Annotated in this window: 103 protein-coding genes, 1 pseudogene and 1 riboswitch (2 of these 105 only partly in view); of the genes and pseudogenes, 51 read left to right on the top strand and 53 right to left on the bottom strand. The window is 49.3% G+C overall.

Features of this window, described 5'->3' with window-relative positions:
• The 4 genes from MET42_RS0101590 to MET42_RS0101575 all read right to left on the bottom strand — a co-directional run.
• Positions 1 to 67, bottom strand: partial view of a peptidase domain-containing ABC transporter gene (locus MET42_RS0101590; protein ID WP_232411218.1) — the 5' portion only. The gene continues 1,610 nt to the left of window position 1, outside the view; the window shows 67 of its 1,677 coding nt (coding positions 1–67); its start codon is at positions 65 to 67; its stop codon lies off the left edge, out of view.
• 105 nt (positions 68 to 172) lie between these two features.
• The gene (locus MET42_RS0101585) at positions 173 to 1,570 is read right to left on the bottom strand and encodes an ammonium transporter (protein ID WP_024930313.1); all 1,398 of its coding nucleotides are present in this window, start codon (positions 1,568 to 1,570) and stop codon (positions 173 to 175) included.
• Positions 1,571 to 1,585: 15 nt separating this feature from the next.
• On the bottom strand, positions 1,586 to 1,924 hold the full coding sequence (glnK, locus tag MET42_RS0101580; protein ID WP_018986930.1) for a P-II family nitrogen regulator: 339 nt from the start codon (positions 1,922 to 1,924) through the stop codon (positions 1,586 to 1,588).
• 60 nt (positions 1,925 to 1,984) lie between these two features.
• Positions 1,985 to 2,932 (bottom strand): TorF family putative porin, encoded by a 948-nt coding sequence (locus tag MET42_RS0101575; protein WP_019880956.1) that lies wholly within the window; start codon positions 2,930 to 2,932, stop codon positions 1,985 to 1,987.
• A gap of 257 nt (positions 2,933 to 3,189) precedes the next feature.
• Here MET42_RS0101575 and MET42_RS0101570 point away from each other — a divergent pair, with 257 nt between their 5' ends.
• The 6 genes and pseudogenes from MET42_RS0101570 to MET42_RS0101545 all read left to right on the top strand — a co-directional run bounded on the left by MET42_RS0101570 (position 3,190) and on the right by MET42_RS0101545 (position 10,872).
• Entirely contained in the window at positions 3,190 to 3,438 is a 249-nt protein-coding gene (locus MET42_RS0101570; protein WP_019880955.1) for an accessory factor UbiK family protein, read from the top strand.
• 45 nt (positions 3,439 to 3,483) lie between these two features.
• A pseudogene (locus MET42_RS14300) lies at positions 3,484 to 4,398 on the top strand (YifB family Mg chelatase-like AAA ATPase); the annotation flags it as partial.
• Positions 4,399 to 4,492: 94 nt separating this feature from the next.
• Positions 4,493 to 6,796 carry a hypothetical protein gene (locus tag MET42_RS0101560; protein WP_019880953.1) on the top strand — a complete coding sequence of 768 codons (2,304 nt, stop codon included), beginning with the start codon at positions 4,493 to 4,495 and terminating at the stop codon, positions 6,794 to 6,796.
• A complete protein-coding gene (locus MET42_RS0101555) occupies positions 6,786 to 8,918 on the top strand; it encodes a hypothetical protein (protein ID WP_019880952.1) in 2,133 nt (710 codons plus the stop codon). Before MET42_RS0101560 ends, MET42_RS0101555 begins: the two co-directional genes overlap by 11 nt.
• Positions 8,911 to 9,438: a hypothetical protein gene (locus MET42_RS0101550; protein ID WP_019880951.1), complete on the top strand. Its 528-nt coding sequence runs from the start codon at positions 8,911 to 8,913 to the stop codon at positions 9,436 to 9,438. The genes MET42_RS0101555 and MET42_RS0101550 overlap by 8 nt, the downstream gene beginning before the upstream one ends.
• Before the next feature lie 12 nt (positions 9,439 to 9,450).
• Positions 9,451 to 10,872, top strand: coding sequence for a site-specific integrase (locus MET42_RS0101545; protein WP_019880950.1), 1,422 nt, complete (start codon positions 9,451 to 9,453; stop codon positions 10,870 to 10,872).
• A gap of 11 nt (positions 10,873 to 10,883) precedes the next feature.
• On the opposite strand, the gene MET42_RS0101540 is transcribed toward MET42_RS0101545, so the two are convergent.
• Positions 10,884 to 12,581, bottom strand: coding sequence for a phosphoethanolamine transferase (locus tag MET42_RS0101540; RefSeq protein WP_019880948.1), 1,698 nt, complete (start codon positions 12,579 to 12,581; stop codon positions 10,884 to 10,886).
• A gap of 285 nt (positions 12,582 to 12,866) precedes the next feature.
• On the opposite strand from MET42_RS0101540, the gene MET42_RS0101535 reads away from it, so the two are divergent.
• The 7 genes from MET42_RS0101535 (at position 12,867) to MET42_RS0101505 (ending at position 22,781) form a co-directional block, all read left to right on the top strand.
• Entirely contained in the window at positions 12,867 to 13,232 is a 366-nt protein-coding gene (locus tag MET42_RS0101535; RefSeq protein ID WP_019880947.1) for a hypothetical protein, read from the top strand.
• A 66-nt stretch (positions 13,233 to 13,298) separates the two neighbouring features.
• Positions 13,299 to 14,576, top strand: a complete 1,278-nt coding sequence (locus tag MET42_RS0101530) for a TolC family protein (RefSeq protein ID WP_231587212.1) — start codon at positions 13,299 to 13,301, stop codon at positions 14,574 to 14,576.
• A gap of 9 nt (positions 14,577 to 14,585) precedes the next feature.
• Positions 14,586 to 15,767 (top strand): efflux RND transporter periplasmic adaptor subunit, encoded by a 1,182-nt coding sequence (locus tag MET42_RS0101525; protein WP_019880945.1) that lies wholly within the window; start codon positions 14,586 to 14,588, stop codon positions 15,765 to 15,767.
• Between the two features lie 9 nt (positions 15,768 to 15,776).
• A complete protein-coding gene (locus tag MET42_RS0101520; protein WP_019880944.1) occupies positions 15,777 to 18,866 on the top strand; it encodes an efflux RND transporter permease subunit in 3,090 nt (1,029 codons plus the stop codon).
• Positions 18,867 to 18,963: 97 nt separating this feature from the next.
• A complete protein-coding gene (locus MET42_RS0101515; protein WP_232411215.1) occupies positions 18,964 to 21,210 on the top strand; it encodes a cation-translocating P-type ATPase in 2,247 nt (748 codons plus the stop codon).
• A 35-nt stretch (positions 21,211 to 21,245) separates the two neighbouring features.
• Positions 21,246 to 21,686, top strand: coding sequence for a flagellar basal body rod protein FlgB (gene flgB, locus MET42_RS0101510; RefSeq protein WP_019880941.1), 441 nt, complete (start codon positions 21,246 to 21,248; stop codon positions 21,684 to 21,686).
• Positions 21,687 to 21,725: 39 nt separating this feature from the next.
• Complete coding sequence (locus MET42_RS0101505; protein ID WP_019880940.1) at positions 21,726 to 22,781, top strand: DMT family transporter; 1,056 nt, start codon at positions 21,726 to 21,728, stop codon at positions 22,779 to 22,781.
• A gap of 352 nt (positions 22,782 to 23,133) precedes the next feature.
• Here the strand turns inward: MET42_RS0101505 and MET42_RS0101500 are convergent, their stop codons facing one another.
• From MET42_RS0101500 to MET42_RS0101480, 5 genes are all read right to left on the bottom strand, one after another.
• Positions 23,134 to 23,580, bottom strand: a complete 447-nt coding sequence (locus MET42_RS0101500) for an MgtC/SapB family protein (protein ID WP_231587210.1) — start codon at positions 23,578 to 23,580, stop codon at positions 23,134 to 23,136.
• A gap of 115 nt (positions 23,581 to 23,695) precedes the next feature.
• Positions 23,696 to 24,418 carry a ZIP family metal transporter gene (locus MET42_RS0101495; RefSeq protein WP_019880938.1) on the bottom strand — a complete coding sequence of 241 codons (723 nt, stop codon included), beginning with the start codon at positions 24,416 to 24,418 and terminating at the stop codon, positions 23,696 to 23,698.
• Positions 24,419 to 24,524: 106 nt separating this feature from the next.
• Entirely contained in the window at positions 24,525 to 24,953 is a 429-nt protein-coding gene (locus MET42_RS0101490) for a ProQ/FinO family protein (RefSeq protein WP_019880937.1), read from the bottom strand.
• Positions 24,954 to 25,440: 487 nt separating this feature from the next.
• Entirely contained in the window at positions 25,441 to 25,845 is a 405-nt protein-coding gene (locus MET42_RS0101485) for a hypothetical protein (RefSeq protein WP_019880936.1), read from the bottom strand.
• A complete protein-coding gene (locus tag MET42_RS0101480; protein WP_019880933.1) occupies positions 25,842 to 26,429 on the bottom strand; it encodes a sigma-70 family RNA polymerase sigma factor in 588 nt (195 codons plus the stop codon). Before MET42_RS0101480 ends, MET42_RS0101485 begins: the two co-directional genes overlap by 4 nt.
• Before the next feature lie 128 nt (positions 26,430 to 26,557).
• On the opposite strand from MET42_RS0101480, the gene MET42_RS0101475 reads away from it, so the two are divergent.
• The 5 genes from MET42_RS0101475 to MET42_RS0101455 all read left to right on the top strand — a co-directional run bounded on the left by MET42_RS0101475 (position 26,558) and on the right by MET42_RS0101455 (position 30,748).
• On the top strand, positions 26,558 to 26,839 hold the full coding sequence (locus MET42_RS0101475) for a multiubiquitin domain-containing protein (RefSeq protein ID WP_019880932.1): 282 nt from the start codon (positions 26,558 to 26,560) through the stop codon (positions 26,837 to 26,839).
• On the top strand, positions 26,814 to 27,983 hold the full coding sequence (locus tag MET42_RS0101470; RefSeq protein WP_019880931.1) for a ThiF family adenylyltransferase: 1,170 nt from the start codon (positions 26,814 to 26,816) through the stop codon (positions 27,981 to 27,983). The genes MET42_RS0101475 and MET42_RS0101470 overlap by 26 nt, the downstream gene beginning before the upstream one ends.
• Positions 27,973 to 28,422: a DUF6527 family protein gene (locus MET42_RS0101465; protein ID WP_019880930.1), complete on the top strand. Its 450-nt coding sequence runs from the start codon at positions 27,973 to 27,975 to the stop codon at positions 28,420 to 28,422. Before MET42_RS0101470 ends, MET42_RS0101465 begins: the two co-directional genes overlap by 11 nt.
• Before the next feature lie 510 nt (positions 28,423 to 28,932).
• A complete protein-coding gene (locus MET42_RS0101460; RefSeq protein WP_019880929.1) occupies positions 28,933 to 29,118 on the top strand; it encodes a hypothetical protein in 186 nt (61 codons plus the stop codon).
• A 40-nt stretch (positions 29,119 to 29,158) separates the two neighbouring features.
• Positions 29,159 to 30,748 (top strand): hypothetical protein, encoded by a 1,590-nt coding sequence (locus tag MET42_RS0101455; protein ID WP_019880928.1) that lies wholly within the window; start codon positions 29,159 to 29,161, stop codon positions 30,746 to 30,748.
• Between the two features lie 173 nt (positions 30,749 to 30,921).
• Here the strand turns inward: MET42_RS0101455 and MET42_RS0101450 are convergent, their stop codons facing one another.
• Positions 30,922 to 31,278, bottom strand: coding sequence for a helix-turn-helix domain-containing protein (locus tag MET42_RS0101450; RefSeq protein WP_019880927.1), 357 nt, complete (start codon positions 31,276 to 31,278; stop codon positions 30,922 to 30,924).
• A gap of 124 nt (positions 31,279 to 31,402) precedes the next feature.
• Between MET42_RS0101450 and MET42_RS0101445 the strand changes: the two genes are divergently transcribed.
• From MET42_RS0101445 to MET42_RS0101425, 5 genes are all read left to right on the top strand, one after another.
• A complete protein-coding gene (locus MET42_RS0101445) occupies positions 31,403 to 31,831 on the top strand; it encodes a hypothetical protein (RefSeq protein WP_019880926.1) in 429 nt (142 codons plus the stop codon).
• A 47-nt stretch (positions 31,832 to 31,878) separates the two neighbouring features.
• Positions 31,879 to 32,253: an HTH domain-containing protein gene (locus tag MET42_RS0101440; protein ID WP_019880925.1), complete on the top strand. Its 375-nt coding sequence runs from the start codon at positions 31,879 to 31,881 to the stop codon at positions 32,251 to 32,253.
• Positions 32,250 to 32,618, top strand: a complete 369-nt coding sequence (locus MET42_RS0101435; protein WP_019880923.1) for a hypothetical protein — start codon at positions 32,250 to 32,252, stop codon at positions 32,616 to 32,618. The genes MET42_RS0101440 and MET42_RS0101435 overlap by 4 nt, the downstream gene beginning before the upstream one ends.
• 150 nt (positions 32,619 to 32,768) lie before the next feature.
• The gene (locus MET42_RS14295) at positions 32,769 to 33,371 is read left to right on the top strand and encodes an ATP-binding protein (RefSeq protein WP_019880922.1); all 603 of its coding nucleotides are present in this window, start codon (positions 32,769 to 32,771) and stop codon (positions 33,369 to 33,371) included.
• A gap of 12 nt (positions 33,372 to 33,383) precedes the next feature.
• On the top strand, positions 33,384 to 33,887 hold the full coding sequence (locus MET42_RS0101425) for a DUF1993 family protein (protein WP_019880920.1): 504 nt from the start codon (positions 33,384 to 33,386) through the stop codon (positions 33,885 to 33,887).
• A 4-nt stretch (positions 33,888 to 33,891) separates the two neighbouring features.
• Here the strand turns inward: MET42_RS0101425 and MET42_RS0101420 are convergent, their stop codons facing one another.
• Positions 33,892 to 34,302: a hypothetical protein gene (locus tag MET42_RS0101420; protein WP_019880919.1), complete on the bottom strand. Its 411-nt coding sequence runs from the start codon at positions 34,300 to 34,302 to the stop codon at positions 33,892 to 33,894.
• 233 nt (positions 34,303 to 34,535) lie between these two features.
• On the opposite strand from MET42_RS0101420, the gene MET42_RS14850 reads away from it, so the two are divergent.
• Entirely contained in the window at positions 34,536 to 34,691 is a 156-nt protein-coding gene (locus MET42_RS14850; RefSeq protein ID WP_019880917.1) for a hypothetical protein, read from the top strand.
• Between the two features lie 308 nt (positions 34,692 to 34,999).
• Here the strand turns inward: MET42_RS14850 and MET42_RS0101405 are convergent, their stop codons facing one another.
• Genes MET42_RS0101405 through MET42_RS0101380 form a run of 6 tightly spaced genes read right to left on the bottom strand, consistent with a single transcriptional unit; the run spans position 35,000 to position 42,201 of the window.
• The gene (locus MET42_RS0101405; RefSeq protein WP_019880915.1) at positions 35,000 to 39,025 is read right to left on the bottom strand and encodes a pilus assembly protein; all 4,026 of its coding nucleotides are present in this window, start codon (positions 39,023 to 39,025) and stop codon (positions 35,000 to 35,002) included.
• Positions 39,026 to 39,037: 12 nt separating this feature from the next.
• Complete coding sequence (locus MET42_RS0101400) at positions 39,038 to 39,733, bottom strand: pilus assembly PilX N-terminal domain-containing protein (RefSeq protein WP_019880913.1); 696 nt, start codon at positions 39,731 to 39,733, stop codon at positions 39,038 to 39,040.
• Entirely contained in the window at positions 39,723 to 40,877 is a 1,155-nt protein-coding gene (locus tag MET42_RS0101395) for a PilW family protein (protein ID WP_019880912.1), read from the bottom strand. The genes MET42_RS0101400 and MET42_RS0101395 overlap by 11 nt, the downstream gene beginning before the upstream one ends.
• Positions 40,877 to 41,281: a hypothetical protein gene (locus MET42_RS0101390; RefSeq protein WP_019880911.1), complete on the bottom strand. Its 405-nt coding sequence runs from the start codon at positions 41,279 to 41,281 to the stop codon at positions 40,877 to 40,879. The genes MET42_RS0101395 and MET42_RS0101390 overlap by 1 nt, the downstream gene beginning before the upstream one ends.
• The gene (locus MET42_RS0101385; RefSeq protein WP_019880909.1) at positions 41,275 to 41,787 is read right to left on the bottom strand and encodes a GspH/FimT family pseudopilin; all 513 of its coding nucleotides are present in this window, start codon (positions 41,785 to 41,787) and stop codon (positions 41,275 to 41,277) included. The genes MET42_RS0101390 and MET42_RS0101385 overlap by 7 nt, the downstream gene beginning before the upstream one ends.
• Positions 41,788 to 41,790: 3 nt before the next feature.
• Positions 41,791 to 42,201 (bottom strand): type IV pilin protein, encoded by a 411-nt coding sequence (locus tag MET42_RS0101380; RefSeq protein WP_019880908.1) that lies wholly within the window; start codon positions 42,199 to 42,201, stop codon positions 41,791 to 41,793.
• 133 nt (positions 42,202 to 42,334) lie between these two features.
• Here MET42_RS0101380 and MET42_RS15045 point away from each other — a divergent pair, with 133 nt between their 5' ends.
• Together MET42_RS15045 and lysA are read left to right on the top strand one after the other, a co-directional pair.
• On the top strand, positions 42,335 to 42,511 hold the full coding sequence (locus MET42_RS15045; protein ID WP_369751510.1) for a lipoprotein: 177 nt from the start codon (positions 42,335 to 42,337) through the stop codon (positions 42,509 to 42,511).
• A complete protein-coding gene (gene lysA / locus MET42_RS0101370) occupies positions 42,508 to 43,767 on the top strand; it encodes a diaminopimelate decarboxylase (RefSeq protein ID WP_029512288.1) in 1,260 nt (419 codons plus the stop codon). The genes MET42_RS15045 and lysA overlap by 4 nt, the downstream gene beginning before the upstream one ends.
• 66 nt (positions 43,768 to 43,833) lie before the next feature.
• On the opposite strand, the gene purU is transcribed toward lysA, so the two are convergent.
• Complete coding sequence (gene purU, locus MET42_RS0101365) at positions 43,834 to 44,688, bottom strand: formyltetrahydrofolate deformylase (protein WP_019880904.1); 855 nt, start codon at positions 44,686 to 44,688, stop codon at positions 43,834 to 43,836.
• A gap of 100 nt (positions 44,689 to 44,788) precedes the next feature.
• On the opposite strand from purU, the gene ispH reads away from it, so the two are divergent.
• Positions 44,789 to 45,766: a 4-hydroxy-3-methylbut-2-enyl diphosphate reductase gene (gene ispH / locus MET42_RS0101360; RefSeq protein WP_019880902.1), complete on the top strand. Its 978-nt coding sequence runs from the start codon at positions 44,789 to 44,791 to the stop codon at positions 45,764 to 45,766.
• A gap of 330 nt (positions 45,767 to 46,096) precedes the next feature.
• On the opposite strand, the gene MET42_RS0101350 is transcribed toward ispH, so the two are convergent.
• From MET42_RS0101350 to MET42_RS0101340, 3 genes are read right to left on the bottom strand one after another with little or no spacing between them, the layout of a single operon-like run.
• On the bottom strand, positions 46,097 to 49,189 hold the full coding sequence (locus tag MET42_RS0101350; protein WP_019880900.1) for an efflux RND transporter permease subunit: 3,093 nt from the start codon (positions 49,187 to 49,189) through the stop codon (positions 46,097 to 46,099).
• A 3-nt stretch (positions 49,190 to 49,192) separates the two neighbouring features.
• Positions 49,193 to 50,317, bottom strand: a complete 1,125-nt coding sequence (locus tag MET42_RS0101345; protein WP_019880899.1) for an efflux RND transporter periplasmic adaptor subunit — start codon at positions 50,315 to 50,317, stop codon at positions 49,193 to 49,195.
• Positions 50,318 to 50,353: 36 nt separating this feature from the next.
• On the bottom strand, positions 50,354 to 51,685 hold the full coding sequence (locus tag MET42_RS0101340; RefSeq protein WP_019880897.1) for a TolC family protein: 1,332 nt from the start codon (positions 51,683 to 51,685) through the stop codon (positions 50,354 to 50,356).
• A gap of 144 nt (positions 51,686 to 51,829) precedes the next feature.
• Here MET42_RS0101340 and nudB point away from each other — a divergent pair, with 144 nt between their 5' ends.
• The 3 genes from nudB to MET42_RS0101325 are packed head-to-tail and all read left to right on the top strand — an operon-like array spanning position 51,830 to position 53,892.
• On the top strand, positions 51,830 to 52,324 hold the full coding sequence (gene nudB, locus MET42_RS0101335) for a dihydroneopterin triphosphate diphosphatase (protein ID WP_019880896.1): 495 nt from the start codon (positions 51,830 to 51,832) through the stop codon (positions 52,322 to 52,324).
• Between the two features lie 42 nt (positions 52,325 to 52,366).
• Complete coding sequence (gene nadA, locus MET42_RS0101330; RefSeq protein ID WP_019880895.1) at positions 52,367 to 53,464, top strand: quinolinate synthase NadA; 1,098 nt, start codon at positions 52,367 to 52,369, stop codon at positions 53,462 to 53,464.
• Positions 53,464 to 53,892, top strand: coding sequence for an HIT family protein (locus MET42_RS0101325; protein WP_019880894.1), 429 nt, complete (start codon positions 53,464 to 53,466; stop codon positions 53,890 to 53,892). Before nadA ends, MET42_RS0101325 begins: the two co-directional genes overlap by 1 nt.
• A gap of 710 nt (positions 53,893 to 54,602) precedes the next feature.
• Here MET42_RS0101325 and MET42_RS0101320 read toward each other — a convergent pair.
• The 4 genes from MET42_RS0101320 to MET42_RS0101305 are packed head-to-tail and all read right to left on the bottom strand — an operon-like array spanning position 54,603 to position 60,937.
• Positions 54,603 to 57,674 (bottom strand): efflux RND transporter permease subunit, encoded by a 3,072-nt coding sequence (locus MET42_RS0101320; protein ID WP_019880893.1) that lies wholly within the window; start codon positions 57,672 to 57,674, stop codon positions 54,603 to 54,605.
• A gap of 2 nt (positions 57,675 to 57,676) precedes the next feature.
• Positions 57,677 to 58,861, bottom strand: a complete 1,185-nt coding sequence (locus MET42_RS0101315) for an efflux RND transporter periplasmic adaptor subunit (protein WP_019880892.1) — start codon at positions 58,859 to 58,861, stop codon at positions 57,677 to 57,679.
• 5 nt (positions 58,862 to 58,866) lie between these two features.
• On the bottom strand, positions 58,867 to 60,303 hold the full coding sequence (locus MET42_RS0101310) for an efflux transporter outer membrane subunit (RefSeq protein ID WP_019880891.1): 1,437 nt from the start codon (positions 60,301 to 60,303) through the stop codon (positions 58,867 to 58,869).
• Positions 60,290 to 60,937: a TetR/AcrR family transcriptional regulator gene (locus MET42_RS0101305; protein WP_019880890.1), complete on the bottom strand. Its 648-nt coding sequence runs from the start codon at positions 60,935 to 60,937 to the stop codon at positions 60,290 to 60,292. Before MET42_RS0101305 ends, MET42_RS0101310 begins: the two co-directional genes overlap by 14 nt.
• A gap of 204 nt (positions 60,938 to 61,141) precedes the next feature.
• Here MET42_RS0101305 and MET42_RS0101300 point away from each other — a divergent pair, with 204 nt between their 5' ends.
• A complete protein-coding gene (locus tag MET42_RS0101300) occupies positions 61,142 to 61,681 on the top strand; it encodes a YaeQ family protein (RefSeq protein ID WP_019880889.1) in 540 nt (179 codons plus the stop codon).
• Between the two features lie 46 nt (positions 61,682 to 61,727).
• Here MET42_RS0101300 and MET42_RS0101295 read toward each other — a convergent pair whose 3' ends face one another.
• The 4 genes from MET42_RS0101295 to thiC form a co-directional block, all read right to left on the bottom strand.
• On the bottom strand, positions 61,728 to 62,243 hold the full coding sequence (locus MET42_RS0101295) for a hypothetical protein (RefSeq protein WP_019880887.1): 516 nt from the start codon (positions 62,241 to 62,243) through the stop codon (positions 61,728 to 61,730).
• A gap of 124 nt (positions 62,244 to 62,367) precedes the next feature.
• A complete protein-coding gene (locus MET42_RS0101290) occupies positions 62,368 to 64,023 on the bottom strand; it encodes a hypothetical protein (protein WP_019880886.1) in 1,656 nt (551 codons plus the stop codon).
• A gap of 98 nt (positions 64,024 to 64,121) precedes the next feature.
• The gene (locus MET42_RS0101285) at positions 64,122 to 64,970 is read right to left on the bottom strand and encodes a hypothetical protein (protein WP_019880885.1); all 849 of its coding nucleotides are present in this window, start codon (positions 64,968 to 64,970) and stop codon (positions 64,122 to 64,124) included.
• Between the two features lie 167 nt (positions 64,971 to 65,137).
• Positions 65,138 to 67,018 carry a phosphomethylpyrimidine synthase ThiC gene (gene thiC, locus MET42_RS0101280; RefSeq protein WP_019880884.1) on the bottom strand — a complete coding sequence of 627 codons (1,881 nt, stop codon included), beginning with the start codon at positions 67,016 to 67,018 and terminating at the stop codon, positions 65,138 to 65,140.
• 31 nt (positions 67,019 to 67,049) lie between these two features.
• A riboswitch (TPP riboswitch) is annotated at positions 67,050 to 67,162 on the bottom strand.
• 151 nt (positions 67,163 to 67,313) lie between these two features.
• Here thiC and MET42_RS0101275 point away from each other — a divergent pair.
• The 3 genes from MET42_RS0101275 (at position 67,314) to MET42_RS0101265 (ending at position 72,621) form a co-directional block, all read left to right on the top strand.
• Entirely contained in the window at positions 67,314 to 67,724 is a 411-nt protein-coding gene (locus MET42_RS0101275; protein WP_019880883.1) for a hypothetical protein, read from the top strand.
• Between the two features lie 197 nt (positions 67,725 to 67,921).
• The gene (locus MET42_RS0101270) at positions 67,922 to 71,626 is read left to right on the top strand and encodes a PAS domain S-box protein (RefSeq protein ID WP_019880882.1); all 3,705 of its coding nucleotides are present in this window, start codon (positions 67,922 to 67,924) and stop codon (positions 71,624 to 71,626) included.
• Entirely contained in the window at positions 71,623 to 72,621 is a 999-nt protein-coding gene (locus MET42_RS0101265) for a two-component system response regulator (RefSeq protein ID WP_019880881.1), read from the top strand. The genes MET42_RS0101270 and MET42_RS0101265 overlap by 4 nt, the downstream gene beginning before the upstream one ends.
• A gap of 45 nt (positions 72,622 to 72,666) precedes the next feature.
• On the opposite strand, the gene gatB is transcribed toward MET42_RS0101265, so the two are convergent.
• From gatB to gatC, 3 genes are read right to left on the bottom strand one after another with little or no spacing between them, the layout of a single operon-like run.
• Entirely contained in the window at positions 72,667 to 74,112 is a 1,446-nt protein-coding gene (gene gatB, locus MET42_RS0101260) for an Asp-tRNA(Asn)/Glu-tRNA(Gln) amidotransferase subunit GatB (protein WP_019880880.1), read from the bottom strand.
• The gene (gene gatA / locus MET42_RS0101255) at positions 74,113 to 75,594 is read right to left on the bottom strand and encodes an Asp-tRNA(Asn)/Glu-tRNA(Gln) amidotransferase subunit GatA (RefSeq protein WP_019880878.1); all 1,482 of its coding nucleotides are present in this window, start codon (positions 75,592 to 75,594) and stop codon (positions 74,113 to 74,115) included.
• Positions 75,595 to 75,628: 34 nt separating this feature from the next.
• Entirely contained in the window at positions 75,629 to 75,916 is a 288-nt protein-coding gene (gene gatC, locus MET42_RS0101250) for an Asp-tRNA(Asn)/Glu-tRNA(Gln) amidotransferase subunit GatC (protein WP_024930282.1), read from the bottom strand.
• Positions 75,917 to 76,045: 129 nt separating this feature from the next.
• Here gatC and MET42_RS0101245 point away from each other — a divergent pair, with 129 nt between their 5' ends.
• From MET42_RS0101245 to MET42_RS0101185, 13 genes are all read left to right on the top strand, one after another.
• The gene (locus MET42_RS0101245) at positions 76,046 to 77,089 is read left to right on the top strand and encodes a rod shape-determining protein (RefSeq protein ID WP_018985380.1); all 1,044 of its coding nucleotides are present in this window, start codon (positions 76,046 to 76,048) and stop codon (positions 77,087 to 77,089) included.
• A 29-nt stretch (positions 77,090 to 77,118) separates the two neighbouring features.
• Positions 77,119 to 78,219 carry a rod shape-determining protein MreC gene (mreC, locus tag MET42_RS0101240; protein WP_019880876.1) on the top strand — a complete coding sequence of 367 codons (1,101 nt, stop codon included), beginning with the start codon at positions 77,119 to 77,121 and terminating at the stop codon, positions 78,217 to 78,219.
• Complete coding sequence (gene mreD, locus MET42_RS0101235) at positions 78,216 to 78,692, top strand: rod shape-determining protein MreD (protein WP_019880875.1); 477 nt, start codon at positions 78,216 to 78,218, stop codon at positions 78,690 to 78,692. Before mreC ends, mreD begins: the two co-directional genes overlap by 4 nt.
• Positions 78,693 to 78,696: 4 nt before the next feature.
• Positions 78,697 to 80,637: a penicillin-binding protein 2 gene (mrdA, locus tag MET42_RS0101230; RefSeq protein WP_019880874.1), complete on the top strand. Its 1,941-nt coding sequence runs from the start codon at positions 78,697 to 78,699 to the stop codon at positions 80,635 to 80,637.
• Positions 80,630 to 81,727, top strand: a complete 1,098-nt coding sequence (rodA, locus tag MET42_RS0101225; RefSeq protein ID WP_019880873.1) for a rod shape-determining protein RodA — start codon at positions 80,630 to 80,632, stop codon at positions 81,725 to 81,727. Before mrdA ends, rodA begins: the two co-directional genes overlap by 8 nt.
• A 27-nt stretch (positions 81,728 to 81,754) precedes the next feature.
• A complete protein-coding gene (locus tag MET42_RS0101220; protein ID WP_019880872.1) occupies positions 81,755 to 82,768 on the top strand; it encodes a septal ring lytic transglycosylase RlpA family protein in 1,014 nt (337 codons plus the stop codon).
• Positions 82,769 to 82,868: 100 nt separating this feature from the next.
• Positions 82,869 to 83,966 carry a D-alanyl-D-alanine carboxypeptidase family protein gene (locus MET42_RS0101215; protein WP_019880870.1) on the top strand — a complete coding sequence of 366 codons (1,098 nt, stop codon included), beginning with the start codon at positions 82,869 to 82,871 and terminating at the stop codon, positions 83,964 to 83,966.
• Positions 83,967 to 84,013: 47 nt separating this feature from the next.
• Entirely contained in the window at positions 84,014 to 84,301 is a 288-nt protein-coding gene (locus tag MET42_RS0101210; protein WP_019880868.1) for a YbeD family protein, read from the top strand.
• A gap of 14 nt (positions 84,302 to 84,315) precedes the next feature.
• A complete protein-coding gene (gene lipB, locus MET42_RS0101205) occupies positions 84,316 to 84,930 on the top strand; it encodes a lipoyl(octanoyl) transferase LipB (protein ID WP_019880867.1) in 615 nt (204 codons plus the stop codon).
• A complete protein-coding gene (lipA, locus tag MET42_RS0101200) occupies positions 84,920 to 85,915 on the top strand; it encodes a lipoyl synthase (protein WP_019880866.1) in 996 nt (331 codons plus the stop codon). The genes lipB and lipA overlap by 11 nt, the downstream gene beginning before the upstream one ends.
• A gap of 46 nt (positions 85,916 to 85,961) precedes the next feature.
• A complete protein-coding gene (gene gshA, locus MET42_RS0101195; RefSeq protein ID WP_019880865.1) occupies positions 85,962 to 87,272 on the top strand; it encodes a glutamate--cysteine ligase in 1,311 nt (436 codons plus the stop codon).
• 18 nt (positions 87,273 to 87,290) lie between these two features.
• Entirely contained in the window at positions 87,291 to 88,238 is a 948-nt protein-coding gene (gshB, locus tag MET42_RS0101190) for a glutathione synthase (protein WP_029512286.1), read from the top strand.
• 113 nt (positions 88,239 to 88,351) lie between these two features.
• A complete protein-coding gene (locus MET42_RS0101185) occupies positions 88,352 to 89,626 on the top strand; it encodes a D-amino acid dehydrogenase (protein ID WP_019880861.1) in 1,275 nt (424 codons plus the stop codon).
• A gap of 369 nt (positions 89,627 to 89,995) precedes the next feature.
• Here the strand turns inward: MET42_RS0101185 and MET42_RS0101175 are convergent, their stop codons facing one another.
• The 3 genes from MET42_RS0101175 to MET42_RS0101165 form a co-directional block, all read right to left on the bottom strand.
• A complete protein-coding gene (locus MET42_RS0101175) occupies positions 89,996 to 90,853 on the bottom strand; it encodes a PEP-CTERM sorting domain-containing protein (protein WP_232411212.1) in 858 nt (285 codons plus the stop codon).
• A gap of 272 nt (positions 90,854 to 91,125) precedes the next feature.
• Complete coding sequence (locus tag MET42_RS0101170) at positions 91,126 to 93,246, bottom strand: TonB-dependent siderophore receptor (RefSeq protein ID WP_019880858.1); 2,121 nt, start codon at positions 93,244 to 93,246, stop codon at positions 91,126 to 91,128.
• A 51-nt stretch (positions 93,247 to 93,297) separates the two neighbouring features.
• On the bottom strand, positions 93,298 to 93,966 hold the full coding sequence (locus tag MET42_RS0101165) for a hypothetical protein (RefSeq protein ID WP_232411210.1): 669 nt from the start codon (positions 93,964 to 93,966) through the stop codon (positions 93,298 to 93,300).
• A 304-nt stretch (positions 93,967 to 94,270) separates the two neighbouring features.
• Between MET42_RS0101165 and MET42_RS15040 the strand changes: the two genes are divergently transcribed.
• The gene (locus MET42_RS15040) at positions 94,271 to 94,408 is read left to right on the top strand and encodes a di-heme oxidoredictase family protein (protein WP_157380500.1); all 138 of its coding nucleotides are present in this window, start codon (positions 94,271 to 94,273) and stop codon (positions 94,406 to 94,408) included.
• A gap of 12 nt (positions 94,409 to 94,420) precedes the next feature.
• Here MET42_RS15040 and MET42_RS0101160 read toward each other — a convergent pair whose 3' ends face one another.
• On the bottom strand, positions 94,421 to 95,344 hold the full coding sequence (locus tag MET42_RS0101160; protein ID WP_024930271.1) for a bestrophin family protein: 924 nt from the start codon (positions 95,342 to 95,344) through the stop codon (positions 94,421 to 94,423).
• Between the two features lie 162 nt (positions 95,345 to 95,506).
• Between MET42_RS0101160 and msrB the strand changes: the two genes are divergently transcribed.
• Entirely contained in the window at positions 95,507 to 95,953 is a 447-nt protein-coding gene (msrB, locus tag MET42_RS0101155; RefSeq protein ID WP_019880854.1) for a peptide-methionine (R)-S-oxide reductase MsrB, read from the top strand.
• 55 nt (positions 95,954 to 96,008) lie between these two features.
• On the opposite strand, the gene MET42_RS0101150 is transcribed toward msrB, so the two are convergent.
• The 5 genes from MET42_RS0101150 to MET42_RS0101125 form a co-directional block, all read right to left on the bottom strand.
• Positions 96,009 to 96,998 carry a catalase family peroxidase gene (locus tag MET42_RS0101150; RefSeq protein ID WP_019880852.1) on the bottom strand — a complete coding sequence of 330 codons (990 nt, stop codon included), beginning with the start codon at positions 96,996 to 96,998 and terminating at the stop codon, positions 96,009 to 96,011.
• A 107-nt stretch (positions 96,999 to 97,105) separates the two neighbouring features.
• Complete coding sequence (locus MET42_RS0101145) at positions 97,106 to 97,558, bottom strand: MarR family winged helix-turn-helix transcriptional regulator (protein WP_019880851.1); 453 nt, start codon at positions 97,556 to 97,558, stop codon at positions 97,106 to 97,108.
• A 269-nt stretch (positions 97,559 to 97,827) separates the two neighbouring features.
• On the bottom strand, positions 97,828 to 100,290 hold the full coding sequence (locus MET42_RS0101135) for an EAL domain-containing protein (protein ID WP_019880849.1): 2,463 nt from the start codon (positions 100,288 to 100,290) through the stop codon (positions 97,828 to 97,830).
• 12 nt (positions 100,291 to 100,302) lie between these two features.
• The gene (locus tag MET42_RS0101130; RefSeq protein ID WP_232411208.1) at positions 100,303 to 100,854 is read right to left on the bottom strand and encodes a methylamine utilization protein; all 552 of its coding nucleotides are present in this window, start codon (positions 100,852 to 100,854) and stop codon (positions 100,303 to 100,305) included.
• Between the two features lie 58 nt (positions 100,855 to 100,912).
• Positions 100,913 to 101,332 carry a group 1 truncated hemoglobin gene (locus tag MET42_RS0101125; protein ID WP_019880847.1) on the bottom strand — a complete coding sequence of 140 codons (420 nt, stop codon included), beginning with the start codon at positions 101,330 to 101,332 and terminating at the stop codon, positions 100,913 to 100,915.
• 187 nt (positions 101,333 to 101,519) lie between these two features.
• Between MET42_RS0101125 and MET42_RS0101120 the strand changes: the two genes are divergently transcribed.
• Positions 101,520 to 102,362: a DUF3034 family protein gene (locus MET42_RS0101120; RefSeq protein ID WP_019880846.1), complete on the top strand. Its 843-nt coding sequence runs from the start codon at positions 101,520 to 101,522 to the stop codon at positions 102,360 to 102,362.
• A gap of 65 nt (positions 102,363 to 102,427) precedes the next feature.
• On the opposite strand, the gene pqqA is transcribed toward MET42_RS0101120, so the two are convergent.
• The 9 genes from pqqA to MET42_RS0101080 form a co-directional block, all read right to left on the bottom strand.
• Positions 102,428 to 102,499 (bottom strand): pyrroloquinoline quinone precursor peptide PqqA, encoded by a 72-nt coding sequence (gene pqqA / locus MET42_RS14515; RefSeq protein ID WP_081624291.1) that lies wholly within the window; start codon positions 102,497 to 102,499, stop codon positions 102,428 to 102,430.
• A 140-nt stretch (positions 102,500 to 102,639) separates the two neighbouring features.
• Complete coding sequence (locus MET42_RS0101115; protein WP_019880845.1) at positions 102,640 to 104,859, bottom strand: lipopolysaccharide kinase InaA family protein; 2,220 nt, start codon at positions 104,857 to 104,859, stop codon at positions 102,640 to 102,642.
• Between the two features lie 27 nt (positions 104,860 to 104,886).
• Positions 104,887 to 106,875: an LTA synthase family protein gene (locus MET42_RS0101110; protein WP_019880844.1), complete on the bottom strand. Its 1,989-nt coding sequence runs from the start codon at positions 106,873 to 106,875 to the stop codon at positions 104,887 to 104,889.
• 73 nt (positions 106,876 to 106,948) lie between these two features.
• Positions 106,949 to 107,326 carry a hypothetical protein gene (locus tag MET42_RS0101105; protein ID WP_019880843.1) on the bottom strand — a complete coding sequence of 126 codons (378 nt, stop codon included), beginning with the start codon at positions 107,324 to 107,326 and terminating at the stop codon, positions 106,949 to 106,951.
• Positions 107,327 to 107,444: 118 nt separating this feature from the next.
• Positions 107,445 to 107,822 carry a hypothetical protein gene (locus MET42_RS0101100; RefSeq protein WP_019880841.1) on the bottom strand — a complete coding sequence of 126 codons (378 nt, stop codon included), beginning with the start codon at positions 107,820 to 107,822 and terminating at the stop codon, positions 107,445 to 107,447.
• A gap of 79 nt (positions 107,823 to 107,901) precedes the next feature.
• Positions 107,902 to 109,506 carry a hypothetical protein gene (locus MET42_RS0101095; protein ID WP_019880840.1) on the bottom strand — a complete coding sequence of 535 codons (1,605 nt, stop codon included), beginning with the start codon at positions 109,504 to 109,506 and terminating at the stop codon, positions 107,902 to 107,904.
• A 2-nt stretch (positions 109,507 to 109,508) separates the two neighbouring features.
• Entirely contained in the window at positions 109,509 to 110,831 is a 1,323-nt protein-coding gene (locus MET42_RS0101090; protein ID WP_019880839.1) for an MFS transporter, read from the bottom strand.
• Positions 110,828 to 112,963 (bottom strand): bifunctional acyl-ACP--phospholipid O-acyltransferase/long-chain-fatty-acid--ACP ligase, encoded by a 2,136-nt coding sequence (gene aas / locus MET42_RS0101085; protein WP_029512285.1) that lies wholly within the window; start codon positions 112,961 to 112,963, stop codon positions 110,828 to 110,830. Before aas ends, MET42_RS0101090 begins: the two co-directional genes overlap by 4 nt.
• Positions 112,964 to 112,987: 24 nt before the next feature.
• A complete protein-coding gene (locus tag MET42_RS0101080) occupies positions 112,988 to 113,293 on the bottom strand; it encodes a helix-turn-helix transcriptional regulator (RefSeq protein WP_019880837.1) in 306 nt (101 codons plus the stop codon).
• Between the two features lie 153 nt (positions 113,294 to 113,446).
• Between MET42_RS0101080 and MET42_RS0101075 the strand changes: the two genes are divergently transcribed.
• Complete coding sequence (locus tag MET42_RS0101075) at positions 113,447 to 114,112, top strand: PEP-CTERM sorting domain-containing protein (protein ID WP_019880836.1); 666 nt, start codon at positions 113,447 to 113,449, stop codon at positions 114,110 to 114,112.
• On the opposite strand, the gene MET42_RS0101070 is transcribed toward MET42_RS0101075, so the two are convergent.
• Positions 114,109 to 114,876 carry a uroporphyrinogen-III synthase gene (locus MET42_RS0101070; protein ID WP_019880835.1) on the bottom strand — a complete coding sequence of 256 codons (768 nt, stop codon included), beginning with the start codon at positions 114,874 to 114,876 and terminating at the stop codon, positions 114,109 to 114,111. The two genes, MET42_RS0101075 and MET42_RS0101070, sit on opposite strands and share 4 nt — an antisense overlap.
• Positions 114,873 to 115,343: the 3' portion of a hydroxymethylbilane synthase gene (gene hemC / locus MET42_RS0101065; protein ID WP_198289759.1), read on the bottom strand. 474 nt of this gene lie beyond the right edge of the window; 471 of the gene's 945 nt are visible here — the last part of the coding sequence; its start codon lies beyond the right edge, outside the window — the gene reads right to left on this strand; it ends in the stop codon at positions 114,873 to 114,875. The genes MET42_RS0101070 and hemC overlap by 4 nt, the downstream gene beginning before the upstream one ends.

Raw genomic sequence — 115,343 nt, 5'->3', positions numbered from 1 at the left:
TTTCAAAGGCGGCGAGTTTTAATACCCGTTGTACCGGGCTCAACAGGGAGGGAGTTAGATTTGCCATAATTAAGAGTTATTTTAGTTCAGGCCCACTACATGGATACAAATGTATTTTATTAAGTTCAAAAAAAAACGGCTCAATGAGCCGTTTTCTTTTTCACATCACGGATTACAGGCTGTAAGCACGCTCACCATGCTCAGTCGTATCCAGACCTTCGCGCTCGTATTCTTCACTTACGCGCAAGCCTACAACAGCGTCTACAACTTTGTAAAGAATCACACTCACGATACCCGTCCAGATCAAGGTCACCACGACGGCGATGATTTGGGTAGAAACCTGACCACCCATGGTCACGCCTTCGGCATAACCCACACCACCCAAACCAGGAGACATCAGCACGCCAGTACCTACCGCGCCCCAGATACCTGCCAGGCCGTGCACACCGAATACATCCAGTGAGTCATCATAACCCAGCGCACCTTTCAACTTGGTCACGCCCCACAGGCTGACGAAGCTGGCAGTGAAGCCCAGAATGATAGAACCCATCGGGCCGATGAAACCACATGCTGGTGTAATCGCTACCAAACCCGCTACCGCACCGGATGCAGCACCCAACATGCTTGGTTTGCCTCTGAACAACCACTCAGCCAGGATCCAGCCCAATACCGCAGCCGCAGTTGCCAGTTGTGTGTTTACCAGCACCATACCAGCAGTGGCATCAGCAGCCAGTTCGCTACCTACGTTGAAACCGAACCAACCCACCCACAGTAATGACGCACCAATCATGGTCATGACCAGGTTGTGCGGAGGCATGGCTTCTTTACCGTAACCGATACGTTTGCCCAACATCATGGCGCCAATCAGCGCAGCCACACCAGCGTTGATGTGTACAACAGTACCGCCAGCAAAGTCTTTGGCACCTAATTCAGCCAGATAACCACCACCCCACACCATGTGTGCGATTGGGATATAAGCAAAGGTCACCCACAACGCTGTGAACAGCAATACGGCAGAGAACTTCATACGCTCAGCAAAACCACCCACGATCAATGCTGGTGTCAACGCAGCAAAAATCATCTGGAAAGTCAGGAAAACATATTCAGGGATAGTGCCAGACAAGCTGTCCGTTGTAATGCCTGACAGGAATGCCTTGCTCAAGCCCCCAACGATGGCATTACCTTCACTAAACGCCATACTGTAGCCGTAAGCCGCCCACAACACGGAGATCAATGAGAACACCACGAAAATTTGCATCAACACCGAAAGCATGTTTTTCTGACGCACCAAGCCACCATAGAACAGGGCCAAACCTGGGATTGTCATTAAAATTACCAACACAGTAGCCACAATCATGAATGCGGTATTACCTACATCCAATGTTGGTGCAGCTTCTGCAGCCGCTGGCGCAGCTTCTGCAGCAGGCGCTTCGGCCGCTGGTGCTGCATCAGGGGTGACTGTTTCTTGTACTGTGATCGTTTCAGTCACAGTCTCTTCAGCATAACTCACTGGGGTTGCCGCCAGGCCAATCAAGGCGACCAGTGATAACATGGAAAGAATTTTCTTCATAGCTGAAGCCCTTTCTTATAGCGCATCCGGACCGGTTTCGCCGGTACGTATACGGTAAACTTGTTCCAGATCGAAGACAAATACTTTGCCATCACCGATTTTGCCAGTTGCAGCTGCTTTCTCAATCGCATCAACGACTTGATCAAGCATGTCGTCCTTGATGGCTACTTCGAGCTTCACCTTAGGCAAAAAATCCACGACATATTCTGCACCACGATATAACTCGGTATGCCCCTTTTGACGGCCAAACCCTTTGACCTCAGTGACTGTGATGCCTTGTACGCCAATGTTGGACAAAGCCTCACGCACTTCATCAAGCTTAAATGGCTTGATTATTGCGGATACAAATTTCATTTGCTTCTCCCGTTGTTAACTCTGGCGGGCACAATGCCCGCCAGATCTAAACTTGCTTATTTAGAATGTACGACCGACCGTTAATACCAGACGACCATCATTCAGATTTTTACTTTGCGCTTTGGTGCTGGTACCTTTACCGTTAAAGCTTGTACCACCATAGCCATTTTCACCCCAGTAGCGGGAGTTGTCTGACTCAACCCAGTATACGCCGGCGTTCCAGCCTTCGGTAGCACCAATTTTGAATGCTTTACTCAGACCAATTTTCCAGTCTGTGTAGTCTGGGTTAGTAGCACCAGAAATGGAAGTACTTGGCAAGTTTACGCCGCCATCTGGGCTAAAAGATTTGTCCAGTTTACCCGCCACATTCAAACGACCAACGTGAGCAATCAATGTCAAATCCCACCATGGCAATGGATAAGCCGCGTTCAATTCAAAATAGGTAGAGCCCTTAGTGCTGCCATCCCAACCTGTAGACTTATCCGCGCCCCACCAGTCAGTCAATGTGTAAGACAACTTACCGCTTAACCAACCATAGGATAAACCAACGTTAGCTTCATAAGTGTCCCAACTACCACCTTTAGGTGTCAATACATCATTTGGGTTAGCCGCATTTGATGCACGGTATTTTTTCCATGAACCACCTGGATACAGGTAGCCATACAGACCAGCACTCCAGCCCAAACCCTCAACAGCAGGTACGCTACCGTTGTAACCAGCATAAATATCAATTTCAGTGGTCGAATCAGGATAAGTGTTAGGTGACACGCCTGAACCCCAAACACCAGCATAGAAGCCGCTAGAATGGGTGATATCCATACCGCCTTGTGCGGTTGGTTTGTGCCATGTTTGTGAAATACCACGTGAGTAGTAATCTGATACAAAAGAAACGTTACCGGTCGCAGACCAGTCAGATTTAGCTTCTTCTTTAGCCTCTTCAGCTGCGTATGAAGCTTGTGCAAAAGATAATGCACCCAAAACTGCTGTGAGCAAAATAGATTGACGCATTTATGAGTCCTCTCTCTGTGAAAATCTTTGATCGAATTGTTGTAAACGAGAATGAAACAACATTGACCACAAAGCAAGGCACGTGCCAACCTATATAAACTAATAAAATCAAATAATTAACATTAAAATATAAAGCTAATTATTAAAAAAACATAATAACAAATTGTTTTTTATTAATTATGAACTTATTGTATTGGGGTAATTATATTTTCAACCCTGCTATACATGCTAAAATATTGTGCAAAGGAGTGCTTACTATGCTATTTACCAATGAAAAAATTAAAGAATTATCTTTTAAAATCAAACAACTAGTTGATTCAAGCCCCATTTCAGAGCTAGAAACCAATTTGCATGCACTATTTCAGGGCGCGCTCACCAAAATGGAACTTGTTTCACGCGAAGAATTCGATATTCAGTCAGCATTATTGGCACGTACCCAGCAACAATTGAAAACACTGGAAGAAAAAATCAGCCAGCTGGAACAGGCTCAACCAGCCAAGAAGTAAAAATTAATTTACAATTGTTGGCATTCCAATATTCAGGAGTGCGAAATGAGTCTGGCGGTGTTATACAGTCGTGCACTGAGCGGCATGGACGCGCCAGAGGTGGTGGTAGAAGTGCATTTGGCCAATGGCTTGCCAAGTTTCACCATCGTCGGCCTCCCTGAAACCGAAGTAAAAGAGAGCAAGGACAGAGTACGGGCGGCGATACAGACGGCACAATTTGAGTTCCCAGCCCGTCGCATTACCGTCAACCTTGCGCCGGCCGACCTGCCAAAAGAAGGCGGACGCTACGATCTGCCGATTGCGCTCGGCATTCTGGCCGCCTCAGGCCAACTGCCCAAACAACAGCTGGCAAATTATGTGATTGCCGGTGAACTGGCGCTCACAGGCGCATTACGGCCAATTCGTGGCGCGCTGGCGATGACATATCAACTGCTACAAGACAAAGCGGGCACCAGAGCGGCTATCTTGCCCCAAGAAAGTGCATATGAGGCGAGCCTGGTCGAAGGCTGCACCATTTTTGCGGCAGACAGCCTGCTTGATGTATGCGCGCATTTGTCTGACAAACAATCGTTGCCACAACACCCCTTGGTCACGCCGACGACAAACACCTTGCTGCCAGATTATCAGGAAGTCAAAGGTCAGCTACGCGCCAAACGCGCATTGGAGATTGCTGCGGCCGGCCAGCACAGCCTGCTAATGAGCGGCCCACCAGGCACGGGTAAGAGCATGCTGGCGCAACGGTTTGTCGGCATCCTGCCAGAAATGACCACGCAGGAGGCGCTTGAAAGCGCAGCTATTTTGTCACTGACCGGTCAGTTTCCAGCAACGAACTGGAAAAAACGCCCCTTTCGTGCACCACACCATACCGCCTCGGCAGTGGCATTGGTCGGCGGAGGCAGCGTGCCACGCCCCGGTGAAATCAGCCTCGCGCATCATGGCGTGCTGTTTTTGGATGAGCTTAACGTTTAGCTTTTCTTATAATATTGTCAATATGACTTTTATTTATATACATCAATAGTATATATGGACACCTCCAACGTGAAAGTAATTGACAATGATCAATATCGCAAGAGCAAACATAGATTTTCCCTTTTTGGCAATCAATCTACATGTCCTGCATAAATTAGAGGAGGCCCACCACAATGTGGAATTGGGCGTTGCTTACAAGGCAAAAGCTAAGCCAGTTTTACGTACGCTTGAATGCTTTTTGCAAATAACTAATCGAAAATTAAATGATTCGATTCTGCAAAGCCCGGCCTTTGGGGAAATAATCTGCCTATATGCTGGGGCTTTATACTCGAAAAAAATATTCGAAATAACTAATCAAACAACTTATACATATCTATGTATTCTATCCAGGCTTTGTGAGCAATCCCAAAAACTATTCGATTCATACCCCTTTCCTAGTTTGAAATTTCACCTGACCAAACCTTCCTTAGATGCAATCAGTTGTGTTGAAAAATTTGAAAAGCTTGAATTAAATGAAGAAAAAGTTTGGCTATGGAATGCTTGGAAATGTTCAAATAAAGAAAGTGCAGAGTACTGGGCACCCTTGTACGGCATTTACGAAAAATTTGGGCGAGATTTCACACAGAAACTGTACGACATTTGCACGCTATATTACAGCGCCAGTGGAGCCGATAGAATTCATGGCCTCAAGTCTTTTGTTAATTTTATACGTCAGACTAAGGAACCTCTAAATGAGAGGAACTTCCAAGACCCCCATTTTATGGGTCCTTTTCTAAGAAGATTTCTAACATTTTATTTTGAGGAGGGGTATGCAAGCGGAGTCAAGGTCAACACATTGATTACTCGCTGGAACGGTTCAATTCTTCCGTTCCTAAATACATATTTATTGCGCTCAGATTTATTTGCGGAACCTTATGGAGCGATCCCTTCAATCCCTTTTAAAAAAGGTCCAAAATCGAGCAAAAATATAAAAATTGCTGATGAAGGGTATCTTGTCAGTCAAAAGCTATTAACTGACATTCCTTTGCATGCAACTGATGAAGAAGCTATGCACCTTCTCTTTCATAATATAAAAGCTGATTTAGATATTGCCATAACATGGGCCGAATGGGCTATAAATGAAATATGGGTAAGATACACATTAAGATTAGAAAATAGCACCTTAGGAAAAGTAGTTAAGATTGGTCAGAGTGATAAAACAAATAAAAACTCATGGTTAATTGATCGTTTTAATCCTGATCATTTAAAAAATGCAGCATCTACATATTTCCATCATGGACATATTGTAGATAAAAAAAATAACGCGCATCTTTTTCTTCCGAACCCGTTACCTCAAACTGCATACGAATTAGGCTTACCTATCACAGGGGCACTTTTACCTTTTTGCATTATCTTGATTGCTAATCACCCACAAATAACACCGTCCTTCTTAGAGAAGCTGCAACTCTTTGACAAAAATGGAAAATTGGTTGGATTTGTGAAGTCTGATAACGGCTATAACTTGATTAGCTACAAAAGTCGCAAAGGGCCTTTACTTGCTGAACAAATCATTCATTTAAATCTAAAAACAACATTTATTGTTCAGCAAATGATTGACTTAACTACCAGCTTACGGAACCACCTAAAAAAGAATAATGATGATAATTGGCGATACCTATTATTAACATGTAAACGTGGCTTTAGTTACCCAGCAAGAATTAAAAGGTTAGCAAGCGATACTTCACTGAGATTTGAATCATTTGCGGAATCTTTAGCAAATACATCCTCTCTAGACTATGAGAAGCGCCTTAAATATGCTCTTAGGTTCAGCCTCCCGGCTTTAAGAGCCAGTTGTGGTGTTCTGGTATATCTTGAGACTAGAAGTCTCAGTGAAATGTCTAAAGCTCTGGGACACACCCAGTTAGACATAAGGCTCATCAGCCGGTATCTTCCAAGGCCAATTCTAGATTTTTTCCAAGAACGATGGATTCGTATATTTCAGGCAGCAATAGTAATTCATGCAATGAAAGATAGTGACCTTATGCTTGAAGCAAGTGGTTTCGAAACAATTGATGAAGTCGATGAATTCTTGAAAACACATGCTTTGAAACAACCTACAAACCCAGCTATCCAGAACAGCAACAACTTTACTGAGCAGAGCATCTTTAAAGAAATAGTATTTGGAGTCAATTCAGAAATTTTGACAGTGTTATTTAGCTTAATGCAAGCAGTTGACCAAGCCAAAAGTACTGTCAATGCAAAAGCTAAATATTGGTCGGAAATAGCTTATTACCTAATTAATCATATCGAAACTTTAATCACGCAAAGACCAGACTTGAAGCTATATCTTGATTATGCAAAGCAAAACTCTAATCCAGGCTGGATGGAAAAGATAATCTATGCAAAGTAATAAATTGTGGCCAGAAGAGCTTAGTTTTCTGGAGTCTATCAATGGCGACCGCTTTCAGGAGTATCGTCATTGTCCATTTCTTACTGTCTCATTTGATGCTGAAGTTTGGATTCTTGATTTTGGTAAGTCAGAATTCTGTACGCTTGATTTTAGATTAAAACTTGAAAACGGTAGTTTGTTGACAGATGAGACGAATAGACTGCTACTAGATTTATTTAAATGTTGGATTTGCATTCAGAGTCATTCGGACATAACCGGTGGGAAATTAATATCAATTAGCTCTGCTTATAACTCATGTAGAAGGGTATTTTCGTTAATCGATTATTTTTTATTAAATGCTGGTCAATTCAAATTGTCCCAATACGGGCTAATGAATGTAACTGAAAATGATATCTTCAATTTACTCGCGCAACTAGCATCTTCAAATGAAACATCAACGAGCATTTATCAGTTACCAATCAAACTCACCGAGTTTTTGAAACGAGAAATTTCAGAAGCGAACATTATTGAATTGAATGCACTCATTGAAAACAATTCTGAGCTAGCACTTGATATACCTGATGAGCAAGACTGTATGCTTCAACTCGATAAGCAAGAGATTATTTATGCAAGAGCAATACTATGGAGTAAAGGTTATTACAAGTCTGATTATCGAACCAAAAAGCGCCTTGAGAGTTATCGATTCTCACCTGATTATGAAAAATTATTTGAAATAATCTATCCAAACTCAATTCGTGCATTTACATCTAAGCCTCAAGCACCTGAATTACTTTTCGATCAAATTAATAGTTATGTGAAGGAATACCCCAGAGCATCAGTCACTACAACTTTGGAAGAGACCATGAGCGTCAAGGAGTGGTCAGCATATCGCTCAGCTATTAGATCACTTGGTCAACTCAAAGAAATTGGCTTACCAGCTCCAATTCTTGCACTCAATGCAACCGACCCAGCCTTCAGTCATGATAAATTCAGCTTGAAAGAAGCAGGTCGTTTCAAAACTGTGCCAAATGAAATTGTTCTTAAGTCTTTAAGACAAGCCATTGAATTTACCCTGTCCAATGGTAAGCAAATATTTGACAGTGCAATTGCTGTAATTGAAGCTGCAAGAAAAGAGGGTGTAAGTTGCTTCACATACTCAATTAACAATGATATACGCCCCCTATTAGATCCCAAAATTCAGGCAATGGGTGTCAGCACTTGGAACCTCAGAACGCTAATTAGTCCATTTGAATCAAGGCATGGGCATAGCGCGCGACTGACTTCGGCTGAGTATTTTCAACGATTACGAAATAATGAAGGACTATTTGAAGTTCTCAGAGTTCTATTTGGGGCAATTCAATTCAGTATAGGGACTTTAGTTGCTCGTCGACAAGCTGAATTACTTGGATTAATTGCTGGAAGGTCAGTTGATTTAGAAAAAAGAAATCTAATTTTTGATAATGGAAAGTCTGGTATAGGTGAAATTAGAGAAAAGGAAGCTAGACCAATCCCTCCTGTAGCAGTGAAGATGATTGATTTACTAGAATACTTCCACAAGCGCCTTAAGGATATAGGAGCCAGCAATCGCCAGGTAGAGCTTTTTTCATATCCAAATATGCATACAGGCGCTCCGGGACCAGCTGACACTAAGAAATACAACTCAAATTTAGATTTGTTTTGTGATTACTTTGAAACTGGATTGAACGATAAAGGTGAACGTTATTACATGCGACAGCATCAATTACGTCGCTTCTTTGCAATGTTATTTTTCTGGGGAAATTCTTTTGGTGGGATGGAGACACTACGCTGGTTTCTGGGCCATACAGACATTGAGCATCTTTATCATTACATAACTGAATCTACACCTGGATATGTTCTTCGTGCATCAAAAGCCCAATTCGGCAGTGAAATCATCAGGACAGATCCAATGGAAAGTAAAGCATTAGCAGACATTATAGAAAAACATTTTGGCACCAGAGAGTTTTCTGTTCTCGATAGTGATGAATTGCAAGAATACATAGAAGAACTTTTACTAGCAGGTCGTATTGAAATTGAACCAATATTCTTCATGACACCAGATGGACAATCTTTCCGCATTGCAATAAAAGTTAAAGAAAGCCCCCTGGAGAAATTCAATGGATAAACGTATTGAAAAAAGTAATCAATCCTTGTTGGCACTATCAAGCCTGTTACGGGAGGTTATCAATCATCCAGAAACGTATATTCATGATCAGCAACTAAACACAGCCTTAAAATCTCAAGGAGCCTTAGCAAAATTCTCAAATACATCTAAAGGAATCTTTAGCCTATCAATTAATACTCAAAAAAGAATTGCAGACTCAATTATAAATGGCGGCTACGAGGGACTAAACAAGTCAAGAATCAATGCACTGTTAGCTCTCGAATCAAGCTTACATACAAATAAAAAACCTAATAAGGAAACCAAAGCCGGACTTCTACTTGTCAATCAACAATTAGAAAAAGAAATGCAATCCATTAGACATGATCTCTTACTTTTAACTTTAGCATTTGAAAAATCATTACGGCAAGGGGCTGTTTATGCCAGCCGATCTGACTCACCTACTCAAGCCCTGTGCAAAAAAGAGCAAAGAGAGCTTTTAGACATGTTAACGCTCAGAAACATTCCGCACTTAAAAATGTGATGAAGATGAAAAATGATTAAATCTAAGCTTTATAACAGCACAGACAATAAATTTCAGCTTCCCTTATATGTTGATCAGCAACATCGAGTTATCCCCCAAGATGCAACAAATATTCCAATGATATCTTGGCCTAACGGGACGTGGTGTCTTGAGGCTAACGTTTATATATTAGAACTTTACAATAAAGGGCTCTCTAGAAGAAATCGCGGCGGGACCCTGCTCACTTACGCTACCAATATAAGTCATCTTTTAAGATATGCTTTTTACAACAGAATTTCATTGATAAACCTGACAGATAATCACTTCTGCCAATTTATCAAAATGCTACAAGCTGAAAAAAGAAAGCGTCAGCCAGAATTATTTGCACGAGACTCAAATTCGGTAATCGCTATCGGCCGTAATTGTCTCGAGTTTTTAGCATGTGTAGGAAGGCTTTATCAACTTGAGAACTTCATCGGTCGCAATGGTCAAATTAAAGCCGAGGAAAAAGAGTTTTATATTAAACAAGTCAGCTCTAATCATTTCACCGGAAAAGGAAAGCCAACAAGGAAATATTGGACTCATCGCGCATTTCCTACTCCAGACCCTCAAAAAAAGCGGCTACCTATTGGAACAGAAGCTATTGATAAAATTAGAAAGGTGATACTTCCAACAAGCTCATCCATATTCTTACGGAAGAGACGCTACCTCATGTTGAAGCTTTTAGAAATCACTGGCGGTCGCCGTTCAGAGGTTGCTGACTTAACTTGTGAAAGTGTTCGTATCGCTGCAAGCATGCCTAAACCACTACTGAATCTAATTACTATAAAAAAAGGAAGCGGCACTGTAGCGCATAGAATGATTCCAATTGCTAGTCATGATGCGAAATTTTTACTTGAGTTCATAGAAAAAAATAGGCGCAGTGTTATACGTGCAACTTGTGGATTCAAAGAAGATGATGGATATGTGTTAATCAGTGAAAGAACGGGAAAGCAACTCCGTTCAAACACCATAACTCAGGAAATCTCAATACTTTCAAAAGCAGCTGGTATAGTAGAAAAATGTTGCCCTCATATGTTTCGCCATAGATTTATTACCAAATTATTTGTGGCGTTAATTGAACAACATGAGTTTGATAACCCTAATAGCTTTAGACGCGCTCTACTTGAAGTTGAATCTATTAAACAAATTGTTCAACAATTTACCGGCCATTCAAATCTTGCTTCACTCGATGTTTACATAAATCTCGCATTTGAAGAAGTTACAAACTTCAAAAATACATTGAATGTAGTCAATACCAAAAGAATTGTTAAGTCATTTCAGAACACTTTAAAACAACTCTCAGGAGAGCTTAATTCTGGAGCATCACCAACTGAAATATTGGTACAGATACAAAAATATTTGGATGCTTTTGAAGATGACCTAAATACTTGCCACATCACTGAAGCTACATAATCAAAAATCACTTAGCTTGAGACTCCCTTATTATCAGTCGCAACTGCATCATGGTCTAATGAGTTATGTAGATGTCTGGCAGCCTCCATGTATGGCGTGCACATACTGGAGCGGAAATCATACGCTACTAACAATGAGCAGAAGACATCATCATGGCTAAGCACGGCACTTTTATGTTGCCTTAAGTGGTTTTCTGGAAAGGCAGATGAGTTGCCAGTCCAAACTATCAGTGGAATTTTAGTTTGCTCTTTGGGTGCAATCATCACCGGTGCTGCATGCAGATACATCCCGTATTCTCCGAGCGACTCACCATGGTCCGCGATATACATCATCCCAACATCATAATTTTCTTCATAGGGTTTTAAAAACTTGATGACCTCTGACAAAAAGTAATCTGTATAGAGAATTGCATTGTCGTAAGAATTGTCTATTTCCTGTTTGGTGCAATCTTTTAGCTCTTTGGATTTACAAACCGGGCTAAATTTCTCAAAGGCAGCGGGGTATCTTCTGAAGTACTCAGGGCCATGGTTTCCCATTTGATGCAGCACGATCAAAATGTCTTTATCATTCTTAGATTGAATATGTTTATCAAGGCCATCCAGCATGCCGATGTCCCTGCACTCTGGATCGCAGACTGGGTTCAATGTTGTGGACTGGAAGTTTTGATATTTAACTCTTAAGGCAACGCCTTTGGAGTCGGAGTTATTATCCCTCCACAATACATCGACGCCATTCCTGGCAAGCACATCAATGGCATTCTCCTGCTTTAATGCTGCCTGTTTATCGTAATTTTTCTTACCCAGAGAAGAAAACATACATGGCACAGAAACACTTGTGGACGTACCGCAAGAGGACACGTTATCGAAACTAATCACATTGGCGTTTGCAAGGTTGGGATTGGTAATTCGCTGATAACCGTTGAGTGAGAATCTGTCAAAGCGAGCTGTTTCACCAACCACCATAATCATCAACTTACGTTTATTGCCCGTAGTTGAGGTTTTTACTGCATCCCCAGCAATCGTTTTGAGCACTGTATTACGTGCTTCGTAAACTTTTGCCTCTTGATTCAGGTAATTGTAAGCGGAGTAAATGGAGTAAGTGGGGTTTGCGTAAAACCTTACAATCTTATGCTCTCTAATGAACGAAGCATAACCTGCAGTGAATGGTGCCACGACTACGATGGCAGTTAACACAAGAACAGAAATCGCTTTGAGTCGACCTTTGACTTCTTGTTTGAAGGCCAACCCTTTGGGAAAGAATTTGATGACCAAGTAGGCTGGTATGCAGCCTAATAGAACTAGCCTAAGCAAGAGTTCAATGCTTATTAATCCTTGCATTTCCTTAAAGTCAGTTTGCGCTACGTTATCCATCATAGTGTGATCGATGACCACACCAAAACTATCCATAAAATACGCGTTGATAGAGGCAACAATCAGCAATATGGCTAATATCCATTTTGCTGTTGTTCTGCCAATGCAAAGAATCTGAAAGACGATAGCGATCGTCGCAAAAAAGAAAGTTATTAGAGAGGCCAGGAAAGGTAGGTTATGGAAACTTACTGGATATGTTTTCAGCAAGTTTTGGCAAAGGGAAAGGTTGCCCGTCACCATAATGAATAACGAAATTGCCAATATCCACTTGGTTTGTGTTTCCGGTACAGAAAAGTATTTTGCAATCCCTGTTTTGAAAGTACTTGAAAGCATCGTCATATCTTCTAATGATTATCATTCTTGATAAGCAATTCGGATGCCAGTTCGTAACCGATTGAATTTTATATATTTAATTAAAACTCATCCTGATAGCCATGCATTTTTTGCAGAGTGATATCTTAAATTTCCTGCAAAAAATGCACCCATGAATGATTGGTTTTATTGATAGTCCACAGAAATTAAGAGGCAGATTCAAAAGTATGCTTCGGGGATTCAGACTTTTGTACATTTAGTTACACTAAACTCATTGACTCATCAATAAGTTATTGTTAGATTTAAAAAGGCATGTATCAAATTTTTAAAAAATTCATGGTATTTCTTGCGCTGATCTCAGTGATGAGTTCATCGGCGTGGGCCTTTTCGCCTGAAGTTTTATTTGATGATGCTGTAGCGTCTCAAGCGGTTATGCAAGATGTCCATTTGATTAATAAGTCACAAATCACTTCGGTCTCAGATAATCAAACTGTCCCGATGCCGGAGCAGTTTTGTGATCATGCTTGCCATATCTCTGCACATATCACGGCTATTGAGACCAATGAAGTAGTTAGTACACTTTCCCAATTGGGCTCGACGATTTTCAAAACTGAGCCTAAAGATCAGTTCACCAACCCTGTCCTAAAAAGTCTCTACAGACCTCCTGCACTCATTTAGTCAATTTGTCTAAGATGCTGACTCGTTCAGCATCTTGATCATTGATCTAACGAGAGAGGTCTTGCCGTGTTTGAATCATCTATTAGAAGATGGCTATTACTTTCAATAGCTTTCTTCATAGCTCCAGCTATACAAGCTGAACCATTAACATTGGATGCAGCTTGGAATATTGCTGCCCAGAATAACCCTGATCTGAAACGCTTGATCGCCAACCAGAGTATTCCGGCTGGCGAATTCCAGGATGCATCAGGTCCACTTTATTACAACCCAACAGTCAACCTTGAGGCGAGAACACGTCGTATTGCTCAAACTGGCGCATCAGACCCATATCGAGGTGAATATGGCATAGGCGTTTCTCAAACCTTTGAGATTGCCGGACAGCAAGGCTTCCGTAGGCAAGCAGCTGAGGAAAGCAAAACGGCAATTAGCCAGGACATTGCTGAAGAGTACCGTGTCCTGCATGCACAGTTGGAAGAGCAGTTTATTACTGTGCTCGCAGTACAAAAGCGTATCGAAGTTGAAAAGCGCATTCTCAAGCTCATAGAGCAAAACACCTCCCTGTCTCGCAAGCGGGTAAGTGCCGGCGAAGATAGTTTGCTTGATGGTAATCTAGCCATCGTTGATGCTGAACGCGCAAGAAATCAGCTGATCTCTTTAAATGAACAACTACTGCGTGCCAGAACCCAACTAGCTGCCACACTACAACTCAATGCCAACGACTTTCCAGAGGTCACGGGGCAATTAACTCCAAATCAGACGCAATATACATTGCAGGATCTTTTCAACAAATTAGACTCCCGCCCAGGCATTCAGGCACTAACCAGTAAAGAAGCTTCTGCACGCTCACGCTTGGAGCTGCAAAAAAGCATGCGCTATCCAGATTTAACGGTGAGTCTGATCAATACCACCGAAGCCAGTTTGGCAGGTAGCGACAATATCTCATCCATCGGCGTTTCTTTGCCATTGCCTATCTTCCGCCGAAATGCTGCGGGTGTAGGTCGTGCGGCCGCTGAGCTTACCCAATCAGAAATCAACCGCACCTCTGGTACTCGCAATGCAAAAGCGACTATAGAGGCCGCATGGTTACGTCGTGAAAATATCAAAGACCGTGTAAGACGGTTAGATAGCGAGGTATATCCGAGGTTGGAAGAAAACCTGATACTTTCCAAGAAAGCCTTTGAAAACGGAGAAATCGGCTTACCTCAGTTATTGATTGTGCAAAGGCAGGTTGTGGATGCGCAGCGAGACATCATTGATGCTCAGAAAGAACTGCGCCTCGTGCAGATCGAATTGGAATATATCTCTGGCTGGCTATCCCCTATAGCTGCAACTGATCAAAACTAGGAAACTAAAATGCTAAAGTTCTTCAGAAATTTATACGTGATTGCACTGGCATTTTCAGTCATCATTTTTCTCATGATTTTAAGCGGGTGCAGTTCTGAGAACAACCAGCCTCAAGAGCCGAAAACAGAAACCTCAAGTATCCCAGCGGAGACAAAAGCTGATGAGGATTTAATTAAATTAAGTCCTGCCGAGATACAGAAAAGTGGTGTCACTATCGCCAAAGTGACCAAGCAACCCATACAGGATCAGCTCAGTTTTACAGCGAACATTTTGGCCAATCAAAATAAACTGGCTCATGTCACGCCTCGTATTGAAGGGAAGCTGTCCAAAGTGATCGCCAATCTTGGAGACCATGTAAAAACAAGCCAAACCCTAGCTGAGATTGACAGTGTTCCGATGGGGGAGGCTCGTGCACAATTCAGAAGCTCTAAGACCGATCTAACGCTAGCTCAGGCGAACTTTGATCGTATATCCAAGCTGTATGAAGACAAGGTTGTGCCACAAAAGCAATTCATTGAATCTCAGTCTGCACTGGAGCGCGCTAAATCAGCGCTCTACGCAGACTCTGAAAGATTAAGAATGTATGGCGGTCTGGATCAGCAGAGTGGATCTACCTACCTATTGAAAGCACCATTCAACGGCATCGTGATAGAGAAAAATGCAGTGATTGGTGAATTAGCCAATCCAGCAGATACCATTTTCACCATCGCGGACATGTCAACGGTGTGGATTGATGCCGATGTTCCAGAAAGGGATTTGCAATATCTGGAAGTCGGTAAAACAGCCAGTGTGACTGTGACCGCTTATCCCGATGAGGTATTTACCGGGAAAGTGAGCTACCTATCTAGTGTGGTGGATAAAACCACCCGTACGGTCAAGGCGCGTATCGAACTGCCTAATACAGAGCAAAAGCTTCGCATCGACATGTTTGCCAAGGTCGTTCTGAATCATTCTGGTACGAAGGATGTTCTAGTTGTACCTAATACATCTGTCGTGATGGTACAAGGTATCCCTAATGTCTACGTGAGCGAAGATGGCGGATTTAAAGCAAGAGCTGTAGAACTAGGTGCCCGATATAACGAGTATGTCGAAATCAAAACTGGATTAACTGAAGATGAAAGCATCGTTCAGACAGGCGTATATGCTCTAAAAGCTCGACAACTCAAATCACAAATCAGTGATGAGCACTAGGAGAACAGCATGTTGAATTGGATATTAGATGCTGCCCTCAAATACAAGCTTCTTGTCATTCTTGCCTTTGTTGTCGTGGTTTTTTTCGGTGTCAAAGCATGGCAGGAAGTCCCTCTAGATGCTTTCCCAGACGTGACTCCTGTGCAGGTAAACGTGTACACGGAGTCTCCTGGACTTGCTTCTGAAGATGTTGAAAAGCTAATTACTTTTCCAGTCGAGAGTTCTTTGGCTGGCCTGAAAGGTATTGAGGAGATTCGGTCAGTTTCATTGTTTGGTTTGTCTTATATCAGTGTTTATTTTTCTGATACTACTGACATACAACAGGCTCGCTTTTTGGTGGGTGAAAAGCTAGCTGATGCTCGCTCCAGAATGCCGGCAGGCTATGGCGAACCAACACTTGGCCCTAACACATCAGGTTTAGGTCAGGTACTTTGGTATACCTTGAAGTCCGATAAGCAAAGCACTATGGATCTTCGCACATTGCATGACTGGAATGTGCGTATGGTGATGCGTACCGTACCCGGAGTCGATGACATCACATCCTGGGGAGGCAACGAGAAACAATTTCAGGTTCAAATCGACCCTCAAAAGCTATTCAAATATGGCCTGACCTTCTCTGAAGTCATCGACAGATTGGTGGCAAATAACCATCAGGTTGGTGGGCAATACGTCAATATTGGCCAAGAACAGTTCTTGGTGCGTGGCTTAGGGCTGGTTAAAAATAGCCGCGATATTCAACGTATCGTCGTCTCTGAGAACCAGGGTACGCCAGTCTATGTAGAAAACATTGCCAAAGTAGTTGAAGGCGCAGGCCCCCGTTTTGGTGCTGTTACGCAAGATGGCAAGGAAGTTGTGATGGGTATGGTACTTGCCAGGATTGGTGAAAATGCCCAGCAAGTGGTTGATGCTGCCAAAGAGAAGTTGGAGCTGGTGAAAGCCACCTTACCTAAGGGTGTGACACTGGAAACTGTTTATGATCGAACCGCGATCATTGACAAGGCTATACGTATGGCAGACCGCGCCATGATTGAGGGCGCATTGCTAGTCATTGCGGTGCTGTTCATGTTGCTTGGCGAAGTGCGTTCGGCTTTAGTCGTCGTTGTAGCAATCCCAATGGGCCGTCTGATCGCTTTTATCTTCATGGAGAAATATGGCATCTCAGCTAATCTGATGTCATTGGGTGGTTTGATTATTGGCCTAGGTATGACCATTGATGGCCCACTGGTTCTTGTTGAGAACTGCTTCCGTCGTTTGGCTCACTTCGCTGGTCAAAAGGTAGATAGATCCAAAATCGTACTCGATGCTTCACGAGAGGTGATCAATCCAATCACTTTTGGTGTGTTGATCATCACAGTGGTTTTCCTGCCTATCTTCTCCCTGACGGGGCTGGAAGGGAAGCTATTTAAGCCCTTGGCCATCAACATGACTTTTGCCATGATTGGCTCAATGATCCTGACGCTGACACTTATTCCGGTGTTGTGTTCTTTGGCGTTGAAGCCAAAGGAAGAGAGAGATCCATGGCTGATTCGCTTAATCAAGCCTAAGTATGTATCTCTGCTGAAGTGGTGCTTGGCACATAAGAAGCTAGTCGTAGGCTCTACGGGTATTGCCTTCATTGCCGCCTTAGCGATGTTTCCATTCCTGGGCAAAGAGTTTATGCCCAACCTGCAGGAACAGGACATTCTCTTTAGGGTGACAGGCATCCCTTCTACCTCACTTGAGCAATCTATTTCAGTCTCTGATCGTGTGGCGAAGAGCCTCAAAAAAATGCCCCAAGTGCAAAGCAGCCTGGCAATGATTGGTCGTGCAGAAAAGGGTGAAACCGCTGACGTGAACTACATGGAAGTACTAGTGCATTTAAAACCAGCAGACTCATGGCCTCAAGAAATTACCTATGGCGACCTCGCGCAGCAGCTCCAGGAGCAAGTTGAAAAAGATGTCCCTGAGGCTGTTATTTCGGCTTCTCAACCTATCCAGTCTCGGGTTGAAGAATTGATCTCGGGCGTCAGGGCAACTTTGTCTGCAAAAGTCTATGGTGAAGATCTTGCAACCATTGATCGTATCGCTAATCAGGTAAGAGCTGTGGTCTCCAAAGTTAATGGAGTTACAGATCTGGCGTTGGAAGCCAACATAGGAAAACCGCAACTCATTATCAATGTGGATCGTGAAGCGATCGCCCGTTATGGCATTAATGCTGATGATGTCTTACAAGTTGTGCAATCAGGCATTGGTGGCAAGCCCGTCTCTACGCTGATTGACGGTGTGAAGCGATTTGCCATCCAAGTTTGGTTACAACCGGAGTACCGCAGTGATATTCGAGCAATTAACGATATCCCCATTTCAACATCTCAGGGTGCGTTGATTCCGTTGTCTCAAGTTGCTAGCGTTGATATTGAAGAGGGTTATTCATTTGTCAGACGTGAGCAATTGCAACGTTACGCAGTGATTCAAATGGACGTGCAAGGCCGGGACATTGATGGCTTTGTTAAAGAGGCCCAAGCCGCGATTGAGCAGCAAGTAAAACTTCCAAGTGGTTATTGGATTCAATGGGGTGGCGCATTTGAGAACCAGCAACGAGCCATGACTAAGCTGGCAATCATTGTACCGCTTACCATTGGTCTGATATTCGTTCTTCTCTACACAGCCTTCCATTCACTACGTTATGCCGGACTGATTATTGCCAATGTGCCTTTCGCAGCAATCGGCGGCATTTTCTCTCTGGCAATTGCCGGCCAGTACCTCTCGGTGCCTGCGGCGATTGGCTTTATCGCAGTGTTCGGGGTGGCCATGTTGAACGGTATTGTCTTAGTGGAGTTTATCAATGGCTTACGCGAAGAAGGCAAGTCCGTAGATGAGGCTGTACTGGAAGGTACCACTCTCCGATTAAGGCCTGTGATGATGACGGCCATGGTAGAGATCTTTGGTTTGATCCCGTTCTTACTTGCAACCGGTGTCGGTTCAGAAATCCTTAGACCACTTGCTGTCGTGGTTATTGGAGGCCTTCTCACGGCTACGGCACTTACCTTGGTTTTCCTGCCGGTTGCGTACGACTGGATGGAAACAAGGAGGGAGCTCAACGAAGCTAAAAACCCAAATTGATTTGGAGTTTTGGTTAATTAAGTGATCGGATCAGGTTGTATTTGTAGCAGCCTGATCATTAGCATAAATGTTTCATGATTCCATTGAGGAGAATATCGTGAATAGATCTAAGAATCATAAAAATGAAGCTAAGCAATGCAGTGATTGCATTGATAAAGAACCAGTAATTACTACTGCACTTTCAGAGGGTACATTGACAACCTCTTTATCTACTGTAGATCAAGCAAGATTTCGTATTCCATCCATGGATTGTGCTTCTGAGGAAGCTGAGATTAGACGTGCGCTTGCAAAGATTGATGCAATCAAAAGCTTAAGATTTAATTTGGGCGCACGTGAACTGATCATAGATGCAGATGCGAATAGCATCCCATTAGCTATGGAGGCAATCAAGAAATCAGGTTTTGAAACTGAATTAATCCTTGATGAGAAAAACTCTGAAGTCATTACAGCGTCTCCAAAAGGATTTTGGAGCAGTTGGGGCAAACCAATTGCCGGCTTGGTTTTGGCAGTAGCAGCCGAAGTCCTGGAGTTTGCATTTACAGGTACCCAAGAAATTCGATATCTTGGAATGGCTTTGGCTGGTCTCTCAATCGCTTTGACAGGGTTAGATGTTTATATAAAAGGACTCAAAGCATTTAATGATGGACGTTTAAACATCAATGCATTAATGACCATTGCTGTCACCGGTGCATTTTTCATTGGTCAATGGCCTGAGGCTGCAATGGTGATGGCGCTCTATGCAATCGCAGAAGCTATCGAAGCTAAGGCTGTAGATAGAGCACGGAACGCAATTAAGAGCTTGATGGAATTAACCCCAGAAGATGCTGAGGTTTTGCAATCGGATGGGGCATGGAAGCGTGAATTGGTCAAAGATATTCCAATTGATGCAAAAGTGCGTATTCGACCAGGTGAACGTATCCCGCTAGATGGCATTGTGATTTCCGGGCAGAGTGCTATAGACCAATCTCCTGTTACCGGCGAAAGCCTACCAGTGGATAAGTCTCCAAATGATCAAGTGTTTGCCGGAACTATCAACCAAGCGGCTGAATTAGAGATTCGAATCACTGCCCTTTCTTCGAACAGCACAATATCCAGAATCATCAATGCGGTTGAGCAAGCCCAAGGTTCCCGGGCGCCGACACAGAGATTTGTAGATTCCTTTGCGGCGATCTATACACCCGCGGTTTTTGTTCTTGCGCTAATCGTGGCTCTCTGGATGCCATTCTTACTGGAATGGACCTGGATGAAGTCTATTTATAAAGCACTTGTATTACTGGTGATTGCTTGCCCGTGTGCGTTGGTGATATCGACGCCTGTTACCGTAGTAAGTGGCCTTGCAGCAGCAGCGAGAAGAGGCATACTCATCAAAGGTGGAGTTTATCTTGAAGAGGCCCGTAAGATAAAAGCGGTTGCGCTAGACAAGACAGGAACGATTACTGAAGGAAAACCCAAGCTATCTAGCTTTGATGTATTTGATGTGCAGTCTAATCCCACTGAGTTAAAAAGTATTGCCTATAGTTTGGCATCTCGGTCAGATCACCCCGTGTCAAAAGCAATTGCTGAGGGCTTATCTGGGCAAACTAAGGATGTGAAGAATTTCAAAGCTGTTGCTGGACGTGGAGTACAGGCCAAAATTGGAAACAGTACCTTTTTCTTGGGAAACCATCGCTGGATTGAGGAGATGAACCTTTGCTCCTCCGAATTGGAAATGCAATTAGCCAAACTAGAAAATGCCGGTCGCACGGTTAGCTTACTGGCCACATTCGAAAAAGTGCTGGCAGTTTGCTCGGTAGCGGATACGATCAAGTCCTCTTCAAAAGAAGCTGTTTCAGATCTCATACGACTTGGAGTCACACCTGTCATGCTAACAGGGGATAATCTGGCCACCGCTAAAACGGTAGGTATCCAAGCTGGCATCAATGAAGTCAAAGGTAATCTATTACCAGAAGATAAATTAAAGGAAATTGAATTTCTTCAGAAACAATTCGGTGTGACTGCCATGACCGGCGATGGGATCAATGATGCGCCATCATTAGCACGAGCTGATATTGGTTTTGCGATGGGAGCAGCTGGGACACACACTGCGATGGAAGCAGCAGATGTTTTGGTAATGAATGATGATCTACGTAGGTTGCCTGAAACAATTCGCCTCTCAAAACAAACGCATGCCATTCTTTGGCAGAACATTGCTCTAGCCTTGGGCATCAAGTTTGTATTTTTATATCTTGCCTTATTTGACAATGCATCTATGTGGATGGCTGTCTTTGCTGATATGGGTGCAAGTTTGCTAGTGGTATTTAATGGTTTGAGATTGATTTACTTCAATCGGCAATCAAGAACCTAATACAAATAAACAGCTTTTATTTTAGGAGGTCTAAATTGATACTTAAGAAATTAGATGCTGAACTTAACTTTCACCAAGCAGCACTGCGCGTACGCAACCAGCGCCAAGAATTACTCGCATCAAATATCGCCAACGCTGACACGCCCCAATACAAAGCGCGTGACATTGACTTTCAATCTGCAATGCAGTCAGCGCTTCAACAAAGTGCTGGAGTTGGTCCTGCAACACAACCTGCAAGTGAAATGCAGCAAACCAATAATGCTCATATGAATGGTAATGCTGGCAATGGTTACCCCGGATCAGGTGACGTATTATTCCGATCATTGAGACAAGGATCCGTAGATGGCAATACCGTTGATATGGACGTAGAGCGAAACGCTTATGTAGATAATGGAATTCGCTACGAAGCAAGTCTCACGATGATGACTGATAAAATCAAAGAGGTGATGGCGGCTATTAACGGGCAAGATAAATAACAGTCACTATGGCATTATGCTGAGTCGAAATACTAATCTATGACCATACATCCTGATGCAATTTATGCGATATTAGCTGCCATTCTTTTTGGCTTGGCAACCCCCGTCGCCAAGCTTTTGATTAGTGATGTTTCACCACAAATGCTCGCCGGTTTATTGTATGCAGGTAGTGGACTTGGCCTTTTTCTGCTGTATGGCTTCACTCGATTATTTCTAGGCGATAATCATGAGCGCCTGCCTATCCAGGCACCGGATTTACCATGGTTATTAGGTGCAATAGTATGTGGAGGTGTGCTTGGACCAGTCTTACTTATGCAAGGATTGCTATCCACACTTGCTTCGATGGCGTCACTATTACTCAATCTTGAAAGCGTCCTGACTGCACTACTAGCCTGGTTCATATTCAAGGAGCATTTTGATCGTCGTATCTTGATTGGGATGGTCAGTATTGTATGTGGCAGCCTATTGTTATCATGGCCTAAGCATTTGAATACTGCTTTTCCTTGGGGTGCGGTGGCGATCGCAGGTGCCTGTGCGTGTTGGGCAATTGACAACAATCTCACGAGAAAAATATCGGCCAATGATGCTCTACAAATTGCTTGTATCAAAGGTTTGGTAGCTGGTTTTGTGAATCTGGCAATCGCATTAAGCCTTGGTAAAGCATTGCCTGATTTTTCTGCGGGAGTAAGTGCGGCTATTATCGGCTTCTTGGGTTACGGAGTCAGCCTGGTATTGTTTGTCATTTCTTTGCGCCACATTGGTACGGCCAGGACAGGAGCATATTTTTCTGCTGCTCCCTTTGCTGGCGTAATCTGTTCTTTTCTATTACTACATGAGCAGCCAGATGGCTTGTTCTGGGCAGCAATGGTCTTGATGATCATCGGTGTATGGCTTCATTTAACCGAACATCATGCTCACCTACATTATCACAGGGAATTACGTCATCAACATATTCACTCTCATGACGAACACCATCAACATACACATGATTTTGATTGGGATGGATCGGAGCCTCATGTGCACCCGCATGAACATATGGCATTAAGTCACAGTCACCAGCATTTCCCTGATTTGCATCACCAACATAAGCATTAATTTTTGTGGGATATACCCTTCCCAAGACCAAGTTATGCTCATGTCACTCGGCCAGCTTATGGTTTCATTTCCGTCTCGTGGCAATTTTATGCTTCTCTCAAGCGAGTGATAATTATCTCAATTAAGTTTGAATGAGCCTTTTCTAAAATATTATCGTAAGATGTATGGTGAGAACCCTAAAAAACATTAGATCGTCAAAAATTTGAAGAATATAATAATTCTCATAATTTTACTCGCTGATCCAGTTGTATTTTTGATCCGCACGCTTATTGATTCACTAGATCTAGCGCTATCAAAAGTCAAAAATCGTGTTTTGGTTTTCCTACAAATTACATATTTATGCCTTTTGCCTTTACTCATTAGTAGATTCAGAGTCGGGGTGATGTCTTTTGAAGAAGTTTGCCCAACCTGGAAAGTGATTCAGAATAAGCGTACCAAAAATCAGGCAGGCGGTTAGGCAAGCGAGCAGATACATACCGAAGGCACTCGCCATTCCAACAGCAGCCGTTGCCCACAATGTCGCAGCTGTGGTCAATCCTTGAATCCGGCCTCGTACCTGTAGGATAACTCCCGCTCCGATGAAACCCATACCTGAAACGACTTGCGCAGCGATTCGGGTGTCTACACCAGGAATGTGGTTGGATACGATGCTGAAGGCACAGGAGCCTACTGCAACTGCCATGTAGGTTCGAACGCCGGCATCTCGATTATGGCTTTCTCGTTCCCAGCCGATAAGGCCACCTAGCACGGCAGCCAGTAAAATGCGGAAGGTCAGCAATAGTTCGGTATCCCAATCCATTATCTGCCCCTCCACTTGTGCGGCCAGCTAGTTCGCTTTCCTTGGTTGTTGGAGTTGTTTGGCGCGTATTCTGAATGCATCAAAAGTCTCGTTTCGTCTAATTGATAAAGCAGAGCTACATTAACATTTCAATGGTGAGCAGCAAGATGAAGCCCAAGAAAAACATCGCTGTCTGGAAACTGGTTTCGGGTACTTCATGAGCCTCAACAAGCAATTCTTCTGTGACCAGATACAGCAGGGCAGCAAGGCTAAATGCTAAGATTGCATCCACTACGGTGTCACTCGCAAAAACGAGCAAGGCACTGCCGGCAAGTGCTCCGATGAGTAATATCAGAGAGAATCCGATAGACACCATGAGGGTGTTCTTGCGACTATTTCCGGCTTGAGCTAATGCTAATGCCCCTGACAATCCAAGAAATAGAACTTCAAGGGTAAGTGCTATGGTCAGCAGCAAGCCCTGCTTTTGGCCGGCAGCAAACCCTAACCCCACTAACAAACCATCCAAGGCCACATCAATGCCAAGAATTGCGATCAGGCTAGTTGGAGTAGTCGCGATACTGATTGTGTTTTGCCCTAATTTCTCGGCAAAGTGCTTAACTGCCAGCATGATCATCACCCCCAAGGTGAATCCAATTAGAGTAATCCAGGGAAGCTTTCGGTGCATTAGGTCCGGCAGGAGCTCAGTTGCTAGGGCGCAAAAAAGCAAGCCAGCAGCAAAGTGCTGTATAGCACTAACAGTCCCCGGTTTCAACGGCCGCCACAGCGCAATCAACCCTCCAAAGATTACGGCCAATGCAGGATAAAAAGCAAATGTGAGAATGCTAAACGCCGCCTGCATAGAAAGTTATCTCCTATCTAATTTAGTAATACATCCAGAGAATGATCATAGTTTTCGTTGTAAGTTTTAAAACAATAAGCTTTATTACCCAAACCCTAAGGTTAAATTACTCAGGTGAAGTTTGTTTCGGTTTGGCTTGTTTTCGAACCATCCCTCTAGCATGGGCAGCACCAGCCGCCTCGACTACACCATCCGGATTACCGTCTAAATCTAATCGGTTTGCTCCTTCTTTGCATGCTTGCCAGTAGCGTGAACTTTTACACCAAGTTTTAATAGCCAGCTGTAGGTCTTCCTTTGAAATGCCAATCTCTTCGGATCGTGCTTGAAGGTCTTCTAGAACCCCAATCTTCAAAGGTACTTTAGGTATCGGGTTTTTAGGGAATGCTTTGGGGTAAAACTTCTGAAGTTTGCCTATGATCAAAACCACAGGATCTACTCGAGCAGTGTTCTTGGGTTTAGCTGGCTTTGCTGGCTGCTTTTGTTTAATTTCTTCCGCAAGCTGCTTTTTGAGTTCGGCGAGTTTTTCTAGGCCCATGGTAATAAATGCGGTTGGTTGTTTTTCTTAAGACGAATTTTCTAACAGATAGTTATATACATGCAATCGATTTGAGAGGGGGTAACCGAACATCATGCTCACCTACATCATCACAGGGAATTACGTCATCAACATATTCACTCTCATGACGAACACCATCAACATACACATGATTTTGATTGGGATGGATCGGAGCCTCATATGCACCCGCATGAACATATGGCATTAAATCACAGTCACCAGCATTTCCCTGATTTACATCACCAGCATAAGCACTAGGGTTTGGTGGGACACACCCGAAGTTACATGCTACGAAGGTAGATGGTTTGCAAAACTTTAGCAACCTTACCAACTTATAGTGACGCTGAATCTTGAGGTAAGTTTCTGACGACAACAAATATTTCAACCCTCAAAATTTGGCCACATTGGACTTCAGCCGTTCTGTTTTAGAAATTATGATGTGTCTAGCAGAGCGGCTGAAGTCCAGTTACCCGATATCCAATAGCCCTGCAGATAAAAGGGCTTGGTAGGTTTTTAATATTTCCTCATCATTCAAGAGGTTGGCTGAATTCGCAATTAATTGTAACGAGGGATCATTTGCCGCATTCAGTCCCATGAGTTTTTGCCGCGCCACCTTTACACTCACTCCCTTCATTAGAGTATTCGCTAAATTGAAACTTGGCACCTTTGGTTCAACCTGCTTAGTATCTTTGGCACCTACTGTCTGGAGCGCTTTTAGATATGCTCTCTTCGCCATAAAGCCCTCACTCTTCGTAAAAGAGTCATTGTCTTCATCTAGTACCTCTCTATCAGGCAGCTTTATCACCTGATGTGATACCGCTTTAGCTATATTGAATAACTGCTCAATAGATTGCTTTGATTGTTTAGTCATAACGATTCCTGTAACCCTAACTTGTCATACTTACGCCTAATTGCCTTTAAGGCACTTGCATACTGTACGGGTGTTAATTCCATTAGCTTCTGTATTTCTGCGGGCTGCAAATTGTCCATTTGATAAGTCAAAATTTCCATGGACCTTTCATCCCCCTCAAATAACTGTTTGAGTGCTTGCAGTGTTTGGTTGGCAATCATCTCTTCTTCAGGTGTGCCAATCCTGCTGTCCAGCATATCCATCAGTTCTATAGCATCCTCACTATCTAATGGATGTATCGTGTTCTCCAAGGGGTCTGATTTACGCCTCTTAATAAAAGCATCCACAACACTTTCCATTGCATGATAAATAAAGACCTCCATCGGCAACTCTCTTCGACATCTCCGCCTACCCTCAAGAGCTCTGCAGATCACGATATGTAAAAGATCAGCACCCTCAATTGGCAAACCTCTGCATAGGTTATTTGCTGTCTTACCAAGCTTTATCCATTGAGCTTCAGTAAAAGCGTCAAAGCCTACCTTTATTTCAGATATGGTTAAAAAATCTTCTAAATTTTTATCGCTCAGCGCCAATTTATGTTCCATAGAATGTATGGCTCTAAAAACCCCAGTCGCAGACAAAAAAATATTCTTTTTTTAAATGTCTGAATGCCATCCTTTCGTAGCCCTTTCAATTATGCAGTATATGAATATAGTTTTTAACGGAGAACATCATGAGTGAAATTGAAAAAGAATCACAAGCAGACAAAGCAAAGGGCCACGAAATTACAATCATCGTAAATGCTACCCAGCATACAGTAGAAGACAAAGATCTAACCTATTTAGAGGTGGTTCAACTAGGCTTCCCTGGTGCGGTTGTTGGTAGCAATGTAATCTACACCGTCACATACAGAAAAGGCCCCTCCTCTAATCAACAAGGATCTATGGATGTTGGCGATACAGTTAAAGCAAAGAAAGGCATGGTATTCAATGTCACACCAACTGATAAATCATAGTCCCGACCTAAAAAGGTTACGTGATGAAGGATATGAGGTTCAAATAAAATCAGGCCACTTATTGATTTCAGGCGTACCTTATATTAACTCGAACCGAGAACTGAAGTATGGCACTTTGGTTTCGACCCTTCATCTTGCGGGCAATGTCACAACCAAGCCTGACACCCATGTGGGAATGTTTAAAGGTGACTACCCTTGCCACAAAGATGGGTCACCTATCGAAGGCTTTAGACACGCATCCCACAATCAAACCTTGGCAGAAGGTGTTGAAATAAACCATTCATTTTCTAGTAAACCTCGTGATGGCTTCGGCTATCCCAATTACTACGAAAAAATGAAACGCTATATCGACATCATTTCAGCACCAACTGGATTGAGTGCATGTACGTTTAAGACTATTGAATCGGTCGATTCTGAATCCGTTTTTCACTATCTAGACTCATGGTCTAGCAGAGCTGGTATTTCAACAATAAACGATAAATTCAAACATAAAAAGATCGCGATTATTGGGCTTGGCGGCACTGGATCATATGTATTGGATTTAGTAGCTAAAACACCTGTGGCTGAAATTCATTTATATGATGGCGATAAATTTCTACAGCACAATGCCTTTCGGGCGCCAGGTGCAGTTAGTCTTGAGCAGTTAAATGCACAAAGCTTCAAAGTAGATCACTTCAGAAGCATCTATTCAAATATGCATAAAAACATAATTGCGCATTCTGAATATCTCAATGAGTCCAACATCAATGAGTTACCTGACTTTGATTTCGTTTTCATATGCATTGATAAGGGAGAGATTAAAAAACTGCTTATCGCAAAACTTGAAGGTGACGGTACATCTTTTATAGATGTTGGAATTGGTGTGCAAGCAATAAACGATGCCTTAATTGCTACAGTACGTGTCACAACAAGCACCCAGACCAAACGTGACCACGTTGCTAGAAAAGTATCGCTCCATGACAGGGATGATGATGAGTATGCACAGAATATTCAGATCGCGGATTTGAACTCATTAAACGCATCACTTGCAGTCATTAAATGGAAAAAACTCAGTGGTTTTTACCATGATCACGAAAACGAGCATCATTCGACTTACACAGTCGATACAAACTTGTACTTAAGTGAATGTGAAAATGAAAACTAAATTTCTTAAACCAGAGTTCGTAGAGTTTATGCCTCCCTCTTTAGAAGAGGGAGTCATTTACGTTTCCATGGCGTATGGAACAGCGATTCATAGCTGTTGTTGTGGCTGCGGAGAAAAAGTCGTGACACCACTATCCCCCACTGACTGGAAGCTAATGTTTGACGGTGAGAATGTTTCGTTACATCCTTCAATCGGGAATTGGAGCTTTCCTTGTCAATCCCATTACTGGATCAAAAATGGCAGCATCAAATGGTCTGGGAAATTTACCAAAGAAGAAATCGACGAAGTAAGGAAAAGAGACAAATACGCAAAATCTCAGCACTACAAGGTTGCCGATATGCAAGAGAATCATCGTCCGAACTCTAACGCTCAGCCCGAGAAGATCGATCAGAATTTAATCATCACTCTTTTCAGAAAAATATCTCGCTTTTTTCAATAACCCTAAGAACAAGTTATCGCTCCAAACGAATAACTTGTTCTTACTGAAAATTCTTCGAACTGATCCAAACTCATCGAATTTGTTGCGCTTGTTACAAAAAAGATACATTTTTCTAAAAGATTATTAGCGGAATCTTTTAAAGATCGAATAAACATCTGCCTAAAATGCAAATGAACGCACTTCTTAGCCGATATCTTCCAAAATCCACCTTAACTACACCAATAATCTTCCGCACGCGCCATAAGGCAACGCCTAAAGATTAAGCGCCATTCGCAGCCATCGAAGTCATCGCATTCACAAGGTCCCGTTATTGACAACCAAAATTGTCAAAGAGATAATTTGCAAACAATATAGATACTTAAGTCGAGATTGATAGCAATCTCTATTTTTTTGCGTGATTATTTAATAACAACAAGAAACCTTTATCTCATCTAAGGTTTCAAATTAAAACATAGTTATTAAACTTTACAGATTAAGCGTCGTTATCATGCTTAAATATTGGAGTTAACCATGTCTAATCTAGGTTTATTCGTTCTTGAAGTAGCAAAGAGTGAAAGCAAAACCGTTCCGATGCCTGAAGATAAAGCACAGGAAATTCGAAACAATCTTTCTAATCAGATTTCGACCAAAATTGAAGAAATTCGTAATGAACAAAGACGGGCTGTAGAAGAGTCATTAAATATTACAGTCTTTTGATTTTTATTGGATAATAGAGCCGTCATAGGACGGCTTTTTTATGGATCCAAGAATAACAATTCACAATATCACGGACTATAATTCTCTTCTGAGTATTGTATATTCAGAACTTGAGTCCATTTCACGCCGTAAACCTCAACAATCTGTTGACACTCAGAATCCATTACTAAAATGCTGTGAAGCGCTTTTTCAGGCTGGCGCAATAACCATAATGGCTCAACACAAAGTGCTTGATCCAGATTTTCTAGCAGAATATAGCTCGTACTACAGCAAGCAATTCAATGAAGTCAGTCGCTACTGTACAAGACTGCACTTCTTCAAAGAGTCTAAAGCCACCGAGTTAACCCAACTGGAATATATTGACTCGACACCACCTGAACATTATTTAGGTTTTATTACTCTCAGACCAGTTATTACGAGTCCAGTAGGTGCGACAATCTTAAGCTCAGAAGTCGTACCTGGATTTATACGAAGCGCCGATAAATTTCCTGTGCATATTATGGGCAGAGAATTGTCTGTCTTCGGAACACCATTTATGCAGCAAGATAATGCTGTAGGCGCATGTGCTCAAGCCTCCATTTGGATGGCCCTAAGAACACTCCGTAAACGGGAAGGTGATCGAGCTCACGATCCCGCACAAATTACAGATGCTGCTACTCGCTATAACGCCAACGGACGTATCAAACCGAATCGCCAAGGATTAACTCAGATTCAAATGATGGAAGCGATTAGGTCAGCAGGTTATTCTCCACATTCTATTTGGTTAGGGCAGTGGCATAACCAAAGCCTAGATGCCATGAATCCTGCTGATGTTCAAACAGCAAAACGAACTATCCACCCATACATTGAATCTGAAATACCAGTCGTTTTACTACTAATCCATAAAATTGGCGGACATGCAGTTGTTGCAGTTGGCCATACATGGAATGCCAACACCACAGAATTCCAGACGGTAGAGGTCTCAAATTCAGCAAGCCTAGATTTAAGGTTAGTACATGCTTCGAGTTGGATTCCAGACTTCATTATCAATAATGATAATTCTGGTCCATACATGCCGTTTCCTTCTTCATCTGGAGGTGGCACAGGTTACTCAATGGAACAAATGGTGTACGCATTGCCATTGTTACCAGCTGATGTTTTCATGTCTGGTGAGGAGGCGTTAAGTATTGGTTTAACTGTCGTTTCAGATATATATGAAGGCTTTGCTACCGCTGCAGATAAAGAAGCACTCGAACTGTCCGCATCAGATATTGCTATTAGAGTTCTATTAGTTGAAAAACGGAAACTCAGAACCTGGGCAACAACAACAACTATGCCAAAAGAGCTGCAAGACGAACTTAGGACGATGCATCTTCCTAAGCGAGTATGGATACTTGAGCTACACTTAAAAGCTGTTTACGGTGCCCACGATAAAGAAAACATAGTCCCTAGTTTAGTAGCATTCGCGTTAATCGACCCAACGGGCGACACAGTTGCGAACTCCATATTAATGTTCTATCTAAACAAAAACTATCCCTTAGATATCATCGAGGTTGGCACATTCCTTCAGTTCCAAGATGGCTTGGTGAAGTCGGGCACTCAAACCACTGATAACACTCCTTTGGAGCCAATCAGGGGCCGGACGCCCTAATGATCATTTAATGTAGCAAAGACTTCTTCAAAATATGCAGCAAGATACATGCGAATGTATAACGACAGATCGTAAATAATTGGAAGCTCTATGCCACATAATCAAAGCTCCAGGCAATAGAAGTTTGCAACTGCTATCAGTTAGGATGTGAGAGTGAAATCATTTCATAATGGTTACTCTTCAAATCTTTTAAGATCCGCCATAATCCTAGAAATCAAATCTAACGCAGAATTATCTTTGTCAGTTGATAAGTAAGTCTGAAACAATAAAGAGACGGGATGCAGACCAACGACTTCAGACAATTCATCTAACTTTTCCAAACTAATTGAAACCTTACCCCGCTCAATATAGCTAATGTAAGACCTTGAGCTAACCTGCTCAAAATCGTCTTGTACCAACTTCGCACTCTTTCTTGCTTTTGCGAAAGTTTTCCCAAATGCTTGTTTAATATCCACAGCAAACTTCCAGTCAAAAGGAAGCTTGAATATTTGCTTACCGACCAATATATAACCACGCAATATATTGGTCATTTAGGAGTGGGCCATGTATTTATACTATTAATGGCAAGCTGTTATATTTAAAGAATTAGTATATCTTTGAATAACATACTGAGATAATGAACGATATATTGTTCATAATATTGTGTTTGACCTCATGTTCATTGCCAACAAAGACAACTTCATTCCTTCATTTTGGGAGGATTCATTTAACTTCTCTGGTGTGGAACTTATTTCGTTTTCGCCCTGGTTTATGTGCGAGGTACCTCAATTTGAAAAGGGCTCTGTGGAGGCGACTTTCAGATCGACTCACCTAATTGGTGATGTAATTAATCTTCATCATTTTGCAAGCATGAATGAGATTGAGAAGACTTACATTGTAACCCCAGCTAATTTGAATAAGACTGAAAGCTGGTCTATTCAAAGGCTGAGGTCGATTTCAAAAGCGATCTACCAAATTGAAGATTACGCGAATATTATTTACCGATTTGAAACTGAAATCGGTAAGTTTTTAGATTACGATCTTGGTGGGTTTGGTGGAGATTTACTAAATCTTAAATTCGATACAATCTTAAAGTTCAGCTAAGTGGTTATTAGTGCGCTCAATCTTCTACACGCCTTAAGGGAACAAAAATGAAGAAAGTCCCAATCAAAACTGGATCTGATGCAGACTTTTTCAAAAGAGGGGTTCTCATTTCTAGAGCGTTAGATGCAAGTAAGCCAGCCCCCAGTAAACTAATTCTAACGTTTGAAGATCCAAGTGACCTTATAAAACTAATTTCCGGTGCAAGATTAAATTTATTCAGAGCTATCAAGAAAGAACCTGGGTCAATTACTGCTCTAGCAAAAAGACTTAAGCGAAATAGAAGCACTGTAAAGCGCGATATTGATGCTATGCAAGCTGCAGGCATGATCATCGTAACAGAAAAAGTCCACCCGGGTCTCAGGCGTATTAAAGTGGTATGCGCTGTTGTCGAACAAGTGACCCTTGAATGCAGATTCACATGAAAGCGCACTCTACGCAAATAACTATACATTTTGAAAGCGACACTGAGACCTCAGTTAGCTTGGAAACAGCTAATGCGCTCATGACAATCACTGGTACAACATCTATTGAAGCGTTGATTCAGTTAGTACTCATTAGCTTAAGAAATTCGTTAAAAATTGCATACTCTTCTGATCACGGCCTGCCAACTGCCGATCAATTGGCGGCAATAGCCCGATTATCCCCACAAGATCTGGAGCTCAAATTAATTTCAAGTTTGTTTAATGAGTCTTCAGAAGATCAACAAATAAACACTGATCAAACAGATCTCGCCATGTTGATATCAATGGTTACCGAAGAAAATAAGCACGCTAAAATTGACCTTTAAGAGAGCGTTGGCAGAGAAAATCAGTAAGTTTTATCTTCCATCACGAGCTGATCCGGATTACTGTCGACCGCATTCAGGAGTTTCCAGTTAATTCGCATACAACAAAAAAGTAGTGGCTTATCAAGATATGGACTACATTTATTGTAAAGCATGGTAAAAAGCAAAATGCCGGAGTTTGACCGCAAAGTGCTGGAGGTATTACGCGAGCCGCTCGAAAATGGCAGCATCACCATTTCACGCGCCGCCAGGCAAGCCACTTTTCCGGCACAATTTCAGTTGATTGCCGCGATGAATCCCTGCCCATGCGGCTATTTCGGGCATTACAACCAGCGCTGCCGTTGCACACCAGAACAAATCTTACGTTACAAAAACAAGCTTTCCGGCCCCTTGCTTGACCGCATTGACATGAATATAGATGTCCCGGCCCTTAAATCAGAGGAGTTGAGCCAGCACCAGTCTAGTGAAAGCAGCGCCAGTATGTGCGCCCGCGTGACGCTGGCAAGACAACAGCAAATGCAACGCCAGCAAAAGCCCAACGCGATGCTAGGCCCGCTGGAGATTGCGGATGTTTGCCAGCTCGGTGAACAAGCCAGCCACCTGTTACAAACTGCCATGCACAAGTTCTCATTATCCGCCCGTAGTTATCACCGCATTCTCAAAGTTGGCAGGACTATCGCTGATCTGGCCGGTGCAGAACACATGAGTGATGCGCACATTGCAGAAGCGTTACAATATCGGCGTTATGACTATTAAGAGGATTACGCCATGCATTTATATGATGTCAGTATCGCGCCATTGCTGCGCACATTGCAAAACCTGAAACACATCCTGCAACAAGGTGAATTGTATGCTGAGCAGAAGAAAGTAGCGCCTGAAGTGCTGCTGAACAGCCGTTTAGCCATCGATATGTATCCGCTCACCAGACAAGTGCAATTGGTAAGCGACATGAGTAAAGGTGCAGGCGCTAGACTGGCCGGATTGGAAATTCCGCAATATGCCGATGATGAAACCAGCTTTGACATGCTGTACGCCAGAATCGATAAAACCATAGATTTTCTGGCACAAATCCAACCAGAACAGCTGGAGGGGGCTGACAGCAAAGAAATCGTGCTGACGATCCGCAAAGTGGACCTGACATTTACCGGGTTGGACTACCTGCAAAAATGGGTCATTCCCAACGTCTATTTTCACACCACCACGGCTTATAACATTTTGCGCCACCTCGGTGTACCGCTTGGCAAAACCGATTATCTCGGCCAAAAACGCTAATCACTCAAGCAGGTTTACGCCAATAGCCAGCCACGCCAGGCTGCGCCTTTAACATAGCCTGCCGCCGTAGCGTTTCATAAGCCTCAGCCTCAGAAATGCCCTGCTCATGTGCGATACGCGGCGCTTGCTGATTGGCTTGAGTCACCCAGGCCGGATTCTGCGCATAGCCACGATCCTGCATGCAGCGATCTAGCACCCGTGATTGCCTGGCCGCTTTCTCCAGCTTTTGAAACGGCAACACCTCAGGCAACTCAGCCGCAGCCTTGCTGGCAATCAGGTCACACTGATTAATCGCTTGCGCAACCTCACTCTGCTGGCCACTGGGCTCAACCTCCGTCAGCGATTGCCAGTACCAGAACGCTGTATATCCCAGCAACAAAATCCCCAATACAGCGAACACACTTGAAGTCTTCATTCGCAACCCTCGCTTTCAATCCTTTTATTGTGCGCCATTTCATGACCGATGAATAGCAAGGTCACTGTCATCTAAACAATGCATTCACTTCACGAAATCTTCACACAGCCTGGTTAACATAGTTTTAATCGATGGTGATATGGAAAACCGCCATAAACCAGAATGCCCGACTTAAGAATGGACCAAGCATGACGTTAATACAGTTATACATACCAGCAAATAAAGGAAGAATCATGAGCGAATGGCAAGATGAGCCACTGACCTACACCGCCAGCATGCCTGAGCTGATGACTGCACAGGATATTATGTACCTGGCTGAAGATATTGTGGCTGACAATAATATTCAAGCAATCTACAAACCTGCAGAACTCTCCCTGGAAGTGGTATAGCACCAAGCATTGTTGCCCGGCACACAGCCGTGGCTAATCTGTACCAAATTCACGCACGACCTCTGCAACATCCCCCTCTGGGCACGCGTTTCAGGCATGCCTAGACACACCCCCGGTGTTTGCCTAAAATAAACCTTCGACCATCACCATCACTGGAGGCAACCATGTTTTTAGGCGCGGTAGGCATCTATACCCTGATTGGCGTTGTTGTAGCGATTTGCCTGATTTTGTATGTGTTTGCACAACGGGTGAAATAAGCCGCAGGTAACAAAAAAGCCCCGTTAGGGGCTTTTTTAATGGTGTCACTCTTACTGAATCAACTCATGCCAGCTTTGCTTGGTGCCATAGCTGCCATTGTTCTTCTGCTTGAAAATCTCAGTCGACCTGCTCGTCGCCGAGAGGCCAAACACTTGGTCGTCCAGACTCAGTTGCTGCGGTGTTGGGTCATTACTGCCCGTCACCACCACATGTGGCACGCCATTACCGTCATAAACGATATTGAAGCCCACCGCCGGGGTAGTCATGCGCTCGGAAACGATGCCACTGGTTAGCAAAGAGCCGCCTTTTTTGTAGTTAAAGAAGTTAAACCAGCCATACCCTGCGCCATTACAGGCCTCGCTGCTGGGCACCATGGTTGGCATCATGAGTGCACCATTTAACAACAGTGGATCGAGGTTAACGCGCTCACCCGCCGGGAAATCCAGCACCCAGCCATAGCCGGTATCAAAATTGACCGTCCCACTCGAGGTCACGACACGATCACCACTCAGCGATTGCGTCGTCAGTTGCGCACGCCCGATCGCCGTGGTTTGCCCGTTATCTTTAAACGTGTATGCAGAGTTTTGTGGGGTGTTTGTCAAATCAGCCGGTTCGAGAAACTTCCCTGTCCCCACCATGACCACCTTGTTATTGTCGACCTTACCCAACTCTGGTTGGGTAGTGATTTTTTGCACATTACCGCCGCCATCACGTAAGGTCGCAATTTTAGTCACTGCATTGGTGTTGATGTTAAAGCGCCAGATGTTGCCATTTAAATCACCACCATACACATTCAAGGCCATGTTATTTTCGAACATCTGGTCAGCATAGGCCGAGATTCTTGATAGGCCACTAGGCTCGCCAGCACTGCCTTCACCGGTAGAGAGAGTTTTCAACACGCTGCCGGTATTGGCATCGAGCACATACAGGTAACCGCCGCCATTCCCGGTTGGCGTGTTAGCGACCAATGTACCATCATTCAATTTACGCGCATTGGTGCCATTGTTATAGCCCGAAGTCACCAGCACTACCCAGCGGCCATCCTGCATTTTAGTCACCAGCGGGTTACCAAAGGTATACCCCAGATTATTATTCGCGCCGGTGGTCTGTGCATAAAACTCCCACAGCAACACGGGGCTACCGGGGTTCGTCACATCAATGGCAAAATAGCCACGCCCGCCGCCATTTAACCCAGAAACCAGGATAGTGCGCCAAATAGCGCTATCGCCACTGCAGCCGGAGATACAAACATCGGTGACCACCGGGCTGCCATTCACGTAATTGGTATGGTAATTGGAGCCATACTCTTTATCGGCCAGATTGGCCAGGTTGGCAATCACCGGGGTGGGGATAAATGCCCACAGCTCATTACCGTTATCGGCGTTGAAGGCATGTAACATACCATCATTGGCGCCCACATAGACCGTTCCACTTTGCAAGGCTTTTCTTGATGCCTTATAGGCTTTATAACCGGCATCCAGATAATCCACATTAGAGGCTTTGAAATAAGCGGGGCGTGACTGTGAGATATCCCCCAGCGTTGCTAACCGCTCACGGAACCAGCGATTATCTGCAACCGGATTAGATGAGGTATCTTCGTAAGTCTTATTCCCTCGGAGATAATCCACCAACTTGCCGGCTTTATTAGGTTCAGTCATCCGCAGGTCACTGGCAGGCAAGCCCTGCATCTGGCTCAACGCTTTATACCCATTTTCCAGCGTAGTGCGATGCTGCACAGGTAAGTTATCTGCCGTAAACAATACCATTGCATTATTGGCATTAAAGAATATTTGACGGTTTGCACCCAGCTGATTCTGTAACTTGCCAGTACAACTGCTTGCAATCGCCACATAACACGAGGCAGGCTCACTCATGCCAATGGCAGAACCTAATGCGCCCCCTGCATTCCCGCACGCAGTCTGATCAGAGTTAGTCGTTTTACAATACAGCTTACCGTCCTGGCTAGCCGCCGTTGCAGGTGAGGTACATGTTTCTGCGGCCACATTCTCAACGCACCATACGGCGCTTTCTGACGTTTGCAAAGAGGTCGTGTTGACCGTGCGTGCCTCCAGATTGCCTGTCCACTTCACGGACTGGTAACTGGCCACATACTGGAAGTTATCCCCATTGGTCGGCGCCAGGCTACTGGCGGCAGCGGCGGCACTGGCGCCCTGGATAGACTTGATCTCGGACAAGCCCTTCGCTAATGACTCACGTAACAACTTGGGGTTGCTGGCACTGTAATAGGTGCCGCCTGCGTTCACTGCCGCATGCCATAAGTCATCAATACGGGTGCCATCCTCATTGAGGGTTGGGTCCGGCCAGTTTTTTGCATTGGAAGAAATATCCTTGTAATCGCCGGAGGTCCGCGTTTTGTAGTCCTCGGTGTAAACCAATGTGCCGTCAATGCCCAGGCCCAAGGTCATGGTCACCATATTCTGTTTTGGATAATCATTGGTTGTACCACACACAGAAGAGCCTAAGCCACCGGTACAATTCGAGAACGTATTATCCCGGATATCCGTATCATAAAAATACTTGGCCGTATCCGCCAGCGTGTTGGACTTAGCGCTACTGTCGAACTGCGGCCGTGGACTGCTACCGTCCTGGTCACCGATGGCTGTACTATTGATACGGGTTGGATTGCTACTGTCGTTCCAGTAACCATCCGTGGTCAGCAAGGTGAAATTAGACTGACAGGCATATTGCATAGGGTCATCATTGCCCAATGTTTTTTTACCAGCAAAATGCCGCCCTACGCTGGATAGCGCCGTACGCAACGGGGTGCCGCCACTGGCAGACACCGCAAACAGTTTCTGGTACCAGGATTGCTTCTGGCTAGCATTAAACGGTGCCAGTGCCAGATAGTTGGAACTCGGACTATTAATGGTGACCAAACCAACGCGATAACGGGAATCCAGCGCCTTGAATGCCTGGCTGGCTGCCGTTTTCATCGACTGCATACGTGTACGGTAATACGCCCACCAGTTAGCAAAGTTGGTCATCTCCTCGGTAAGCGTACAAGTAGTGCCGGTACAATCCAACCTATCCAGCCCTTTGGTCGTTTTTCCTGGGGCTGTATAAGGGACATCACTTGAAATCTTGACGTAGACCATGCTGCCGGGAATGTCAGTGGTGGTATTAGTCGTCAGTTGAGCCGTGTAATTGCCACCTGTCATGGTGACTTGAATCGGGGCGGCGGTGTTCACTGGCTCACCAGCAGGCGTAATAATCGTCAGCACATTGCTGCTGATATTGACCGTATTACCGCTCAGGTTGCAATTGCCCGACAGACTGGTACGGCACATATTATTGCGCACCTCACTGGCAAACTGGCTGCTGTTATATGAGTTGTTGACTGAGACGGTAGTGGATAAAAGCTCAATATTATTGATTTTTATGCTTTGTATGGACGCATTATTACTGGTCTTGTTCAGCGTCAGGGTATAGGTGGAGATAGGCCTGCGCAAATTGGTATAGGTATTGCCGTCATTCACGGTACTGCTGGCATTGCGGATCTTCTGGCAATACATGGAGCCGGTCAAACTGCGTCTGGTTGCAGCCGTGCTGGTGTTACACCAGCGGATATTGGACGGATAAATATAGCTTCCCGTTGCCTCTTTCGAGATCACGCAACTGGTCAGGCTAGGCGTGGAGCAGAACTCTCCTGGGATAAACGCATAGTAAGTCGCCATCGAGCGGATATCAGTGGTCCCGTTTTTGCCACCGCCCAGATCATTCACCTCATTCGGCACCGCCGCAAAATTAGTCTGATTGGCCATACTGGCGGCCAGGTATGTCAACGGCGGGCTATATTGCACCTCTGGATTGTAGTACTGCGTGTTGTAATCCGCATTATCAAACAACCATGGTGAAGAAGAGTTGGACCAGTCAGGCGCATAATCCCAGCCCATACTGCCCGAGTTATCCAGCACAAACATGAGGTTTGGTTTGACATCCGAACTGCCGGAGGTTTGCAACGGCATGGTCGCCAGATCCAGAAATTCAGCTTGCACAAGCCCTGGTAGCAATGCGCCCAGCCAGAAAATTTTTTTGATCCAATGTTGGCTTTTCATCGTTCCACCCATTTAGTTGGAGATAAACGTTTGCAAAAAAGTGACGGTGTTTTTGGGTCCTGCGATACGCAAGGTGACCCGGTATAACGGTGAATCCGAACTGGCGATACAGCGCTTGAACAGCTCAAGATTTGTAATATTATGAGAGCAGTTTTCGCCATTGCTGGGGGAGCTGGCCATCATGCAACGGGAGGCATCACTTAACGCAGCACCATCAGCAATTTCAGCATCACTGTAATTACACATGCGCTCTACAACATAACGGATTTCATTCCCCTGGCGGTCTACACCGTCGCGGATTTCATCATTACCATCGGTCTGGCTGGGGGCAAGGCTGCTATTGCCGTTATTCCACGCCATCGTCGTCAACTGGTTGCCATCACACACTAGCGCATCAGGCCGGGTATCAAACTGGCTACAATTGGCGTAATACCCCAACCCAGGATGGTGCGCCGTACTGACCGACAGCGATACGTTTTTAGCGATACTCTGTGCAATGCCTTCCAACGCCACATTTGAGGCCGTACTGGCCGATTGGCGGAACACCATATTGCCTGAAAGCAAGGCATTGGTATCCACACTGCGTATCAGGGCCACCGCCGCAATCGACATTACAGCAAGTGCCAGCAAGGCAAAAAACAGCACGATACCGGTTTGGCGAACCAAAGGCCTGCGTGCCACTCGGGACAATAAAAGGCTATAGCGCATCGCGGTTCCAAATAATGTTTCTGAGCGGGATAGTGGCTTCAAAGCTACGGTAGCGGTAGCGCTGCCAGTTGGGTACGCCACTTAAGTCAACACCGGCAGGATTGGCATCCGCCTGCCAGATGCACACTCTGCTCACGCCTGCTGCGGCACCGTTACATGTCTGGCTCACATTGCTTCTTTGCAAATTGCCGTCCCTGGCGATCACTGCAATGCGGATCGCACGGATACGGTTACGGTCCATGAGCGCCATCGTCGGCCCAAAAGTACCCGTGGCATCAACCCATCGATCAACCCGGTTCAAATAAGCGGCAGCGGTGGTGGTGGTCGCCGTGGGGTCTATGGTCTCCGTGATCCCGTATTGTGCCTGCAAGGCCACAATATCACTGGCGACGGGTACCGCCGCGCTATTCGGAAACGGGTTAGTGCCAGGCGTCCCACCCGTACGCGTGAGCTCTAGCGCTGCATTCACCGTATACTCATACTGATTCCATGCGCCCAGACAGGAAAAGCGTACCCAGTCTGCACCATTTAAAATGCTCACCGGGCTGGCCGTGGGCGGAGTATTAATCTCAGACAAAGTATTGATCGTGCGGTCAGCACGTAATGATTCCAACCGTCCAAGACTGCAATTCGGATTGGTCGGTGTTTGATGAAACAGCACCACATCATTCTCCTGGCAACCAATCAGGCGTCCATCCAAAGTAGGCGCTGTCATGGTCCCCGTGGCGCGCAAGGATGCACCACCACTGGCCGGGTTGCCATAGCGGATGCGCACAATGTCGCTGCCTGTGCCGCCGTCTACAATCACCACTGGCGACAAGTTAATAATCACTCCGCCCTGGTTAATCGAGGTGTTGATCGGGCACAACAAAGGAGATGGGTCACTACTGTTATACAAAGGCAGGCCATAACCCGCATTCTGCGCGTCGCGCTGCATGTAATACATGGCCAGCACGCCGCTTGATTGCGCATCAGCCCCCCCTGCAATCATGCGTTTGCGAGCTTCGAAGCCACTAAACAGGTTACTGATGGCAAGAGTCGCCACCAGACCAATCAAAATACCCACCAGCAACTCCACCAGGCTCAAGCCCGTCTGGAAACGCTGGCTGCGTAAACGTGAAAACATGCGCATAGATGTATTCATCACGGCATCACATCAAACAAATAACTGGACGCATTGACCTGATGACGGTTACCGCCAGGCACTTGCCAGCCAACTGTCACCGTCACCATGGTGTTGGTCAGTGCCGAGAAAGTCAGCGTACCATTCGGCAACTGGGATTTGATTTTGGTCTTATCCACCTGGGTAATATAGTTTGCCGCATCTCCACCAAAAGCCATCATGTTGGCGATGTGTGTTTGTGCGATCAGTTGTGCCTCCGCGCGGTAGCGATTATCACTGCTGTTCTTAATCATGGCGCTTTGCAAACCCACCAGTGCCAGCACGCCCATACTAAAAATCACCAGCGCTACCATAGACTCAATCAGCACCGAGCCCTGCTGCAAACGTATGGCAAAAGAACGCTTTTGTCGTGAAAGAATTAACATGCTCTAGGATCCCCTGCACCCGACACGGCCGGATCACATACCCTGGCATTGCCCCCGGCTGCCAGTAGCACGCGCAAAGCCCTGCGCTCTTCATTCTTGACTTGCGTATTGGTGACATTGACCACCGTCAGCCCCACGGCCGTCGCCGGGTCACGCGTACCAAAACTGCTAAATACCGCAGTATCATTATCTGCCGACACCGCTGTATTTGTAGAAGACCCTTCCGTGGCACTTCTTTGCGTAATCAGCGCCGGACAGCCCGTGACCACAGTGACACAACCAATCTGCCAGGCACTATTGGTTTGCAGGATAAATTTGACCCTGGCATTACGCTTGATCGCCTCCATCCTCGCTTGCTGTAAACCACTATGGATAGACTCCGCCACCGTACGAATCTGGGCGTTGCCAATCGACGTCTGGAAGGCCGGAATCGCAATGGTAGCCAACGAGATCAACACCGCCATGGCCACCACCAGCTCCACCAATGTAAATCCTTGCTGACGCATCTGTTAGCAAGACCCTGAAGATGAAGTCAGCCAGCAAGAACTGCCCACTGTGCCATCAAACTTGGAGGTTTTGGCATTATCCTGATTGACCGTGAACTCGAAGGCACCCATGTTATTGGAAGCTCGGCCAATGGCTCGCAAAGTGTAGGTAGTCGCCGACTGGTTATCAATGCTGTAATCGAAAGACTTGGCATCGCTAGGCACACAAACGAACCCCGCATAAGTGAAGTTATCCTGGAAAAACTGCTCAGCCTGCACCCGGCAATTAGCCAGATTGGCGGGGGCCTCTGCGGCGTTGCCACTTTTCACATAGTCCTGATACCCTGGCACGGCAATACTGGCCAGTAAGCCAATAATCGCTACCACAATCATCATTTCTATCAGGCTAAAACCATATTGATTTGGGCGCTTCATGATCAAACCCCTTTTAAGATAGCCTTATCATGCAAACAGCAGGCTGTCATGTCCAGCAGCAGCCGACCAGTGGTTGAGATTGCCCGACAAACGGTCAAGTGGCGGTGCAGCCACATGAGCCACTGACGGTTTAATGGTAAAATGGCGCACTATTTATATTGGACGGTGGATCATGCTTTCCTTCTGGACAAGATTACTGGCTGTTGCCTTATTGTTGGCTCAACTGAGCGCCTGTGGTCTCAAAGGGGATTTGTATATTCCTGAACGCCAATATCCTCAAACCCCTCAACAAGATAAGTCTTCATCGTGACCGCGCTTTCAACCCAACCTTTTTCTACTCAACAGGGCTGGCTACATGCTGAACATGTGGCTCTGCGTGAGATCGCCCTGGCACATAAAACGCCTACTTACGTCTATTCGCGTGCAGCATTAACGCAAGCCTTTGAACGCTTTCAGGCTGGCCTGGTCGGCCATGACCATTTGATTTGCTTCGCAGTGAAAGCCAACCCCAGCCTGGCCATTCTGAATCTGTTCGCCAGATTAGGCGCTGGGTTTGATATTGTGTCTGGCGGCGAATTGGCGCGCGTGCTTGCTGCAGGTGGCGACCCGAAAAAAGTCGTGTTCTCAGGGGTGGGAAAATCACATGCTGAAATTAAAGCCGCGCTCGAAGCGGGCATACTGTGCTTTAACGTAGAGTCAGTCAATGAACTGGACCGCATCCAGCAAGTAGCTGCCAGCCTGGGTAAACAAGCCCCGGTTTCTCTACGCGTGAATCCCAACGTAGATGCCAAAACGCACCCTTATATTTCTACCGGTCTCAAAAACAACAAGTTTGGCGTGGCGTTTGAAGATGCACTGAACCTGTATGAAAAGGCGGCGCAACTGCCTAACATCGAAGTGCACGGCGTGGATTGCCATATTGGTTCGCAAATTACCGAGCTGTCGCCTTTTCTGGATGCACTGGATAAAGTACTTGGCCTGGTAGACGCATTAGCTGCCAAAGGTATTCATATCCAGCATATTGATGTGGGCGGCGGCGTCGGCATTACCTACAGTGATGAAACTCCGCCAGACTTTGCTGCTTACACGGCTGCTATTTTGCAAAAACTGGCGGGCAGAAACGTGAAAGTGCTGTTTGAACCAGGCCGCGCACTGGTCGGCAATGCCGGTGTATTGCTGACCAAGGTCGAGTACCTCAAACCGGGCGAATCGAAAAACTTCGCCATTGTCGATGCGGCCATGAATGACCTGATGCGCCCTGCCCTGTATGACGCATTCCACAACATCACCACCATTGCGCCATCAACGGCTACCGCGCAAGTGTATGAAATTGTCGGCCCGGTGTGTGAAAGCGGTGACTTTTTAGGTCATGACCGCACATTGTCAATTGAGGAAGGCGATTACCTAGCGATTCATTCTGCTGGCGCCTATGGCATGAGCATGGCCAGCAACTACAACACGCGTGCCCGTGCGGCAGAAGTCTTGGTGGATGGTGACCAGGTGCATGTGATCCGCGAACGCGAGCAAATTGCAGACCTGTTTAAACTGGAACGTACGCTGCCGTAAGCCTCCCTATGGCCAATAAAAAAACCGAAGCCTCAAAGCTTCGGTTTTTTTATTGGGTGAAACAGTTTAATCAAAAATCACTGTCTTGTTCGCGTAGAGCAGAATACGATGCTCGATATGCCAGCGCACGGCCTTGGACAGCACCACCCGTTCCAGGTCGCGGCCTTTCTGGATTAAATCTTCAACCTGGTCACGGTGAGAAATCCGCGCCAGATCCTGCTCGATAATCGGGCCTTCATCCAGCACCTCAGTGACATAGTGGCTGGTGGCACCAATCAACTTCACACCACGCTCAAAGGCACGGTGGTAAGGGCGCGCGCCGATAAAAGCTGGCAGGAATGAGTGGTGAATATTGATGATTTTTTGCGGATAACGTGCGACAAAATCCGGTGACAAAATCTGCATATAGCGTGCCAGCACGATCAAATCGATGCCATATTGATCAAACAGCGCAAATTGCTGAGCCTCAACCTCGGCTTTGGTTTCCTTACTCATCGGCAGATAGTGGAAATCAATGCCGTAAAACTGTGCCAGCTTCTCGGTGTCTCTATGGTTGCTGATAATCAAGGGAATATCGCAAGCCAGCTCGCCACTATGGTGGCGGTGCAGCAAATCAACCAGGCAGTGGTCATATTGCGACACCATGATCGCCGTACGTGTTTTTTGCTCGGACAGTTTGAGCTGCCAGGTCATGTCAAAACGCAGGGCAATCGGGCCAAACGCCTGCTCAAAGTCAGCCACGGCGACATTGAAATTGGTCAGGTCCCACTCCACGCGCATCAAAAACAGATTATTTTCCGCATCCTGATGCTGGTCTGCGTGTAAAATATTGGCATTGTGCTCATACAAAAATTGCGCAATCGCCGCCACAATCCCTTTGGTATCCGGGCAGGTAATCAGCAAGGTAGCAGTGTTTTTCATAACATGGGCTTCAACGAGCAACAAAAATGCAGATTATACCTGATGCCTGCCAGACCTTGTGGTTGACCTTGGTATTGGCAGGCGCAGAATGCAGCATCCTATGACGGAATTCATTATGCAAACAGAAGTGACACCCAATATTGTACTGGCTAATCCGCGCGGCTTTTGCGCCGGGGTAGACCGTGCCATCATCATTGTCGAGCAAGCGCTGGAAAAGTTCGGTGCACCGATCTATGTACGCAATGAAGTGGTGCACAACAAATTTGTCGTTGGCCAGTTGCGTGACAAAGGCGCAATTTTTGTCGATGAGCTGGAAAAAATTCCGGCAGGCAGTATCGTCATTTTCAGCGCCCATGGCGTGTCTAAAGCCGTGCGCGCAGAGGCAGAGTCACGTGGCCTGACGGCATTTGACGCCACCTGCCCGCTGGTGACCAAGGTACATATTGAAGTGGCAAAGATGCGCAAAGATGGCATGGAAATCATCATGATCGGCCACAAGGGCCATCCAGAAGTAGAAGGCACCATGGGTCAGTCTGAAGCAGGCATGCACCTGGTGGAAACACCTGAGGATGTGGCCGCACTGCAAGTGACAGACCCGGACAAACTGGCCTATGTGACGCAAACCACATTGTCCGTCGATGATGCTACGCAGGTGATCAATGCCTTGAAAGTGCGCTTCCCAACGATTAAAGCACCCAAGAGCGATGACATTTGCTATGCCACGCAAAACCGGCAAGACGCAGTCAAAGTCATGGCCAAAGACTGTGACCTGGTGATTATTGTCGGTTCACCCAATAGCTCAAATTCCAACCGTCTACGCGAAGTCGCGAAAAACCAGGGCGTAGAAGCCTATATGGTCGACAACGCCAGCCATTTGCAAGCCGCATGGTTACAAGGCAAACGTAAGATCGGTATCTCGGCGGGCGCCTCTGCGCCAGAAGTGCTAGTGAAGGAAGTGATTGCTGCGTTGCAAAACATGGGCGCGGCCCACGTTGAAGAACTACAAGGCGTGGTTGAAAACGTCGTTTTCCAGTTACCAAAAAACCTGGTCAACGCCGAAAAGCGCAATCAGGCTTAATCAAGCGGATTTCATCAAACACCATTCTGGGCAAAAAAAACCCAAGCTCGAAAGCTTGGGGCAAGCAATATCCTCGGGAAAGGATAATCGGGGAACGATTGCTCATTGTTGTGGTTATATGCAGTTTGCTTCAATACTTACATTTTGGAGATTACAAGGTCGCCCAACCTGCAAGCTGAGTGACTATCTCTCTAACTGCATATAACGTGCCAACTCCCCGAAAACCACAAGCCATTGATTATTAATCAATTAATTTTTTCATAGATTGAACTGCAATCGCAGTCGGCTGAAATAAACCACCATATTGGTTTTCTAAAACCAGATCACCCATTACGATTTACGACGGCGTACATCTGAGAACAACGGGAACAACAAGGGCAGCAATAACAAGGTGAACAAAGTGGCGGTAATCAACCCACCCACAATCACCACCGCAAAAGGCCGCTGCGTTTCTGAACCAATGCCATGCGAAAGTGCCGCAGGCATCAGGCCCAGCCCAGCCATCAGCGCCGTCATTAAAATGGGGCGTAATCTTGCCACCGCACCGTCGATCACCGACTCAGTCACACTGCGTCCTTCACGCATCAGGTTTTTGATCTGCTCGACCATAATCACACCGTTTTGCACCGAGATGCCTGCCAATGCAATAAAGCCAACCGCCGCAGACACAGACAGGTGCAAACCTGAGACCGCCAAACCTGCCAAGCCACCTACCAGCGTAAACGGAATCATCAGCAATACCAGCAAGGCATTTTTCACCGACTTAAACGCCCAGAACAGCAATACAAAAATCAGTAATACCGACAACGGCACAATCACCATCAGCCGCTTCATCGCGCGCTGCTGGTTCTCAAACTGGCCGCCCCAGGTCATGGTGTAACCTGGCGGTAACTTCACTTGCGCCTTAACTGTCTGCATCGCCTCTTTCACGAAGCTGCCCTGGTCCCTATCTGTAATATTGGCCTTGATCGACACAATGCGCGCACCCGCTTCACGACTCACCCGCGACGCCCCTTGCTTGATCGTCACCTCGGCCACCTCGCTCAATGGAATACTGCCGCCGCCATTAGGCAAGGCAATCGGCAACTCATCAATGTCATCGACAGAATCCCGGAATGGCCGGTCTAAGCGCAATGTGACGTCAAAATGGCGGTCACCATCATAAAAAGTATTGGCTGGATTGCCTGCCAATGCCGTTTGTACCGTATTGTTCACATCGCCAACCATCAAGCCATAGCGCGACAACTGATTACGATTCAAGGTAATGTCGAGCTCAGAGTTGCCGGAAATACGCACCGCCGCAACATCGGTTGCGCCGCGTACCGTATTCATGGCATCAACCACTTCTCCGGCCTTTTGCTCAAGAATCGCCAAATCCGGCCCAAAAATCTTCACGGCGATCTCACCTTTTACCCCGGACAATGCTTCTTCCACACTGTCCTGAATCACTTGGGAAAAATTGGTAGGCACGCCAGGAATCTCGTGAATGCGGCGCGACATGTCTTTAATCAGCGCTTCTTTATCGGCAAACTTCCATTCGCTATGTGGTTTAAGGTCGGCGAGGATTTCCATATGGTATGGCCCCTTAGGGTCTGTGCCATCATCTGGGCGACCGACATGCGCAACCACTAACCGTACTTCCTGGTAACTATTGAGAATGCGCCTGATTTCGCGCTCGACGTCCTTGGTTTTTTCCAGGCTGGCTGAAGGGGGCAGGTCAACCGTGAGCCAGATATTGCCTTCATCCAGCTTGGGTAAGAACTCCGAGCCCAGCATAGGCGCAGATACCACAGATACCACCAATATCGCGACTGAAGCAATCACGACCAGCGCCCGGGATTGGCTACTTTTGAGCAGGATATTGCGATAAGTCTCCTGCAACCTGTGCATCCAGCCGCTGTGTTTTTCCGCCATGTCTTCGCGACTCATGGTGTATGACAGTAAGGCTGGCACCAGGGTTAAGGTCAGGATAATGGCGCCCAGTAAGGCAAAGCTAAGCGTAAACGCCATGGGCGAAAAGATTTTGCCCTCTACCCGCTGGAAAGTAAAAATAGGCAGAAACGCGGTAATGATGATGGCCTTGGAGAACAGGATAGGATGCCCCATATCAATGGCCGTACTTTTCAAGGTTTGCATACGCCAGGCCAGGCCGGTATGCGTCGGATTTTTATCAACCTCTGCCACTGCCAGACGCACCATCAATGCTTCGACCAGCACGACCGCACTGTCGATAATAATGCCGAAATCCACCGCCCCCAGTGAAATCAGGTTAGCAGACACACCACGCAAATCCATCACAATAAAGGCAAACAGCAATGACAACGGAATCACCGAGGCCACAATCAGTGCCGCACGCCAGTTACGCAGAAACACCACCAGAATCGTCACCACCAACAGGGCGCCAACAATCAGGTTTTCTGACACCGTATGTACCGTATGTTGTACCAGGCCGGTGCGGTCATAGAATGGCACCACTTTCACCCCGGCCGGCAGTGACTCATTGACCACCTCCACCTTGGCACGCAAAGCCTCAATCACTTTGGCCGCATTTTGGCCCTTGGTCATCAGCACGATGCCTTCAATGATGTCATCCTGCTGGTTAAACGACACGATGCCAGAACGCGGCCGGTCACCAATCACCACCTGGCCGAGATCACTCACCAGGATGGGTTTACCGTCACGTGTGTCTACCACCGATTGCGCAATATCATCCAGGCTGTGAAACAGGCCGATGCCACGCACCACCAGCGATTCATCACCACGATGCATCAAGCCACCACCAACGTTGCTGCTGTTGTTGCCTACGGCCTGATTAACCTGGTCAATGCTGACGGCAAACTTTTTCAGACGATAAGGGTCCAGCTTGATTTGATACTCTTTGACCGTACCGCCAAAGCTGGTGATATCTGCCACGCCAGGCACCATGCGCAGTTGCGGAATAATTTTCCAGTCCTGGATCGCGCGCACTTCACGTTGCGGCATGTCTTTGGGTGCTTCCACCAGGTAGCGGTAGACTTCACCCACCGCCGTCGTCAACGGCGCCAGGGTGGGCTGTAAGCCTGTCGGCAGACTCACGCCCTGCAAACGCTCCAGCACTTGTTGCCGGGCAAAATAATCTTCGGTGCGTTCGGCAAACGTCAAGGTGACAACCGACAGACCCGTGATAGACACCGAGCGGATTTGTGCCAGGCCCGGCACCCCGCTCATACCATGCTCTATGGGTAAGGAAACCACCCGCTCCACCTCTTCGGGCGCCATGCCGGGGGATTGCGTGACAATAATGACATGCACATCCTCTACATCCGGGAACGCTTCAATCGGCAGATTCTGAACAGCAACCCAGCCAAAAATAGTCAGCACCACCGCGCCGATCAGCAGGAAGACGCGTTGTTGCAGCGAGAAAGTGATCAAGCCTTTTAACATGCTTTATTTACTCACTGATAAATCAGAATTCAATAAAATCGCACCACCGACCACCACGCGTTCACCCGGCTTCAAACCGTCTTTTACCGTGGCATATTCCCGACGTTGCAGGTCGAGTGTGACTTTGCGTTTTTTAAAATGCAAAGGGCGCTCTTCAACAAACACATAGCTATACAGGCCTTCTGTAATCAGCGCGCTATTGGGCAAGCGAATCACCCGGTGCTGGCTGTTATCCAATGGCGTGATGCGTGCATACATTTCCGGCTTCAGTTTGCCATTGCTCTCCACCACACAACGCACGGGGATACGGCGCGTGGTCGGGTCGACCATGACGCCTATGGTTTTGACCTCGCCACTAAACACTTCATCAGGATAGGCATCGACTTCTACGCTCAGTTTCTGCCCTTGCGAGATTCTGCTTAAGTCGCGCTCTGGCAAATCAATGCTGGCCCATAAATGACCAGGGTCGGTGACAATAAACAAAGGCTCTGCAGCATCTGGCCGCACTTCACTGCCAGGATTGATTTTGCGATCAACCACCACGCCTGCAATCGGTGAACGTAATGCGTAATTATCATTGGCAGCCGTTGAAACCCCGAGATTTTTCAGTCGGGCCGTTGCACGCGCCGACTCTGCGCGGGAAGTTGCCCAATCGGCTTGCGCCACTTCCACCTCTTTCTTCGCCAACACGCCACCTTCAACCAGCATACGGCTACGCTCCAATGCCTGCTGCTTCAGCTGCATGTCTGCCTGCGCTTTGCGCACATCGGCCACGGCACCACCCACGTCTGGTGAGTCCATCACCAGCAAGGTCTGCCCGGCTTTCACGCTGTCGCCCACCTGCGCCTTGATGGTCAGTGCCCGTCCAGCCACCGGCGAAAAGATACGCGCCGTCCTGTTTTCATCCAATACAATCTTGCCATTCAAAGGCTCGGTGACTGGCACCGGAATTTCTGTCACCGGCTCGACCTTTAAGCTGGTCAGTTGTGGCGACCCTGCAGTCAGTACGATTTCATTGGCATCGCGTGTGTTGCCAGTACTTTTGTCTGCCGCACTGGCCTGGCTGGAAAACATTACTCCAGCCAGCATGACCATTAAAAAATAGCCGCTGCTTGGCATGGCCCGCATGAATATTTGCTTAGAGTTAGGCGTGGTCATAGTGTGTTAGTCTTGATAAGTAAAAGCCTGGCGGGTGGCGGCCAGCCAGGCAGACAGTGATTTGGCATAATCCGCTTTTACACTGGCGGCTTCCAGTTGCAGGGCACGTAAAATACGTCTGGCATCCAGCAGGTCCATCACACTCATGGCACCATGCCGATAAGCAAATTCGGCAGCATCGGCCGCTGTTTGCGCTTCGCTCAGAATACTCTGGTCAAAGCGACGATTTTTATCCACCGCTGCCTGCAAATCTGCTTTGGCACGACGCATTTCAGCCACGGCCGCTGCCCTGACCTGTTCTTTGGCTTCCATGGCAGTGGTGTAATCCACTTCGGCCCGCGCCGCTTCGCCTTCATATTGATAATTGGTAAATAGCGGAATACTGACAGAAGCGCCCACTGTATCCGGCGCAGAGCCGGGTTCTTGTCCCGGGAAGTGTTGATAAGCCAGCGACCAGGTCAGGTCCCTGGTTTTGAGGGATTCGGCCAGTTTTCTGGCCTGCTGCGCCTGCTCCATGCGCGCCTCAGCGGCTTGTACATCTGAACGTTGCGGTAGCCAGTTGCTTTCCGTCCCTGCCAGCTGGTCTGAAACCAGGCTGGGCCAAGGGTCAGATACATAGAGTCTGGCAGCATCCTGATCTTTACCCAGCAAATAGGCTAACAAGGCCTGCGCTTTCTGCAAGGTGGCCTCTGCCTGCCGTAAATCATTGCTGGCGCGCAGGGCATCCACCCGAATGCGCGCGACATCAGCCGAAGCCACATCGCCCGCCTTCAGCCGCAGTTGCGCCGCCTGCAAGGTTTTATCATAAGAAGCGACATTCGCCTGTTGGATCAGCAACGTGTCTTGCGCCAGTTTGAGATCAAAATAAGCAGTGGCCATCGCCAAGGCTTGCTGGCGATAAGTTTCTTTGAAATCGAAGCCGGAAGCCTTCACCGCACTTTCGGCCACGGCAGTACGCAGCTCGCGCTTGTTACCACGCTCGTACAACTGACTAACTTGCAACGCGGAGTTATAAGTTTTGTCCCACAGGCCGTTGGAACCGTTCTGGTTCATATTACCCTGGCCACGATTGACGTTAACACTGGAGAGTCCTAGCGACAGGACCGGGTTAGGCCGTTGCCCTGCGATCAGGGTATCCGCCTCGGCGCCCTCAACTGCGCGCTTGGCTGCCAGCAACTCGCGGTTGCCCCCCGCAAACAGTTGCTCCGCCTGCCGCAAAGACAATTGATTTAGTACGATAGGATCTGCGATACCAGTAGATGCGGCATCAGCAGCCAGTAAACACCGCGCACTCACTATCAGCATGATACATGCCCAGCCTAGCTGACGCCTCAACATTGATCATTCCCTATTTTTAGATACTTTATTTTTTGATCATAATACTCAGAACGGCTTACGACAATCTTTCACTACACGAAATAAGCACTTTCAGTATTAGATGCCGTCATGGACAATATAACGGCGTTTATAGACAATACTTGCATGACACAACATTACAAGACCCCGGTTTCTGCCCTGATTCTGATCCATACGCCCGATTTGCAGGTGTTATTGCTGGAGCGCGCTGACAAAGCAGGCTTCTGGCAATCGGTTACTGGCAGTATAGAAGCAGGCGAAACACCCTACCAGGCGGCCATCCGCGAAGTGAAAGAAGAAACCGGACTGGATGCACTGGCTTATGATTTTGAGGATTGGCAGGCTAGCAATAGCTATGAAATCTATCCGCACTGGCGCCACCGCTACGCGCCTGGCGTCACCGAAAACACCGAACACCTGTTTGGATTATGCCTGCCATCCGCCATGGCAGTCACACTGGCGCCAAACGAGCATACACGCTATGAATGGCTGGATTGGCGCGAAGCAGCCAAAAAAGTATTCAGCTGGACCAATGTCGATGCCTTACGGCGCCTGGGCGAGAAGCATAATCTGGTTTTATCAGGCACTAATATGATTGGGATTCAGTCTAATCAGCTGTAAAATAACGTTTTTCGTACCGGGCCTGGCCCATACACTTAAAGCATGCAAACAGCCACCATCCAATTTGATAAATTCCAAGCGGCCAAAGACGATGATTGTCAGGCGCGCATCCTCGCGGCCCGCGAAAAGCTAGGCAAACGCCTGGTAATTCTGGGCCACCACTACCAGCATGAAAGCGTCTATCGACATGCCGATTACTCTGGTGACTCCTTAAAACTGTCCAAATATTGCGACAGCCTGGATGCAGAGTTCATCGTCTTCCTTGGCGTGCATTTTATGGCCGAGGTCGCTGATATTCTGAGCCGCCCCGAGCAGATTGTCGTACTACCCGACCTCGCTGCTGGTTGTTCCATGGCAGACATGGCCAACCTGGCCAAGGTCGAGCGCAGCTACCGCGAGCTGAGTAAAGTGCTCAACTTTGATGAAACCATCACGCCGGTCACCTATATCAACTCCGCCGCGGACTTAAAAGCATTTTGTGGTGAGCACGGTGGCATCGTCTGCACCAGCACCAACGCGCCGAAAATCCTCGAATGGGGCTTTAGCCAACGCGAAAAAATCCTGTTTTTCCCCGACCAGCACCTGGGTCGCTGGAGCGGCTACAAAATGGGCATTCCACTGGAGCAAATGCCGGTGTGGGATCCAGACCTGCCCATGGGTGGCCTGACCGAGCAACAAATCAAAGATGCCAAAATCCTGTTATGGAAAGGTCATTGCTCGGTACACCAGATGTTCCGCAAACAGAATATCGACCAGTTCCGTGCCCAGCACCCGGATGGCAAAGTGATTTCGCACCCGGAAACCGCGTTTGAAGTCTGCATCAACTCAGACTATGTCGGTTCTACCGAGTATATCCTGCGCACCGTGAGCGAAGCCGAACCAGGCACCAAATGGCTGGTCGGCACCGAGCTCAATCTGGTCACCCGCCTGGCTGAAGAAATGAAACCGCAAAACAAGCTGGTGCAATTTATGAGCCACGTCGTCTGCGAATGCTCGACCATGGCACGTATCGACCCACAACACCTGGCCTGGTGCCTGGAAAATCTGGCCGAAGGCAATGTGGTTAATCAGATCAAAGTGCCTGAGCATGAAGCCAAACTGGCTAAACTCACCCTGGACAGAATGCTGGCAGTTTCCTGATGAGTCAGTGCCCACTCTGCCTGCCAACATCGCAGGACTTACTGTGGCAAGATGATTTCTGCCGCGTGGTGTTACTGCATGACGCAGACTATCCTGCCTATTGCCGCGTCGAGTTACTTGCACACGTCAAAGAAATGACTGACCTGCTGCCAGCCGACCGCGCCCGCACCATGAAAGTGGTGTTTGCGGTGGAAACTGCCGTGCGTGAAGTGATACAGCCGGACAAAATCAACCTGGCCAGTTTGGGCAACAAAACGCCGCATATGCATTGGCATGTATTGCCTAGATTCGAGAGTGACAGGCATTTTCCGAATAGCCACTGGGGAGAATCTATGCGGGATTCCGAGGTGCAGCCACTTAGTACCGCGATTAGAGATCAGTTACAAAAAATAGTGGTTGAGCGTGTGGAATGTGCGCTTAAAAGCTAATTATTTGTAACACGCCTCTCTTCGTAAGAAGCGTCCCTTTTCGCCTTTAGGCGAGTCACTTTCTGATGCTTGCCCCTCAGAAAGTAACCAAAGAGGAGGGCACCCAGCCATCACGGCCTGACGGCTTCCTTGCGTTGCTCAACAAAATAAGCCGGTCACGAAACTCATCCTAGCGGGCTGCAAACGACGCAGCCCACCGCGGGATTCGGACAGCCGCTCCCTCTCCTCTTATTTTGTCTCCGCTACTCAGCGTGATGGGATGGGATTTATCTCGCCAAACTCACATTGTAGAAATCTGAACGGTTCAAAAAAAACAGATTGGTTTGTTAAGGGCAATAATGGTGGGGCTCATTAGGTGTTCGGGGTCCCCATCTGCCGCGCCGAGCAACGCAGGATTGACGGGAGTTCTCGGCCATCGGCTGTTTGAGCTCCGCAACAAGCCACGTCTTGTGTGGCTTGTCAGGGCGAGTTTCGATGGACGCCCGACAAGCCGAGTAGCACAGGAAACAAGCGGAAGCTGGGGTGCACTTTCTTTTGGTTACTTGTTCTTTGGGCAAGCAAAGAAAAGTAACTCGCCGAAAAGGCGAAAAGCAGCTTATCAATCCACCCGCCAAAGAATTACCTTCCCTCCGAGATCCCACCCATAAATAAAAAACCAGGCGCACCTCTCAGCACGTCTGGTTTTAAGCTAACTTGCAAGTGAATAGGGACTAAACGTGCTTCCGCGCCAATCTCCCCAAACCGCGCAACCAGCCCAACAAATCATCCACATAGGTATACAACACCGGAATTACCACCAGACTAAGCAAGGTTGAGGTAATTAACCCGCCAATCACCGTAATCGCCATCGGCGAACGGAAACTCGGGTCTGCACTCCAACCCAGCGCAATCGGCATCATACCGGCCGCCATGGCAATCGTCGTCATGATAATCGGCCGTGCACGTTTATGGCAGCCGTCGATAATGGCGTCAAATCGACTCAATTTGCGCTCTTTTCGCGCCATGATGGTGTATTCCACCAGCAAGATAGAGTTTTTGGTGACGACGCCCATCAGCATCAACAAGCCGATCACGCTCGGCATAGAGAAGCTGTTATGTGTCACCAGCAGGGCAAAAAAGGCGCCCCCCAATGACAACGGCAACGCGCCCAGAATGGTCACTGGCTGCAAGAAATCGCCAAACAACAGCACCAGCACCACATAGATGCACATCACACCGATAATCATAGCGCCGCCAAAACTGCTGAACAGTTCATTCATGCGCTTGGCATCGCCCGCTTCGAGTTGTTTCACGCTCGGCGGCAGGTTCTGCATGGCAGGCAGTTGCTGCACTTCGCGCAACACTTCACCAATCTGGCGTTTATTCAGCTCAATATCAAAGGTGACATTACGCATGCGGTCCATACGGTCAATTTGCTGCGGGCCGCTGCCCATGCGCACAGTCGCCACAGTTTCCAGACTGACGCTGCCATTACGCGATGGCACGCGTAGCTGCGCGATCTCTTGCAGACTGCTACGCACGCTAGGGCCCAAGCGCACGCGGATTGGCACCTGGCGCTGCGGTAAATTCAACTTGGGCATGGTATTGGTAAAGTCGCCCGATGTGGCTACACGTATCACTTGCGCAATCGATTCCACAGTGACGCCTAACTCAGCGGCTTTGTCGACATCAGGAATAATCTGCACCTCTGGCCGCTGCAAACTGGCACTGGACGTAATATTGCCGACGCCACTCAAGGTGCGCAATTGCTGCTGCAACTGCTGGCTGGCACTGGTCAGGGCATTGGCATCGTCACTGGCCAGCGTAATTTGCAGTTTCTCACCTGACTCGCCTATGCCTACGGTCACCCGTGCGCCTGGCAGGTTTTTCAGCCGCTCACGCAAGTCCGCTTCAATTTCAGATTGCTTTTGTTTGCGTTCACTACGATCCGTCAGGCTGATCACCAGGCTGCCTTTACGCACATCAGTCGTATTTTGCGCAGCATTCGGCCCGCCACCGCCGGTGCTGGCAGAACCTGCCGCACTAAACACGGCCTTCACTTCTGGATGCTGCTTGACGATGTGTTCGGCCATCTGCACCACCTGCCGCGTTTGCGCCAGGGGCGTGCCCGGTTGCAACTCAATATTAACCTTGGTCTGGCTACTATCAGAAGAAGGCACGAAGCCTTTAGGCAGCAAAGGCATCAGGCTCAGCGAGCCGACAATAAACAGCACAAAGCCTGCCACGACGGTTTTGCGGTGCTGCAAACACCAGCCCACCCAACGCAAATACACGCGCATGGACGAAGAGTCTTCTTCCTCTTTAGCTGCATGCGGCTTGAGCAGATAAGCAGACATCATGGGCGTTAACAACCGCGCCACCACCAATGAGCCAAGAATTGCGATGGCCGCCGTGATACCAAACTGCTTGAAAAACTTGCCAGGAATACCGCCCATAAACGCCGTTGGCAGGAAAATCGCCACCAGCGTAAATGTGGTTGCAATCACGGCAAAGCCAATTTCATCGGCGGCTTCCATCGCGGCCTGATACGGCGTTTTACCCATGCGCAAGTGGCGCACAATATTTTCAATCTCCACAATGGCGTCATCGACCAAAATCCCGACCACCAGGGCCATCGCCAGCAAGGTCAACACATTGAGCGAAAAGCCCAAATATTGCATAAACGCAAACGTAGGAATCATAGACAGCGGCAAGGCCACGGCGGCAATAATCGTGGCGCGCCAATCGCGCAAGAACCACCAGACCACCAGGATGGCCAGCAGCGCACCTTCATACAGCAGGTGCATGGAGCCTTCGTAGTTGTCTTCTACCGGCTTCACCATGTTAAACGCTTCGATAATCTTCACCTGCGGATGCAGTTGCTCAAACTTCTCCAGCGCCGCGCGTACATCTTTGGCCACCGTAACTTCACTGGTGCCTTTGCTGCGCGTAATTTCAAAGCGAATGACCGGTTTGCCATCATAACTGGCATAGGTGGTGCGCTCGGCATAGGTATCAAGCACCTCGGCTACTTGCGACAACTTGATATGGCGGCCATCACCAAGCGGAATATCCAGATGGCGCACCTCGTCTGCACTGTGTAGCGCGCCCAATGTACGCACCGACTGGATATTGTCACCGATATCACCACGCCCGCCAGAAGCGTCTTGCTGCACGCGCTTGAGCTGCGCCGACACATCGCTGACATCCACATCCAAACCGGCCATCAAGGTAGGGTCCAGATTCACCTGTACCTCGCGGTCTACGCCACCGGTACGCGTAATCTTGCCCACGCCGTTCACCGCCAGCATGGCTTTGCTGACTTCATTGTCAACAAACCACGACAGCTCGCCTTCGTCCATATTCTCAGCCGAAGCGACAAAGGTCAAAATAGCACTACCTGAGGTGGTGAGCTTGGAAACCGTAGGCGTCGTCACAGCGGCAGGCAATTCAGAACGGGCACTATCGACCGCATTGCGCACCAGGTTCAATGCTTCTTCACTGTTGGTATCAATCGTGAATTGCACCGCGATGCTGACACTGCCATCGGTGATGGTGGTGGTCATGTGCTCAATACCACCGATGGTCGCAATCTTGTCTTCGATCTTGCGTGCCACTTCAGTCTCAAGTTGCGGTGGCGCAGCGCCCTCCAGCGTCGCACCCACGGTGATCACGGGCAACTCAATATCAGGGAAGTTTTGTTTGCCTAACTGGTTAAGTGATTTGAGGCCAAGAAAGCTCAGTACCACAAATAGCAAAATGGCCGGTACCGGGTTACGGATAGACCAGGCAGAAAAATTCATACTTAAGCCCCGCGCTTGGTCGTGGTGATGACTTTGACCGTATCACCATCATTTAAAAAGGCACCGCCACTCAATACCAAGGACGCCTCGGCAGTCACGCCACTCAGCAACTCAATCTGCTCGCCACGGGTGCGGCCGGTTTGCACTTTGCGCTGAATCACCTTGCGCAAACCCTGCGCATCGGCGGCCGTTAATTCAAATACATAGGCAAACCCATCACGGTAAGTCACTGCCCCCAATGGCACAGCCATGCCTTGCTGCTGGCCAATATCGACCTGACCTTGCACATACATGCCAGGTTTGGCGCTATCTTTAGGAATGTCCACATACACCAGCGCATTGCGCGTATTGCTATCGACCGTCGGCGAAATCAGGCGGACCTTACCCGTCACCGCTTTACCGCCCGACAAATTCAGACGTACCGCCTGACCTGCATGCAAGGCCGTTTGCTGATCTGCATTCACTTCGCCCCGCCACTCAATACGGCCCTGACGCACCAACCGGAACAATTCGGTGCCCGCAGACACCACATTGCCCAGATTGGCAGAACGGGACGAAATCACACCATCGTCCGGCGCCACCACTTTGGTTTGACGCAGGCGGATTTTCTGGTTTTCCAACTCAGCCTCGGACAAGGCCAGATTCGCGCGTGCCGTTTGTTCGGCAATCATATATTCATTAATTTTTTGTGCCGATAATGCCCCGCTGTCTTTGATTTCACGCGCACGATCCGCATTGCTTTTAGCCTCGGCCAGCGCTGCTTTATCTTTTTCCACCGTGGCCAGTTGCTTTTGCAAATCAGCTTTCACGGTATCATCAGCCAACAAGACTAGCGATTGCCCCTTGCTGACCTGCGCACCCACGTCAGACAACACTTGCTGAATACGCAAGCCAGCGATTTCTGCACTGACGAGCGCCTCCTGCCATGGATAAATACTGCCATTGAGTACCAATGTCATCGGCCATTGCACAATCGCTGGACGCGTCAGCTCCACACTCAGTGCAGCTTTGGTGGCCTGGCCATGCTCAGCCTGTTGATTGTCAGCCGTACTGCCTGGCTGTCGGTTACCGCGCTTTTCGGCCAGCTCCGCTTGATGTAAGGGATGCTGCCAGAACCACACGCTAATGCCGACCAGCAACGCTGAAATGATTAGAAACTTGGTTTTTTTTGTCAGTTTATTTGCCATGATGCTTACCTTTTCTCCATGGGTTTCAGTGGAGGTTTAACTGTTTTTTGTGTTTCCAGCCAATCGCCGCCAAAGGCTTTATACAAGGCGATCCACTGTAATACCCGATTCTTTTGCTGTGTAATCACATTGAGCTCGGCGTTAATTTTTTGGCGGCGCGCGTCTTCCAGCGACAGCAAATCCAGGCCGCCAGACTTCCAGTTGATTTCAGCCGCTTTAAAATATTGCTGATATTGCTGCGCACTGGCTTGCTCAGACTGCGCTCGTCGCGTTGCACTATCCAGATTGACCAGCGCTTGCTCGACCTCTTTCACGGCACTGCGCACATCCTGTTTGTAGGTTGCCAGCAAACTGTCGAAATTGGCACGTGCTTCAGCCAGGTCTGCCCGCAACGTACCGCCGTCAAAAATCGGCAATTTAAGCGTCGGGCCATAAGACCATGAATCCGTCCGCGTGACCGTGCCGTTAAAATTCGTCCGGCGGTAACCAATAGAGCCTGTCAGGCTCAGGCTTGGATACATTTGTGCCTTAGAGACGCCAATATTGGCGCTAGCTTCAGCCAAATTGCGCTCATCGATAACCAAGTCCGGGCGACGGGTCAGCAGATTTGCTGGTAACGCGCTCACATCAAACATCACTGGCTCCGGCATCCCTTTGCCTTTAGCAAGTAAATCGCGCAAGGCAGGTTCTGGCAGATTAGTGAGCTCAACCAATGCTTTGATTAGACCATCACATTCCGCTTGCTGACCATCCAGCGTCGACTCGCTGGCGCGTGTGGCTGCCTCTGCCAGTGCCAGATCAGACGGGGCAGAAAATCCTGCCTTGGCTGAAATGCCTGTCAAACGCGCGGTCTCATAACGCGAATCGTAAGCCTGCTGCAACGCCTGCACGGAGGCTTGGCAAGCACGATAATTGACATAGTTATTAGCAACTTCCGCCGCCAACGTGAGTCGTGCATCATGCCAGGCAATCTTCTTCGACTCGAGTTGCGCTTTGGCCGCCTGCTTGGCCGCTTTCATCTTGCCAAACAGGTCGATCTCCCAACTGGCATCCAGCGACACGGAGTCAATTTCTATGGTGCTGGAGGGGAAAGCCGCATTACCGCCACCGCCTTTGCTCTTGGTGACGCTGCCAGTGCTGGTTAAATCCGGAATACCTTGCGCACGTGCGGATAGTACGTTGGCGCGCGCCACACGGATATTGGCCAGCGCGATCTCCAGCGAAGGACTTTCTTTTTGCGCCTCACCTAGTAGTTGGTTGAGCACCGGGTCGTTAAATTGTGCCCACCAGTCTGTTAATGCAGCCACGCTGCCACTGTGCGGCAAAGGGGCTTGCCACTGCTCGGCAGTCACTGGTTTTGGGCGAATATATTCGTCAATCACCGAGCAACTCGCCAGCGGCAAACACAGCAACAGCCAATACCAGTGTTTATGACGCTGCATGACCCGGCTCCATTCCCTCTAATCCACGTAAAAATAAATTCACCACAAATGCCAGATGCGCTTCTGCATCCCAGTCTGGTTCCAGCACACCAAACAACGCTTTGGTTCGCGGCGCTGCAATTAACAACTCACAATATGACTCCGCCGCTCGCATAAAATCCTGGGCGGGTAACTCACCGCGTGTCGCGTAAAAACGGAACACATCCGCCAGCATCTGATGGATGCGCTGCGGCCCGACTGTTTTCATCGCACGTGACAATTCAGGAATATGCGCCGCCTCGGCAATCCCGATACGGAAAAATGACAGCATGCGCGGCTCCATCACGCGGTTGAGCGCAAAGCGGCCAATATCGGTCAGTACCTGCTGCAATGACTGGTTAGGCAGATCCTCTACCTTCACCATGGCAGACACATCCTGCTCCACCATATGCCGCATGGCCGCAATCAGTAATTCATATTTATTGCTGAAGCGCTCATAGATGGTCCGCGTCGAGACCCCACACACAGAGGCAATATGCGCCACACTGGTTTGCGTCACGCCCTCTGTCATGAACAGTGCTAACGCCTGCTCCAGCAGCAAGATATGACGCTCCTGCTCGGTGCCTGATTTTGGACGGCCGACTTTGGTTTTCATTGGTGACGCATCCGGGAGATTAGGGGATGAAAGTGCTTGCATAAAATAAAAATAAAACGTTTCATTTTCATTTTACATGGGCAGCTTAAAGAAGCAAGCAATTTGTTGTAGCTTGGCAGATACATACGTCACCAGCCCCATGTGCACGCGCATGTTTGCTATACTCGCAGCACTTTTACTTTTATCGCTCAAGCCCACTGACGCATGACCCTGAAATCCACTATTTATAAAATCGATGTCAATATTGCTGACATGGATCGGCACTATTACCAGCAACATCATCTCACGCTGGCCAAACATCCGTCCGAGACCGATGAACGCTTGATGGTGCGCCTGCTGGCCTTTGCACTATATGCAGGGGAAACACTGCTGTTTGGCAAAGGCCTGAGCGAAGACGATGAACCCGACCTCTGGCAAAAAGACCTGACTGGGGCGATTGAACGCTGGATTTGCGTGGGCTTGCCTGATGAGCGCGACATCCGCAAAGCCTGCGGTCGGTCAGCGCAGGTCGTGCAAGTGCTCTATGGCGGCAGAACAGCGGACATGTGGTGGGATCAGAACCATAAAGCGGTACTCAAGCACGACAATGTGACCGTGATTAACCTGCCCGAGACTGAGCAATTGGCGGCCGCTGCTGCGCGCGGACTGACGATCAGCTTTACCATCCAGGACCGTCAAATCCTGGTCAGTCATGAGGGCGGTAGTTTTGAGCTTAGCCCGATCTGGTTAAAAGAAGCCCGTTAAATACAAAAGCCAGCATTGCTGGCTTTTGTATTTCATCAGTCGATATTTACGGAAAGAGCCGATGCTCTGCTGGCCAGACACCACTATACATGGCCTCCGGGTGATGCCGCATCAGCCGCTGACGCACCTCACTCAGCCGGCGCAAGGGCACAGACACAATCATCAAGATATTGCCCTGCTCAATTTGGGCAGAATATGACTTGATCCGGTAACTGGGCGCGGCCGTTGCCACCGTCGCTGCCCAGGCAGCACATGACAAGGCACCCAACACCATGCAATACGGGATCACCATCAACGTGACCTCACCAAACCACCAGGGCACCAAATATGCCAGCATGCCGCCAAACAGCCCGAACACGGCACCAAACACAAACCCCGCCAGCGCACTGTAAACCACATCAGATTTTTCCACAGCGTTGGCTTTAGGCAAGTTACCCAGGGTCTGCTCATTTTTTGCATGAAAGTGAATATGATCTTCATCAATGCGTTCCAACAGCAACTCATTCATCATGGCTTGCGCACTTCTAATATTGGGTAAAACAAAATAGAGCCTGCGTCTCATGTCGTTCTCCTATCAATATTGCCAGTATTTCGCTGGTTTTGGTTTGATAGTGTTTAAGCGCAAAGATTCACTTTTTAACAACTGTTGGACTTGGCAGCATGGTCATCCATCTTAGAGCATCGCTTTATCGATCATCCAGCTTACCGACCCAGACACTGCGCAGCTTGGCCAATTTATAGCGCAAGCCTGCGCCCTCGTTGGAAAGCGCATCCAGAAACAATGACAGCCGCCTGGATTTAATGACGGTGTAAAACGTGAGCAAGCTGACCGGAATAAACACAACCGAGAAATAAGCCAGTTTCTCCAGCGTGCTGGCTTGCGTAAGGTCAATCAGGTTCATACCCAGCAAACCTGTGGTCATGGTGCCAATCAGGCCCAGAATCGTCACGACGGTCAGGCGGACGACGGTGTCGGCCTGGCGCTTGATTTCCTCGCCTTCCAGATATTCGGCCATGTCCATAATGCGGCGGCGGGTTTTTTCAAACAGGCTTACCGAATCCAGTTGTTTCAGCATGAGTGAAAACAGGTCTTTAGCCACAGCCTGGTCTGAGACGTTTTCAAACCAATAGCGATGCGTAAAGCGTAAAAACACCGCAGTAGCGTTACGAATACGGTTGCGGAAATTTTTCACCGAGTCTTCGCTCTGGATATCGAGGCGGCTAATAGCTTGCACCATGCGGTCTGACAACATCAGCAAAGCGGCTTTTTGAAAATGTGCGATTAAAAACAGCAGGAAATACTGGTTCTGGTAATGGCGCTTGATACCGGTCCGCTCATTGGTAAATACGCGGTGCTGATGACTGCCGACCACGACAAAGTTTTGCCCGGTACACATGATGCGGGTAGTACTCCACGGGTCTTGCCGGGCTTCGTCCCAATAGCGGTCATAGCAATTATGCTTTTCGAATTCCTGCAAAAAGTGTTCGGTAAATGGCAGGGTTTCCGAATGCCAGGGCTGACACACCAGACCAAGGCGAATCAGGTCGCCCCGACTCAGCTGGCTGACATCGTCAAACGACAGGTAGGCCATCAAGGGCATGCGCTGGTACTCAATTTCACGGTAGCGTAAGGCTCCGGCCTGGTCGGAATAATGGGGCACCAAAGGATGCAGCAACGCCAGCCAGTGCAATGACACGCAAGGCACATGGTTTTCTTTCACATAAGAGAGATAACGCGCTTTGTCTTCATAATCGGAGCGCGCAAGCACTTGGCCCTGCTGATCCAGCCATTCAATTAACTGGGCACAGTGACCGCCTTCGCCCGTATCATCCCAATAGTTAGGGTAAGTCCGGCCCAGGCGGTACATCACCTCCATGGCAGATTTCAATGGCAGATCTTTACCTGTCACCTCAAATGCCAGCATGGCGACATCAATATCAAAAAAGAAATACAACTCGACGTGAGACACCCGCAGGACGATGGGCTCAGGCTCGCCATGCAGGGTAATACGCACCTGGTGAATATCGCTACGCGTGAAAATATGGATGGGCGACTCACCATAGCCACCAGACTCACGACCATGTTTGCCTTCACCATACAAAAAGCGCTGGGCAAACGGCAAAAACGTCACAAACTCCTGATAGCGTGCTTCGCTCAAATACGGAGAAGCCTGCAGAAACTCGTCTTGTATCTCAACCCAGGGCGAGTCAGGCGCGGCTTTTAGCAGTTGCCAGGGGCAATGCACCTCGCCAGCACTCTGCTGGTCGGTCATCAACTGTATCGGCCACAACAATGTCTGCCGGAAGTCTCGTACGATACTGCTTTGCAGGTTGTCCGCCATGATGGATGCCCTTTAGCCGCTTGAGTAGATGGTGGACTATAACGCGGGTTGCTATGACAGAATCAGGGAATAAACGCCGCAAATACCTGCCAAATAATTCATCCGCAATGCCGGTATAAGTCCATCATGGTGCGCCCGGCATTCACCAACTCATACACCAGCGTGCCTGCACCAGTAAATACAACGAGCAATACCGTCGCCAATACCACCTTACCGGTACTGAGTGCATGGCCTTGCAGATACAGCGCCCATAGCCGACCTGACCAGATCAGCAGAATAAGCAATGCCAGCAATTGCAGTCCGGCCGCCAGCTTAAACAAGGGCCGGTCGGTTGCCTGCAAATAAATGGCCTGCAACGCCGCCAGCTGAGATTGTAGTTGTGTGCCCAGCTGCGCATTGGGACTCACGTCACCCGTCTGGGCATTGGTCGCGCAAAGCACGCCCTGCTCCAGCAAGGGCTTGAGCTCTGCCATACCTCTTTCCAGCGCGATCCACGATTTTGCCGTGACCGGGTCAGCCAGGCTGATATTGGTGAGCGAGGCGGCCAATACCTGTATCACCAGCATGACGCCACAAGCCGCACACATCACCCCGAAAAAGCGCTGAAAACCACTTTGTACCCCCGCGACTTTAGCCGCCAGATAAGCCAGCGCCGACAAACCCAATAATTCGAACAATAACCGTACCGCCGCCAGCGCATGTGCAGCCATGCCAGCTTCATCACTGGCCAATTGCACAGGATTGGTCATTTCGGGAAACACCACCGCCAGCACAACCGCAATAGTGAATGAGAGTAACAAGAATGCAATCGACTGCTCCAGCCTGGTTTTGGCATCGTCAGTCTGCAAATGGTCACGCACCAGTTGCTTTGGCTGCGTCAGCATCTGGGTAAAACTACCCAAATAAGCAGGTAATTCTTTCAGCACATTATCCAGAATAGACGACATGGCACACCCCTTTGGCATAGATAGACAAACCTTAACACCGTTACCGTGACTGATGTTGTGCCCGAGGCACTTTGCAGAAAACAGGCCGCATATTGTCTGGCACGTGTCGCAAATAGCCATAAAAAAAGCCAGCATCGCTGCTGGCTTTTAAGCGTTAATCAGACAGGTTACACCTTCTGATAAACCTCGCTCCCTTTTTTCACGAATTCAATCGCTTTTTCCTGCATACCTTTTTGCAGGGCGGCTTGTTCATCAACCCCCAGCTTATCCGCATAATCACGGACGTCTTGTGTGATCTTCATCGAGCAAAAATGTGGGCCGCACATAGAGCAGAAGTGGGCTTGTTTAGCGCCCTCTTGTGGCAAGGTTTCGTCGTGGAATTCCTTGGCTTTTTCCGGATCCAGGCCGAGGTTAAACTGGTCTTCCCAGCGGAATTCGAAACGTGCTTTTGATAAAGCATTGTCACGAATTTGTGCGCCTGGGTGACCTTTTGCCAGGTCTGCAGCGTGCGCAGCAATTTTGTAGGTAATGATACCTACGCGTACGTCCTCTTTGTCTGGCAAGCCCAAGTGCTCTTTCGGGGTGACGTAACACAGCATCGCACAGCCGTACCAGCCGATCATGGCCGCGCCGATACCGGAAGTGATGTGGTCATAGCCAGGTGCGATGTCAGTGGTCAATGGGCCCAGGGTGTAGAACGGAGCTTCACCACAGTGTTCCAGTTGCAGATCCATGTTCTCTTTGATCAGGTGCATAGGCACGTGGCCTGGGCCTTCGATCATACATTGCACATCGTGCTTCCAGGCAATTTGCGTCAGTTCGCCCAAGGTTTTGAGTTCTGCAAATTGCGCTTCGTCGTTAGCATCGTAGATAGAGCCAGGACGCAAGCCATCACCCAGTGAGAAAGACACATCGTACTGCTTCATGATTTCGCAGATATCTTCGAAGTGCGTATACAGGAAGGATTCTTGGTGATGCGCCAAACACCATTTCGCCATAATCGAACCGCCGCGTGACACGATACCGGTCATACGCTTGGCAGTCATCGGAATGTACGCCAGGCGTACACCCGCATGGATAGTGAAATAATCCACGCCCTGCTCAGCTTGCTCAATCAATGTATCGCGGAAGATTTCCCAAGTCAGGTCTTCGGCTTTGCCGTTTACTTTTTCCAAGGCCTGGTAGATAGGCACAGTGCCAATCGGCACAGGTGAGTTACGGATAATCCACTCACGGGTTTCGTGGATGTTTTTACCGGTAGACAGATCCATTACGGTATCGCCGCCCCAACGTGTACCCCATACCATTTTCTCCACCTCTTCAGAAATCGAAGAACCGAGGGCTGAGTTACCGATATTGGCGTTAATCTTGACCAGGAAATTACGGCCAATAATCATCGGCTCGATTTCCGGGTGGTTGATGTTGGCTGGGATAATGGCGCGGCCACGGGCCACTTCGTCACGCACAAACTCTGGCGTAATCACGGCTGGAATGCTGGCGCCATAATTCTGACCAGGATGCTGTGTTTGCAGCAATTCGCTCATGTTTTCACGGCGCTGGTTTTCGCGGATGGCGATAAATTCCATCTCAGGCGTAATGATGCCTTTACGCGCATAGTGCATCTGGCTCACGTTTTGGCCAGCCTTTGCCCGCAATGGTTTACGGTGCAGGTTAAAGCGCATTTCTGCCAACTGTGGATCGACCAGGCGCTGATGACCAAACTCTGAGGTCGGGCCATCCAGTTGCTCCACATCGCCACGCTCCATGATCCACTGGGCACGCAGTGCTGGCAAACCATTACGGATATCAATCTCGACCGTCGGGTCAGTGTAAGGGCCTGAAGTGTCGTAGACCACGACTGGTGGATTGGTGTCACCGCCAAAACTGGACGGTGTATCACTCAATGAAATTTCACGGAATGGCACCTGGATATCAGGGCGGGAACCTTCAACGTAGATTTTGCGCGATTTGGCAAACGGTTTGGTAGCAGCTTCGTCAACTTTGGCATCAGCGTTGACGAACTTGATATTTTTATCAATAGCGTTCATTGGCATCCTTAAAAGAAAAAGACGTAAGGATGCATGTGAAGGTTTGCATTCCCTACGGTGGTATTAACCACATCAGGTTCGAAGGGTAACTCTCACTGCAAAACCTGGAATAAATCAAGGATGTACAGACCCCTAGCAACGGACGGATTGTGCGTGAAAACGCTTGATAACGCAAGTAAAACAAAGTTTTGCAACTGCCTGCCATTGACAAACAGACAGACCTGTCTACAATCACAGCACCCGACTACAAAAACATACGGGATTTATTTCAATCAGGAACTCAGGAGAGATCATAATGGAAGCTTTACTCATAGGGGCCGTGGCCTGTACTACCGCTTTAATTTTGTCAGCATGGTTGATGACATTCGCGCGCTGGTTTCCCATCAAAGGCATAGATGGCGATTTTCTGGTCGACTACAAAACCATGATACGCGCCCACGTTGACTATGCCTTGATGGCCTTGTTTAACCTGGGATTTTTTGGGGCGGCCAAAGCGGCGGGCGTTGAGTTGCACTATTTTGCCTGTGTCTGCGTGGCGATTGGTGGCTTTACCAACCCGACCGTGTTTGTGATTGCGGCGTTTGACCCGGACTTCTGGAGCAAAACCAAGTGGAAAGTATTTTCCGCCATCAGCTTCGTCATCACCACCGTCGGTTTTATGACCATTTGCTACCAGTTGATTTGCCACGCGCTTTGCACGCACTAGCATGAATTGCTTTGCGCCAAAAAACCCTGCTTCGGCAGGGTTTTTCAATCAGGCTGATCGCAATATCAATCAAAACGAGCAGTAATTTAAAAAACTAAGCACCGAACCTGCAATTATTCCGCCATTTACTGCAGAGCTGTACCCGCTAGACTATACGTGGGAAGTAGTCAAACAGGGACTCACAAGGCAAATCAAGCATGGATTGGTACGGTATTTTCTTTTTCAGAGCAGGCTCTCCAACCGCCCTGCTCTATGGCAGCTATGATGATTGGCTGGTGGTGTTATCGGCCGTGGTCGCCATCGGCTCCTCTATTCTGGCCCTGCAATTAACGCGCCTGTCACAAAAACAGACGTCTGTGGTTTCACGCCGGTTTTCGATTATAGCCAGCTCAGTATCATTAGGTGCCGGCATCTGGGCCATGCATTTTATCGGCATGCTGGCCTATCAAATCTGCACGCCTGTTTCCTATTATCCCGATGCGACCCTGGTCTCTATGATGCCAGGCATTCTGGCATCACACTATGCCCTGAGCCTGATGTCTGAAAACCAGATTGATTATCGCAAACTGATCAAAGGCGGATTTGCCGTCGGTGCAGGCATTGGTGCCATGCATTACATCGGCATGCTCGCCATGCGCATGGAGCCTGTGCTCAAGTTTGATCTGGTATGGGTACTGGTGTCTGTTGTGGTAGCGGTTGCTTTATCCACGCTGTCCCTGTGGACAGGCATCTTTTTAAACCAGAAAGGTAAAATCCCGCCCAAAGTGAGCATCATCCTGGGCGGCGTACTCATGGGCAGCGCCATCACCGCCATGCACTATACCGGTATGGCGTCTGCGCGCTTTCTGGGCGAAGCGAAACCCGGCTTTAACCCGGATGACAACCAATCCATCACCATGGCGCTAGGCATTACGCTGGTCACTATCCTCATCAGCATCATCGCCACGGCGATTAACGCCCTGATACGCTACCGGCAAATGCTGGCGACCATACAGGCCAGTGAAACACGCTTGTCGACCATTCTGGATACAGCCGTAGACGGTATCGTCACCATCAATACCACCGGCGAAATGATCGCCTGCAATGACGCCGTCGAAAAACTGTTCGGCTGGACCAAAGCAGAAATGAAAGGCAAAAATATTTCCCTGCTGATGCCAGAACCGGACAGCTCCAATCACCTTTATTACCTGAAAAATTACCAGGCAACGGGCCAGGCAAAAATCATGGGCGAAGGCCGCGATCTGGATGCCATGCGCAAAGATGGCTCAACCTTTCCGATCCGGCTGGCGATTGGTGAAGTCAAGCTTGCCAATGAAACCTTATACGTGGGCTTCATCACCGACCTCAGCCTGCGCAAAGCTATTGAAGAGTCTGTGCGACAAAAAGATCAGCAGATTCAATCGATGATGAACAATATCCCAGGTGTGACCTTTCGCGTCAGCCTGGCGGGCGACTGGAGCATACAACTGATCAGCGACGCCGTGCTACAGATGACAGGCTGGCCAGCGCAGGACTTTCTCAGCGGACAATTACGCTTTTCGCCCTTGATGCATCCTGACGATATTGCACGTGTGCGCCCGATTGCGGCAAAAGCCATTGCCAAGCTTGAAAGCTTTGAAGTGGAGTTCAGGATCACGGATCGCAACGGTAGTGAAAAATGGGTATCCGCATTCGCTTCCCCGCTGCTAAATAAAGACGGCATGCCATATGCCATGGATGGCGTATTGCTGGACATCACCGAGTCCAAACAGAAAAATGCCGAATTCGAAGGCATCGTCAACGCGATCAATTACTCCACCAGTGTGGCCGAATTTACTATCGATGGCTTTGTGATTTCCGCCAACCAGAACTTCCTTGACCTGCTTGGCTACCAGGCCGACGACATCGAAGGCCGCCATCACTCCATTTTTTGCCCGCCCGATTTTGCCCTGACCGACACCTACAAGAAAAAATGGTCATCCTTGCGCCAGGGTGAGTTCGTGCATGGCGAGTTTTTGCGTTATGGCAAAGCGGGCAAAACGGTTTGGATCAACGCCTCATACAGCCCGATTCGCGATGTCGATGGCAAAGTGATTAAAGTGCTGATGTTTATGATGGACATCAGTGAGCGCAAGCAAATGGAACAGGAAATGCGCCAGGCAAAAGAAACCGCTGAACAAGCGGCTAATGCAAAAAGTACGTTTCTGGCCAATATGAGTCATGAGATTCGCACACCGATGAATTCCATTATCGGCTTCAGCGAATTGCTGCTGGATACCGCCATGCAACCGGAACAGCGCAACTATTTATCCACCATCAGCCAGTCAGCCAAGTCTCTGCTGCATTTGCTCAACGATATTTTAGACAGTGCCAAACTGGAAAAAGGCATGCTGGAGCTGGAGATGCTGGATTTCTCCATGCGCGAAATGGTAGATAGCCTGATCTCATCCCTCTGGTTACAGGCGCGCAAAAAACAGCTGGACTTGCAATTGAATTTGGCCCCGGAAACCGCTGGTTACTATATCGGCGCCGAGCATCGCATTCGCCAGGTACTCACCAATCTGCTGGGCAATGCTATTAAATTTACCGAAAAAGGTCATGTTGAACTCAACGTGCACCTGACACCGCAAGACGAAGTGCAATTTGACATCATTGATACTGGCATCGGCATTGATGCAAACCGGCTGGACGTGATTTTTGAGCCATTTACCCAAGCGGATGCTTCAATGAGCCGCCGCTTCGGTGGCACCGGACTGGGCACCACCATTAGCAAACAATTGGTAGAGTTAATGGGCGGCCGCATTACCGCCAGCAGCAAAATTGGCAACGGCAGCTGTTTTTCAGTGATTTTGCCGCTCACAGAAGGCCGCGCGCCAGAAAACTCAGCACAAAATAATGCGTTAGCATTGACCTTGCCCGCACTGAAAATTCTGGCTGCAGATGATATTGAGCAAAACCGCAGGCTATTAAACATTGTGCTGGAAAAACAAGGCCATCAACTCACACTGGCCAGCAATGGCCAGGAAGTCGTCGACGCCTGGCAAACCCAGCCGTACGACGTGATTTTGATGGATGTCCAAATGCCTGTCATGGACGGCCTCAGCGCCAGTATGCATATACGCGCATTAGAGCAACAATCCGGCAGGGCCAGAACGCCGATTATTGCGCTGACAGCCAGCGTGCTTGATCAGGACCGGGTAGCCGCCGCCGAAGCAGGCATGGATGGCTTTGCCTCCAAACCGATTGAACTGCCATTATTACTAGCAGAAATTCAGCGTGTATTACAACTGGAACCTGTGGCAATGGCCACCGACACCACCCCATCGCCGCCCGTAACGGCGCATTTCGATCTGAAAAAAGGCATCCAGTTGTGGGGTGACCAGCAAACCTACCTGCATGAAATCAATGTTTATGTACAAGAGTCACGTAAACACATCACTACCCTTAAGCAAGCAATCGCAACGCAGGATTACGCCACGGTGAAGCAGCTCGCGCATGCCAATAAAGGTGTCAGCGCCAATCTCGCCCTAAGCAATATTCAGGACAGCTATCACGCACTGGAACAAGTGAGCGAGGATCAGTGGCACACCTGCCCTGCACTGGTGACTCAGTTGCAAACACACGTACAGTCACTGCATGCGTCCATCACGCCCTTGCTATTGCAGCAGGCAGTGACCGCCTCTACGCATGAGACTCAACTACCAGCCGCGCAACTATTAGGCTGGCTGCAAGAACTACGTACACTGATCGTCATGAATGAGCTGGATGATGCGCTCGTCAGTAAACTCGTTCAGCACGCCCCTGCGGCGTGGCGCCAGGCCTTGAATACCATTGCGCAGTTATTGAATGACTTTGACTTTGAGCAAGCGACCGTGCATATTGACCAGCTACTGGCAATCCAGACCCAGGAGACTTCCTCATGATGGACAACACCGCGCAACAAGCAAAAATTCTGATTGTTGACGATGAACCACTTAACCTTAAAGTGTTGAAGCAGGTGCTACAGGACAATTACCGTTTGAGTTTTGCCAAAAATGGTATGGACGCATTGGAGTTGGTCAAAAAAGAAAGACCCGGCCTGATTTTGCTGGATGTGATGATGCCAGGCATGACTGGCTTCGAAGTCTGTAGACAGCTCAAAAGCGACCCGGAAACCAACACCATCCCGGTCATTTTTGTCACCGCATTGGCGGAAGAGGCGGACGAATCTGAAGGCTTTGCTGCTGGCGGTGTGGATTACATCAATAAACCGATTTCACCTGCCCTGGTGCGAGCGCGCGTCAAAACGCACTTATCACTAGTGCATATCGATGAACTGAAACGCACCCACTTGGAGCTGATCCAGCGTTTAGGCCGCGCTGCCGAGTTCAAGGATAATGAAACCGGCATGCATGTCATGCGCATGAGTCATGTGTCTGGCAGGCTGGCCTTGCAAATGGGTATGGATCCGCATTTCTCCGAACAATTGATCCATGCCGCGCCCATGCATGACATCGGCAAAATTGGCATTCCTGACCATGTATTGCTCAAACCAGGAAAATTGAACGATGAAGAGCTGGATTTAATGCGGAAGCACCCGGAAATGGGTGCAAAAATCCTCGATAACTCCACATCCCCCCTGATCAAGCTGGCACACTCCGTCGCCCTTTACCACCATGAAAAGTGGGATGGCAGCGGTTATCCGTTCGGCTTAAAAGGGGAGGCTATTCCGGTGGAGGCTCGCATTGTGGCGGTGGCTGACGTATTTGATGCCTTACTCAACAAGCGCCCCTACAAAGAGGCCTGGCCTGTGGAAGATGCCATTGCAGAAATTGAAGCCAATCGTGGCAAGCACTTTGACCCGGCTGTCGTCGACGCCATGTTGCAGTGCCTGCCAGATTTGATTGCCATTAATAACAACTGGCTTGAAGAAGAATAAGGTCCGTCCATATTATCCTGCCATACCACAGCAGGATAATCCGCTTTAGCCCAGTTTAGCCTTAAGCAGTTCGTTGACCTGGGCGGGATTGGCCTTGCCTTTGGAGGCTTTCATACACTGGCCGACAAGCGCATTAAAAGCTTTTTCTTTACCGGCTTTGTATTCATCCACCATCGCCTGGTTAGCGGCCAATACTTCATTGATAATCGCTTCAATGGCGCCAGTATCAGAGACCTGTTTGAGACCCTTGGCCTCAATAATGGCATCCACTTCGCCCTCACCAGCCCACAAACCTTCAAACACCTGTTTGGCGGCATTGTTAGAGATAGTGTTATCAGCAATACGCTTAAGTAAAGCGGCCAGCTGCACAGCAGACAGCGGGCTATCAGCAATGGCTTTTTCTTCGGCATTCAGCTTGGCTGACAATGCGCCCATCACCCAGTTAGCGGCCTGTTTAGGCTCAGCACCAGCATTGACCACAGCAACGAAATAATCGGCCAGACTGCGTGAAGCAGTGAGCGTGCTGGCATCATAACTGGAGAGTTGGTATTCACTGCTGAAGCGCGCTTGCAAGGCTTGCGGTAGTTCAGGCATCTCGGCCTTCACACGTGCCTTATCTGCTTCGGTGACTTCCAGCGGCAATAAGTCAGGGTCTGGGAAGTAGCGGTAATCGTTGGCTTCTTCCTTGCTACGCATGGCACGCGTTTCACCCGTATCCGGATTAAACAGCACGGTTGCCTGCTGAATGGTGCCGCCATCTTCCAGCGTCTCAATTTGCCATTGTGTCTCGTACTCGATTGCCTGCTGCATAAACTTGAACGAATTGAGGTTCTTGATTTCGCGACGGGTACCTAATTTCTCAGTGCCTTTTGGACGCACCGAGACGTTGACATCACAACGGAAACTACCTTCTTGCATGTTGCCGTCACAGATACCTATCCATTGCACCAGTTCATGCAATTTCTTGGCATAAGCCACCGCTTCCGCTGCGCTGCGCATATCTGGCTCAGTCACAATTTCCAGCAACGGCGTCCCTGCACGGTTGAGGTCTATGCCGGACATGCCTTCAACTGCATCATGCACCGATTTACCGGCATCTTCTTCCAGATGCGCACGCGTGATATTAATGACCTTTTCGTAGGCTTCGGTACTTTTAGTCGCAGGCACCTGGATGGTGATTTTGCCTTTACCGACCACCGGCAACTCAAACTGGCTGATCTGGTAGCCTTTAGGCAAATCCGGATAAAAGTAATTCTTGCGGGAGAACACACTGCGTGGTGCCATCTCGGCATCAATCGCCAGGCCAAACTTAATGGCACATTCGACGGCTTCTTTATTCAGTACCGGCAATACACCGGGTAAAGCAATGCTCACTTCGCAAGCCTGCGTATTTGGCGCAGCACCATAGGTGGTCGAAGCGCCGCTAAACTGTTTAGATTTAGTTTGTAACTGAGTATGAGTTTCCAACCCGATGACGACTTCCCACTGCATTTAAATTCCCTCCGGCATACGTGTGTGCCAGTCTGTCACTTGTTGATAAGCGTGGCCGATCTCCAGCATGCGCGCCTCATCAAAATAATTACCGATAATCTGCAAGCCTACTGGCAAGGACTTACCTTCTGAGTTAGCCGCAAAACCGGCTGGAATACTCATGCCTGGCAAACCGGCCAGGTTAACAGCGATGGTATACAGATCTTCGAGGTACATGGCGACCGGGTCACTGGTCTTCTCTCCGGCCTTAAAGGCTGTCGAAGGGGCAGCTGGCCCCATGATCACATCACAGTGCTTAAACGCTTCGACAAAATCTTGCGCAATCAGACGGCGAATTTGCTGTGCTTTGAGATAGTAAGCATCGTAATAACCGGCACTTAATACATACGTACCAATCAGGATACGGCGTTTGACCTCGGCACCAAAGCCTTCGGCACGTGACTTCATGTACATGTCCATCAGGTCGTTGTATTCGGCAGCACGGTGGCCATAACGTACACCGTCAAAGCGTGACAGGTTACTCGAGGCTTCTGCCGGAGCTAGCACGTAATACACCGGAATCGACAGATTGTTATTAGGCAAACTGACTTCTATGATTTCGGCGCCCAGTTTTTTGTATTCGGCAATAGCGGTTTCGATGACCTTGGCCACATCAGCACTCAGGCCTTCGGCAAAGTATTCTTTAGGCAGGCCTATGCGCAAACCTTTGAGTGGCTGCTCGCCGGTCAGGGCAGCCAGGCCGCGGGTGTAGTCTTCTTTTTCACGATTGACGCTGGTGGAGTCACGCTCATCAAACCCCGCCATGACATTCAGCATGAGTGCACAGTCTTCGGCGGATTTGGCCATCGGGCCCGCTTGGTCCAGTGAAGACGCGAACGCAATCATGCCGTAACGCGACACCAAGCCATAGGTGGGCTTGAGGCCAGTAAAACCGCACAAAGAGGCCGGCTGGCGGATGGAGCCGCCGGTATCGGTGCCCGTCGCAGCGGCACACAAACGTGCGGCCACCGCGGCGGCAGAACCGCCCGAGCTACCGCCCGGCACACGGTCAAAGTCCCACGGGTTTTTCACGCCACCAAAATAGCTGGTTTCGTTAGAGGAGCCCATGGCGAACTCGTCCATATTGGTTTTACCCAGGTTCACAGCGCCTGCAGCATCGAACTGGCTGATGACATGTGCATCATACGGAGAGATAAAGGTCTCCAGCATTTTTGAGCTACAGGTGGTGCGCCAGCCTTTGGCACAGAAAATGTCTTTTTGCGCCAGCGGGATTCCGGTCAGCGGGCCGAAATCACCAGTTGCAATGCGGGCATCAGCTGCCTTGGCCTGCGCCAGCGTTTTATCCTCGTCTATGGTGACGTAGGCATTAATGGTCGGATTGAGCTGCGTCATGCGCTGCAAATAGGCTTGCGTCAGCTCGACACTGGATACTTGTTTGCTGGCCAACTGCTGGCCCAGCTGCTTGAGACTGCTGTTAATCATAATAAGAACCGTAAAATCGCGTAGAAAACCGCTGTTATTCGATAACTCTTGGCACCAGGTACAGACCATCCTGTGTTGCCGGGGCAATAGACTGGAACAGCTCGCGCTGGTTCGTTTTGGTGACCACGTCTTCACGCAGGCGCTGCGTCACGTCTTGCGAGTGCGACATAGGGACAATGCCTGTGGTGTCGACCGCCTGCATTTGCTCGATCAAACCGAGGATGCCGGATAGCTTGTTCAGGGTTTCCTGCGCTTCACTCTCGCTGACCTCAATACGGGCCAGATGAGCGATACGCTTGATATCATCTAGATTCAGTGCCATGTTCTGGTTAATTGTCTGTAAGATTTTGAAAGCACATCTTAATTTCATGTGCGTTTTGCGCTATTATACCTTGATTTTATGCCGCACTTAGCGAGCAGTTCTAAAGTCGGAAACTTCACAGGATAAAACATGTTCGGTTCACTCAACAGCTACTTCTCCAATGACCTTGCCATTGACCTTGGCACCGCCAACACCTTGATCTACGTGCGTGGTAAAGGCGTCGTTCTGGATGAACCGTCGGTGGTGGCGATTCGTACCGAAGGCGGCCCCAATGGCAAAAAGGTGTTACTGGCCGTCGGTTCAGATGCGAAAAGCATGCTGGGCCGTGCGCCAGCCAACATCCAGGCCATCCGCCCGATGAAGGATGGCGTGATTGCCGACTTCACCATCACCGAGCAAATGCTCAAGTTTTTTATCCGTAAAGTACACGAATCCCGCTGGTTCTCCCCTAGCCCACGCATTATTATCTGTGTGCCGGTAGGCTCCACCCAGGTTGAGCGTCGCGCGATTAAAGAATCCGCCGAGCGCGCCGGTGCCAAACAAGTGTTTTTGATTGAAGAACCCATGGCTGCCGCGATTGGCGCCGATATGCCAGTGGCTGAAGCAACAGGCTCTATGGTGGTGGATATCGGCGGTGGTACAACTGAAGTCGGCGTGATTTCACTGGGCGGCATCGTGTACGCCAAGTCTGAGCGTGTCGGTGGCGACAAATTTGACCAGGCGATTATTGACTACATCCGCCGCAACTACGGCATGCAAATTTCCGAACCAACCGCTGAAGCGATCAAGAAAAGAATCGGCTCCGCCTTCCCGGGTTCTGAAGTGTTGGAAATGGAAGTCACTGGCCGCAACCTGGCAGAAGGCTTGCCACGTAAATTCACCATCTCCAGCAACGAAATCCTGGAAGCCCTGACCGAACCATTAAACTCTATCGTTGGTGCGGTGAAATCTGCCCTGGAACAAACCCCACCAGAACTGGGTGCCGACATTGCCGAAAAAGGCATGGTATTGACCGGTGGTGGCGCCCTGCTGCGTGACCTGGATCGCCTGCTGGTGGAAGAAACTGGTTTGCCAGTGATCGTGGCGGAAGACCCGCTGACTTGCGTCGCACGCGGCTGTGGTCGCGCACTGGAAGAAATGGACAAGCTGGGCAACGTTTTTGCTAGCGAATAATTCGGGGCAACGATGGCGCGCACCCGATTATGCTAAAAGGCATACACCAACAGCTTGATCCGCAGGAGTCCCCGGCTTTTTTTATCCAGGGACCCAAGCCTTTCTCACGCCTGATGTTTTTTTGCACGCTGTCACTGGTCATGATGGCGGTGGACGCGCGCTTTGACTACCTGAGCCAGGTCAGGCAATGGTTCAGCACCGCCTTGCACCCCCTGGAAGTGCTGGCCAGCGCACCTAATGAGTGGGGCCGCAACATCAACACCTACTTCACCTCACACAACCAGCTGATTCAAGACAATTTCAAACTCAAGCAGCAGTCACTGATAGACAATGCCGCCTTGCAGCGCCTGGCGACCGTGGATGCTGAAAATGCACATTTACGCACGCTGCTGGCGGGCGATGCACCCATTATTCCGCAGGCCACCCTGGGCGAAGTATTGCACATGGGTCGTGATCCGTTCAGCAACATCATCACACTCAACCGTGGCAGCCGCCATCACATCACGCCTGGCCAAGCCGTAGTCGATGAACAAGGCGTAGTCGGGCAAATTACACGCGTCTATACCTTTACCAGCGAAGTGACGCTGATTACCGACAAGAAGCTGTCGATTCCCATTCAGATTGAGCGCAACCAGTTGCGCGCGATTGCCTTTGGCGAAGGCAAGCGCAACACGCTGGACATTCCCTACCTGCCGACTAGTGTGGATATTAAAGTGGGCGACAAGCTGGTCACATCCGGCATTGATGGCGTCTACCCTGCGGGCTTAGCCGTCGCCGTGGTCACCCAGATCAAGCAAAGCCAGGATTCGCCTTTTGCCAAAATCATCAGCCGCCCGATTGCTGGCGTGAATAACCACAAGCATGTGCTGATCCTCAAAGTACCTGAGTCACCCGCCATTAACCCATCCAGCGAAAACAAACCGGTGTTGCCACGCAACAACGCACAGCATCTGGATCAATCGGTAGTTGAAGTACTGCAAAAAAATAATGCCGCGGTTGACCCGCACCCGGCGACCGAAACACCTGTGCTGGACTCCCCCAGCACCGAGCCTGGCGCCGCTGCAGCCACCCCGGGTGCAGCCCCTGCGCCTGAAAACACCACGGCCCCTGCCGCGCCGGAGCATCCATGAAACCGGTAAAATTCAGCACTTTCCTGTTCACCATGTTGGTCGGGCTGATATTCCAGCTCTACCCTTGGTCTAACACCGGTGTCATTATCCGCCCTGACTTTTTGCTGGTGATCATGATTTACTGGGTGCTACAAGCCCCGTATCACTGCAATATCGGCTGGGTCTGGTTTGCCGGGTTACTGGTCGACTTATCCACTGGCAGCCTGCTGGGCCAACACGCGCTGACATTTGCCATCACCGCTTTTCTGGGCCTGATTTACCAACGGCGCCTGGTGCTATTTAACCGCTGGCAACTGTATTTGTACGTGATATTCCTGTTTGGGGTACAACGCGGGCTGATTTTACTGCTCAAACTGTTTGCTGGCGGCGAACTGCCGGACTGGACCTACAGCCTGCCCGTGGTTTCCGACCTGATATTGTGGCAATTCATGATTATCTGGTTTGGCGAGCTGACCCGCCCGAAGAAGTTATAAGCACATGGGGTATAGCACTGAACTCAAAAACCATCAAAACGAACAGCACAAGTTCCGGGTTCGTCTGGTTTTTCTGATATTAATGGTCCTCAGCGCGTTCTCCGCGCTGCTTGGTCGTTTCTATTTCCTGCAAGTCTATCGCTATGATTATTACCAGACGCTGGCAGAAAATAACCGTATTTCGATTGTCCCAATCACACCCAACCGCGGCCTGATCTCGGATCGCAATGGCATTATCCTGGCACATAACTTTTTTGTGTATACACTGGAAATCACGCCTTCTAAAACCGATGGTTTACAGGACACCATTGCCGAATTGGGTGCACTGGTTGAAATCTCGGCCTCCGATTTAAAACGCTTTAAGAAGTTGCGCGCGCAGAGTCACACCTTTGAAAGCATCCCGATCCGCACCCACCTCAACGAATATGAGGCGGCCAAGTTTGCCGTCAATCGCTTCCGTTTCCCTGGCGTTGAGCTCAAATCACGCCTGTTCCGCCATTATCCATATGGCACATTAGGCACGCATGGCATCGGCTATATCAGCCGTATCAATGAAAATGACCTCAAGCAACTCAAAGAAAGCAACCAGCTGTCGAATTACAAAGGCACTGAGCACATCGGCAAAGCCGGGGTTGAGCAGGCTTATGAAGAAGACTTACATGGCATCACCGGTTTCCAGCAGGTAGAAATTGACGCCGATGGCCGCGCGGTGCGTGTGCTATCCAGTGCATCGCCCACCTCAGGCAACAATATTGTGCTGTCTATGGATGCCAAAATGCAGGAGATCGCCGAGCATGAGTTTGCTGGCAGGCGTGGTGCATTGGTGGCGATCCAGCCAAAAACCGGCGAAGTGCTATCTATGGTGAGCATGCCGTCGTTTGATGCCAACCTGTTTGTCGATGGCATTGATTTTGACAACTGGAACAACCTCAATAACTCACCAGACAAGCCTCTGATTAACCGCAGCCTCAAGGGCATTTACCCACCTGGCTCGACATTTAAACCATTCGTTGCACTGGCAGGCCTGGAGTCTGGCAAACGCCAGCCCCCATTTACCATTAGTGACCCCGGCTATTTCACCCTGCCCAATAGCCGCCATCGCTACCGTGACTGGAAACCGTCAGGCCATGGTGCAGTGGATATGCGCAGGGCGATTACCGTCTCTTGTGACACTTTTTTCTACGGCCTGGCAGTTGAGCTCGGCATTGAGCGCCTGACAGATTTTGTGCGCCATTTTGGCTTTGGTGAAAAAACCAATATTGATATCCAGGGTGAGTTGTCCGGTCTGTTGCCAACCCCTGCCTGGAAGCAAAGGCGCTATAAACAACCGTGGTACATGGGCGAAACCGTGATTGTCGGTATCGGCCAGGGCTACACGCTGGTGACGCCCATGCAGCTAGCCTATGCCACGGCCACGCTGGCCAACAACGGCAAGGCGATTCGTCCGCACCTGGTCAATGCCATCGTTAACGCCAAAACCAACCAGGTGAAAATGTTGCCGCACATCATTGCCGACCAGCTCAACTTGAGCGCGCAGAATCTGGATATTGTGAAACTGGGCATGATGGATGTGACCCGCCCAGGCGGTACCGCTGCGGCAATCGGTGCCAATGCCGGCTATGACATCGCGGCTAAAACGGGTACTGCACAAGTGGTCGGCATCAAGCAAAATGAGAAATACAACGAAAAACTGATTAATGAACGCCACCGCGACCATGCCTGGTTTATTGCTTATGCGCCAGCCGAAGACCCCAAAATTGCCGTGGCGGTGATTGTTGAAAACGGCAGCCACGGTGGCTCTACCGCGGGCCCCATTGCCCGCAAGGTGATGGATTATTACTTGCTGGGCAAAGTCCCGGTGGACCCGGCAGCGGCACAAGCTGCAGCGGCGGCAGAAGCAGCTGTCGTCAACGCGCCAGAAGTCGAGGAGGAGCCTCATGATTAGACAATGGATAGGCCATTTTATCCGGCATATCGACTCGATTTTGCTGGCCACGGTGCTCATGGTGCTGGTGGTGGCACTCATGGTACTTTACAGCGCCTCGGGCCAGTCACTGCTTAAGGTGAATGCGCAGTTAATCAACATTGTGGTGATGCTGGGGGTGATGTTCCTGGTCGCCAATACCCAGCCACAACACATTGAGCGTATTGCGCTACCGGCCTACCTGCTTGGGCTGGCCTTACTGATTGCGGTAGCATTGGTCGGCGATATCAGCCATGGCGCACGTCGCTGGCTCAACCTTGGCGTGACAAAAATCCAACCGTCAGAACTGATGAAACTGGCGGTGCCCATCATGTTGTCATGGTACTTTTCCAAACGTGAAAGTATGCTGCGTACAGCAGACTACATCGTCGCTGGCATCATTTTGCTCACGCCCGTGTTGCTGATTGCCAAGCAACCCGACCTCGGCACAGCCACGCTGGTCTTTGCGTCAGGCTTTTATGTCATCTTTCTGGCCGGGCTGAGTTGGAAGTTTATTTTGGGCAGCGCTGTTGCCTTCGGTGCCGCATTGCCAATTCTGTGGTCCATGCTGCATGATTATCAGCGTCGCCGGGTAGAGATCCTGATTGATCCCAGCCAGGATCCCTTAGGCGCCGGTTACCATATTATCCAGGCCACCATCGCCATTGGCTCTGGTGGCACCACTGGCAAAGGTTGGCTCAATGGCACGCAGTCACAACTCGACTTTGTGCCAGAAAGAACGACCGACTTTATTTTTGCGGTGTTTGCTGAAGAGTTTGGCCTGGTTGGCTGCAGCCTGTTATTGCTGTTGTTCACCATTATTATCGGCCGCGCCTTCATTATCGCGTCACAAGCCAAGAGTACCTTTTCGCGTTTGCTGGCGGGTAGCATCGCCGCCACTTTCTTTACTTATTGCTTCGTGAATATGGGCATGGTGAGCGGTATCCTGCCTGTGGTCGGCATTCCATTACCACTGGTCAGCTACGGCGGCACCTCACTGTTAACCCTGGGCCTTAGCCTGGGCTTGCTGATGAGCGTTCAATCGCACAAACGCCTGGTGGCGACGGATTAAGCGCGTAAACACCGATTAAGGAACAGGATGTTTTTTTACTTGCAACGGTTATGCATCGTCACGCTAGCCATCTGGCTGGCAGCTTGTAGCAGCAGCATGCCTCCCCGGCAAACGGCACCGGCGGCACCACCGACCAGGCCCGCCACCAGCGGCGCTGCCAGCTCGACACCTACCCCCGCTACCAACAACACCGCAACGAATGGCTCAGTCATTGGTGGCCCCAAAGTCATTAACATCGACCCCAAACCAGAGACTAGCGGCAATCCGACTGACGGCATAGACCCGAACATCCCGCTCGAAACCACAGTCACGCCCAAGCTGGAACCGATTGTCAAAGGCACCACCAAACCCTATATCGTCAATGGTGAAACCATGACGCCGATGTCTGAAATCAATACACCGTTCACACAAACCGGACATGCTTCGTGGTATGGCAAAAAATTCCATGGCCGCCGCACTGCCAGTGGTGAACCCTATGACATGTTCAAATTAACCGCTGCGCATAGAACATTGCCTATCCCCAGCTATGTACGCATCACCAACCTCAGCAATGGCAAAACCATCATGGCACGCGTTAATGACCGCGGCCCGTTTGGCCGTGACCGCATCATAGACCTCTCTTACGCCGCGGCCAAACAACTGGATATTATTCGCCATGGCTCGGCACAAGTTGAGGTGTCACTGATAGACCCGACCCAGCAAGCGCCGTCGCAACAACCCTCGGCACCACCTGCTGCCAGCAATACACCGCCCCAGGCAATCCCCACACCAGCCGTGGCATCCGCCAACGCACTGACGACACTGGAAGCCGGTGGCATTTATGTACAAGTGGGCGCATTTGGCCAGGAAGAAAATGCGGACCGCCTGCACCAGCGCATTTTCACCACCCTGCCAGAAACACAATCCCTACTCAACAAAGTGTATAATGGAAAAACGTTCCAGATTGTGCTGGGGCCTTATCCGGATCACGCATTAGCAGCGCAAGCCGCCAGCCAGATGCGTGACAAATTGCAGTTACCTGCACTGATATTTTCGCGGTAGTCTTTTTCCGTTAGCAGTTTTCTTCTCATTAATTTTTATTCTCGTATAAATGATGACCATGTGGCGTTCCTGTATTGCTTTTCTACTTTCCATTCCTTTAATGACCGTGGCGGCCGAAGCCATCACTGGCAATGTGCCAACACCGACATTGGCAGCCAAAGCCTTCGTGCTGCGCGATGCCAATACCGGCAGCCTGCTGGCAGCGAGCAACCCGGATATGCCGGTTGAGCCTGCGTCACTGACCAAAGTGATGACGGCTTACCTGACGTTTGAAGCGGTAAAGCAAAAACGCCTGGCACTGACACAAACCTTGCCGGTCAGCCAAAAAGCCTGGAAAGTCGAAGGCTCTAAAATGTTTATCGATACCACCATGACGGTCACGGTGGATGAGCTGTTACATGGCCTGATTATCCAGTCTGGCAATGATGCTGCCATTACCCTGGCAGAAGGCATTGCAGGTAGCGAAGAGTTATTTGCATCATTAATGAACAAAAAAGCGGCGGCCCTAGGCATGAAAAACAGCCATTTTGTGAATGCCACAGGCTTGCCAGACCCTACGCACACCACCACTGCGCGTGACTTGTCGATCTTGGCCAATGCCCTGATTCGTGACTATCCACAAGACTATGCGCGCCTGTATTCACAAAAGTCTTATACCTATAACAACATCACGCAGCCTAACCGCAACCGCTTGCTGTTTCTCGACCCCAGCGTGGATGGCATGAAGACCGGCCACACGGAATCTGCAGGTTATTGCCTGATTTCTTCAGCCAAACGTAGTGACTTCCGCTTGATTTCTGTGGTCCTCGGCACCACTTCAGATAATGTACGCGCGGCCGAAAGCCAGAAACTGCTGAATTTTGGTTTCCAGTTTTATGAGTCCAAGCTGATTTACGCAGCAGACAAAGCCATTACGCGTCAAAAAGTATGGAAAGGCACCGAAAGCGAAGTCGACTTAACGGTCGCCAAACCAGTCTATTTAACATTACCGCAAGGTGAGTATGCCAATATGAAGGCGAATCTGCGCATTGCAAAACCACTGGAAGCGCCATTAAAAGCGCATCAAACCGTGGGTGCAGTAGATTTTAGCCTGGGCGGCAAAGTGGTACATAGTGTGCCGCTGGTGACCGTACATGCCGTTGAGGCCAGCAATATCTTCTCACGCATGATCGACCAGGTCCGCCTGTATTTGCAGTAAACCCTTGTCGTCATAAAGCGGAACAAGCACAAAGGTAGGTGAACCCCATGACCCAGCAAGAACAAACGCCTGCGGCGGAAGAAACCCTGATTGAGTTTCCCACCAACTTCCCGATCAAGGTCATGGGCGAAACACATGACGACTTCACACTCGAAGTCACGCGCGTGATTCAAGGCCATTGGCCAGAATTCGACACGCACCTGATAGAGATGCGCGGCAGCAGCAACGGCAAATACCTGAGCCTGACCTGCCTGGTGTATGTCACCTCCAAACCGCAACTGGACGATATCTATCGCAGCCTGACCTCGCACCCGATGGTCAAGGTTGTGTTGTAACCTGCTTTGCCTCCATGCCTGCTCTGCAAATCCGCCAGCTGGGCTTGACCGATTATGCAGCCACGCTGGCTGACATGCAGGCATTTACCGCCGGGCGCAACCAAGACACGCCAGACCAGCTGTGGGTCACCGAACATCCGCCGGTCTATACGCTGGGCCTTAACCGCCGTGGCGTGCGCCTGCCGCAAAACGACATCCCGGTGGTTAATGTAGACCGTGGCGGCAAAATCACTTATCACGGCCCCGGGCAGTTAATCATTTATTGCCTGGTTGATCTGGCGCGCAGCCACTTGAATGTGCGGCAACTCGTCTCCATCTTGGAAAACAGCCTGATAGAATTTCTGGCCGCACACGGCGTTGCCGCCGAAGCGCGTGCCGATGCACCCGGCGTCTATGTGGATGGCAAAAAAATTGCCTCACTCGGATTACGGCTGAAAAACCAGTGCTGCTATCATGGCCTGAGTTTGAATATTGAGATGGATCTACAACCGTTTGCCGACATTGACCCTTGCGGTTATGCTGGCATGCAGATGACGCAAACCCGGGATTTAAATATCGCGCTGACGATGACTGACATTGCAGCGGATTTAACCCAACGATTGAAAGAGAAACTGACGCATGTCAGATAATTCCACCCAAGAACATCCAATCGACGCGCGCCCGGCCAAAAAGGTGGCAGGTGTCAAAGAAATCGACGCAGCCAAGACTTCGCGTATTCCGATTAAAATCGTGCCGCAACCCATGCTGCGCAAACCGGAATGGATACGCATGAAAGTGCCGGATTCGGCCCGCTTCCAGGAAATCAAACAGGTATTGCGCGATAACAACCTGCATACGGTGTGCGAAGAAGCCAGTTGCCCCAATATTGGTGAATGCTTTAGCGGCGGCACCGCCACCTTTATGATTCTGGGCGATATTTGTACCCGCCGCTGCCCGTTCTGCGACGTCGCCCACGGCAAACCGTTGCCACCTGATGCCAATGAACCAGAAAACCTGGCGCGTACCATCGCGCAAATGAAGCTGCGTTACGTCGTGGTCACCTCGGTCGACCGTGATGACTTGCCTGACGGCGGCGCACAGCATTTTGTCGATTGCATCCGCGCCATTCGCGCCCAATCCCCGCAGATTAAAATAGAAATCCTGGTACCGGATTTTCGTGGCCGCCTGGATGTTTCACTCAAAATCCTGCGCGAGGCGCCGCCGGACGTCATGAACCATAACCTGGAAACCGTGCCACGCCTCTACAAGCAGGCACGCCCGGGCTCTGATTACCAGCACTCCCTCGACTTGCTCAAGCAATTTAGCCAGATGTATCCGCATGTGCCGACCAAATCCGGCCTGATGCTGGGCCTGGGTGAAACTGATGAAGAAATTCTGGAGGTGATGCGGGACTTGCGCGCGCATGGTGTCAGCATGCTGACATTAGGTCAATATTTACAGCCCAGCGTGCACCACTTGCCGGTATTGCGCTATGTCACGCCACAAACCTTTGACTGGTTTAAGCAACATGCAGACGCCATGGGCTTTGACAATGCCGCTAGCGGCCCTATGGTGCGCAGCAGTTACCATGCAGACCAGCAAGCGCATGCCGTGATCGAACAACCCTCATCATAAGCAGTGCCGGTATCCCCGGCCAACAATAACAAGCACAGGAGCAACCATGGTTCCACACTTAACAACGGCTTTGAGCGGACCACTGTACACGCTGGAAAAACGCGTGTTGCAGGCGATGCCGGACATCGAACACTGGTTTCGCACGAAATGGCAGGAAATCCCCGCGCCGTTTTATGCCAGTGTGGACCTGCGTAATGCCGGTTTTAAAATCGCGCCGGTAGATACCAATTTGTTCCCAGGCGGTTTCAACAACCTTAATCCTGAATTCCTAAGCCTGTCTGTGCAAGCGGCACAAGTCGCCGTCGAAAAAATCTGTCCTGACGCGCGCCGTTTATTGCTGATTCCGGAAAACCATACTCGCAACACTTACTACCTGCGCAATGTGGTGGAATTATGCAATATTCTCAAAGCCGCAGGCATGGAAGTGCGCGTTGGTAGCCTGTCACCAGACATCACTGAAATCACCCGACTGGAAACCCATGATGGCCTGCCCTTGATCCTGGAGCCGCTGGTGCGCGTGAAAAACCGCCTGCAATTAAAAGCGGCTTCGTTTGAGGGTGTCGATTATCCAGCCTTTGATAGCTGTGCCATCCTGCTCAATAATGATTTATCCGGCGGTGTGCCTGACATGTTACAAGGCTTGGAGCAAAACCTGATTCCACCTTTGCATGCTGGCTGGTTTATCCGCCGCAAATCACAGCACTTCGCCGCCTATGACAAAGTGGTCGAGGAGTTTTCGCAATTACTGCAAATCGACCCCTGGTTGCTGAACCCCTATTTTGACACCGCCAGCGGTATTGATTTCCATGCCCGCGTCGGTGAGGACTTGCTGGCAGACAAAGTCGATGCCATCTTGAAAAAAATTCAAGCCAAGTACGATGAATACGGCATCACCCAACAACCGTTTGCCATCGTCAAAGCCGATGCCGGCACTTATGGCATGGGCATCATGAGTGTGAAGTCAGCAGATGAAGTACGCGACCTTAACCGTAAAGCACGCAACAAAATGTCGGTGATCAAAGAAGGCATGCAAGTGTCTGAAGTCATGATCCAGGAGGGTGTGTATACCTTTGAGAATATCAACGATGCAGTGGCTGAACCGGTCGTGTACATGATGGATCACTTCGTGGTTGGTGGTTTTTACCGCGTGCATACCGGTCGCGGCATTGATGAAAACCTCAATGCTCCTGGCATGCATTTCGTGCCACTGGCGTTTGAAAAGCCCTGTACCCTGCCCGACTGTGCGGGCGCCCCTGATGCGCCGCCTAACCGCTTCTACGCTTATGGCGTGGTGGCTCGCCTGGCCTTGCTGGCAGCCGGCATGGAGTTACAGGACAATGATCCACTGAATGCATAATTGAGCCAGAGGCGCATGATGAAATTGCTGTTTATTCTCGACCCGCTGCATACCCTTAAAGCGTATAAAGACACCAGCCTCGCCATCATGCGTGCTGCGCAAGCGCGCGGACACCAGTTATGGGTGTGCGAGCAACACGACTGGCACTTGCAGCGCGAAGTGGCGCTGGTCGATGTCCAGCCATTTGCATTGAATGACAGCAGCTGGACCGTGGGCGAGAAAACCACACAGACACCAAGCAGTTTTGATGCCGTGCTGATGCGCAAAGACCCGCCGTTCGATAACGAATACCTCTACAGCACCTATTTGCTGGAGCTAGCGCAACAACAGGGCGCGCGCATCATTAACGACCCTGCATCTATCCGTGGCTGGAATGAGAAATTGTCCGTCGCGCGCTTTCCGCAATTTGCGCCACCATTCATTGTCACCAGCAAACAAGAGAAAATACTGGCGTTTTTGGCCGAACATGAGGACATCATCGTCAAGCCTCTTGATGGCATGGGCGGCAGTGGCATTTTCCGTTTACGTAAAGATGACCCGAATATCTACGCCATCCTCGAAACACTGACCCAATTTGAAACGCAAACCATCATGGTGCAGCGTTACATTCCAGAAATTGTCAAAGGTGACAAACGCATTCTGGTCATCAATGGCGAACCGTTACCGTATGCTTTGGCCCGTATCCCCAAAACCGGCGAAACACGCGGCAACCTGGCCGCGGGTGGCAAAGGCGTCGCCCAACCATTAAGTGACCGTGACCGAGAAATCGCCGTGACAGTTGGTCAAATACTCAAACAACATGGCCTGTTTCTGGTCGGCCTCGATGTGATTGGCGATTATTTAACCGAGGTGAATGTCACCAGCCCGACCGGCATGGTTGAGATTGCCGCACAATCAGCAACGTGGGCGCTGCCATGCGACCCGGCAATCGTGATGATACAGGCGCTGGAAAAGCTCACGCCCTAGCTCGCTCAAAAAACTCAAACTATCTGCATACTCAATTATCAAGTTTGCTAATATGACTCATGTGATTTGAAGTCATTAGTGATATCGTCCGTTGCAGTCGTAGGAGTGTCATCATGCGTGTGTTGGTGCTGGGTTCTGGTGTTATTGGCGTCACAAGTGCTTATTACCTGGCATTAAAAGGCTTTGAGGTCACCGTTATCGATCGCCAGCCAGCGGTCGGCCTGGAAACCAGTTTTGCCAATGCAGGCCAGATTTCACCCGGCTACGCAGCGCCCTGGGCCGGGCCGGATGTGCCGCTCAAAGCGCTCAAATGGTTGTTTCAGCGCCATGCGCCGCTTTCCATCAGGCCAGACTTCAGCGTATGGCAATTGCAATGGATCACACAGTTCTTACGCAACTGCTCAAGTGATCGCTACGATCTCAACAAATCCCGCATGGTGCGTCTGGCCGAATATAGCCGTGATTGCCTGCGCACACTACGCACCAACACCGGCATCCACTACGAAGAGCGCAGCCGCGGTACGCTGCAGGTTTTCCGCACACCCAAACAACTCGCTGCTGAAACCAAGGATATTGCCGTACTTAGCCACATGGGCGTGCCCTTTCAGCATGTGGACCCGGAGGGTTGCGTGCGCATTGAACCAGCACTGGTGCATGTGCAAGACCAGCTGTTGGGTGGCTTGTACTTGCCTGGTGATGAAACTGGCGATTGCCAGCTATTTACCTCCCGGCTGGCGCTAGCAGTACAAACACTGGGCGTGCAATTCAGGCAAGACATCACTATCGAGCGCCTGATCACACAACAAGGCCAGTTACTTGGTGTAGAAGTTAAAAATGCGCATGGTACCGACACTTTGATGGCAGATCATTATGTGGTCGCCCTAGGCAGTTACTCACGTCAGCTGATGCAAGGATTGGGCTTGAATTTGCCCGTGTATCCGGTCAAAGGCTACTCCCTGACCGTACCGATTATGCGTGCTGACGCTGCCCCGATCTCGACAGTGATGGATGAAACCTACAAAGTAGCCATTACCCGCTTTGATCAGCGTATCCGCATAGGGGGCATGGCGGAACTGGCTGGCTTTGACCTCACCCTAAACCCACGCCGACGCCAAACACTGGAGATGGTCTTAAATGGATTATTTCCACATGCAGGCGATATATCACAAGCGTTGTTCTGGACTGGATTGCGCCCGATGACACCGGATGGCACCCCCGTTATTGGCCAGGCAGATTCCCGCTATCCTAATGTATGGCTGAATACCGGCCATGGCACTTTGGGCTGGACCATGGCTTGTGGCTCAGGGCAGGTGCTTGCTGACCTGATAAGCCATGACAACCCCGCCATTGGCGCTCAAGAATTCAGTCTCAAACGCTATTCTGCTTAACGCCTTCCTTGTAGTTGCCCTGTGCCAAAATGTAGCTTTGAACTGCAATTTTTAAAATTGATGCCATGGCTGATCAATTAAAAAACCTGCAAGCCGCGTGAGGTCAATCTAACGCTCAACCCGTCGATGCCAACTTTACCGATTTCCAGGAACGCGGCTCTACCGATTATTTGTAGGAAAATCGATGGGTATTTCTTATAAAAACAATACGGATAAAGAGAGGACAATCATCGTGGCAACTTCACAACAAAAAATAACAGGCATGATTGCATGCCTGCTGTGAAGCAACGTCGACCCCGGGCGCGCGATGTCCCACAGAGAATCGGGTAATCCGCACCTACAACACTCATGCAGGTGCGGAAAATTAAGTCAGACTCTACGGCGACGAACTGTTGCGCCGATGAGACCTAGGCCTGCCAAGAGCATGGCTATGCTCTCTGGTTCTGGCACGGGAATCACCGAAACCACGTCAAAACTTAAAGTTGGTAATGCTTGCCCTTGTCCACCCGTGAAAATAATCATCCCCAAAGTGTCGGCGGTACTCATCAGATAAAATGAAGTCTCTTTGTTGCTGCCGCTTGCTGATGCAGAGAGGATGTCCGAGAAGAACGACGCGTCTGATGCAAGGTTATAGCTCAAGCTGACGTATCCGGTGCCACCGGCTGGTACGGTAAAAGTTTCCGACCCCAGCAGTGAGGTACTGCCTGCCCAACTTTGTAGCGCTGCAGCGTTGCTGGCGTAGACTGGGTTGAGTTGGCGATCTGTCGGCGTGCCTTTGGACTGTGCCCAGTCGTCATTGCCCACCCAGTAAATATCGAAAGTTCCAGAGCCAATGCCAAAGCGTGAATTGTTCTGAACAGAGTATGAGGATGTAAAGGAGAGACTGGCGTTGGCGACATTCCAGTTGCCAGCCCCATAGGTGGTGTTTAGAGAGTCGACAATCGAGCCGATATTAAAACTGAAGGCTTCGTTGGCTGCCAATGCATTGCCTCCGGTATTGGTCTTAGAGAGGCTGCCCTGGACGCCACCGGCACCACCTGCCCATCCCCAGCCATCGACAGCACTGTAACTTGAAAATATCATGTCGCTGGCCGTTGAGCCCGTGCCGCCAGCCCCCCCGCTACCCACAATCGAAATGCTTTCATGTGTCAGCGTCGCTGCACTGACATTTCCGATAAAGGTTGCGGCAAGCAACCCTAGAAGGATGGTTGGTAGATGTTTGTTCACTTTAAGACTCCTACTCGTTGTTGAGAAAATGAATGGGACTTATATTGCTCCCCTAGATGCATTATACATATCGCTATATACGATCGTATATAGCGATACCACCTGAGTTTTTTGCTTGGATTGGTTAGTTCCCTATGATTGTGGCAATGTAACGAAGCGGATGTTGACTAAACCGCCCAGAATCTAGGTGTATACCGACCAGGCCCGCAGATCGCTGGAATTCAAGATGCCGAGATGCATTCCGATATTGATCGTCATGAATAGAGGCTCATCTAAAATTTGAACGTGACGCCAACCTCTGCATACCGACCCGGTGCAACAAGATATGCCGCGGTGTAATATTCTTTATTGAACAGGTTTAGAACCTTGACGTAGTAGTCGTTGTTTCCCACGGTCTTATTCACCTTCAAATCAACCACATGGTAGTCCGGTAAATTCTGGGTTCCGAAATAAGTAGCGACACCATTCACCACATTAGTGTAATTTCCATCACTACTGGCGTTACCGCTACCCTGGCTATACATGCTTCTCACCGGCCCAACATAATTTACGTTCACATGTGCGGTGAAGCTGCTCCCGGTGTAATTGACGCCATACGAGTATTTACGCAATGGAATATCGGCCACTTGCAATTTCATCGCCGTGTCATAAGCATTCGTATAAGAGTAATTTGCAAATACCTTAATGCTTTCGCCAACCATTTGGCTAACTTCCGTCTCGTAGCCCAGCATTTCAACTTCGGGTATGTTGAAGTACTGGGTGTGTCCGCCACCGCCACCGGCACCTTTGATCATGTTCGTAATGCGCCGGTTGAACCCCGTCAGGCCGAACCTGAGTCCAAAGTCTGTTAAAGTCTCTACCCCAACCTCACGATTGAGACCTACTTCTGGCAAAACAGTCGCACCGAAGTAAGGAATAATCGTTCCTCCACTATTCAGCGGAACCAGTGCGGGTGCAGATCTTTCCATCGCGGTGGGGGCTCTGAAACTCTTCCCGATGGAAGCACGTAGCGCAATACTTTCGATTGGCCTGAAATTCAAAGCCAACACTGGATCGTCGGATGAGTACACACCTTTCTGCTCTTTATTGGCTGGTCTCGTCCATGTGACGTTCTTGACGGCGACATGATCTTCGACTTCGTTGTGCCGAAAGCCTAAGCTCATACTGAGTTGGCGGGTGATATTCCACACGTCTTGCAGATAATAACTCTTGGCTGTGTAATTGTAGTCGCCACTGGCATAAGTCACCGGTGGAGTGCCTGGTGGCAGAGGGGTTTGCTCCTCAAAGCGCCGTCTTTCTTCCGTATACCCCCAAGTGGCTGTATTGGCTTTGCCGATTCTGATCGTGTGTTGCAATTCATAGCCACTCGTATTGCCACTCCAGTCTATTTGCTGGAAACCGGATGTTGTGAGCAAACTACTTAATTCGGACCGAAAAACTTTCAAACTGATATCGTTATTTTCGTTCAGCTTCTGGTTATATACGGTGCCCAAATATGACTCCTTGATAGGGTCATATCCCCAGTCATAAGTGGGACCACCACCGGTGGCGCCCCCACCGAAATAATTGTTTTGCATCGTCAGTGTACTGCCCCCACCGGGATACCCCACACGAGCTGTTGCGTTATATCGGTTCGGCAATTGCCTCGTCGTTTCCGAATGTGATCCGAACACAGTAAGAGAAGCCTTTGGATTGATATCCCACTTCAGTTTTCCGTTGAGGTATTGCGAGTCTTCGGCCGTATGGCTTTTAAAGCCCCCGATGTTATTCGGATTGTCGTCATAGCCATCTGTGCTGCTCAGCTTCGCGCCAAGGTAATAGCTGACATTTTCGGTGCCTCCAGCCAGCGAGGCCGAATATATTTCTGAACCCCAGCTTCCCTTAGCTAGCCCCAGCGAGCCGGAAAGTTTTCCGCTGGCATTTTTCGTTGTGATGAATATCACGCCACCGGGCGCATTGCTGCCGTAAATGACGGGAACAGGCCCCTTGAATATTTCGATTTTCTCAATGTTGTCAGTGGGGATGATAGACAAATCGATTCTTGCGTCCCCGCCGCCGTTGATCATCACTCCATCGATAATGACCTTGGTGCTATTGGCATCGCTACCGCGTATCTGCGATACCTTTCGCCCCTTCACATTGCTGCCGGTCACGTACAGACCTGCGACATCCTTCACGGCCTCATCTACCGTTTGCGCCCCTTTGGCCTTGATCTCTTCCGCCGTCACAACCGTTGATTTCACGGGGATTGCGAGTGGATTAAGCTTTTTACCTGTGACTACGACATCACTCAGCTCTATATGGCCAGCACCTGTATTACCTTCCTCTGCGGCGGGCACGGCAAAGGCGAAAGCCAGCAGGGCTGTAAGAAAAAAAAGTTTGATACCTTTCACGAAATCGCTCCCTACGCGTAGTGAATACTTATACGAGTATGGTTAACGAAATCAATGCGTGTCAGCCGCCGGTAGCGGGAACACCCAAGGGCCTCCAGCTTCTTTGTCGGCAGCCACCAGATCGGCTTGGCCAGCGTGGCTGACGAGGTAATCTGCAAGTTGCCGGGCAAGTTCACGTTGGCGTGTATTTGCTGGGTGACGAGGCCCCGGCTCAACCACCACATATACCCGGCGCATGGCCGGATCACCCTTGAGCAACACCGCCATGCCTTTGCTTGGCATCTTGCCGAATGCCACAGGAATGTGGCCAACCACCGCGTAACCATGCTTGTCGACGGCGGAGCGCAGCACCTGCTGGGGCGACTCGGCATCGTCGTATAACTGCTGGCGTGGCCCCGGTCGAAGGCCAAGGGAACGGAACAGGCCGTGCACGATGCCAAAGCTACCGGGATCACGGAAGCCGATCAGGGGCGCGTCGGCGGCTACGATACGGCGCATGGCCTCGGCAGCATCCGGTGCCTCGGCCACCTTGGCTGGATCATCATTGGGCCCGACGATCACATGCTCATTCATGGCCCAGGCACGTAACGGCGCAGCCACTCCGGCAGCTAACAGGCCGTAGGTCTCATCGCTGCCATGAATCAGCAATAAATCGGCCTCACCATCGCGAAAGATGGGTACCACGCCTTCTTTGGGAGCCGCAGCTACAGTCTCAATCACAAGGCCGGTTGCCTTGCCGGCGCGCTTGGCAAGAGCGGGCCAGACGCCCGAAAGCACCAGCCCGCCTACCACGGCCACCTTGACCCGCGCCTCGGCAGTCGTATCCTGTGCTGCTTCACTCGTCGCCAAGCAAATCGCCAGCAGGATGGCAAGATACCCGCGGCAAGCTTTCATGGTCTATCCTTTTTAAAAAGTGGTGTCCGCCCGAATGGCTGATCGTTATATCCATTAGTATATAGCGAACATCGCATTAATCCTATTGAGGAATAGCTAAATTCGGCTGGAAATCCAAAATGCCATACCAATGAATTACGCACTTGGACGCGAGTGGCGCACGCCGCCACTATGGCATGGCGGTGAAGCCGATACGGCCAGAATGCGCTTTCTCCACCTGAGTAAAGAAGAGCGGGCAACCCTGCTGAAACTTCTAGAGTCGCTTTAGCAATGACGTGCGCTACATGAGTACAAATTCTTTCGGCACTGGCGATGCGGGTAGCGTCTCATCGCCCAACGCTTCCCTGAGTTCTATCTCAATCAAATCGGTCAGTGCGTTAATCGGTAATGCGTTGGCAATTGGCGCGAAAGGCTCCTCCAGTTCGTTACCCAAGGCATCCAGCCCAAACAAGGTGTAGGCGGCTAGTGCGGTCACAAAGGGTGTTGCCCAGCCCAAGGTGTTGGCAAAACCAAATGGCATTAAAAAGCAAAATGTATAAGCCGTGCGATGCAAAAGCAAGGTATAGCCAAAGGGAATCGGCGTGTTCTGAATACGCTCACAAGCGGCCTGAGTCAGTGCCAATTTCTGAATTAATTCCTCAAGCAGGTTAAATTGGATAGGCTGAATTCGACCATCCCTTAACGCTTCGATCAAGATACGCTCCATCGCGCGCAAAATGACCTCCGGTGGATTTTTACTCTGGGTAAATGCGCTAGCAGTTGCCGCAGGCAACAACCGTGTTATTTTTGGCAATTGATCACCTGGCCTGAGCTGCATGAGCAGCGCATGCGCGTAAGCGATGTTGTGCTCCAGAAGCTGTCTACGTGACGGGCTTAGGCTGCCATCCAGGTGATCTAGAATCTGGCTTAAACGCGCCAGGTTTCTGGCTGTCAGCATAAATTCGCCCCAAATTTTTCTCGCCTCCCACCAGCGCTCATAACAGGCATTGTTTCTAAAAGCGAGGAAAATGGACAAGGTAATGCCCAGCAGGGCAAACGGTCCACCATCAAACTTGGGTAACCAGTCGGGCTTCAAGGTGTACACAGACACCACCGCGGCGGACAGCGTTGCCACGAACACCAGCAAGGGCATGATTCTGAGCACGATCGAGCCTTTGATGATAAAAAACAGCTCTAACAAATGTGGTCTGGGTCTGACGATCAAGGGAAGTCTCCTGCCTGGCGAACCATTGCGATAATGTTATACTCGATAGTCTGTAGTCTATCTGCCAGTGCAGCACCTGTATGTTTGAAAAAGACATGGGAAACCACTGGTTTAGCATTTTTTGTCGTCTGTGCCGTGCATCATCGCTAATGGATTAACATCATGTTGAAATGGAAAGATATCCTGAAACTTGCCAGGGAAGGAAACCTGGCCCCCGATCACAAATTACAGAAATCCATCCGTGCCTGGCGCGAGATTCTGGATGACGAAGTATTCGCAATCACGCGCCTGAGTGCGACCGAGCGGCCATTTTCGTCAGAAATGTGTGTCGCTTTCACGCCAGGGCGTTACGCCTGTACCTGTTGCGAGCAAGTGCTGTTTGATTCCGGGCAGAAATTTGAATCCGCTTCCGGCTGGCCCTCATTTGACCAACCGTTGGCCAGCAATGCGATCGCCTACTTTGCCGATGAGAGTCACGGCATGCAGCGCGTTGAGGTGAAATGTAATGTGTGTGACGCGCATCTGGGGCATGTGTTTCCAGATGGCAAAACAGACAGTGGCCTGCGTTATTGCATTAATGGTAAAGCCATTACTTTTGTCGCCCATTAAAAAAGCGCTGACCTATTAGGGCCAGCGCTTTGTCTCTTGCAGCTACTCGCTAAACTTAGTGTGCAAGTCTCCTGCCGAAACTCACCGCATAAGCTGTAGGGCGTGCCAGCAAGATAGGATCCTGGCTAGGCGCAATGCCGTCCGTCAGCTGTAAGGGGTTAAACATGATCGGCTTCTCTGCCGCTTTACTATCAGCCACGGCTTTATTGAGTGTTAACGTGCCCAACTCTACCGTTTTACGGCTATCCGGCCATGCCACGGTCGCGTTATTCACTTCATCGCCCTGCTCTGCCAATTGCAGCAATATTTTGTATTGCACACCTTTGGCCTGTACGCGTTCCACAATATCGGTCATCAGGTAATCTGGCGCTGCCTTATCCGTGGCTTCCTTGCTTAAATATTGCGCACCGGCGACAGGCACAATCTGATAACGACCGTAGACTGATTTACCAGCAGCATTCGTGAATGCAAATGCATTCACCCCAAAAAATGGCTGGGTGGCAAAACTCACCGGTGCTGGTTTCGGGGTGGTCACAAATTTAAGGGCTGCCGGATGCGTACCTAAAAATTGTTCCACTGGGCTAGGTTTGGCCGTGCTGCCTGCTGAATCACGCACTGCATTCAGCAAGCCCAGAAAATCCTCAGGTGTCGCTGCCGGAAAACCATTGACCGAAATACTCACAATGTCAGTCGCCGTACCATCTGGCAATTGAAAGCGAATCGCGATGCCTTTAGGAAAAGCGTTGCCATTGGCATCGGGAATATTAGGCACCCCAGTCGCGTTTGAAAAACGCACCAGCACCGGCGAGACTTTCTGGAAATGCGCCGCCTGGCTAATGCCTGCCGCCTGCGCAGTCGGTGTAAACGTGCCCTCAACCAGCACACCCTTGGCGTGGTTGGCGCGATAGCCCGCATGCGGGCCGCCGGAGAGCGTTGTCAAGGTATCGACTAATTGCTCAGTCACGGGTTTATCATCGGCCCATGCTGGATTCGCGGTGGCAAAAGCGGCAGCGAACAACGCGCTCAGGATTGCTCTTGTTTTCATCTTCATTCCCTTTCACTAAAATTTAAAAAAATGATCACACAAAATTAAATCGTGCACTACTTAAATGTCAAAAAAATGAACACCCGCTTTTTTAAGTTGCCCGGGGCTTAGGCAACATGCTGAATCAAATGATTACGCAAGCTATTCAGCCGCTCACGCAATGCACCAAGTTCCTCCAGTGAACAGCCCATGGCACACAGCATGTCATCCATCATGCCGGCCGCCTGCTGGCGCAACTGCCGTCCTTGCTCTGTCAGGCAGATAATCACCTGGCGCTCATCCTGGCTGGAACGGATGCGTTGCACCAGCGCAGCAGATTCCAGCCGTTTCAACAACGGCGTTAACGTCGCCGAGTCTAAAAATAACTGCTCACCGATATCACTGACCGTACGTTGATCACTTTCCCACAATACCAGCATGACCAAATACTGTGAATAAGTGAGATCCAGCTTTTTTAACAACGGCCGATAGACCTTGTTGATCGCCAGTGACAGCGAATATACCGAGAAACATAGCTGGTCTTGCAATATCGGGGTTTTGCTTTTCACAATCTCATTCATATGCATCGATTATAAATAGCACACTATATAATAGCAATAGATTTAAAATCTATTTATGAAAATAATTGATCACATAGTGAACAATGAAGTTTGCTTTTTTATGCATTCTGATCTGGCTCATTTCAATCTCCTGTAAGCATGAGAAACCATCATAAACCCGATATTTGCTGAAATAAAGTTGAATGTTTTTATCCAGCATATAAGTAAAATTTATCGCCAGGCATAAAAAAGCCCCACTATGCAGTGAGGCTCTTGCCGGCAAACCAAGTTTATTCGCCGAGATTATCCAGCTTGAAAGGGTCTTGTGCTTGCGGGTCAATCTCCAGCGGATTAATGTCGTAGGATAAGTCATCGCCGATATCAATGTCGATCTCGTTTTGGCCTTCCCAGCGCTCCAGCCAGATGGAAAAGTCTTTTTCCGGCATCGGCTTGCCAATAAAGTAACCCTGGCCTTCGTTACACCCCAATTTGGCTAATTGGTTGAGTACAAACTCGTTTTCTATGCCCTCCGCCACCACAATCAACCCCATGTTGTGCGCCAGGTCTATGGTCGATTTCACAATGCTGGCATCGCCGCTATTTTTGTCCATAAACATGACAAATGAGCGGTCAATTTTAAGCTCTTGCACCGGCAATTGCCGTAAATATGCCAGTGATGAATAACCGGTACCGAAGTCATCAATCGACAGATGCAAGCCCATCGCAGCCAGTTTTTTCACCACCACTTCAGCACGTTCAGGGTCTTGCATCAAACTGCCTTCGGTGATTTCCAGCTTCAGCGACTTGGCATCCAGGCCATGCGACGACAATAAATGACCAATCTGCTCCGGCAGCTCCATATTGTTCAGGTCGCGCGTGGACAAGTTAACCGCCAGCGTGATGTGCAAGCCTTGTTTCTTAAAGCCAGCCAGCACCTGGCAAGCACGTAACAGCATCCAGTTGGTAATGTCACTAATGACACCGGTTTGTTCGGCAAACGGGATAAACTGGTCCGGGAAGATCATGCCTTTTTCAGGATGCACCCAGCGTATCAGCGCCTCGCCGCCTAATGCCCGGCGCGTCGTCACATCAATTTTGGGCTGGATATACAGCAATAACTGGTCATGCTGTATGGCTTCTTTCAAGTCAGAAATCAGGGTCAAGGTTTCTGACTGATCAATTTCCAGCGCAGTGTTGTAGACAATCCATGGCGATTTTTTGGCTCTGGACTCCTGCAAAGCCGTTTCCGCATGGTTCAGCAAGGACTCTTCGTCCAGTCCGTGATCTGGATACAAGGCAATGCCGATGCCAGTACGCACATCTATCGCCTGGCCTTGCACGCTGACCGGTCGCTCAAACACCTGCTGAATCTTGTCTGCATAACGCGTGGCCTTGGCCTGGTCTGTTTGTTGCAACAGCACAGCAAATTCGTCCGCGTCCAGCCGTGCCACCATATCTTGATCACTCAACACGTTTTGCTTTAACACCTGGCCAACATGCCGCAGCAAATCATCACCAAAATCGCGCCCCAGCGTTTGATTAATGGGTTTAAAGCGATGGATATTAATCACGATGACACTCAACTTTTGCTGACTGTCAGCATGTGTCATGATGGCCTGATGCACGCCCTGGTTAAATGCCAGGCGGTTAGAAAGGCCCGTGAGCTCGTCGTTAAATGCCAGGCGCTGGATGCGCAAGGAGCGTTGCAACACTGCTTCGCGCATGCTGTTAAGCGCTTTTGCCAGATGACCGACTTCATCGGTGCTATTGACCTGAATTTCTTTTTCGTAATCGCCCATGGCAATGTTATCGGCATCGTTGACCAGGGCCGCAATCGGCTCAGTCGTTTTACGCGACACATACCAAATCAGCGCGGCAAAAATCAACACGCCAATAAACGTTAATAACACCATCACCTTGAACAGCGTATTCAAATCCTGGGTGAAAGGCTCAACAGAGCCTTGCAACACCACCAGTAAGGCATCGTCTTTGGTTTCATGCAGCGAGCGGATTTTTAAATGATAGGCCTGGCCGTTGAGATCCACACTGTGTAATGACAGTTTCTGGCGATAAATATCGGCAACGGTTTTCACCAGTAAGTTAGACAGCTCGCGGGTGGAGGTGCTACTCACCAGTTGCCAGTCACGTTGATGTGTTTTCTGGACAAAAGTGACGTCGAGATGCGTCAATTGCTTGATCTGGTCGGCCAAGCGGCCATCCACGGCAAAGCCCATGACAATCCAGCCAATGGTCTCCGGCGCTTTCACTGGCACCGTAATCAACTGGTACGGCTTGCCTTCGATAATATCGAACTTCAGCGTACCACTTTGGTTTTCGAGCATTGCCTGCCGGGCATCTTCTTTGGCATTTGATCCAAACAGGGCCTGCTCATTATCCGTGGTGCCAATCACCAGATTATCGTTATTGCTGATGTAGTAGGCAATCTGCGCACGAATGCGCCCTTGATAACTCTCCAGCGCAGACTCAATGGTCTCGGCATCATTGGTTGCGACGGCTTCCCTAAAAGCAAAGTCAGCCGCCAGCACCTGTGTCGCCTGCTTCAGGCTTTGCGTGTTATGTTGCAACAAGCTCACAAATACGCGCTCACCGACATTGATCTGCTCTGCAGCCAGCGTATCGGCATGCTTACTCAGCGCATATTTAAGCGGAAGCAGCCCGGCCAGCTGAATGGCAACCACCACTGTCAGAAATGTGAAAGCGATGCGCGAGCGGATATGTTTGAACTTGATCATGCAGTGTGATTGTTATGGGAGGGTGATCTTGACTTCGGTCGCACCCTCTATGGTTATCTTTTGTTCTACGCCAGGTTTGTTCTGGCCCGGCAGCCAGGCCTGGTAACTGTACTGCCCGTCATTCAACTTGAGGACAGCTTTGCCTTTGTCGTCTGTTTTGGCAAAAAATGGCGTATCCACGACATAGATGTACCCTACCATAGAATCGTGAATGTTGCATCCCAAGGTCACCACCCCGGCCTGCTCAAACGGTACCGGATTAGTGGGCACACCTGCATAGAGTTTCAATTCAAATTTTTTGGCGGGTGAAAAAGAATACACATGATGGCGGACGGTATCTTCATTAGGAAAATTAATGCTGGTCCCGGTTTGCACGATAGTCACTTTGGGATTGAACATCTTGTTCTTTTGTACAATCTTTCCGGCCGCATTCGGGTTGATAGCGGGTGTCTTGCCATCATAAAAAGCCACCACCGCATCAGCCACCGGCTTACCACCGGCGTCACTTACCAGCAGGGTGACTTCCGACGCCAACGCCGATTGGCACATGGCTATCAACAGCATAGCTGCACATCCAAGCCGAAACATCACGCGCAACATCCACATTCCTTATATCAGGTGATTAATTGGTCACAACATCGCGCTTCATGGGCGCCAGTATTTTCAACAATTCGTTTTTCTCTTTGGTACCGACCCCGTTTACATCCAACCGTTCGCGCAACACCTCTACCATCAGCTCAAATTCGGCAGTAGTGATATGCAGGTCCGCATGTGAGTTCTTCATGGTTTCACCTTCATAAACGCATTCACCACCGGTTTTCACGCACAAAAAATTGGTCAGGCTTTCTTTGAGTGCTTTCATTTTAACGTCCTTAAACGAACGGCTGGTGCGCGGGTCTTTACTGACAATGTCCAGCGTCTGGTTGGAAATTCTGCTCAACATGGGCAAGCCACCAATACGTTCAAACAAACTCGCCTCTGGCTTGGGTTGCGCGATACAACCGCATACAAACAAGGCAATTGCCAAAACATAAAAACGCATTCCATTCTCCATTCCTTGGGTCGACTATCGCATACTACGTGAGCAACCCTCCTGATGAAGCGTCAATCAACCAGCTTAATGCGGCTTTTTTTGGGCAATTGTTCTTATCGTGAAAATGAAACAATGCGATAACTAAAGTACCCACAATATTTTTATGCGACTATTTACATCAAATTTGTCACGGCTGATGACGGTGTTTGCCTTGGCCACACCTGCGCTTGTTACGCACGCGGGAGACCGCCTGTTAGCCACGGGCGGTGTCACCCAGATTGAAGGTGCCGCAGGCGGCGGCCTGATGCCATGGGCGGTGATCAGCGGCTACGGCACGGATAAGCAAATCGGTGGCTCACTGTTTTATACCCATGCTGAAACGCGGGGTGACTTCAAGCTTGATACCACAGGTGTTTCGCTGGGGTTCTTTAATCGCGTCGAAGTCAGCGCCAGCCAGGCACGTTTTGGCCTGAGTGATACGGTGCCAGGGGAGCAGATCCGCTTGAATACGCTAGGCATCAAACTGCGTGTATTGGGCGATGCTGTTTACGAACAGGATAGCTGGCTACCGCAGATATCCGTCGGCGCCCAGTATAAATATAATGAAGACTTTAACTTTGTGCCTAAAACGCTACTTGGCGCTAAAGACCGCAGCGGGGTAGATTATTATGTGGCTACCAGCAAGTTATTTTTAGGCGCAATTAATGGCTACAACCTGTTGCTCAACGCTAACCTGCATGCCACCAAGGCTAACCAGTTTGGCATTTTGGGCTTTGGCGGTGACAAGCATGATAGCTACCGTATTCTGCCAGCCGTATCCGCGGCAGTCATGCTGTCAGATAATTGGCTGATTGGTACAGAGTTTCGTGATAAGCCGAATAACCTATCAGCCTATAAAGAAAACAGTGCGCACGATATTTTCATGACCTGGTTCCCGCACCGCAATGTGTCAATTACCGGCGCCTATATCGACCTTGGCCGCATTGCCAACAAAGACAATCAAACCGGTTGGTATATCTCCGGCCAGATCAATTACTAAACTAAAAAGCACCGCAGCAAATAAAAACGGGCGCCTAAGCGCCCGTTCATGCCATTAAGAACAAATTATTTGTTCATAACGTACATAGTTACTTCGAAGCCGAAACGCATTTCGGTAGCAGCTGGTTTAGTCCACATAGTCATTTCTCCTTGATCCTGATTTCGTTCTAGCGATTGCTATCAACGTGTGACCATATTAAAACTGCCCGGCGCGCTTGTCGTGATTAAACTACGCAACTTACATTCATGATTTTCATGAGTGTGGCCTGATATAAGCCTTAAGCAAAGCGGGATTTGATATAGCGCAATAGCTTGCGTATGCCTTTGCGGCCGATGGTTTTCTTCAGAGAAACTTTGAAATCGTATAGATAAAACGGCCACAAAAACTGCCAGCCCAAACGGCGCCCGGTCATGCCAAGATACATTTGCAGGAATTGTTTGCGGCCGTCCCAGTGCAGCTTATGTAGCGCCCGCGTTAAGTCTGCCAGGCGTTGCTTGATCATGATGGCGGTCGCGCTTGCATGCAGGCGCGCGGTATCAATTAACACAAAGTGTAATGCGCCATCGCTCTGCCGCTGTACCAGAATGTTACCGCCAGAAAAGTCGCGGAAATAAATTCCCGAACTATGCATATGCAAGCAGAAACGGGCGAACGCATGATACAAGGTCTCTGCAGCAACGCCTTCAAAATGGCTGTCGCCGTTTTTAAATGCCAGAAAAGCTTTTGAAATGGCAAACTCATGCGGCACATAGACTGAAATAAAAAAATTCCGTTTCAAGGTCGGGTCATTGGCATGCTCAAAGTAAGCCAGTGGCATCGCAGTCCCCACACCACGCCGTAGCAACTCCATAGCGCCGTTCCAGCTACGTTTGGCCTTGCTGGGTTTATATCTATCCAGCAAGGTTTTGTGCCAATACATGCGCACCGGTTTTTTGACGGTCACTTGTTGCGCAGTGTCTCGCGGATCCGGTAATGACCAGATCGCGTTTCTGGCATGACGCAAGGCAGCCTCTTTGGCCGGAGGAGACAAGGTTTCTGGATGCCAGGCCCGCCACAATTGCTGTGCCTCTTCGGCATTGACGGCCAAAATCATGCCACGCCAGTCGCCTTCCTGAATCGGGAAATACTGCTGGCCGGCAATATGGGCGTGAATCACGGTTCCACTCAATACGGGTCGCGTCGTGCGTAATACGATCTGCTCGGCTTGTGGCCAGACCAGGTACACTGGCGACTCCGTCAACAATGGCATCCCGAGCACCAACTCGCCATCCCGGTTGAAAATCTGTGCTTGCTGCAGGCTGTGCGGCGAATAAACCTGATCCAGCAAGGCGCATTGACCATTCACTGTCCAGGCAATATGTACTGCATATCCCCGCTGTTGCAAATGATGAATTTCCAGGCCCTCGCCGGTGCTGACCGGGGCAATATATTGCGCACCATTCAACCAGTGACTGACCATCTTGAACGCAGCAAAACCAGGGGTTTGCTGATAATCAGCGCACTCCCCATCTGCCGACTTGTAATAAGCCACACGCTCCAGCGCCGGATATTCGGCATCCGTGAGGCCATCGTCAATCAAGCCCTCGCGGTGACAGATAAACGCCCCCCAGTTAGCATGCCGCAGCGCACCTGAGGCAGCCAACAGAGTGAAATAACGTGTGACATAATCCGCCTGCTTTTGCGCACCATCCGGGAAACGGCGCTTGATACGAAAAATCGCCCAGAATGCGACTGGAGAAACCAGTGTTGGCACACCTAGATCGTCACCAATTTTTTGTAGCAGTTTGGCTTTCTTGATCAGGTTGAATTTGAAACTGCGTGTCCATTTATGTTTCAGAATACGAAAATCTGCCAACTCAGGCTCAACCACCCGTTCCACAAACAGATTATTGCTATGCACATCCGGCAGGCGGCGGTCCTGACCCAGTGTTTTCAGCAAGCTGATATTGTATAGAGGCTCAAAATCCTGGATATTGGGACCAACCACGACCACTTGATGCGCTCTGGCCAGGTCATAAGCAATTTGCCAGGCCAGCATAAAACCCGGCATATCGTAACCCGCCCATTTCTTGCGATTGACGGTATTACCAATTTCCAGTGCCGCAATCTCAGTTGCATAGGCTTGCAGTAACTCGCTGACGAAGCGTGCCCACTCAGCCTGTACTGCGCTTGAACGCATATTTCTGGCGGCCTCGTAAGGTTGCACCACATGCAAAGTGACACGCACTCCCGCCGCCAGCAATCGACGTAAAAAGCGTTCTTGATCATGACGTGCATCATCGTCACTGATATCCAGCCGCACGCGCTTAACGCCCAAGGTCTGTAGTTGCTCCAGGACATAATCGTCTGTAACCGGATCGGCATTACTGGCGACACACAGGCCAATAAAGTCATCAGGAATGGCATGGTTTAAAACCGGCAAATGACTATTTTTAAGCCAAAAACCACCGCTCGCAATATACTTGAGCCCATCAACAATGACTTGACGGGTCAACATGGAAGGCTGCTTTTTCAAATTGGCGTCCTACTCCGGCAAGCGATAACGCTGCTCTTTATATAACAACGCAGGTAATAAGGCATTGGCCAGTGCGCGCTCTGCCAGGACATTGGCATCTACGGGCGCTGCGGTATTTTGCAGTTGCTTGCTCACTGGATCGTAATGCCCAAACGCAGCAGGCTTGCCTTCACGCAACACCACCACCTCATTTTCTGCAACCGTTTGTCCAATTTGCTGCATCCAGCCATAGTTGTAGTTGTATTGCATCATGGCACGGCCACGATAGTCAGCACTTACATTTGATAAATCGTGCCCGGTCATTGGATGCTGTGCCTCAATACCCATCAAAGACAATACCGTGACCGGCAAATCGATCTGGCTGGCAATCGCATCCACCGTTTTGGGCTGTACCGCACCGCCCAAAATCAGGGCCGGGATATGGAAGTGCTCAATGGGCACCAGCGAATCCCCCCGTACACGGATATCATGATCGGCCACGATCAGAAATACCGTGTCTTGCCAGTAAGGACTGGCTTTGGCCTTTTTAATAAATTCACCAATCGCATAATCAGCATATTTCACGGCATTATTGTCAGTCGCTTTCGGTTGCTCATACAACTCAATGCGACCATCAGGGAACTCAAATGGCGCGTGATTTGAAGAGCTGAATGCCAAAGTAAAAAATGGCTTACCGCTGGCATGATGTGCCATGAGCTGCTCGTGGGTTTTATTCAGCAAGTCTTCATCTGACGCGCCCCAGCTGGCGACAAATGCCGGGTTCTTGAAATCCGGCTGGTCAGTGATTTGCTGAAAACCATTGCCCATAAAAAAACTGCGCATATTGTCAAAATGCGATTCACCGCCATAGATGAACTCGGTTAAATAGCCTTGTTTAGACAGTAAATCCGCCAAGGTAAAAAAGTTTTTCTGGCTTAAACCCAATTTGACCGTGCTATCGGATGGCGTGGGCTGAAAACCCGTGACCACAGCCTCAATCCCCCGCACCGAGCGAGTACCGGTGGCATACAAATGCGTAAACCAGATACCTTCAGATTTGAGTTTTTCCAGATTAGGCGTCACCGGCTTGCCGCCGAGTGACTCGACGAAACCCGCACCCAGGCTTTCTTGCAACAAAATCACCAGATTCAGTGGCTTGTCGCGTTTTGCTGTTGGCAGCAGTGTGGTCAAGGTAGGGATATCGGCTTCTTGCGCGCCCGTGATCGCCAACACTTTCTCTCGCGGCAGCTTGCCATAGATCTCGCTAGACTTCGCCTCATGCTGCAAGCTATAAGCCGCATAAAACACCGAATAAGTAGAATTGAGCACCAGGCTATTGACCATACTGTCTTGCGTAATCGCAAATAGCGCCGGGTTGGCAGGTCTATGCGTGAGTGTCGAGCGAATCGCAAATACCGTCAGCACCAGTACTAACGGCCATACCAGCCACACCGCTGGACTAGCCCACTTCACCTCGGCCTTGCGCCAGGGTTTAAGCAATTTGGCCACAGCGGCAAAAGCAATGATCGTCATCAACAGGCCAAATATTAGTTCAGTCTTAAAGCCCTGCCACAACATGCCAAAGACTTCATGCGGATATTTCAGGTATTCGACAAAAATACGGTTAGGCCGCACATCATATTCGAGAATAAAGCCAGGCGTGGCGGCTTCGAGAAACACCAGCAATACCAATGATAGCAATACCCACCAGTAGGTGAATCCGCGCCATACCTTGAATAGTTTGCGTGTGGCCAATATGGGTGAGAGCAATACAGGAATGATGGCCAGCAAACCCAGCTGGATCACATCGACGCGTACGCCTTGCAGCAGAATCTGGCACAGCTCGCCAGTGGCCTGCACGCGCTCCCACTTCCAGGCCACCAGGCCCAGACGCGTGAGTGAAAGCAATACCAGCCCACTGATAAACATGACAATGAGCGGCGCATATGGGCCAAACCAATGGCCGATTGCCCAGAGTTTTGAAGAAGAACGTGGTTTGCCGAAATAACTGGATTGCATGTTTGCTTAATCAGATGGGATTCAAGCGTGTGATTATAACGGGTTATTCGCGATTGTTCGCGCAGGGCCTAAGCTACTCGGGCAAAACAGACTTCTTGCGCAAGTCGAGATACACCGCTGACAACAATCCTACCGGAATCACAAACCCGACCAGCAGCGGTACCAGGTCAACCAGCATATCGACAATACCGGTCTGGCTGGTCAATAAACTCCATGCCTTTGCCAGTAGAGGAATCACTGTAAACAATAAAGTGGGGATTAAAAACCAGATCGTACTGGTCGCCCCGCGCTTCGCCAAACGTGCACATAGATAAGACACCACAGCCACAATCACCGCCGCCCCTGCGCCCCACACGGCGCCTGCCACAATGGTGATCCAGCTACCTACCTGGTAGAGCAATAAACAAATGATCGCGGTCAAAATCAGTTTCCGTTGGCTAGCCAATGACATAAAGCGCTTCTTTTGATTGAGTTAAAGCTAAGACAGGCTTTCATTATAAAGGTGCAGACGATGCCATGGCATTGCAGAAAAATGGGATTGCCCAAGCAATCCCGTGATACCCGCCACCTTAATTGGTCGTCGCTGGCGGTGCTGCTTCATATTCTGTCGGTTGCACAGGATTGCCGTGCGTCGTCCCGGCTTTTTCGTCTTTATTCCTCAGTACTTTGTTTTTGTGCCTTTTCATGGGTCGATCGGCCGAGCCCTTGTCCGTGCGTTGGGCCTGGTCTTTAATCTGAGGGCTCTCCGAATTACCCAGGTTGCTAGCATCATTAGGCACTCCATCTTGACTGCTACCAATAGGCCCTTTGTCTGTCCGGCTTTGCTGCCGGTCGACTTGCGGGCTTTTAGACGTTCCCAATGTTGCACCGTCATCTTTGCTTTCAGCCGCATAAGAAGACGTGATTGAAATCACAGAAACCAATAATGCAATCAGTAATTTGTTCATTGTTTGTCCTTAAATAAAAAATGTGGTTTGGCATTTTTATTTAAAAGGGAATCATGAATCCTGCTTATCCGTGCTTTGCTTATTTTGCTGTAGGAAGAGCGCGCCTTAGCAAGTGCCTCAGTCCTTTCAGCAATACCCAGGCGAGACCAATCACACTGATTAAAAACAGAATCGCCGGTATCGGCAATAATGCAGGCGTCTCTGGCTGGTGCGCCAGCCCCTCTTTTAACGGCTCAGGCAAGGGGTTTGGCGTGACCGGGATAATTTGCCACTGGTTTCTGTCCGCCGGGGCTTGTTGCAAGTATTGTGCAAAGCTATACACAGGTGCCAACCCATATGCCCGACTGGATGGAATTTGCGGGATACGTACAAAATAAATAGCTTCAAGCTGCCCTGGCATAGCTTGCATAGCACCAGAGCTCAAAGTTGATTGATTGCCCGTTTGGGCGATTTTAAGCAAATCGTTGCCTATCGCATCAAACGCCACGGCTGGAAACAGCCTGGTCATTTCTGTGTTGAGATAATCATAAATGGCACGGCCTTTTTGCAAGCTGCGCTCAGTCGCCGCCACATACCAGTAAGCAGCACTGGCTTTGAGCAGGCTTTCGACACCACGTTTTGGCACTTGCCAGCCCAACTGACGCAGCGTATCAATGCTGATGCCAGCGCAGTTTTCCAACGCGTGGTCATAGACAAAGTCGTTGCGGTAAAAATGCTGGAACACCCGGTTATTGAGTGCTTGCACCTGTTTGGGAATCTCCGGCTGACTAAACACTGCCACCAGCATATAAGACGGGCGGTAAAATGCCTGGCCGCTATTGAGGTCGCCCATGTATTTATCAAACGGTGTCACGCCGGCGATAATGCCTTTTTCACTATTGCTGGCCAGGTTGTAATAATTGTTCACCAACCAGGTCGCATACTCACCGTCAGCGCCCACAACGCCAGTGGCCAGCGCAAAATGCCCACCATGCGCTTCGTCGTCATCACCTTGCGCACCATTAAGCAACACTCCCAACGCTGGTTTGCCGGATGATTGTTGCGCTGCGCCGGGTGACTTCTCCCATAGCAAGCGGCTTTGGTAAGGGCTACGTGCGCCGCCATTGGCAAACTGTACCAGTGATTGCAGGCTTTCTCCTGACTGCAAAGGCTGGGTACCAGCAGTGAGATTGAGTTTAAAGGGTTGCGGCCAGACGGTGCGTGCCACCAGCGTTTGCCCTTCCAATTCACCACGGATCGACAGCGGCTTTTGGCTGAGATAGCGGCTGGTTTCGGCATTCCAATAAGAACGATTACTGACGATCTTAGGCACCAATTTAAAACCAAATCGATCCCCTTGTACGCGAGTGACTGCAGTTGCCTCAGCGTTTAAGGTCAGTGCCGACCAGTGCTGACTGGCGCCCGTCCACACCAAGGCGGGCAATGCATCCGGGTTTAATGCCTGCGTATCTTCAACACCACGTTTGCTGGCATCAAAGCTGACCACTGGTGCACCACTTTGCGGCAAGGCAAAAGTTTCATGACGAAAATACCATAAGGCTTGTGGTGACGCCTGGCATTGCTGGCAATCCCCCTCAACCGTTTGAAATTGGTTTTGTGTATATAAGCCCAATTGCTCGCCACCAGGCTCACTACAGGCAAACGACGAGACCAAACCTAACCCCACGCCCACGATACGACGCATGCTTATCCTCTCAAGCCACGCAGGTAAGCACGCACGGTATGCCAATATTCCGGCTGGCGAAAGCACAGATAAATGGCGACCAGCACATTGACCGCTGCCGTGATGGCAAACAATTGCGGAATACTGATACCCATACCAAACAGCAACACCGAGAAACCAGCCGAAAGCACCATAAACAAAGCATTCATAATATTGTTAGCCGCAATCACGCGTGACTGATAACCCGCTTCAGCGCGGCTTTGCAACAATACATACAATGGCACAATATAGAGGCCACCACTCACGCCAAGCAATGCCACATCGAGCAACATGCGCCAATCATCCACCCCGGCCAGTGCATGCAAAGTCAGTGCTGGATTGGCTAATAACTGTTGCTGAATATTGCTGGCTGTACTGGCAAAATCCCAGGCGAATAATGACATGCCTGCCGCGCCCAGCATGACCAGGCCCAACTCCTGTTTGCCTTTGGAGAGCTTTTCGCACCAGACCGAGCCCACACCCACACCGACCGAGAAAATCGATAACAGGCTAATAAAGTCACGCTCGCTGCCTTGCAACACATTTTTCGCCAGGTTAGGAAACTGTGCCAGCAAGGTCGCACCAAAAAACCAGAACCAGGAGATGGCGACAATCGCCACCCACAACGTTTGCTGCGCCCAAAACGTGCGCACATTTTTGATGGTTTCGGTGATCGGGTTCCAGTTAATGGTGATTGCAGGCACAGGGGCCGGTGACAACGGAATGCCGCGGCTCAAGTGATAGCCAGAGATGGCTATCAGCAACACACTCAAACTGGTAAACAAGGCATGCTGCTCCAGACTACCTAACCAGGCGCCCAATACCTGCCCCAGCAAAATAGCCACGAAGCTACCCATTTCAACCAGGCCATTACCAGCAGTAAGCTCCGTAGGCTGTAAATGCTGCGGTAAATAAGAGTATTTCACCGGGCCAAATAAAGTGGAATGCACACCCATTAAAAACAGTGCCAGCGCCAGCATCAACAAGCTGCGACTTAAAAAGCCGATACTGGCAAACAGCATGATACAAATCTCCAGCACCTTCACCAGCCGGATAATCTGTGACTTTTCATATTTGTCCGCCAATTGCCCGGCCGAGGCTGAGAACAGGAAAAACGGTAAAATAAACAGGCCAGGCAACAAAGTGGCCAATGTTGCGCCATCTAATGTGGTCAGGCTGGACGTGTTAAAAGCCACCTGGGTAATCAATGCGGTTTTAAATACATTGTCATTAAACGCACCTAACCCTTGTGTCCAGAAAAAGGGGCCAAAGCGTTGCTGGCTGAGTAAATTGAATGGATTGGTCATGCTGCTTGCTCCGCCATTTGTTTCAAAGTGACATAATCGGTTTTACCGGTACCCAATACCGGGATGTGCTCAACCACGATCAATTTACGTGCAATGGCAATTTCGGGCGAGCCCAAGTTTTTGGCGACAATTTGCAAGTCTTCGCGCTTCAGTTTGGCATCGGTGGTGAAGAGCACAATGCTTTCGCCACGGCTGGCATCTGCCACGGTAGTGGCTGCATGCTGCTGCTCAGGTGCAGCGGTGTTGGCAATCTTTTCAACGACTTCCAGTGAGACCATCTCACCAGCCACTTTGGCAAAACGCTTCACCCGACCTTTGATATGGATAAAGCCTTCAGCATCCACTTCAACGACATCGCCCGTTTCATACCAGCCATCTTTCGGCGCGACCAGCACGCCCGGGTTGTCGTACAAATAGTAGCCTTGCATGATGTTGTCGCCTTTCACCGTCAGCAAGCCGCCTTTTTCTATGCCAGGCACCGGGCTAAGCTTGTATTGAATCCCAGGAAAGAATTGGCCAACACTGCCGTTGCGGTTGGCCATGGGCGTATTGGCAGCGACCACGGGCGCGCATTCGGTGGTGCCATAACCTTCAAGAATGCGGATGCCAAATTTTTCATGATAAATCTTGCGCACTTCTTCGTTGAGCTTTTCTGCCCCGGCAAACACCACGCGTAACTTATAAAAGTCATACGGGTGCGCATATTTGGCATAGTTGCCCAAAAAGGTGCTGGTGGAGAAAAACACCGTGCACCCTTTGTCGTAAATCACTTCAGGGATCAATTTATATTGCAGTGGTGATGGAAACAGCAACAGCGGGATGCCGTTGAGTAACGGCAGCAGCGCGCCGGTAAAGCCAAAGGCATGAAACAGCGGCAAGGCCATCATGAATTTATCAGCCGGGCTGAAGTCCAGTGTCGCCAGGATCTGGTGCGTGTTGGCCAAGATACTTTTATGGCTATGCACCACACCCTTGGGTTTACCCTCAGAACCAGAGGTAAATAAAATCACCGCCGTATCCTCGGCGGTCACCGGTTCCATTGCTGCGCGCGGGTAAAGCAAGGCGTAACCCATGAGCCAGGCACGGTCCAGCATGCCAAACTGGCCACGCAGATCTTCAAGGTAGACAATATTCAAATCGCTCATTTTGGCGACCGTCTCTTCCAGCTTGGCCGCTTCAATAAACTTGCGCGAACTGATGACCGTGCGGATATTGGCGGCGATGCAGGCATTGCGCATGCCATCCGCACCAGCCGTGTAGTTAAGCATGGCAGGGATTCTTTTAAAAGCGCTCATCCCCAGCACCAGCGCCAACGTGTTGGTGATATTAGGCATCAACACCCCGACCGCTTCGCCAGGCTGGCTCACCTTGGTGGCAATGCGACCCAGCGCCAGGCTACGCTTGAGCACCTCCTGATAGGTGTCCTCAACCTGGTTCATATCCTCGATGATGCGTGTCTTGGCACCGTATTTATCCATGGTGTCGAGAAAAGCTTCAAACAGACTTTTGCTTTGCTGGGTTTTAAACAGCATATGCTGCATGATGCTGCGCATGGCTTCACCAGCAATGCGGCGGCGCTGCTTGGCCGTGAGTGGCGCATGATGCCCATGTTGCTCAATACGGATTTCCGTCGGCGGCAAGATTTTCAGGGTCACGCGTGGTAACAACTTACGCGGATGCACATCCGACAAACGGCCAAAATAAGATTGAGCTGCGCCTTCGACGCGCACCGGCAGGATTTTGACGCCTGTTTTAGCCGCCACAAAACCGGGGCCGTCATACACCTTCATCAAGGCGCCCGTCAGGGTAATCCTGCCTTCAGGAAAGATCACTACGTTTTCGCCCGCATTCAGGCGCTGCACCACTTTCTTCATCGCCAGAGGGCTGGCCGGATCAACAGACAAATGTGGCGTCAGCTTTAACCACCAGCGGAAAAAAATGTTCTTCAACACGCCGGTATGCACGACAAAGGTCGCGCGCTTGGGCAAAAACAAGCCTAGTAACAAACCATCCAGAAAAGACTCATGGTTGGCAATAATCAACAATCTGTCTTCCTGCGGCACATTCTCCAGCCCGGTGACACGCACTCGGAACAACAGACGACACACACCCCTTAATACACTGACCAACATGGTTTGCTCCCGGTTAAATTCTTTTTATATTTCGTCTTTAATATAGTCCAGCACGTTTTGCAGTGCCTGCTGCATGAATGGCTGATTGACCCAAAAATAAACTTCGCGGCCAATCTTTTCACTCTGCAAGGCACCACCACGTTCCAGTACTTTTAAATGATGCGTCACTGCGGTACGACTCAACTGCGAGCCCTCCACAATTTGCAGAATGGTGAGCCGCTCGTTTTTTTCGAACGATAGCAAAATCCGTTGCCGATGGGCATCACCCAATGCAACAAATAGCTCGGAAATGGCATTCCAGGGTTCTGGAACTTGGGTCACTGTTTTCATATAACTAAATAATTAGTTATTTAGTTTGTTTTGTCAAGCACCATCATACAATCCTGTCCTGGCCATGGACTAGTCTGCGCTTCACCAAAGCATCATCCAACGTTGATGCGCGCCCTATTACACTGCAATGCCGCATGTAAAGGAGTGGTTGAGATGTTACGCCTGTCAGTATTGTCCTGTTTGCTTGCCTGCCTGCCGTTGGCGAGTCACGCCAGTGCAGAAATCAGCCTGGCAAGCACGAGTTGCTCCGGCGACCTGTCGCTGTCAGCAGGCAGTGGGATCTCATTAGCCTGTACTGGGAACCTAAGCCTGGATGGTGGGTGGCTCAAGTCTGACAGTCTGATATCACTGTTCGCCGGTGGAGACCTGACACTGAACGACCTCAGCCTGTACGCGCAGGAAATCAGTTTATCAAACCTGACCGGCAACTTGACCATTGGCAGCAACGTACTATTCGACATCACGCACACAGCAGTGCTCACCAGTGGCGCCACGCCCTTAGACATTGGGTCGCCGCGCCCGGTGATTGCGTGGCAGGCATTTAATATAGGCTTGAATTCAAGTGTCGTTTTCAACATGGGAACAGCCAGTTCAAGCGTCATAAACCGTATCACGGGATATAGTCCAAATTTGGCAGGCAGCCTAGTACTCACAACCGCACAAAGCCTGCTATTAGCCAATGCATCGCGCATCACGCCTATTAATAGCGCAGGCATCAATGTGTCTGCGGTACCTGAGCCTGATAGTTATATGATGCTGCTGGCTGGCCTGGGAGTCATGGCTTGCAGACGCAAAACCAAACAAACCTCAAACAATTAGCCAGCGATGGGCGAAAGATGGGTTTGCAGCAGACTGAGCATGGCGACGTCGCCAGACTGGTCTGCGCTGAATGCGGTCAAACCGGATTCACGCGCCTGCTCGGCAATGCGGGCATGATTAACGAATACAGGGGTGGCTTTTAACCAGTCGCCATCACCGGCCAGCGCCAGTAAAAAACGCAAGGCTTCGGTACTAGTGACAACGATGCCATGTAATTGGCCTTGGGCATAAGCTTGTTGCAATCGTTGGGCGCTGCTTTGCGGATTCACGCGGCGATAGCATTCACCAAACACCACTTCAGCGCCGCGCTGCTTCAGGGTATCCGCCAGCAATTCGCGCCCACCGACGCCACGCACAATCAGCACCCGCTGCCCTTGCATGTACTGCAATTCAGGCAGCGCCAGCAAAGCTTCGCTATCAAAGCGCTCACTTGGTGTCAGCACCTCTGCAACACCATAGCTTTGCAAACTGGCAGCGGTGGTTGGGCCGATAGCGGCAAATTTGAGCGATGGCGAAATACCTGCCTGTTGCAGCAAAGGCATGCCATGCTGCACGGCATTTGTACTGATAAACACAGCCCAATCAAACTGGCTGAGTGGCGTGACCGCCGCATGAAACGCGCTCAGATCTTCCAAGCCTTTGATATCAAGCAAGGGAAAAGAAATGACTGCACCGCCTGCACCAATGATCGCCGCAGTGAGCTTGGTGGCTTGCTCGGGTGGACGCGTCACCGCGATATGCACCCCGGCCAAGGAGAGTGTCATTTGACGCCATCCAGCGTCGCCAGGATTTTATCGGCACCGCGTGAGACCAGTTGCAGCGCCAATTGCTGGCCGAGTTTTTCTGCATCTGCCGCATTGCCGGTCACGGTTTCCTTCAGCATCTGCTTGCCATCGACGCTGGCGACAAAGCCTTGCATGGTGATGGTGTCGCCCTGCTTGGTGGCATAAGCGCCCAGTGGCACGGTGCAGCTGCCTGCCAATGCACGGCTAAAGCCACGCTCGGCCAGCACGCACAACTCAGTGTCTTGGTGGTTTAGCGGCGCCAGAATGGCTCTCAAATCAGTGCGTGCAGCATTGATTTCTATGCCTAAGGCACCTTGGCCGACGGCAGGAATACTGTCTGCCGGATCGATAAAACCTTTGATGCGGTCACCTAACTCCAGGCGGATCAGCCCGGCTGCCGCCAGAATAATCGCCGCATATTGGCCTTCATCCAGTTTACGTAAGCG

The sequence above is a fragment of the Methylophilus sp. 42 genome (assembly GCF_000384155.1).
Taxonomy (GTDB): Bacteria; Pseudomonadota; Gammaproteobacteria; order Burkholderiales; family Methylophilaceae; genus Methylophilus.
The sequence above is the reverse complement of the archived record's forward strand: the minus strand, read 5'-3'. Positions and strand labels throughout refer to the sequence as shown.

Excerpts from the sequence above, each read along its gene's own strand:
- MET42_RS0101345 (WP_019880899.1), bottom strand. The coding sequence starts at position 50,317 with ATGCGGGCCATGCCAAGCAGCGGCTATTTTTTAATGGTCATGCTGGCT.
- MET42_RS0101480 (WP_019880933.1), bottom strand. The coding sequence starts at position 26,429 with ATGGAACATAAATTGGCGCTGAGCGATAAAAATTTAGAAGATTTTTTA.
- MET42_RS0101470 (WP_019880931.1), top strand. The coding sequence starts at position 26,814 with ATGTCACACCAACTGATAAATCATAGTCCCGACCTAAAAAGGTTACGT.
- msrB (WP_019880854.1), top strand. The coding sequence starts at position 95,507 with ATGTTGAAATGGAAAGATATCCTGAAACTTGCCAGGGAAGGAAACCTG.
- MET42_RS0101135 (WP_019880849.1), bottom strand. The coding sequence starts at position 100,290 with ATGATCAAGTTCAAACATATCCGCTCGCGCATCGCTTTCACATTTCTG.
- MET42_RS0101520 (WP_019880944.1), top strand. The coding sequence starts at position 15,777 with ATGTTGAATTGGATATTAGATGCTGCCCTCAAATACAAGCTTCTTGTC.
- MET42_RS0101320 (WP_019880893.1), bottom strand. The coding sequence starts at position 57,674 with ATGAATTTTTCTGCCTGGTCTATCCGTAACCCGGTACCGGCCATTTTG.
- MET42_RS0101405 (WP_019880915.1), bottom strand. The coding sequence starts at position 39,025 with ATGAAAAGCCAACATTGGATCAAAAAAATTTTCTGGCTGGGCGCATTG.
- MET42_RS0101215 (WP_019880870.1), top strand. The coding sequence starts at position 82,869 with ATGACCGTGGCGGCCGAAGCCATCACTGGCAATGTGCCAACACCGACA.
- MET42_RS0101120 (WP_019880846.1), top strand. The coding sequence starts at position 101,520 with ATGACGGTGTTTGCCTTGGCCACACCTGCGCTTGTTACGCACGCGGGA.
- ispH (WP_019880902.1), top strand. The coding sequence starts at position 44,789 with ATGACGGAATTCATTATGCAAACAGAAGTGACACCCAATATTGTACTG.
- MET42_RS0101400 (WP_019880913.1), bottom strand. The coding sequence starts at position 39,733 with ATGCGCTATAGCCTTTTATTGTCCCGAGTGGCACGCAGGCCTTTGGTT.
- MET42_RS0101305 (WP_019880890.1), bottom strand. The coding sequence starts at position 60,937 with ATGAAAACCAAAGTCGGCCGTCCAAAATCAGGCACCGAGCAGGAGCGT.
- MET42_RS0101465 (WP_019880930.1), top strand. The coding sequence starts at position 27,973 with ATGAAAACTAAATTTCTTAAACCAGAGTTCGTAGAGTTTATGCCTCCC.
- MET42_RS0101390 (WP_019880911.1), bottom strand. The coding sequence starts at position 41,281 with ATGTTAATTCTTTCACGACAAAAGCGTTCTTTTGCCATACGTTTGCAG.
- MET42_RS14295 (WP_019880922.1), top strand. The coding sequence starts at position 32,769 with ATGGTAAAAAGCAAAATGCCGGAGTTTGACCGCAAAGTGCTGGAGGTA.
- MET42_RS0101435 (WP_019880923.1), top strand. The coding sequence starts at position 32,250 with ATGAAAGCGCACTCTACGCAAATAACTATACATTTTGAAAGCGACACT.
- MET42_RS0101300 (WP_019880889.1), top strand. The coding sequence starts at position 61,142 with ATGACCCTGAAATCCACTATTTATAAAATCGATGTCAATATTGCTGAC.
- MET42_RS0101125 (WP_019880847.1), bottom strand. The coding sequence starts at position 101,332 with ATGCGTTTTTATGTTTTGGCAATTGCCTTGTTTGTATGCGGTTGTATC.
- aas (WP_029512285.1), bottom strand. The coding sequence starts at position 112,963 with ATGTTGGTCAGTGTATTAAGGGGTGTGTGTCGTCTGTTGTTCCGAGTG.
- MET42_RS0101270 (WP_019880882.1), top strand. The coding sequence starts at position 67,922 with ATGGATTGGTACGGTATTTTCTTTTTCAGAGCAGGCTCTCCAACCGCC.
- MET42_RS0101150 (WP_019880852.1), bottom strand. The coding sequence starts at position 96,998 with ATGAAAACAAGAGCAATCCTGAGCGCGTTGTTCGCTGCCGCTTTTGCC.
- MET42_RS15045 (WP_369751510.1), top strand. The coding sequence starts at position 42,335 with ATGGTAAAATGGCGCACTATTTATATTGGACGGTGGATCATGCTTTCC.
- MET42_RS0101460 (WP_019880929.1), top strand. The coding sequence starts at position 28,933 with ATGTCTAATCTAGGTTTATTCGTTCTTGAAGTAGCAAAGAGTGAAAGC.
- MET42_RS0101445 (WP_019880926.1), top strand. The coding sequence starts at position 31,403 with ATGTTCATTGCCAACAAAGACAACTTCATTCCTTCATTTTGGGAGGAT.
- MET42_RS0101210 (WP_019880868.1), top strand. The coding sequence starts at position 84,014 with ATGACCCAGCAAGAACAAACGCCTGCGGCGGAAGAAACCCTGATTGAG.
- MET42_RS0101095 (WP_019880840.1), bottom strand. The coding sequence starts at position 109,506 with ATGCGTCGTATCGTGGGCGTGGGGTTAGGTTTGGTCTCGTCGTTTGCC.
- MET42_RS0101440 (WP_019880925.1), top strand. The coding sequence starts at position 31,879 with ATGAAGAAAGTCCCAATCAAAACTGGATCTGATGCAGACTTTTTCAAA.
- MET42_RS0101315 (WP_019880892.1), bottom strand. The coding sequence starts at position 58,861 with ATGGCAAATAAACTGACAAAAAAAACCAAGTTTCTAATCATTTCAGCG.
- MET42_RS0101500 (WP_231587210.1), bottom strand. The coding sequence starts at position 23,580 with ATGGATTGGGATACCGAACTATTGCTGACCTTCCGCATTTTACTGGCT.
- MET42_RS0101505 (WP_019880940.1), top strand. The coding sequence starts at position 21,726 with ATGACCATACATCCTGATGCAATTTATGCGATATTAGCTGCCATTCTT.
- nudB (WP_019880896.1), top strand. The coding sequence starts at position 51,830 with ATGACACAACATTACAAGACCCCGGTTTCTGCCCTGATTCTGATCCAT.
- MET42_RS0101475 (WP_019880932.1), top strand. The coding sequence starts at position 26,558 with ATGAGTGAAATTGAAAAAGAATCACAAGCAGACAAAGCAAAGGGCCAC.
- MET42_RS0101115 (WP_019880845.1), bottom strand. The coding sequence starts at position 104,859 with ATGTTGACCCGTCAAGTCATTGTTGATGGGCTCAAGTATATTGCGAGC.
- gatB (WP_019880880.1), bottom strand. The coding sequence starts at position 74,112 with ATGCAGTGGGAAGTCGTCATCGGGTTGGAAACTCATACTCAGTTACAA.
- MET42_RS0101585 (WP_024930313.1), bottom strand. The coding sequence starts at position 1,570 with ATGAAGAAAATTCTTTCCATGTTATCACTGGTCGCCTTGATTGGCCTG.
- MET42_RS0101290 (WP_019880886.1), bottom strand. The coding sequence starts at position 64,023 with ATGGCGGACAACCTGCAAAGCAGTATCGTACGAGACTTCCGGCAGACA.
- gshB (WP_029512286.1), top strand. The coding sequence starts at position 87,291 with ATGAAATTGCTGTTTATTCTCGACCCGCTGCATACCCTTAAAGCGTAT.
- MET42_RS0101570 (WP_019880955.1), top strand. The coding sequence starts at position 3,190 with ATGCTATTTACCAATGAAAAAATTAAAGAATTATCTTTTAAAATCAAA.
- mreD (WP_019880875.1), top strand. The coding sequence starts at position 78,216 with ATGAAACCGGTAAAATTCAGCACTTTCCTGTTCACCATGTTGGTCGGG.
- MET42_RS0101285 (WP_019880885.1), bottom strand. The coding sequence starts at position 64,970 with ATGTCGTCTATTCTGGATAATGTGCTGAAAGAATTACCTGCTTATTTG.
- lipB (WP_019880867.1), top strand. The coding sequence starts at position 84,316 with ATGCCTGCTCTGCAAATCCGCCAGCTGGGCTTGACCGATTATGCAGCC.
- MET42_RS0101425 (WP_019880920.1), top strand. The coding sequence starts at position 33,384 with ATGCATTTATATGATGTCAGTATCGCGCCATTGCTGCGCACATTGCAA.
- MET42_RS0101350 (WP_019880900.1), bottom strand. The coding sequence starts at position 49,189 with ATGTTAAAAGGCTTGATCACTTTCTCGCTGCAACAACGCGTCTTCCTG.
- MET42_RS0101295 (WP_019880887.1), bottom strand. The coding sequence starts at position 62,243 with ATGAGACGCAGGCTCTATTTTGTTTTACCCAATATTAGAAGTGCGCAA.
- gatC (WP_024930282.1), bottom strand. The coding sequence starts at position 75,916 with ATGGCACTGAATCTAGATGATATCAAGCGTATCGCTCATCTGGCCCGT.
- MET42_RS0101090 (WP_019880839.1), bottom strand. The coding sequence starts at position 110,831 with ATGACCAATCCATTCAATTTACTCAGCCAGCAACGCTTTGGCCCCTTT.
- MET42_RS15040 (WP_157380500.1), top strand. The coding sequence starts at position 94,271 with ATGAATTACGCACTTGGACGCGAGTGGCGCACGCCGCCACTATGGCAT.
- lipA (WP_019880866.1), top strand. The coding sequence starts at position 84,920 with ATGTCAGATAATTCCACCCAAGAACATCCAATCGACGCGCGCCCGGCC.
- MET42_RS0101340 (WP_019880897.1), bottom strand. The coding sequence starts at position 51,685 with ATGTTGAGGCGTCAGCTAGGCTGGGCATGTATCATGCTGATAGTGAGT.
- thiC (WP_019880884.1), bottom strand. The coding sequence starts at position 67,018 with ATGAACGCTATTGATAAAAATATCAAGTTCGTCAACGCTGATGCCAAA.
- glnK (WP_018986930.1), bottom strand. The coding sequence starts at position 1,924 with ATGAAATTTGTATCCGCAATAATCAAGCCATTTAAGCTTGATGAAGTG.
- MET42_RS0101145 (WP_019880851.1), bottom strand. The coding sequence starts at position 97,558 with ATGAATGAGATTGTGAAAAGCAAAACCCCGATATTGCAAGACCAGCTA.
- MET42_RS0101540 (WP_019880948.1), bottom strand. The coding sequence starts at position 12,581 with ATGACGATGCTTTCAAGTACTTTCAAAACAGGGATTGCAAAATACTTT.
- MET42_RS0101265 (WP_019880881.1), top strand. The coding sequence starts at position 71,623 with ATGATGGACAACACCGCGCAACAAGCAAAAATTCTGATTGTTGACGAT.
- MET42_RS0101560 (WP_019880953.1), top strand. The coding sequence starts at position 4,493 with ATGATCAATATCGCAAGAGCAAACATAGATTTTCCCTTTTTGGCAATC.
- MET42_RS0101485 (WP_019880936.1), bottom strand. The coding sequence starts at position 25,845 with ATGACTAAACAATCAAAGCAATCTATTGAGCAGTTATTCAATATAGCT.
- MET42_RS0101275 (WP_019880883.1), top strand. The coding sequence starts at position 67,314 with ATGGAAGCTTTACTCATAGGGGCCGTGGCCTGTACTACCGCTTTAATT.
- MET42_RS0101185 (WP_019880861.1), top strand. The coding sequence starts at position 88,352 with ATGCGTGTGTTGGTGCTGGGTTCTGGTGTTATTGGCGTCACAAGTGCT.
- MET42_RS0101110 (WP_019880844.1), bottom strand. The coding sequence starts at position 106,875 with ATGCAATCCAGTTATTTCGGCAAACCACGTTCTTCTTCAAAACTCTGG.
- MET42_RS0101495 (WP_019880938.1), bottom strand. The coding sequence starts at position 24,418 with ATGCAGGCGGCGTTTAGCATTCTCACATTTGCTTTTTATCCTGCATTG.
- MET42_RS0101450 (WP_019880927.1), bottom strand. The coding sequence starts at position 31,278 with ATGACCAATATATTGCGTGGTTATATATTGGTCGGTAAGCAAATATTC.
- MET42_RS0101545 (WP_019880950.1), top strand. The coding sequence starts at position 9,451 with ATGATTAAATCTAAGCTTTATAACAGCACAGACAATAAATTTCAGCTT.
- MET42_RS0101490 (WP_019880937.1), bottom strand. The coding sequence starts at position 24,953 with ATGGGCCTAGAAAAACTCGCCGAACTCAAAAAGCAGCTTGCGGAAGAA.
- purU (WP_019880904.1), bottom strand. The coding sequence starts at position 44,688 with ATGAAAAACACTGCTACCTTGCTGATTACCTGCCCGGATACCAAAGGG.
- MET42_RS0101380 (WP_019880908.1), bottom strand. The coding sequence starts at position 42,201 with ATGAAGCGCCCAAATCAATATGGTTTTAGCCTGATAGAAATGATGATT.
- MET42_RS0101385 (WP_019880909.1), bottom strand. The coding sequence starts at position 41,787 with ATGCGTCAGCAAGGATTTACATTGGTGGAGCTGGTGGTGGCCATGGCG.
- MET42_RS0101220 (WP_019880872.1), top strand. The coding sequence starts at position 81,755 with ATGTTTTTTTACTTGCAACGGTTATGCATCGTCACGCTAGCCATCTGG.
- MET42_RS0101525 (WP_019880945.1), top strand. The coding sequence starts at position 14,586 with ATGCTAAAGTTCTTCAGAAATTTATACGTGATTGCACTGGCATTTTCA.
- MET42_RS0101245 (WP_018985380.1), top strand. The coding sequence starts at position 76,046 with ATGTTCGGTTCACTCAACAGCTACTTCTCCAATGACCTTGCCATTGAC.
- MET42_RS0101070 (WP_019880835.1), bottom strand. The coding sequence starts at position 114,876 with ATGACACTCTCCTTGGCCGGGGTGCATATCGCGGTGACGCGTCCACCC.
- MET42_RS0101080 (WP_019880837.1), bottom strand. The coding sequence starts at position 113,293 with ATGAAAACAGTGACCCAAGTTCCAGAACCCTGGAATGCCATTTCCGAG.
- MET42_RS0101325 (WP_019880894.1), top strand. The coding sequence starts at position 53,464 with ATGAGTCAGTGCCCACTCTGCCTGCCAACATCGCAGGACTTACTGTGG.
- MET42_RS14850 (WP_019880917.1), top strand. The coding sequence starts at position 34,536 with ATGAGCGAATGGCAAGATGAGCCACTGACCTACACCGCCAGCATGCCT.
- mrdA (WP_019880874.1), top strand. The coding sequence starts at position 78,697 with ATGGGGTATAGCACTGAACTCAAAAACCATCAAAACGAACAGCACAAG.
- MET42_RS0101310 (WP_019880891.1), bottom strand. The coding sequence starts at position 60,303 with ATGCAGCGTCATAAACACTGGTATTGGCTGTTGCTGTGTTTGCCGCTG.
- MET42_RS0101535 (WP_019880947.1), top strand. The coding sequence starts at position 12,867 with ATGTATCAAATTTTTAAAAAATTCATGGTATTTCTTGCGCTGATCTCA.
- gshA (WP_019880865.1), top strand. The coding sequence starts at position 85,962 with ATGGTTCCACACTTAACAACGGCTTTGAGCGGACCACTGTACACGCTG.
- MET42_RS0101075 (WP_019880836.1), top strand. The coding sequence starts at position 113,447 with ATGTTACGCCTGTCAGTATTGTCCTGTTTGCTTGCCTGCCTGCCGTTG.
- gatA (WP_019880878.1), bottom strand. The coding sequence starts at position 75,594 with ATGATTAACAGCAGTCTCAAGCAGCTGGGCCAGCAGTTGGCCAGCAAA.
- mreC (WP_019880876.1), top strand. The coding sequence starts at position 77,119 with ATGCTAAAAGGCATACACCAACAGCTTGATCCGCAGGAGTCCCCGGCT.
- rodA (WP_019880873.1), top strand. The coding sequence starts at position 80,630 with ATGATTAGACAATGGATAGGCCATTTTATCCGGCATATCGACTCGATT.
- MET42_RS0101420 (WP_019880919.1), bottom strand. The coding sequence starts at position 34,302 with ATGAAGACTTCAAGTGTGTTCGCTGTATTGGGGATTTTGTTGCTGGGA.
- MET42_RS0101555 (WP_019880952.1), top strand. The coding sequence starts at position 6,786 with ATGCAAAGTAATAAATTGTGGCCAGAAGAGCTTAGTTTTCTGGAGTCT.
- MET42_RS0101455 (WP_019880928.1), top strand. The coding sequence starts at position 29,159 with ATGGATCCAAGAATAACAATTCACAATATCACGGACTATAATTCTCTT.
- MET42_RS0101100 (WP_019880841.1), bottom strand. The coding sequence starts at position 107,822 with ATGAACAAATTACTGATTGCATTATTGGTTTCTGTGATTTCAATCACG.
- MET42_RS0101130 (WP_232411208.1), bottom strand. The coding sequence starts at position 100,854 with ATGCTGTTGATAGCCATGTGCCAATCGGCGTTGGCGTCGGAAGTCACC.
- MET42_RS0101105 (WP_019880843.1), bottom strand. The coding sequence starts at position 107,326 with ATGTCATTGGCTAGCCAACGGAAACTGATTTTGACCGCGATCATTTGT.
- MET42_RS0101395 (WP_019880912.1), bottom strand. The coding sequence starts at position 40,877 with ATGAATACATCTATGCGCATGTTTTCACGTTTACGCAGCCAGCGTTTC.
- MET42_RS0101550 (WP_019880951.1), top strand. The coding sequence starts at position 8,911 with ATGGATAAACGTATTGAAAAAAGTAATCAATCCTTGTTGGCACTATCA.
- nadA (WP_019880895.1), top strand. The coding sequence starts at position 52,367 with ATGCAAACAGCCACCATCCAATTTGATAAATTCCAAGCGGCCAAAGAC.
- MET42_RS0101575 (WP_019880956.1), bottom strand. The coding sequence starts at position 2,932 with ATGCGTCAATCTATTTTGCTCACAGCAGTTTTGGGTGCATTATCTTTT.